Origin of the sequence: Pseudomonas sp. BN415 (genome assembly GCF_029871195.1) — a bacterium.
In the GTDB taxonomy this organism is placed as follows: Bacteria; Pseudomonadota; Gammaproteobacteria; order Pseudomonadales; family Pseudomonadaceae; genus Metapseudomonas; species Metapseudomonas resinovorans.
Window position 1 is genome coordinate 171,053 of the sequence record NZ_SSOK01000012.1, and the last position, 103,136, is coordinate 274,188.

Below are 103,136 nucleotides of genomic sequence, written 5' to 3' on the forward strand. Positions count from 1 at the left end.
TTCGAGAACGAAGCCGAGATGATCGCCCGCGAATTCGGCCGTGGCGGTTTCGAGGTGGTCTACCCCAGCGTTTCCGCCGAGGCCGAGCCGCCGGTAGCCGTAGTCGACAAGGTGGTGGACAAGAAAGGCACCCGTGCCGCCGCCGAGGCCTACCTCAAGTACCTGTGGAGCGACGAGGGCCAGACCATAGCCGCCAACAACTACCTGCGCCCGCGCAATCCGGAAATCCTCGCCCAGTTCGCCGATCGCTTCCCAAAGGTGGAATTCCTTTCAGTGGAAAAGACCTTCGGTGACTGGCGTGACGTGCAGAAAACCCACTTCAACGACGGCGGCATCTTCGACCAGATCTACACCGCGCAGTAACTCACCTGGGGCCGGCTCCGGGCCATTTCACTATCGCCGGATCGACGCCACGCCGGACATTGCTTCTCAGACGGAGCGATTCCGGCTGGTCATCCAGACGCCGGTGCGTGTCCCGGAGAAATCCTGAGGGCTATTTGAAGGTTTCAGACCACTCTGCGAACTGCATGCACTGGCCGAACGTCAGTACGTCGGGTGTATCGGCCAGGCAGTCCACCGAGTTGCGGGTCTTTTCGCTGGCGACGTACTCGCTCACGCATTCCCGCTCGTTACGCTTCAGGCCTTTGTAGAAGTCGTCCATCTTGAACATGGCCTTGTCCAGCTGGTTCTGCGTGATCTTCTGCTTGCGCACCGCATCGCGGCCGAGCTTCTGGGTCTCGTTGATCAGCGAGGGCATCCGCGCGATGGCCGTGGAGCACTGTTGCATACCCTTCTGGTGGAGCTGGCCCGGGTTCAGCGAGCGCGCTTGCGGCTCAGCCTCGGCGACGGGTTCCAGTTGCGCGGTCGGCACGGCATCCATGCTGTTGACCTGCAAATGACCGCTCTCCACCGCGCGGCTCTGGGGCGGCGGCGTGTCGGTGAAATGCACCTTTCCATCGGCATCGCGCCACTGATAGACCTGGGCGGCGAGTGGCTGGGCCAATAACAGGGCAAGGGCGACAAACACAAAACGAGGCAGCATCCACGACCTCCAAGATGGCGGAATGCCAGCACACTACAGAAGCTGATTAACAGGAGCAACAGAAGTGCTTCAGGGATGTGGTGGGCGTCTCCTAAGGTCCATGGTGGTTGAACGGCAGGAAGCCGGAATGCTTGGGCTTTACTTGGCTCAACCACCAGGTCCGGGAATCCCTGAAGGACTCAACGAAACGTTCGCCCCAATCCGGCCGGCACGCCGCTGGCGTCAGTGGGCTGCCATGGACCTTGAGGGCCGTTGGAGTAGCTCCAGCCGTTATCCCAGCGGTAGTAGACGCGCTCGCGATAGAACACGTTGCGCTGGCCTTCCAGCACATAGACGCCTAGCCCGGTGTCCCAATAGCAATTGCCACCCGGAGGCGGGGCGAAGCGCGGGTGCGCCTTCAATCGCGGCGCCTGCTTGGGCGGCTGCGACTGTGGCGGCGGTGGCGGCAAGGGACGGCTCTGGGGAGGGGTCTGAACCGCGGGCGGTTTGCGGGAAGGTTCCCACTCAGGCTCGTCGGGCTCGTGGTACGGACCCTGGCCAGCACAGCCGGCCAAGGTCAGGAGAAGGCAGATCAGGGGCAGACCGAAGCGGGGGTTCGGTACTGCCGGAAGCGCGGTGTGGGTGGTCATTTCTTGTCCGGGCTGTCGATGGTCAGTCGTTGGGTATCCGACGAACCAGTAGACAGCGGCGAACTGCTTCCTATCCATTCCCCGGCGGTCGCATTGCCACTACGGGAGATCCGGGCGACCAACTGCACCTGCGGGAAGTTGGAGAGCTTGAGCTGCGGCATCATGGCGTCCGCGTCGCTCAGGCTGACTTCCGCCGGCAGGTCGGCCACGGTCATGCGCTTGACAGCCAGCGGCATGGGCGGGCCGGAGGTGGCGCGGGCGAAGATGAACACGCTGTCGCCGGGCTGCACCTTGTCTTTGAGCGACGCCGCCAGGTCGACGCGCACCTTCAACTCGGCACCGGCCGGTGCCGGAGCGACTGCAGGCTCCTCGACGGCCACGCCGCTTTCCTTGAGCTTCTCACGGGCCTTGTCGATGCCGCCCTGCAGGGCGCCGCGGGAGGGGTCGTCAGCCGGCAGCTGGTTGATCAGACGCTCCCAGTAGGTGATCGCCTCCTGGTAGCGGCCTTCCTCGAAACCGGCAATGCCGAGCAGACCAAGGCTGGTGATTTCCTTGGGATCAGCCTTCAGCGCCTCTTCAGTCAGGGCCTTGACCTCGGGGGTCAGCTTCTTCTGGCTGGCGAAGTACAGCGCCTGGGCCCATTGCCCCAGCAGCTCGGGTTCACGACCACCCCGTCTGACTGCCTGTTCATAGGCGCGCGCAGCATCGGCGGCCCGATCCTGGGCCATGTAGGTGCGGCCGAGGAAGTACCAGCCTTCGGCGGACTCCGGCTGTGCCTCGACCACACGTTCCAGACGCGAAGTCATTTCTTCAATGCTGCGGGGCTGCTCACGCAGCTCGCGGGTCAACTCCACTTTGTCGCTGGCGCCCCAGTGCAGGTAGAGGCCAAAACCCAGCACCGGCACCAACACGGCAAACAGCAGCGGCAGGGCCTTGCCCAAACGAGAGGAGCGGCCGATGTCCGCCCCTTCGGTATCGGCCAGCAGCTCGCGAGCGGCCTCGGCGCGTCCAGCCTCGAACTGCTCGGCAGTCAGCGTGCCGACGGCGCGCTGGGCGTCCATTTCATCCAGGCGTTCCTGGTAGAGGGCAACGTTCAGGGAGGTACGGTCTTCCTCGGTCTGGGCCTTGCGGCCGCGCAGCACGGGAATCAGCAGGAAAGCCAGGGCGACCAGCAGGAGCAGGCCGGCGGCGAGCCAGAAATCGATCATGGGTCTTTCTTGTCCTGGTTCTCGGAGTTCAGCAGGGCGTCGAGGCGAACCTGCTCATCGGCGGAAAGCATGACCTTGGCAGGGGTGCTCTCGACCCGACGACGGCGCACGACGATGATGCCCAGCACGACCAAGCCACCCACCAGCAGGCCGGCAGGGCCGTACCAGAGCAGCAGGGTGCGGGCGTTGACCGGTGGCTTGTAGCGCACGAAGTCGCCATAGCGGGCGACGAGGTAGTCGACGATCTCGTCGTTGCTCTTGCCCTCTTCCAGCATACGGAAGATCTCGCGGCGCAGGTCGGTCGCAATGGGCGCGTTCGAGTCAGCGATGTTCTGGTTCTGGCACTTGGGGCAACGCAGCTCTTCGGTGAGGGTGCGGAAGCGCTCGCGCTCGACCTCATCCTTGAACTCGTAAGTGTCGATTGCAGCACGGGCGAGGCCAGTCAGGGCCAGGCCCAACAGGACTGTGGCGATCAGGCGCTTCATTTGCCCTCCTCGTCCACCAGGGCCTGGTAAAGCGGCGCCAGTTGTTCACGCCAGACGACTTCATCGATCACGCCGACGAACTTGTGGCGAATGATGCCGTCCTTGTCGATCAGGAAGGTTTCCGGTGCACCGTAGACGCCCAGGTCCAGGCCAAGGCTGCCCTGTTCGTCGCGAATGTCCAGCTGGTAGGGGTTGTGGAACTCCTTCAGCCATTTCAACGCGGCAGCATTGTCATCCTTGTAGTTGACGCCGTAGATGGTTACGCCCATCTGCGCCAGCTTGTTCAGGACCGGGTGTTCGACGCGGCAGGATACGCACCAGGTGCCCCAGACATTGACCAGCGCCGGCTTGCCCTTGAGGTCGGCCTCGGTGAGCGTACGCTCGCCGGTGACGTTGGGCAGGGAGAAGGCCGGGAACGGCTTGCCTATCAAGGCCGAAGGCAGCTCGGCAGGATCGAGGAACAGGCCACGGTAGAGGAACAGTGCGATGCCGAGGAAAGCCAGCAGCGGCAGGACCAGGATCAGACGTTTCATGCTTGGGCTCCAGCCATGCCCAGCGCCTCGCGGACGCGGGTCTTCACTTTCACCCGGTAGCGGCGGTCAGTCGCCGCCAGCACGCCACCAAGGCCCATCAGCAGGCCGCCCAGCCAGATCCAGCGAACGAAAGGCTTCACATGCACACGCACTGCCCAGGCGCCATTTTCCAGGGGCTCGCCAAGCGCGACGTAGAGGTCGCGGGTGAAGCCTGCATCGATGCCTGCCTCGGTCATCACGGACTGTTGCACGGTGTAGAGGCGTTTCTCTGGATGCAGCACGGAAATCTGCTTGTTGCCGTCAAAGACGATGACGGTGCCTTTATCGGAGGTGAAGTTCGGGCCTTCATGGTGTGCCGCACCCTCGAACAGGAAGCGGTAACCGCCGAGCTCCACGGACTCACCCGGTGCCAGGCGCAGATCGCGCTCCGCGCTGTATTGGCTGGAGAGCACGACACCCAATGCGCAGACAGCGATACCTGCATGGGCCAATTGCATGCCCCAGTAGCTGCGCGTCAGGCCACTGGCGCCTTTGAGCAGGCCTTTGTGGCGCGTCTTGTCCACCAGATCGCGGACACCGGCCAGGACCACCCAGGCGGCCAGGAAGCCGACGGCCAGCACAGCCCAGTGGAAGTCGCCATAGAGGAACGCCGCCAGCACGCCGAGCACCAAGCTGCCGATCAGTACCGGGCCGAGCATGCCGAGCAGCCATTTGACCGGGGTGTCTTTCCAGCGCACCAGGACGCCTGCGGCCAAGGCCAGCATGAGGATCCCCATCAACGGCACGAACAGGGCATTGAAGTACGGCGGGCCGACCGACAGCTTGGCGCCGGTCAGGGCGTCCAGTACCAATGGGTAGAGGGTGCCGAGCAGGATCATCGAGGCCACGACCACCAGCACCAGATTGTTCACCAGCAGCAGGGTCTCGCGGGACCAGAGGGCAAAGCCCACCTGGCTCTTGACGACTGGTGCGCGAACGGCGAACAGCGCCAGGGAACCGCCTACCACCAACAGCAGGAAGGCGAGGATGAAGACCCCGCGCTCCGGATCGGTCGCGAAAGCGTGGACCGACGTCAGCACACCGGAACGAACCAGGAAGGTGCCCAGCAGGCTAAGGGAGAACGCCGCGATGGCCAGCAGCACGGTCCAGCTCTTGAACACGCCGCGCTTCTCGGTCACTGCCAGGGAATGTATCAGCGCCGTGCCGACCAGCCAGGGCATGAAGGAGGCGTTTTCCACCGGGTCCCAGAACCACCAGCCGCCCCAGCCGAGCTCGTAGTAGGCCCACCAGGAGCCGAGCACGATGCCGACGCTGAGGAAAGCCCAGGCAATGATGGTCCACGGCCGCGACCAGCGTGCCCAGGCGGCATCGAGACGGCCGCCAAGCAGCGCGGCAATGGCGAAGGCGAAGGCCACGGAGAAGCCGACGTAGCCCATGTAGAGCATCGGCGGGTGGACGATCAGGCCGAAGTCCTGCAGCAGCGGGTTGAGATCATTACCGTCGGCCGGCATGTTCGGCAGCAGGCGATTGAAGGGGTTGGAGGTGACGATCAGGAACAGCAGGAAACCGATGCTGATCATGCCCATCACGGCCAGCACGCGAGCCAGCATCACTTCCGGCAACTGCCGGGAGAAAATCGCCACGGCGAAGGTCCAGCCGCCGAGAATCATTGCCCAGAGCAGCAACGAGCCTTCATGAGCCCCCCAGACGGCGCTGAACTTGAAGTACCAGGGCAGCGCGCTATTGGAGTTGCTGGCGACATAAGCCACCGAGAAATCATCCACCATGAAGGCGTAGGTCAGGCAACCGAAGGCGAAGGCCAGGAAGGCGAACTGCCCCCAGGCGGCCGGCTGGGCCAGACTCATCCACTGGCGGTCGCCGCGCCAGGCGCCGATCAGCGGCAGAGTTGCCTGCACGACGGCCAGGCACAGAGCAAGGATCAGGGCCAAATGGCCAAGTTCGGGAATCATCAGATCACCCCTCCTTCTTCGGGAGTTGGCCACTTTCCTTGAGGGCTTTGGTCACTTCCGGCGGCATATAGTTCTCGTCGTGCTTGGCCAGTACCTCGTCAGCCACCAGCACGCCGTCGGCGTTGAGCTTGCCGAGGGCAACAATGCCCTGCCCTTCGCGGAACAGGTCGGGAAGGATGCCGTGGTAGCGGATGGTCACGCTCTTGGCGAAGTCGGTGACCACGAACTGCACGTCCAGAGAGTCGCCGGTGCGTTGCACAGAGCCCTTCTCGACCATTCCGCCAGCACGAATACGGGTGTCCTGCGGGGCCTCGCCGTTGGCGATCTGGGTCGGGGTGTAAAACAGATTGATGTTCTGCTGCAGCGCGGACAGCGCCAGCGCCACGGCGACGCCCACACCCGCCACGATGGCCAGGATGATGAACAGGCGCTTCTTGCGTACCGGATTCACTTCGACTCCTCCCGGCGCAAACGACGCGCCTCGTCTTGCAGGTAACGGCGCCGCGCTATCAATGGCATGGCGACGTTGATGGCCAGTACCGCGAGGCTGATGCCATAGGCGGTCCAGACATACAGACCATGGTTACCCATGGCGAGAAATTCGGTGAAGGAAGAAAAACTCATCAGACCTTACCCACTTGTGCCTGAATCTCGGCCTTGGCCCAACTGGCGCGGGACTCGCGCTTGAGCACCTCCAGGCGCATCCGCATCAGCATCACGGCACCGAAGAAGCAGTAGAAGCCGAGCACCATGATCAGCAGCGGCAACCACATTTCCGGCGGCATGGCCGGCTTCTCGGTGATCTTGAAGGTGGCCGGCTGGTGCAGGGTGTTCCACCACTCCACCGAGTACTTGATGATCGGGATGTTGATTACGCCGACGATGGCCAGCACTGCGCAGGCCTTTGCGGCGCTGTCACGATTGCTGATCGCCTGGCCGAGGGCAATGACACCGAAGTACAGGAAAAGAAGGATGAGCATCGACGTAAGGCGGGCATCCCAGACCCACCAGGCGCCCCAGGTAGGCTTGCCCCAGATGGCACCGGTGACCAGCGCGACGAAGGTCATCCAGGCGCCGATGGGCGCGGCGGCCTGCAAGGCGACGTCGGCCAGTTTCATCTTCCAGACCAGGCCAACCACCCCGCACACGGCGAGCATGATGTAGCAGGACTGGGCGAGGAAGGCTGCCGGCACGTGGATATAGATGATGCGGAAGCTGTTGCCCTGCTGGTAGTCAGGCGGTGCGAAGGCCAGGCCCCAGACCAGGCCGAGGGTGATCAGGCTCACCGCGCCCCAGGCGAACCAGGGCAGCCAGCGGCCGCTGATCCCGTAGAACCATTTCGGCGAGCCAAGCTTGTGGAACCACGTCCAGTTCATCGGGGCCACCTGCTTGGCGCTGAGGCCATTTCGGACATCGGCAGTTTTCTCATCAGGGCAACTCTGTTTCTTATTCGCCGACACTGATGGTCAGGCCGGCGGCAATGGCAAAGGGTGTCAGGGTCACCGCCAGGGCGGTGAGACTCGCCAGCCACAACAGGTGGCCGACTGTCGGCAGTCCTTGCAGGGCCGCCTGCAACGCTCCGCTGCCAAGAATCAGCACCGGGATGTACAGCGGCAGGATCAGCAATGCCAGCAGCAGGCCGCCACGTTTGAGGCCTACAGTCAGCGCGGCGCCCACGGCACCCAGCAGGCTCAACACCGGCGTACCGAGCAGCAGCGAGAGCAACAGCACCGGCAGGCAGCGTGCCGGCAGACCGAGCATCAGCGCCAGCAACGGTGCCAGCAATACCAGGGCCAATCCGGAAAACAGCCAGTGTGCCAGCACCTTGGCCAACACCAGAAGCGGCAGGGGGTGCGGCGAAACGACCCACTGTTCCAGCGAACCATCTTCGAAATCACTGCGGAAAAGCCCGTCCAGCGAGAGCAGCACGGCCAACAGGGCCGCTACCCATACAAGGCCGGGGGAAAGGCTTTGCAACAATTGGGTCTCGGGGCCAACAGCCAGGGGGAACAATGCGACCACTATGGCGAAGAACACCAGAGGGTTAGCCAATTCCGCCGGACGGCGTACCAGCAGGCGGGCTTCCCGGGCAACCAGCAAGGTAAAGACGTTGCTCATGCGCGGCGCTGCCCCAGGTCAAGTTCGCGATAACCGGAAGGCACATGGCCCATGCTGTGGTGAGTCGTGAACACCACCAATCCGCCCTGCTCGCAATGCCGCGCCAGGTGCAACTCCAACTGGGCGACACCCTGTTTGTCGAGGGCGGTGAAGGGTTCGTCGAGAATCCACAGGGGCGGCGCATCCAGGTACAGGCGTGCCAGGGCAACGCGGCGCTGCTGGCCGGCGGACAAGGTATGGCAGGGTACGTCTTCGAAACCGCGCAAGCCCACGGCTTCCAGCGCATGCCAGATGGCGTCGCGCTCGGCGGGCTGGTGCAGGGCACAGAGCCAGCGCAGATTTTCTTCTGGGGTCAGCAACCCCTTGATGCCAGCGGCATGGCCGATCCAGAGGAGGTTGCGCGCCAGTTCGCTGCGCTGGCTGGCCAGCGGCTTGCCGTTCAGGCGGACTTCCCCGGCGGTGGGCTGCATCAGGCCGCAGAGCAGGCGCAACAGGCTGGTCTTGCCGCTGCCGTTGGGGCCGGCGACCTGGAGCATCTCGCCCCGGGCCAGTTGCAGGTCCAGCCGCTCGAACAGCAGACGCCAGTCCCGCTCGCAGGCGAGGGCCACGGTCTCGAGATAGGGACTGGTCACGGCATGGATACCCGGGGTGTATTCAAGTCAGGGAGGTGCCGGCCGCTATAATGGAGAACTCCAAAGCTCGCGGCCGACCCGGACGGGGCGGCATTATACATGCCACACCCCACCCCCGAAGCGAGCTTTTTCGACAGGTTGTAACCCTTTCATGACCGAAATCAGCGGCGTGCGCCCTCTCCCCCCCAGCCAGCCCGTTTCCCGCCCCGTGCAGAACGCGGTGGACATGGCGCTCAAGCTCCTGCAGCCCCTGGACGGCCTGCTGGCTGCCGGCGAAAGTGCCGATGCCGAAGTCATTGCCCTGAAAGAAGCGGCACAGAGCTTCCAGGTGCTGCTCAAGCTGACTCTGGCCAATGGCACCCAGACCACCCTGGAAGCCAGCAGCCCGCGCCCCTTGGTCCAGGGCAGCCTGCTTAATGTCACCGCGCTCTCGGATACCCGCCTGACCATGGCCCTCAAAGGCGGCGAACGCGCCCTCGGCAGTCTCGACCTCGATCTGCTGCCCGTGGGTACCCTGGTCCAGGGCAAGGTGGTGTCCAGCGAACTGACGGCCCAAGGCAAGGCCCAGGCAGCGGTCTACAAGGTGCTGGTCAATGTCCTCAACACCCCTCTGGCTGGAAACCAGCTGAATATCGAGAGCCCACGGCCATTGGCGATCGGCAGCCTGCTCAGCGCCCAGGTCCAGGGCAGCCAGATGCTGCAGTTTCTGCCCCTGGCGGCGCAGCTGGATCAGCTCGAACTCACTCAGCAACTGGCCGGGCAGCAGAGCCGTCAGGGCTCGCTCGACGTGCTGATCGGGGCCTTGCAGACCACCGGCCGGCAGAACCTGCCGGAAAACCTGCGGGCCGCCATGGATAAATTGCTCGGCGCCCTGCCCGACATCCGTCAGCTCGGTGACCCCAAGGTACTGGCCGCAGCCCTGGAGAACAGCGGCGCCCTGCTGGAGTCACGCCTGCTGGGCGGTCAGACCAGCGCCCTGCCGCAGGACTTCAAGGCCAACCTGCTGCGCCTGGTCGCGCAACTGCTGCCAGCCCTGCCAACGCCTGGCGCCCTGCCGACCACAGGCACCAGCAACGCCATGGCCCAGGCCCTGCCGGCCTTCATTCGTAGTGCCCTGGGCGCCCTCGGCCAGGCCAACGCCCGCCAGCAGGCGCTGAGCTTTCCCCTGCCTTCGCGCCTGGCGCAGACAGCCGAGGAAGAAGGCGATCTGGAAACCCTGCTCAAACTGGCTGCGGCTGCCGTGTCCCGACTGCAGACTCACCAGCTTTCCAGCCTGGCCCAGACCCAGGTGACCCCCGAAGGCAACTTGCTGACCACCTGGCAACTGGAAGTGCCGATGCGCAATCAGCAGGAAATCGTTCCGCTACAGATAAAACTGCAACAGGAGCAAGACAGCCGGCAGGAGAAGAACGAACGCAAGGAAAGCCTCTGGCGCATCGAACTCGCCTTCGACCTGGAGCCGCTTGGACCACTACAGGTCCAGGCCCAACTGGCGCAGGGCAGTCTGTCCAGCCAACTCTGGGCAGAACGCGCCGACACCGCCGGATTGATCGACCGCGAACTACCGAACCTTCGCGAGCGCCTGCTGGCGGCCGGACTCACCGTCGGCGATCTGGCCTGCACCCAGGGCAAACCACCCCGCGGACAGAGAACCAACCTGGAACAGCGCTGGGTGGACGAAACAGCATGATTCCCACGCCCTTGAATGCGTTCAGCTTCGTCGGCTTCACATTTGCCAGGAAGTCGGGATGAGCAAGAAACCGCGCCAGGCCATCGCCCTCTCCTACGACGGCGTCAGCGCCCCCAACCTGACTGCCAAGGGTGACGACGAGCTGGCTGAAGCCATCCTCGCCATCGCCCGCGAGTACGAGGTGCCCATCTACGAGAACGCCGAACTGGTGCGCCTGCTGGCGCGACTGGAACTGGGGGACGCCATTCCCGACGCGCTCTACCGCACCATCGCGGAGATCATCGCCTTCGCCTGGTACCTCAGGGGCAAGTGTCCGGCCGGCTTCGACCCCGACGCCGAGCGCGACGTCTCTGCGCCCCCTCCCCTGCTCAGCGGACCGGCCGATTGAACACCAGGCGCTCGCCCTCCAGGCCCTTGCCCTGGGGGAAGTCCTGCAGTTGCCAGGCGAAGTAACCCTCGCGGAAATAGAAGACCTGCCGGTAACCCCAGCTCACCGCCATCCTCACGGCTTCCGCGCCGTGGGGGCAGACCTCGCTGTCGCAGTAGATCACCAGGGGCATCTGGCGCGGCCATTGCGGCTGGGCCAGGTCACTGAAACGGTCGAGCAGGTCGAGATGCAGGGCACCGTGGATATGACCCCAGGTCCATTCGCGGGTCGGTCGCACATCGATGAATATCGCCCCGCGCTCATACAGGTAGCGAGCCTGCAGCACGTTGACCGTCATGGCGCCCTCTACTTCCATGGGGGCTTCCTGGGCGTGTAGATAAGGCACCAGGCACAAGAGCAGAATTGGAAGTAGACGCATCGCCGGACCTCCCCGGAGAGAAGCCCCGGAATTTCAGCTTAGGTCAGGCGTACGGGGGGGATTCGGAACGATTGGAATGGAACAGGAATGGCTTAAGAACAGCGGGCACTAAGACGCGCCGAGTCCGGATTTCGGGGACAAAGGTCAGCCGCGATCCTTCTGGGCCTGGTGCAGCTTGCTTACCAACTCGGCTTCGGCCTTGGTCAGGCCACAGGAATGGGTGAGGTCGTCGACGCTGGCGCCAAGTCCCACCAAGCGCGCAGCCTGCGAGAAGGAAAGGCTGCTGGGGTCACGCTGTTCGATCCGGCTGAGCTTGTCCGGCAAGGGTGCCACCACGCGGCGTAGCTCGTGGAGCTCCTCGCCCATGCGCACGCTGCCTTCCAGATAGGCGTCGAGGCGACGTCCCAGATCCTTGAACTTCTGGTCGCGCACTGCGTCGCGCTGGGCCTGCGCCTCTACTTCCTGGCGCAGGCGCTTGGCCAGCCAGTAGCAAGTCACGCCCAAGCCGATGCAGGCCAGGGCAAGGGCCACCGCGAGCAGTGCAATCCAGATCAACTCAGATACTCTCCAGCTCCGACCACTCTTCTTCGCTCATCATCTTGTCCAGCTCGACGAGGATCAGCAGCTCGCCGTTCTTGTTGCAGACGCCCTGGATGAACTTGGCGGATTCGTCATTGCCGACATTGGGTGCAGTCTCGATCTCCGACTGGCGCAGATAGACCACCTCGGCCACGCTGTCGACCAGGATGCCGACCACCTGCTTGTCAGCCTCGATGATGACGATGCGGGTGTTGTCCGTCACCGGCGCCGGGCCGAGACCGAAGCGTTGACGGGTGTCGATCACGGTCACTACGTTGCCGCGCAGGTTGATGATACCCAGCACGTAGCTCGGCGCCCCCGGCACCGGTGCGATCTCGGTGTAACGCAGGACTTCCTGCACCTGCATCACGTTGATGCCGTAGGTTTCGTTGTCCAGGCGGAAAGTCACCCATTGCAGGATGGGATCTTCGGCACCTTGAGCGGACGATTTCTTCATGTTCCCTAGCCTCTCTTGAGCCACCCTGGGCGGCGGTCGCGGGTTATTCCCGCTGTTGTGTTCATGGGGCCCCGTACGGCACAGGGCCTCCCCCTCAATTCAGCGACATGCGCTTGGTGGCGCCGCTGGCGATCAGCTCGGCCAGTGCGGAAACGTCCAGCAACGCACACATATGTTCGATCACGGTACCGGCCAACCAGGGCCTTTGGCTACGCTGGCTGCGCCATTTGATTTCATTCGGGTCCAGGCGGATGGAGCGGCTGACCTGGTGCACCGCCAACCCCCACTCGTAACCCTGCACCGAAATCACGTACTGCAGGCCTTCGCGGAAATCGTCGCGGTAGCGTTCGGGCATCACCCAGCGCGCGGTATCCAGCACCTTCAGGTTGCCCGCCTGGCACGGCAGTATGCCGAGGAACCAGTCCGGCTGCCCGAATAAAGGCGTCAGCTCCTGCCCGGCCAGCGGGTAAATGGAGCCAAGGGACACCAACGGAACGGCCAGCGTCAGGCCGGCGACATCGAACAGCAGGCACTCGAAGGGCTCTTCGCCCCACGCCGGGCGCCCACCGGCGACCAGTGCCGGAACATCGGACTGGAGTGCGCCCGGCATACCGAGTTCCACCAGCGGTTCAACGCGCGCCTGCACGGTCTCGGGCCTGGCCTCGGCCACAGTCGGCATGAGGACTTCCGGTTCCAGGACCAGCAGCGGCTCCACTTCCGGCTCCGGCGCAACCAGTACCGGTGCGGCCAGCGGCTCGAGCGCCCGCACAGACGCAGCCTCCAGCACGCGGGTCAGTCGTGCATCGCGGACCTGCTCTTCCAGCACCGCGGCTTCGAACTCTTCCCGGCTGGTGCTTTCGGCCAGCTCGACCGACGCCTCGTGCAGCAACGCATCCAGGTACGACTGCAGGGCCAGTTGCGGGCGGGTAGCGGTAGCGAGGGGACGACTCATGTTGGGAACCCACAGGATTGATCTGTAGAGCCTATCGGCAGGCGGCGCCCTTCACTTGAGCTCCGGCGGTCGACGATGCGATTCATCTCAAGCCACCTGGGTAGCCGGCCGTTGGCTGAGCAAGTGCTTGAGCAAGGCTCGGTAAGCGATCACGCCACGACTGTTGGCATCGTACTGGGACGGCGTGACACCGGCGCGACTGGCATCCCGCAAGCGAGTATCCACCGGGATATAGGCCTGCCAGAGGTTCTCCGGGTAGTTGTTGCGCAGCACCTTGAGGGTATTGAGCGACGCCTGGGTCCGACGGTCGAACAGGGTCGGCACGATGGTGTACGGCAACGCCTGCTTGCGCGAGCGGTTGATCATGGCCAGGGTACTGACCATGCGCTCCAGCCCCTTCACTGCGAGGAACTCGGTCTGCACCGGAATGACCAGCTGCTGGCTCGCGGCCAGGGCGTTGACCATGAGTACGCCGAGCAGTGGCGGACTGTCGATGATGGCGTGGTCGAACTGCTGCCAGAGTTGCGCCAGGCTCTTGGCGATCACCAGCCCGAGGCCGTTCTGCCCCGGCGACTGACGCTCCAGTGTCGCCAGCGCTGTGCTGGACGGCAGCAGGGAAATACGTTCGTGGCTGGTCTGCAGCAACAGTTCACGCGGGAGGCCATCGGGCACGGTGCCTTGTTGCAGGAACAAGTCGAAGCAGCTGTGTTCCAGCGTATCCGGGTCATGCCCGAAATAGCTGGTCATCGAGCCATGCGGGTCGAGGTCCACTACCACGACTCGCTTGCCGGCATCGGCCAGCAGGCCCGCCAGGGCGATGGATGTGGTGGTCTTGCCGACTCCACCTTTTTGGTTGGCTACTGCCCAGACTCTCATCTTCATCATCCTCCCGGCTGTGCTACTGCGCCGAGAATCAGCACCTGCCCTACGGGGCCGGTGACGGGGAATTGACGGCACCCGTTGCAGGGGCCTGTGCTGGCGCTGCTGGTGCAGGTTGCGTGCCAGCCCGCTGCAAGGCGCTATCCGGTTTGGCATTGGCGCTGCCGACACCGCTTACACTGCGGCGCACATCGAGATTGCGGGAAATCACCAACACGACCCGGCGATTGCGCGCCCGACCTTCGGCGGTGGCGTTGTCGGCAATCGGCTGGAACTCACCATAACCCACCGCAGCCAGGCGGTTGGCTGCAAGACCATCCATCGCCAGCATGCGCACGATGCTCGCGGCACGCGCCGCGGACAGCTCCCAGTTGGACGGAAACTGCGACGTGGCGATGGGCAGGTTGTCGGTAAAGCCTTCGACATGAACCGGGTTGTCGTAGGGTGCCAGAATCCTGGCGACCCTCTCGATGAGGTTGAAGGCCGCATCATTGGGAATGGCGTCACCGCTGGGAAACAGCAGGCTGGAGTTCATCTCGATCTCCACCCAGAGTTCATTGCCACGCACGTTCAACTGCTCGGACTTGATCAGGTCGCCGAAGGCATCGCGCACGCCCTGGGCAATTTCCTGCAGCGGGTCGACGCCCGGGTCGTCAATGGAGGTCTGACTGCGTTCGCTTTCCTCCACCATGCTCCGGTCCGGCTCGGTGGTGCGGGGCTTTTCCTCACCCACCGGTATCGGCTTGATCGAACGATCCGGCTGGTTGAACACGCCCACCAGGGTTTCCGAGAGAATCTTGTACTTGCCTTCGTTGATCGAAGAAATGGAGTACATCACCACGAAGAAGGCGAACAACAGCGTGATGAAGTCCGCGTAGGACACCAGCCAGCGTTCGTGATTCTCGTGTTCTTCCTGATGCCGCCTGCGCGCCATGGCCGGTTCCTCAATCCATGAAGCCCTGAAGCTTGAGTTCGATGGAGCGCGGGTTCTCGCCCTCGGCGATGGAGAGAATGCCCTCCAGCAGCATTTCGCGGTAACGCGACTGGCGCATCGCGACGGATTTCAGCTTGTTGCCGATGGGCAGCAGCAGCAGGTTGGCGAAGCCGACGCCATAGATGGTCGCGACGAAGGCCACAGCGATGCCGCCGCCCAACTGGCTGGGATCGGCCAGATTACCCATGACATGGATCAGGCCCATGACGGCACCGATGATGCCGATGGTGGGCGCGTAACCGCCCATGCTCTCGAACACCTTGGCGGCCTGCAGGTCGCGGCCTTCCTGGGTGAAAAGGTCGACTTCAAGGATGCTGCGGATGGACTCCGGCTCGGCGCCATCCACCAGCAGCTGCAGGCCTTTGCGGGCGAACGGATCGGATTCGTTGTCAGCGACCGGTTCCAGGCCCAACAGGCCTTCCTTGCGCGCGGTCATGCTCCAGTTCACTACGCGGGTGATGCCACCGGCAAGGTCGACCTGGGGCGGGAAGAGTATCCAGCGAATGATGACCAGGGCGCGCTTGAAGATGTTCATGGGCGTCTGCAGGAACGCTGCGCCCAGGGTGCCACCCAGTACGATGAGCGCCGCCGGCCCATTGAGCAGGGCCGCAGCGTGGCCGCCTTCGAGGTAATTGCCGCCGATGATGGCGACGAAGGCCAGGATTACCCCGATGAGGCTTAGTACATCCATTACCTGGGTTTCTCCATCACATGCACGCCTCGACCAGGTGGCGGCCGATGTCATCCAGGCCATAGACGGCGTCGGCCAGGTTGGCCTTCACCACCGCCATGGGCATGCCGTAGATCACGCAACTGGCTTCGTCCTGGGCCCAGACCTGGCTGCCGCCCTGCTTGAGCAGACGCGCACCTTCACGGCCATCGGCGCCCATGCCGGTCAACACCACCGCCAGGACCTTGTCGTTGTAGGACTTGGCTGCGGAGCCAAAGGTGATGTCCACGCAGGGCTTGTAGTTCAGGCGCTCGTCACCGGGCAGGATACGAACCACACCGCGTGTATCGACCATCATTTGCTTGCCGCCGGGGGCCAGCAGGGCCAGGCCGGGGCGCAGCACATCGCCGTCCTCGGCTTCCTTGACGGAAATCCGGCAGAGCTTGTCCAGGCGCTCGGCGAAAGCCTTGGTGAAGGCCGCCGGCATGTGCTGGACCAGCACCAGGGGCGCAGGGAAATTGGCCGGCAATTGGGTGAGCACGCGTTGCAGGGCAACCGGCCCGCCGGTGGAGGTGCCGATGGCTACCAGCCGGTAGGCCTTACGCTTTGGGGCCGCAGAACTGGCCGGAGCCGCCGGGGCGGCGTGGCTCGGTTGCACCGGCGCATGGAGTGGACGCGCCGGGGTGCTCGGTACCGCCGTCGGAGTCGTATGCGACGAAGCACTGAAGCTGCTGTAGCGACGGTTGCTGCGCGCAATGCTGTGGACCTTCTCGCAGAGCAACTGCTTGACCTTCTCGGGCGTGCGCGAGATGTCCTCGAAGTTCTTCGGCAGGAAGTCCACTGCACCGGCGTCCAGAGCGTCAAGGGTGACGCGGGCGCCTTCGTGGGTCAGCGAGGAGAACATCAGGACCGGGGTCGGGCAGCGCTGCATGATGTGCCGCACCGCGGTGATGCCGTCCATCATCGGCATCTCGTAGTCCATAGTGATGACGTCGGGCTTGAGTGCCTGCGCCTGGTCGATGGCCTCACGGCCATTCGTGGCGGTACCGACCACCTGGATATTGGGGTCGGAAGAAAGGATTTCCGTGACACGGCGGCGGAAGAACCCGGAGTCATCCACCACCAGAACCTTGACTGCCATAAGAATAAAGCTCCTAGAAGGCGGCCATTCCTGGCCGCCCCAGATCAACCGCGGCGTGCGTAATGCTTGAGCATGCTCGGCACGTCGAGGATCAGCGCGATACGGCCATCGCCGGTAATGGTGGCGCCGGACATGCCAGGCGTGCCCTGGAGCATCTTGCCCAGGGGTTTGATCACCACCTCTTCCTGACCCACCAACTGGTCGACCACGAACCCGATGCGCTGGGTGCCCACGGAGAGGATCACCACATGGCCCTCGCCCTGCTCTTCCACCGCCGCGTCACGCACCAGCCAGCGCTTGAGATAGAACAGCGGCAATGCCTTGTCGCGGACGATCACCACTTCCTGGCCGTCCACCACATTGGTGCGCGACAGGTCGAGGTGGAAGATCTCGTTGACGTTCACCAGCGGGAAGGCGAAGGCCTGGTTGCCCAGCATCACCATCAGGGTCGGCATGATCGCCAGGGTCAGCGGAACCTTGATGACGATCTTCGAGCCGTGGCCCTTCTGCGAGAACACGTTCACCGTGCCATTGAGCTGGGAGATCTTGGTCTTCACCACGTCCATGCCGACACCGCGGCCGGACACGTCGGAAATCTCGGTCTTGGTCGAGAAGCCCGGGGCGAAGATCAGGTTGTAGCACTCCAGCTCGGTCAGACGCTCGGCAGCATCCTTGTCCAGCAGCCCCTTCTCTACCGCCTTGGCGCGCAGCACGGCTGCATCCATTCCCTTGCCGTCGTCGGTGATCATCAGGAGGATGTGGTCGCCTTCCTGCTCGGCGGAGAGCACCACCCGGCCGGTGCGCGACTTGCCAGCGACCTCACGCTCCTCGGGAGACTCGATGCCGTGGTCGACGGCGTTGCGCACCAGATGCACCAACGGGTCGGCCAGGGCTTCGACCAGGTTCTTGTCCAGGTCGGTTTCCTCGCCCACGAGTTCGAGGTTGATTTCCTTTTTCAGGTTGCGTGCCAGGTCGCGGACCAGACGCGGGAAGCGACCGAAGACCTTCTTGATCGGCTGCATCCGCGTCTTCATCACCGCGGTCTGCAGGTCGGCGGTGACCACATCCAGGTTGGACACGGCCTTCGCCATGGACTCGTCACCGCTGTTGGCGCCCAGGCGCACCAGGCGGTTACGCACCAGCACCAGCTCGCCGACCATGTTCATGATCTCGTCCAGGCGCGCGGTATCCACCCGGACGGTGGTTTCCGCTTCGCTGGCCACGGCCGGACCAGCAGCGCCGTTGCCGCCAGCGGTCGCAGCCGGTTGGCGAGGTGCGGAGGCAGGCGCCGGTTCAGCCTTGGCCTTGACCGCGGGCTTGGGCACCGGTGCGGGCGCGGGAGCCGGGCGGCTCGCGGCAGGCGCGACAACCGCTTCTTCGGCGGCGCCGTTGAACTTGCCCTTGCCGTGCAACTGATCGAGCAGCGCTTCGAACTCGTCGTCGGTGATGTTCTCGCCGCCGTTCGCGGCCGCGGCCGCGGCCGAAGCAGTAGGCGTGACCGGCGCGACCGGAGCACTCGCGGCCACGTCCGTGGCGCCGTTGAACTTGCCCTTGCCGTGCAGTTGGTCGAGCAGGTCCTCGAACTCATCGTCGGAGATTTCGTCACCCGCGCCGGCCATAGCCGGAGCAGCCTTAGCGGCATGGGCGGAGATGGCGGCTTCCGGCTCCACGGCAGCGACGAACTTGCCCTTGCCATGCAGCTGGTCAAGCAGCGCTTCGAACTCGTCGTCGGTAATTTCATCAGCGGCAGCAGCGGCCGGTTCGGCGACGCCACCTGCGTTGTCACCCAGGGCGTCCAGCAGCTGCTCGAACTCGCTGTCGGTGATATCGGCGTTCGCTTCGACGGGAGCAGGCGCCTCGATCACAGGAGCAGGCGCAGGTTCGGCGCCAGCCGGCTCGGCCAGGCGCGACAGGGCAGCCAGCAACTCCGCAGTGGCAGGTGTAGGTTCGCTGCGCTCGCGCACTTCGGTGAACATTTCGTTGACCGTGTCCAGCGCCTGCAGCACCACATCCATCAGCTCGGCATCCACGCGGCGCTCGCCCTTGCGCAGGATGTCGAAGACGTTTTCGGCGATGTGGCAGCACTCCACCAGGGCGTTGAGCTGGAGGAAACCAGCCCCCCCTTTCACGGTATGGAAACCACGGAAAATCGCGTTGAGCAGGTCCATGTCGTCCGGGCGGCTTTCCAGCTCGACCAGCTGCTCGGAGAGTTGCTCCAAAATTTCGCCGGCCTCTACCAGGAAGTCCTGGAGGATTTCTTCATCGGCGTCGAAGCTCATATGAGCGCTCCCTAAAAGCCTAGGCTGGATAGCAGATCGTCGACGTCGTCCTGTCCGGACACCACGTCTTCACGTATATCGGCATGGATCTGCGGACCTTCACCCCTGGAAGGACTTTTTTGTTGTTCCAGTTCGGCGCGCAGCGCGTTGTGGTCGTGTTCGATACCGGCATAGCGATCCACCTGGCTGGCCATCAGCACCAGCTTGACCAGGTTGCTTTCCACCTCGGTCACCAGTTGGGTCACGCGCTTGATCACCTGGCCGGTGAGGTCCTGGTAATCCTGGGCGAGCAGGATTTCGTTGAGCTTGCCGGACAGCGCGTCAGTGTCCCGCTGGCTGCGGGCGAGGAACTGTTCGATACGGCGAGCCAGTTCACGGAAACCGTCCGCGCCGATTTCCCGGCGCATGAAGCGGCCCCACTCATCCCCCAGCTGCTGGGCTTCATCGCTCAGGCCGTTGAGCAGCGGCGCGCTTTCCTCCACCAGATCCATGGTGCGGTTGGCGGCCTTCTCGGTCATCTTCACGACATAGGAAAGCCGGTCGGTCGCGTCAGCGATCTGCGACATTTCCTGGGAGTGCGGCAGGTGCGGGTCGATCTGGAAGTTGACGATGGCGTTGTGCAGTTCGCGCGTCAGCTTGCCAACTTCCTGGTAAAGGCCGCGGTCACGGACCTGATTGAGTTCGTGGATGAGTTGCACGGCGTCAGTGAAATTGCCCTTCTCGAGGCTATCTACCAATTCTCGCGCGCGGGTTTTCAGGGTCGACTCGAAGTCTCCCAGCAGGTGTTCGTTCTGGTCCATGGTGCCCTCGCGGCCGACATCAGCCGTTGACCCGCTCGAAGATCTTCTCGATTTTTTCTTTCAGGACCTGGGCAGTGAAAGGCTTGACCACATAGCCGTTCACCCCGGCCTGGGCCGCCTCGATGATCTGGTCGCGCTTGGCCTCGGCGGTCACCATCAGGACCGGCAGGTGCTTCAGGCGCTCATCCGCACGCACCGCGCGCAGCAGGTCGATGCCGGTCATGCCGGGCATGTTCCAGTCGGTCACGAGGAAATCGAAGTTGCCGCTGTGCAACATCGGCAGAGCCGTAGTGCCGTCGTCGGCTTCGGCGGTATTGGTGAAGCCCAAGTCGCGCAAGAGGTTCTTGATGATGCGTCTCATCGTCGAGAAATCGTCAACGATGAGGATTTTCATGTTCTTGTCCAAGTCGACCTCCGTACAGTCTCAAACGCCCCTCTTGCCGGGTGCGCCGTTCAAATCTGGCAGTGGTGTGCCGTTCAGCGCGCGCGCCATTCAGCGAGCCTTGCGCGCAGGCGTGCCGCACACTGGCTATGCAACTGGCTGACTCGCGATTCGCTGACCCCCAGCACCTCACCGATTTCCTTCAAGTTCAGTTCTTCGTCGTAATACAGCGCCAGCACCAGGCGCTCACGCTCCGGCAGGTTCGCGATGGCATCAGCCAGCGCAGCCTGGAAGCGGTCTTCTTCCAGATCATGGGAAGGTGAGAATTGGGTGATACCGGCGTCCTCGTGCACGCCGCCCTGCTCGCCGTCCTGCAACAGGTCGTCGAAGCTGAACAGGCGGCTGCCCAAGGTGTCGCTCAGGATGCCGTAGTAGTCTTCGAGACTCAATCCAAGTTCGGCAGCAACTTCCTGATCTTTAGCGTCGCGTCCTGTTCTGGCTTCAATCGTACGGATGGCGTCGCTCACCATGCGGGTATTGCGGTGCACCGAACGCGGTGCCCAGTCGCCCTTGCGGACCTCGTCGAGCATGGCCCCGCGAATGCGGATGCCGGCGAAAGTCTCGAAACTCGCGCCCTTGCTGCTGTCGTATTTCTTCGAGGCTTCGAGCAAGCCGATCATCCCGGACTGCATCAGGTCTTCCACCTGAACGCTGGCCGGCAGGCGCGCAAGCAAGTGATAGGCGATTCGCTTGACCAGGGGCGCGTAGCGCTCGATCAGCTGATGTTGCGAATCCCTTGCCTGAGCCTTGCCGTACATACGCAGTCCAGTGGCGGGTGTCATACGGGGCTTTCCGCGGAGGGCTGTTTGACCAGCCGCTCGACGAAGAACTCCAGGTGGCCCCGCGGATTGGCCGGCAGCGGCCAGCTGTCGACCTTCTGCGCGATGGCCTTGAAGGCCAGCGAGCACTTCGAGCGCGGGAAGGCTTCATAGACCGCACGCTGCTTCTGTACGGCCTTGCGCACCGACTCGTCATAGGGAACAGCGCCCACATACTGCAGCGCGACGTCGAGGAAACGGTCGGTGACCTTGGTCAGTTTGGCGAACAGGTTGCGCCCTTCCTGCGGGCTGTGGGCCATGTTGGCCAGCACGCGGAAGCGGCTCATGCCGTAATCGCGGTTGAGCAACTTGATCAGCGCATAGGCGTCGGTGATCGAAGTCGGCTCGTCGCAGACCACCACGATCACCTCCTGGGCCGCGCGAACGAAGCTGACCACCGAATCGCCGATGCCGGCGGCGGTGTCGATCACCAGCACGTCGAGGTTGTCGCTGATATCGCTGAATGCCTGGATCAGGCCGGCGTGCTGCATGGGCGAAAGCTGCACCATGCTCTGGGTGCCGGAGGCGGCCGGGACGATGCGGATGCCCCCCGGTCCCTGCAACAGCACGTCGCGCAGGTCACATTCGCCATTGATCACATCGGCCAGGGTGCGCTTGGCGGTGAGGCCGAGCAGGACGTCGACATTGGCCAGGCCAAGGTCGGCGTCCAACAACATGACGCGACGGCCGAGTTCGGCCAGGGCCAGTGAAAGGTTCACCGACACGTTGGTCTTACCGACGCCGCCCTTGCCGCCGGTCACCGCGATCACCTGTACGGGATGCATACTACCCATTTCAAATACCTTGCCTTAGGGGCCATTTGGCGGTCCAGCACCGCCCCTCGGGGGGCGGTTCACAATTCTTCAACCGGCGCGACGCGCCGGATTCTGGTAGAGGCCGGCGAACAGATCGGCCATTGCCTCTTCACTCGGGTCTTCAGGCGCCTGGAGGCTGACTGCGCGGCTCACCAGCTGATGGCTGCGGGGAACCTGCAGATCATCCGGAATTCGCGGGCCGTCGGCCAGATAGGCTACCGGGAGATGCTGGCCGATAGCCAGCCCCAAAACCTCGCCCAGACTGGCCGCTTCGTCTGCCTTGGTAATGACGCAACCGACCAGGCCGCAACGTTTGTAGCTGTGATAGGCCGCCTTGAGCACCTGGCTCTGGCTGGTGGCGGCCATCACCAGGTAATTCTTCGCGTTTATCGCCCGGCTGGCCAGGGCTTCGAGCTGCATGGCCAGGGCCGGATCGTTGCCCGGCAGGCCGGCGGTATCGATCAGTACCACGCGCTTGCGGACCAGCGGCGCCAGGGCCTGGGTCAGAGACTGACCCGGATCGACCAGGGTCACCGGCACATTGAGAATGCGGCCAAGGGTCTTGATCTGCTCCTGGGCGCCGATGCGGAAGCTGTCCATGCTCACCAGGGCGACGCTCTGGGCGCCGTACTTGAGCACGTAGCGGGCGGCCAGCTTGGCCAGGGTGGTGGTCTTGCCCATGCCGGCAGGGCCGACCAGCGCAATCACACCGCCCTCTTCCATCGGTTCGATCTGCGGCGTGCGAATGGCATGGGCCAGGTGTGCCAGCAGCATGCGCCAGGCCTGACGCGGTTCGTTGACCTTGGCCACCTTGTCCAGCAGGGCGCGGGCCAGTTCAGCCGGCAGCCCCATGCGCTGTAGGCGGCGCCAGAGGCTGGCCTGTTGCGGACGACGGCTCTGCATCTGGCCCCAGGCGATGGAGCCCAGTTGCACTTCGATCAGTTCACGCAGGCCGCTCAACTCGAAACGCATGGCATCCAGGGCAGCCTGGTCTACAGCGGCGGATCGGGGCGCACTGACCGGCTCCACCGGGCGGGTCACCGGGCGTGGGCGGCTCATGGCGGCGGCCAGGGCGGCTTCCGGCAATTCCGACTCTATGGCGGTCAGGGGTTCGCCGGCGAACAATTGACGGTCCTTGCCAGCGTCAGCCTGGGCACGGGTGGTCAGCTCGGCCTGCGCCTCGGCGATGCGTGCCTGAGTCTTGCGCAACTCGGCCTCGAGCGCGGGGTTGGGCTTGCTCGGGGCCGGAGCGGGCATCGGGTAGTCCAGCGCCGCGGTCAGCTCGACACCGCCGGCGACCCGACGATTACCGATGATGGCGGCATCCGCGCCCAGTTCATCACGCACCAACTTCATGGCTTGACGCATATCGGCGGCGAAGAAGCGTTTGACCTGCATGGTCTTTGACCTCGGTTAGTTCTGCCCCACAGTCGCGACTATGGTGACCTGCTTGTTGTCCGGTATTTCCTGGTAGGCCAGTACGTGCATGGTCGGCACGGCGAGCCTTGCGAAGCGCGACATCATCGCCCGGATAGGCCCGGCCACCAGCAGGATCGCCTGCTTGCCGAGCATTTCCTGGCGCTGCGCCGCTTCCACCAGGGAACGTTGCAGCTTCTCGGCCATTCCGGGTTCGAGGAGAACGCCATCTTCCGAACCTTGTCCGGCCTTCTGCAGACTATTGAGCAATATCTGTTCCAACCTGGGTTCCAGAGTAATCACAGGCAGCTCCGGCTCTAGTCCCACAATGCTTTGCACGATTGCGCGGGCCAGCGACACGCGAACCGCCGCCACCAGAGCGGCGGGATCTTGACTCTTGGGCGCCACATTGGCGATGGCTTCGGCGATGGTGCGGATGTCGCGTACCGGCACCTGTTCCTGCAACAGCGCCTGGAGCACCTTCAGCAAGGTCGACAGCGAAATCATGCCCGGCACCAGCTCTTCGGCGAGGCGCGGCGAACTCTTGGCCAGGTTCTGCATCAGTTGCTGGACTTCTTCATGGCCCAGCAGCTCGTGAGCGTGCTTGTGCAGCACCTGGTTCAGGTGCGTAGCGACCACGGTGCTCGCATCGACCACCGTGTAGCCGAGGGATTGCGCCTGGTCGCGCTGGCTGGCGTCGATCCATACCGCTTCCAGCCCGAATGCCGGGTCCTTGGCGGCGACGCCATTGAGGGGGCCGAACACCTGGCCGGGGTTGATCGCCAGCTCGCGGTCCGGGTAGACCTCCGCCTCGGCCACGCTGACGCCCATCAGGGTCAGGCGATAGGCGTTGGGCAGCAGGTCGAGGTTGTCGCGGATATGCACCGAAGGCATCAGGAAGCCCATCTCCTGGGACAGCTTCTTGCGAACCCCCTTGATCCGCGCCAGCAACTGACCACCCTGGTTACGGTCTACCAACGGAATCAGCCGGTAGCCGACTTCCAGGCCCACCAGGTCGACCGGGATCACGTCGTCCCAACCCAGTTCCTTGGTTTCCTGCGCGCGCTGGGCGGGCAACAGCTCCTGCTGGCGCTTTTCTTCCTGGACAGCCTCTTCCGTGACCTTCTTCTGTTTCTGCCAAATCCACCAGGCGCCACCGGCAGCCACCAGGCCCAGGCCGATGAAGGACACATGGGGCATGCCGGGCACCAGGCCCATGGCGATAAGGATCGCAGCGGACACCGCCAGGGCCTTGGGCGAAGCGAACATCTGACGGTTGACCTGCTGGCCCATGTCCTCGGAGGAGGACACGCGGGTCACCATGATCGCCGCCGCGGTGGACAGCAGCAGCGAAGGAATCTGCGCCACCAGGCCGTCACCGATGGTCAGCAGGGAATAGATTCGGCCGGCGTCGCTGAAGCTCAGGCCATGCTGCAGCATGCCGATGGCCACACCACCGATCAGGTTGATGAAAAGGATCAGCAAACCTGCGATGGCGTCACCGCGAACGAACTTGCTGGCACCGTCCATGGAGCCGTAGAAGTCGGCCTCCTGGGATACTTCGGCACGGCGCTTCTTGGCGTCGGCCTGGTCGATCAGGCCGGCGTTGAGGTCGGCGTCGATCGCCATCTGCTTGCCGGGCATGGCATCCAGGGTGAAACGCGCGCTCACCTCGGAGATACGCCCGGCACCTTTGGTGACCACCACGAAGTTGATGATCATCAGGATCGCAAAGACCACGGCACCAACCACGTAGTTGCCACCCACCACCACGTCGCCGAAGGCCTGAATCACCTTGCCCGCGGCGTCGTGACCGTCCTGGCCGTGGAGCAGTACCACGCGGGTGGAGGCGACGTTCAGCGCCAGGCGCAAGAGGGTCGCCACCAAAAGGATGGTGGGGAAGACCGCGAAGTCCAGCGGCCGCATGGCGTACACGCTGACCAGCAGCACAACGATGGACAGGGCGATGTTGAAGGTAAAGAAAACGTCCAGCAGGAACGGCGGCACCGGCAGGGTCATCATGCCCAGCATCACCAGGACCAGCAGCGGCACGCCGAGGTTGCCACGCCCCATGCCCACCAGGTTGTTGCGGACATTGCCGATCAGTTGCGTACGATCCACTGCTACTCCCCTACCCCTTTCGCGAAGCATTGCCCCGCACATCCAATCTTTTGACGCCAGACGGCGTCTTGATCCCCCTGTGCAAGAAGCTTTCCAACTTCGTTAAGGGGTTGATTGCAAGGGAGTAAGGAGCTCTTCCCGTGGGGGCGAATTCATTCGCAAAGGGAAGCGAAGCTGCCCCATCGGACTTTGCCGGGCAGGCCTTCGACCTGCTTAGCGAATGAATTCGCCCCCACAGAAAAGCGACCAGCTCAGGGGTAGCGTCACTCGTCGCGCCGCAAATCCGGCGGGATCGGCAGGTTGTTCAGCGGTGCCGGGCGTTTGCCGCGGCCGGCGCGGAACTGCTTGAGCTGATACACGTAGGCCAGCACCTGGGCCACGGCCAGGTAGAGGCCGGCGGGGATTTCCTGATCCAGCTCAGTGGAGTAGTAGACCGCCCGCGCCAGGGCCGGAGACTCCAGCACCATCACCTGGCTCTCCTGGGCGATCTCGCGGATCTTCAACGCGGTGAAATCATTGCCTTTGGCTAGCAACACCGGCGCACCACCCTTTTCGGCGTCGTACTTCAGGGCCACGGCGAAGTGGGTCGGGTTGGTGATGACCACGTCAGCCTGCGGCACGGCAGCCATCATTCGGCGCTCGGCCATTTCCCGCTGCAGGCGACGGATGCGCGACTTGACCTCAGGCTTGCCCTCGGTGTCCTTGTACTCGTCGCGCACCTCCTGCTTGGTCATCATCAACTTCTGCTTGTTGTCCCAGAGCTGGAACGGCACGTCCACGGCAGCGATCAGGATCAGGCCACAGGCCAGCCATACCGCGCTCCAGCCCACCACCTGGACGCTGTGGAGGATGGCCATGTCCAGGGGTTCATGGGCGATAGCCAGGAGATCGTCGCGGTCGGAGCTGAGTACCGCCAGCGCCACTAGCAGGATCAGCACGAACTTGGCCAGCGCCTTGAGCAGCTCAGCCAGCGCGTGCAGCGAGAACATTCGCTTGAGTCCGGACAACGGATTCATCCGGCTGAACTTGGGCATCAGGGCTTCGGTGGAGAACAGCCAACCGCCAAGGGAAATAGGGCCGGCGATGGACACCACGAGCAGGGTGATCAGCAACGGCAGCAAGGCATCCAGCGCCATCTTGCCGGACATCAGCAGCCAGATGCCCATGCTGCGCTCATCCATCAACACCGCGCGCGGCAGGTCGAAGTTGGACTGCATCAGCTTCATCAGCATGTCTGCCAGCCCCCCGCCGCTGGCCAGCAGACCACCCGCCCCGGCCAGGGTCACAGCGAGGGTATTGAGCTCACGGGAACGGGCGATCTGGCCCTTGTCGCGGGCCTCCTGCAACCGTTTCCCTGTGGGTTCCTCGCTCTTGTCCGCCCCGCTCTCACTCTCCGCCATGGAAAACTACCTGCGTTGCCAATGCTGCGCTGAGGACGGCCTCAACATGCTCATTTACCGTCGGAAACCGGGATGACGTGTTCATCGCGCCCTTGCCATCTCGCGCATAAGCTGGAGGGCGTCGCTGGCCAGGACCTGATACTGGGTGAGGATGTCGGCCAGGCCGATCCAGACGATCACCAGCCCCAACGCGAGGGTCAGGGGGAAACCAATGGAGAAGATGTTCAACTGCGGCGCCGCGCGGGTCATCACGCCGAAGGCCAGGTTCACCACCAGCAGCGCAGTAACCGCCGGCAAGGACAGCAGCAGGCCCGCCCCCATGACCCAGCCGAGCTTGCCGGCGACTTCCCAGTGATGGTTGGTCAGCAATCCGCCGCCCACCGGCAAGGTGACGAAGCTTTCGGCCAATATCTCGAAGACCACCAGGTGGCCGTTCATGGACAGGAACAACAAGGTCACCAGCATCAGATAGAACTGGCCGAGCACCGGCACCGAAACGCCATTGGTGGGATCGACCATGGACGCGAAGCCCAGGCCCATCTGCATGGAAATGATCTGACCGGCCACCACGAACGCGTGAAAGAACAGTTGCAGCACGAAGCCGAGCAACGCGCCGACCAGTATCTGCTCGCCAATCAGCAGGATGTTTCCCAGGTTGATGGCGTCCACCTGCGGCATTGGCGGCAGCGTTGGCACCAGCACCACGGCAATGGCCAGCGCGAGGTACAGGCGAACCCTCGTCGGCACCAGCTGGGTACCGATGATCGGCATGGTCATCAGCAGCGCGGCGATGCGGAACAGCGGGAGCAGGAAGCTGCCGACCCAGCCACCGATCTGTGCGTCGCTGAGTTCGAGCATGGTCAGCCGATCAACATCGGGATGTTCTGATAGAGCGTCTGGATGTACTCCATCAGTTGGCGGGTCATCCAGGGGCCAGCCCAGATCAAGGTGAGCAGCATCACCAGCAGGCGCGGCAGGAAGCTCAGGGTCTGCTCGTTGATCTGGGTGGCCGCCTGGAACATGGCAACGATGAGGCCCACAACCAGGCTCGGCACCACCAGGATGGCGACGATCAGGCAGGTCAGCCAGAGCGCCTCACGGAACAGGTCGACCGCAACTTCAGGGGTCATCGCGAGCCTCCTATACGCCGCCGAAACTGCCGGCAAGGGTGCCGATGATCAATGCCCAGCCATCCACCAGGACGAAGAGCATGATTTTGAACGGCAGGGAGATGATCAGCGGAGACAGCATCATCATGCCCATCGCCATGAGCACGCTGGCGACCACCAGGTCGATGATCAGGAACGGGATGAAGATCATGAAGCCGATCTGGAATGCCGTCTTCAGCTCGGAGGTGACGAAGGCCGGGACCAGGATGGTCAGCGGCGCCTCATCCGCGCTGGCGATGTCGGTGCGCTTGGACAGACGCATGAACAGGTCCAGGTCGCTGGCGCGGGTCTGCGCCAACATGAAGTTCTTGATCGGCACTTCCGCCTTGGCCACTGCGTCCTGTGCCGTCATCTGCTCGTTGAGATAGGGCTGCAGGGCATCGCGATTCACCTGGTCGAACACCGGCGCCATGATGAACATGGTCAGGAACAGCGCCAGGCCGACAAGGATCTGGTTCGACGGCGTCTGCTGCAAGCCAAGCGCCTGGCGCAGGATGGAGAAGACAATGATGATCCGCGTGAAGCTGGTCATCAGCATGACGAACGCGGGGATGAAACTCAGCGCCGTCATGATCAGCAGGATCTGCAGGCTTACCGAGTACTCCTGCTGGCCTTCCGGATTGGTGGACAGCGTAATGGCGGGCACCGACAAGGGGTTGTCGGCGCCCAGAGCCAGGGGCGCGGCCAGCACCAGCAGCAGCGCGATGAGAAGGCGGTGCAGGGGCATCAATGCTTGTCCTTGCCGAGCAGTTCCATCAGACGTTGGGCGAATTCCGGGCTGGCGACTTCGGCGTCGGCCTGGGGCACGGGCTCGTTCAGCACATGCAGCGGCGTGATACGCCCGGCGCTGAGGCCCAGCAGAATCTGCTCTCCCCCCACCTGGACCAGCACCAGCCGATCTCGCGGGCCCAGCGCCTGGCTGGCCACCAACTTGATCACCTGGCCGCCACGCGGCCCGAGCTGCTGTACACGGCGCAGCAGCCAGGCGAGCAGGAAGATCAGCCCCACCACCAGCAACAGACCGAGCGCGAGTTGCCCAAGCTGGGCGGCCATGCCAGTACCAGCCTGGGCCGCAGCGGCGGCGGGCGCCGGAGCGGTCGCGGCGGTTTCGGCGGCGAAGGCGGTCATGGGGAAGAGAAACAGCCCCGCGAGAAGAAAACGGCGCATGGTTTCAGCGCAGCTTCTTGATGCGTTCGCTTGGGCTGATCACGTCAGTCAGCCGGATACCGAACTTCTCGTTGACCACTACCACTTCGCCATGGGCGATCAGGGTGCCGTTGACCAGCACGTCCAGCGGCTCGCCAGCCAGGCGGTCGAGCTCGATCACCGAGCCCTGGTTGAGCTGCAGCAGGTTGCGGATGGTGATATCGGTATTGCCCACTTCCATGGAAATGGACACCGGAATATCCAGGATCACGTCCAGGTTGGGGCCGTCCAGGCTCACCGGACCGTTGGCCTTGGGTGCGCTGCCGAACTCTTCCATTGGGGCGCGCGGCGAACTGGGGGCGCTGCCGCCACCCTGGTTCATCAGCGCGTCGATATCGTCCTGGGACGCGTCGCCGGCTTCGGCCAGGGCGGCAGCCCATTCGTCGGCCAGGGCCTGCTCTTCGGGAGTGGTAGTGTCCATGTCGTTTGCCATCGCTTGACCTCGGCTGGCTCTGAATTCGTGGGTAGCGCGCAATCAGCGCTGGCGTTCGATCGGTTCGAGGATCTGCAGCGACAGGTTGCCCTTGTGCGACCCCAGCTTGGCCTTGAAGGCCGGCACGCCATTGGCGCGCATGATCATGTGTTCGGGCAGCTCCACCGGAATTACGTCGCCCGGCTGCATGTGCAGGATGTCCCGCAGCTTGAGCTGGCGACGCACTACGGTGGCACCCACCGGCACGCTGACGTCGAGGATGTCTTCGCGCAGGGCCTTGATCCAGCGTTCGTCCTGGTCGTCGACATCGGACTGGAAGCCGGCGTCGAGCATCTCCCGGATCGGCTCGATCATCGAATAGGGCATGGTGATGTGCAGGTCGCCACCGCCGCCGTCCAGTTCGATATGGAAGGTGGAAACCACCACCACTTCGCTCGGGCTGACGATATTGGCCAGGGCCGGGTTCACTTCCGAGTTGATGTACTCGAAGTTCACGTCCATCACGGCGTGCCAGGCTTCGGCCAGGTCGACGAAGGCCTGGTCCAGCACCATACGGACCACGCGCAACTCGGTTGGGGTGAACTCGCGCCCCTCGATCTTGGCGTGGCGACCGTCGCCGCCAAAGAAGTTGTCCACCAGCTTGAACACCAGCTTGGCGTCGAGGATGAACAGCGAGGTGCCCCGCAGCGGCTTCATCTTCACCAGGTTGAGGCTGGTGGGGACATAGAGCGAGTGCACGTACTCGCCGAACTTCATCACCTGCACGCCACCTACCGCCACGTCGGCGGAACGACGCAGCAGGTTGAACATGCTGATGCGGGTATAGCGGGCGAAGCGCTCGTTGATCATTTCCAGGGTCGGCATGCGCCCCCGGACGATGCGGTCCTGACTGGTCAGGTCATAGCTTTTGACACTGGTCGGGTCCGCATCGGTTTCGGTTTCAACCAGGCCGTCGTCGACGCCGTGCAACAGCGCGTCGATTTCGTCCTGGGACAGCAGGTCTTGAACAGCCATGGTTGTACCTTGCCTACTGCAATACGAAGTTGGTGAAGAGCACTTGTTCGACGGTCATCGCGCCTGTTTCCTGCTTGGCCAGTTCCTGCACGGTGGCGGTGGCCTGCTGGCGCAGCATCTCCTTGCCCACCGGCGTGGCCAGGGTTTCGAAGTTCTGGCTGGAGAACAGCATGACCAGCTTGTTGCGCAGCACCGGCATATGCACCTTGAGGGCGTCCATCTGGGCCTGGTCACGGGTCATTAGCGCAACGCTCACCTGCATGTATCGCTGGCGGCCGTTCTGGTTGAAGTTCACCACGAAGGCAGGGGCCAGCTCCTGGTAGATGGCAGGCTGCTTGGTCGGTGCACTGGTGGCCTCTTCTTTGGCCGGTTCGGCGCCCTTATCGCCACCGCTGAGGAAGAACCAGGTAGCGCCCACCGACAGGCCGATTGCCAGCAACAGCGCAACCACGCCCAGAATGATGAGCTTCAGCTTGCTCTTACCGCCTGCTGCACCGCCCTCTGCCGAGGCCTTCGCTTCTTTCTTCGCCATGCCAATAATCCGTCGCCGAACGGGGCAAGCCCGCCTTTTCCTGGGGAATGAGCAAGTGTTATGCCAGCCCGCCGTCCAATCGGCAGGTCAGGCAATTGCTCTCAGGGCTGCGGATATACCAGTGTCGGGGGGCGACTGTCACGGGGTTCCCTCTCCCTGAAGAGGAGAGGGACCGGGGGAGAGGGCGTCAGGCGTAGAAATCCACCAATCCCCGCCCACCACTTGTCGAGGCCGGGCGGATCTCGCTGTGGCTCACCGAGATATCTTCGTCACTGCTCCCACCAAAGTCGGCACGGCCGCCGGCAGATCGGCGCTCGCCGTCACCGCCCTGCCCTTGCCAGCCACGATTCAGGGACTGGTCGGAAACGTTCACATCGAGCTGGTTCATGCCCTGCTGGGCGAACAGGTCGCGCAGGCGGTGCATCTGCCCTTCCAGCGCATCGCGCACGTTGGCATTGGGACTGGCGAAGGTCACTTGGGTCTGGTCCTGGGTCATGTTCACCCGTACTTCGAGGCGGCCCAGCTCTTGAGGATCGAGCTGGATCTCGGCGGACTTGAGGTTCTGGCTGGACAACCACATCACCCGATCCACCACCGCTTCGCTCCAGCCCCCTTGCTGCATGGCCACCGGCTGTCCCGGCACCAAGGTCGGCGCGCGCTGGGCCTGGGCGGTCTGCTGGCTGATGGCCTGACTCAAGGCATTGAGGCGGTTGGCGAGCAGTTCGTTACGCACCTCTCCCTTGTTCTCGCCAAGCCCATCGGCCAACTCGACCGAAAGCTCGGAGGACGACAGCGCCTTATCCAGCTCGCCCTCACCGGCTTCCAGCGGTTCATCGGCGAAGGCTGCCAGGGCACTGGCGAAATCCTGGTCCGCGCCAGGCGCAGCATGAGCCGCGTTCTGCACCTGCTGGGCTGCTGCCTGGGCCGCCTGGGCACCCTGGTCCAGGGCCATCTTCACCGCCGGCAGGCCGTTGAGCTGATCGAGGTCCGGGTCGAGGGCGGCTTCGCTCAGGGTGGCCGGCGCCAAGCTGTTCACCGGCGGCGCAACGGACAGGGCCGACAGCGCCTCGGCGGCGCCATCCGCCTCGACCGGTGCGGCATCGACGGGCAGTTGGCCAGTTATTCCCATGAGCAGCAGCGGGTCCATCACAGGCTCTTCGGGAGCTTCTTTGGTGTCGCCTTCTTCGGCCGGCAAGGGCTTGCCGCTATCGGCAACGGCCGGCTGGCTAGTGGCAGGATCTGTCGCCAGCTTTTCCTGGCTTGGGGCATCATCCGACTTGGCCTTGGCTTGCTTTGCAGCCGCCTCGCTACGTTCAGCGGCCTTGGCCTGACGTTCTTTCGCGTACATCTGGGAGAAGCTGGAAGCCTCGCCCTTACTGGTTTCCGCCGGTTTTTCCGGGACTTTTGCGGCCGGTGCTTTCGGCTTCACCTCAGGCCTGGCCTGAAGAAGCAGATCGGGGGCAACGGGCATGGGCACTCTCCGCTCGGGTTGGTTCGTGCCAAGGGAATAGCAAAGGATGGGCCAACATGCTGGCCGAAGGCTGGGGGGCAGATCAGTGGGCCAGGCCGCGACGCTCTTCCTGCAACAGGTCGCGGACGATGAGGAACTCCTGCTCGATCTGCAGGATGACGGCAGCCGCATCGAGAAGTGGCTCGCGCCGGGCGATGTCTTCCAGTTGCTTGCACAGCCCCGCCAGCACGGGAGCGCCCATGTTGCTGCAACTGCCCTTGAAGCTATGGGCCGCCAGGCGCAGGGCCTGGCCGTCATGCACGGTATTCGCCTGCTGGATCTGTCGCAGGCGCTCCGCTGAGTCCGCCAGGAAGGTATCCAGCAGCACTGGAAACTCGTCCTCCATGACTTCCCGCAGGGAAGACAGCACAGAATGGTCGAGATGGATATTGGACAAACCCGTCACTCCCTGTACTGAACGTCAGAAAATTATGCCCGAGTGGGCCAACGGAACTCCACGTGAATGCCCTTGCCGTCGGCGGCGGGCTCGCAACGTGCCGTCAGCTGACTGATCAGGGTGAGGCCCCGACCGCAGAGGCTGTCCATCGACGGCTGCTGAGCCAGGACCGCGCCCACGTCGAAGCCCTTGCCGCTGTCTTCGACGTGGATCAGCAACCGCCCTCCCCGGCCTTCCGGGACCAGTTGCAAATGAAAACGCACGTAGCCCTCCTCCAAGCCGGCCAGGCGCTCGCTGCGCTCCCGATAGTAGCGGGCGAAACCTTCGGCGTTACGCTTGAGCGAGGAATCCAACCCCAGCACGCCGTGCTCCAGGGCGTTGGAGTAAAGCTCGGCGAGCACCGTATAGAGGGCGCCCCCCTGATCGCGCAGCCCCTGGACCTCCAACAGCAGCTGCAGCAGGAAAGGCAGCGGATTGAAGCGTTTCAACGTCTGGGCACGAAACTCGAAAGACGCGGACCAGTCCAGGGGGCTGGCCTGGCCACTGTCGGTAAAGGCCAGCTTGGCACGCTCGGTGGACTCTTCGAGCATGCGCACCTCGATCATGCTCACATCGTCCTGGGCATGGCCACGAAAGGCGCTCAGGGCCAGCTGAATCTCGTCGAACAGACGATTGCCGTCACCGCTGGCGTCGAGCACGGCGCGCAAGCGCTGGTCGCCAAAGGTTTCTTCGTTGTCATTGCGGGTTTCCAGCACTCCGTCGGACACCAGGAGGATGCGGTCACCCGTCTCGATGGGGTAGGACTCGAAATGCGCGTTGAAGCTGCCCTGGTCGAGCACCCCCAACGGCAGGTGGCGCGACACCAGCGGCACCAGTTCGCCGTTGCCGGCGCGCCGCAGGTAGCCATCGGGCAGGCCGCCATTCCACACCTCGACCAGGTGTCGCTGGAAGCTCAGGTTGAGGAAGGTGGCGCAGCAGAACACTCCCACCGGCAGGATGCGTTTCAGCTTGGCGTTCATCTCGCGCAGGATGTCGGCCATGGCATAGCCCTTGGCGGTCATGCCGTAGAACACTTCGGCCAGGGGCATGGCACCGATGGCCGCCGGCAGGCCGTGGCCGGTGAAGTCGCCGAGCAGCACGTGCATGCCACCCGAGGGTTTGTAGGCCGCCAACAGCAGGTCACCATTGAACAGCGCGTAAGGCGATTGCAGGTAACGAATGTTCGGAGCGCTCAGGCAACCAGAGTGCGCCACCTTGTCGAACACCGCCTTGGCCACCCGCTGTTCGGTCACCAGGTGCTCATTGTGGCGAGCGATCAGGTCGCGCTGCTGCAGCACGGTGTCCTGTAGGCGACGCAGTCGATCCAGGGCCTTGATCTTGGCTTCGAGGATGACCCGGTTGTAGGGTTTGGCGAGGAAGTCATCGCCGCCCGCCTCCAGGCAGCGCACCAGCGCTTCGTTTTCCGTCAATGAGGTGAGAAAGATGATCGGCACCAGGGCTTCGCCCGCCAGTTGCTTGATCTGACGGGCAGCTTCGAAGCCGTCCATCACCGGCATCAGGGCATCCATCAGCACCAGTTGCGGCTGTTCCTGCTGGAACAGCGCCACGGCCTCACGACCGTTGGCGGCGGTCAGGGCGCGATGGCCCTGGCGGTTGACGATGGTGGACAGCAGCAGCCTGTCCGCCGCGTTGTCCTCGGCAATCAGGATCGTCAGCGGCGACGGCATGGCAGAGGGCCTCAGGCGATCTGGAACAATTGTTCGAAGTTGGAAATGGCGAGGATCTTGCGTACGTCGGAGTTGCAGTTGGCAAGGCGAATCTGCGCCCGTTCGCCACCGGCGTGATCGCGCAGCAGAAGCAGCATGCCGAGTGCGGAGCTGTCGAGGTAGGTGGTGCCCTTGAGGTCCACGACGTAGCGCTTGGGGGTGAAGTTGACGCGCTCGTAGGCGTCGCGGAATTCCTGGTGGGCGCCGAAATCGAATCGTCCCTGGATGGTGATGGTCAGCTCCTGCCCATCGTCTGAGGGCATCGAGGTGATGGCCATGCAAAGCTCCTTGTTCAAGTTCGGAATACGCGTGGTGAAGATTTAGCACCCACCTGGAGGCAGGGCAACTGGAAAGCGGCGCCTTGGAAGAATTTATGGTTCTGAGATGACGCGTTGAAGTACGCATCACCACCGGGTTGATGGGTTTCGCACGTGCTACCCATCCTACTCCTTGCTGGCTCTACTCTTCGTGCCGGGCCGGCAAGCGTTGAACCAGCTCGTCCAGCAGCTTCTGCTCGCGCTTGTCCTCGACCGCACGGGCTTCGTCGAGGTAGCGCTGCACGAGTTTGCGTAGTCCCTCGAGTCGTGCGTAGCGCTGTTGCCACGCAGCACGCGCCTTGTCGAGGTTGTCGCGGTGCCATTTGAGGCTCTGCATCTGCTGGCCGATGGCGGACTCGAGCTGGGACAGGAAGCGCTGGTAGTTCATGAGCCATTGGCCGGAAACGCCGCGTCGACCTTCCTCGATCCACTGCTGCTGGTAATCGGAGCGGTAGCGCTCCAGTTCACCCAGCTTCATCTCGGCCTGGGTCACCTGGCCTTGGCAACGGCCCAGCATGCGTGCCGCTTCGCGCTCGGCACGCTCGGCCATTTCGAGGACCGGCGCCAGGCGCGCCGCGCGACTGCGGGACATGCGCTATCAGCCCTGAATGCCCAGGGAGGCAGCCAGCCGCTGGGCGCTCTGGGCCAGGTTCTCGCTCTCGTCGAGCCCCTGGCGCAGGAAGGCGCTCATGGTCGGCTGGCGGGCAATGGCCAGATCGGTGTCAGGATCGCCACCGGCGACATAGGCGCCCACGCTGATCAGGTCGCGGCTTTGCTGGTAGCGCGACCAGAGCTGCTTGAAGCGTTGCGCCATTTTCATGTGCTCCGGGCTGACCACCTGGGGCATTACCCGGCTGATGGACGCCTCGATGTCGATGGCCGGGTAGTGACCTTCCTCGGCCAGACGGCGGGATAGCACGAAGTGACCGTCGAGCACCCCCCGCGCGGAGTCGGCGATGGGGTCCTGCTGGTCGTCGCCTTCGGAAAGAACCGTGTAGAAGGCGGTAATGGAGCCGCCGCCCTGCTCCGCATTACCGGCTCGCTCCACCAGCTTCGGCAGTTTTGCGAACACCGATGGCGGATAGCCTTTGGTCGCTGGCGGCTCGCCGATGGCCAGAGCGATCTCGCGCTGGGCCTGGGCGAAGCGGGTCAGGGAATCCATCAGCAGCAAGACATTCTTGCCCTTGTCGCGGAAGTATTCGGCGATGCGCGTGCAATACATGGCCGCACGCAGCCGCATCAGCGGCGCGTCGTCCGCCGGGGACGCGACCACGACGGAACGCTTGAGGCCTTCCTCGCCGAGGATGTGCTCGATGAATTCCTTCACCTCGCGACCCCGCTCACCGATCAGGCCGACGACGATGATTTCCGCCTCGGTGAAGCGGGTCATCATACCGAGCAGCACGCTCTTGCCCACGCCGGTACCGGCGAACAGGCCGAGGCGCTGGCCGCGACCGACCGTGAGCAGGGAATTGATGGAGCGAATTCCGACGTCCAGGGGTTCGTTGATGGGGTGGCGCTTCAGCGGGTTGATGGTGGGACCATCCATCGGCACCCAGTCCTCGGCCTTCATGCCGCCCTTGCCATCCAGCGCGCGGCCGGCGCCATCGAGCACACGGCCCAGCATGGACATGCCCATGGGCAGGCGACCGGTATCCGGCAGCGGTACCACGCGGGCGCCAGGCGCGATGCCGGAGAGGCTGCCCACCGGCATCAGGTAGATCTTGCTGCCGGAAAAACCCATCACCTCGGCTTCCACCTGCACGGGGTGGTAGCTGTCATCGTTGATCACCAGGCAACGACTGCCCACCGGCGCACGCAAGCCTTCGGCCTCCAGGGTGAGGCCCACCATGCGCAGCAGGCGGCCTTCCACCAGGGGTTGCGAGGGCAGATCGATCACATCGTTATAACCCGCCAGACGCTTGGCGAAGCTGGCGCGCTCAATACGCATGGTCGAGGCTGTCCGGGGAGTCCAGGTCCATGACCAGGTCGGCTGACGGCGGATGGACCTTCTGTTCGCGCTGCTGCTCGAAGAGCTGCTTCATGGCCTGGCTCAAGCGCGTCTCGATGCTGGCGTCGATGCGCGAATGCTCGGTCTCGACCCGGCAACCGCCCGGTTCCAGCGATTCGTCCTCGAGGATGCGCCAGGTTTCTTCATGCCGCTCACGCAGGGCCTTCACCTGCTCGAAGTCCTGCGGATTGATGTGGATGCGCAGGTTGCTGGCACCCATGGGCAGCAACTTCAGGGCCTCACGCAGGACATGGCGGATCTGGCTGGAATCCACGCGCAGCTCGCGCTGGATCACCTGGCGGGTGATCAGGCTGGTGAGATGCACCAGTGATTCCTCGATCTGCCGGTCCTGCTCGGCGATGGGGTCGAGCAACTGAACCATAAGGGTTTCGAGTTGCGCGAGCCGGGTATTCACAGCGACCTCGGCCTCCTGCCGGGCCTTGAGCTGGCCGGCGTGGAAGCCGTCCCGCTCACCGGTGGCGAAGCCTTCGTTGTAGGCGTCCTGACGGATGGCCTCGAGCTCGTCCAGCGTCAGCGGCTTGACGTCTTCGACCGGAACCTCCTCGATCTGCGGTTCCGGCTCGGGCTCGGGCGCCGCAGCCAGCGGCTCTTCCGCTACTGCGGGCTCGGGAGCGTCCGGGTCGAAGCTGGGCAACGACCAGCGATCAAAGACGTTGACGTCCTTGGCGCGGATCAGCTCGCTTGCCTGTTCCTTGCTGGCCATGGTCGCCGCCTCAGATCATTTCTTCGCCGCCCTTGCCACCGAGGACGATTTCCCCGGCTTCAGCCATGCGGCGGGCGATGGTAAGGATTTCCTTCTGCGCCGATTCCACGTCGCTGACGCGGACCGGGCCCTTGGCCTCCAGGTCGTCGCGCAACAGTTCGGCGGCACGTTTGGACATGTTCTTGAAGACCTTTTCCTTGATGGCTTCATCCGAGCCCTTGAGGGCCAGCACCAGCACATCGGAAGAAACCTCGCGCAGCAGTGCCTGGATACCGCGGTCGTCGACATCGGCCAGGTTGTCGAAGACGAACATCAGGTCTTCGATCTGGGTCGAGAGGTCTTCGTCCACTTCACGGATGGAGTCCATCAGTTGGCCTTCGACCGAACTGTCGAGGAAGTTCATGATGTCCGCCGCGCGCTTCACGCCGCCCATGGTGGTGCGGGTGGTGCTGGCGTTGCCGGCGAACTGCTTCTCGAGGATCAGGTTCAGTTCCTTGAGCGCCGAGGGTTGTACGGTGTTCAGCGACGACACGCGCAGGACGATATCCAGGCGCACCTTGTGGTCGAAATGGCTGAGCACTTCGGCGGCCTGATCCGGGTCCAGGTAGGCGACGACGATGGCCTGGATCTGCGGGTGCTCGTAACGGATCACGTCAGCCACGGCACGCGGTTCCATCCATTTCAGGCTGTCCAGGCCGCTGGTGCTGCCGCCCAACAGGATGCGGTCGATCAGGTTGTTGGCCTTGTCCTCACCCAGGGCCTGGGTGAGCATCTTGCGGATGTAGCCGTCGGCGCCGACGCCCAGGCTGGTCTGGTCGCCGACGATCTCGACGAACTCGCTCATCACCTGCTCCACCTGCTCACGGTGGATGTTGCGCATCTGAGCCATGGCGACGCCAACCCGCTGCACTTCCTTGGGGCCCATGTGGCGGAGCACCTGGGCAGCGTCAGTCTCGCCCAGGGACAGCAGCAGAATGGCGGCCTTGTCGACCTTGTTCAGCTTGGCGGGGGCGCGATTATCACTCATCGGCGTTGATCCATTCTTTGACTACCAGGGCCACGCGGCCAGGATCTTCGGCCACCAGGTTCTTGATGGCATTGAGCTGCGCATCATACCCGTCGCTCGGGCTCGGCAGGAGGATGCTTTGCGGGCCGCCAAGGCTGACGCGGTCATCCGACAGCTCGCCGGACAGCCCCATCTCGCCCAGGTCGACATCGCCGTTACGGCCGCCTTCAAGATCCTTGCCCTTGCCGCCGCTGATGTTGTTCAGCACCGGACGCAGCACGCCGAATACCAGCACCAGGATGAAGAGCACCCCCAGCACCTGCTTCACCACATCCCAGAACCAGGGCTGGGTGTAGAACGGAATATCGATGACTTCTTCGGCGCCGTCGGCGATGAACGCGGTGTTGATCACGCTGACACTGTCGCCCCGGCTGGCGTCGTAACCCACCGAGTCCTGCACCAGACGGGTGAAGCGGGTGATCTCGTCGGCAGTCCAGGGCACGCGGGTGGCTTCGCCGGTTTGCGGGTCGATCTTGACCTGGTCGTCCAGCACCACCGCGACGGAAAGCCGGCGCAGGCGGCCCTGCTGCTGCTTGGTGTAGCTGATGGAGCGGTCCAGTTCGAAGTTGCGCGTGGTCTGGTCGCGCTTGTCGGTGGGATACGGCGCGAGCATCGGCTTGCCGGTAGTCGGGTCGATGATCTGCTGACCGTTGTCATCCAGCAGCGGCTGGCCCGGCTGCACGCCGGCGGCTGCGGCGCCCGTGGCTTGCTGGGGCGCGGCGCCGGGTGCCGGGGGCTGGTTCGACAGCGCGCCGGGGACGCCTTGCGGGCCGCCATTGTTCTGCCGCTCTTCAGCAAGCTTCTGCTCGCTGCGCAGGGCTGGCTGGTCCGGGTTGAACATCTCGGAGGTGGATTCGACGGCGCTGAAATCGACGTCGGCCGAGACCTCCGCTTTGTAACGACCGCTGCCCAGCACAGGCTGCAGGATGCTGTGCACGCGCTGGGTGTAGAGGGTTTCCATGCGACGGGTGTAGTCGAACTGCTTGCCGGCCATGGTCAGCTCGGACAGCTCCTGCTGATCGGACAGCAAGTTGCCCTTCTGGTCAACGACGGTGACCTGGGACTTCTCCAGTTCCGGCACGCTGGTCGCCACCAGGTTGACGATCGCCATCACCTGGCTCGGCTCCAGGCCGCGGCCGGGATAGAGCTCAACCAGTACAGAGGCCGTGGGTTTGCGTTCGTCACGCACGAACACCGAACTCTTGGGAATGGCCAAGTGCACACGCGCACCCTTGACGTTGTTCAGGCTGGAGATGGTGCGCGCCAGCTCGCCTTCCAGGCCGCGGCGGTAGCGGGTTGCTTCCATGAACTGGCTGGTGCCGAGCCCCTGCTCCTTGTCGAGAATCTCGAAGCCAACGGTGTTGTCGCTGGGCGCCACACCAGCGGCGGCAAGTTTCATGCGGGCACGGGCGAGGTCGTCGGCCTTCACCAGCAGGGCGCCGGAGTTGGGCTCGATCTTGTAGGGGATGTCGGCGGCGCCCAAGGCTTCGACCACCTGGTTGGCATCCATTCCCGACAGGCTGCCGTACAGCGGGCGATAGTCCGGCTGCTGCGACCAGAGCACCACGGCAAAACCGATCGCGACACTGGCGGCCAGGCCGACCAGCAGGCCGACCTGACGCAGCATGCTCATCTGCGAGAGGTTATCCAGGAAAGACAGGCCGAAAAGCGGCTTCTTCTCTTCCGGTGCATCTGCCTTGGCGGGGACCTTTGCAACAGCTGCTTCAGCCATTTCTCAATCCGTCCTCAAACCGGCATCTGCATGATGTCTTGGTAGGCCTGGACCAGCTTGTTCCGCACCTGAGTCATGGCCTCGAAGGAAACACTGGCCTTCTGCGACGCGATCATCACGTCAGTGAGGTCAACGCCCTTCTGCCCGACCTCGAACGCGGTGGCCATTTCGGTGGACACCTTCTGGGTATCCGCGACCTTGTTGACCGCCTGGCCGAGCATGTCGGCAAAACTCGGCGCACCGGCCTCCGGCGCTGCCACGGGGGCAGGCTTGGCGCGGGCCATCGCGTCCATCTGCATGGAGCGCATTTCCAACATCAGGCGATTGAATTCAACACCCTGGCTCATCACATTCCTCCAACTGCCGCGTTTTTTTGACGCTACGCGATCCGATGAAAGGGTATCTGCAACAAGGGTGCCAAAAGCTCAGGAACGGGTGTTACGGGGAGGAGGTGAATATGTAGGAGCGAGCTCTGCTCGCGAAAAATCGCGCTCGGGCCGTTCGCGAGCAAAGCTCGCTCCTACAAATAAGCGTCAGCTTCAGCTGGCGTAGAGGTACGCTTCGACGTCCATGCCGGCATCGCGCATCTGCGCGAGCTTGTAGCGCAGGGTGCGCGGGCTGATGCCCAGGCGTTCGGCGGCTTCCTTGCGACGGCCGCGTTCGGAGCGCAGGGTGTCGATGATCATCTGGAACTCATGGCGGCGCAGGTCATCCCCCAAGGCACTGGGTGCTTCGGCAGGCGCGGCAGCCACCGGCAACGGCACCACGGGCGCGGAAACAGTGGCCGGAGCAACCGCCGGCGCGGCGGGCGCGATAGCCATGCCGATAGGGGCGGTCAGGCACAGGTCGTGAGGCTGGACCACCCCACCCTGCTGCAGGATCAGCGCGCGCTGCACGGCGTTGTCCAACTCGCGCACGTTGCCCGGCCATGCGTGGGCCAGCAGCGCTGCCCGGGCTTCGCTGGAGAAGCGCACGGCGGAGTGATTCATTTTCTTGACGTGCTTGGCCAGCAGACGCTCGGCCAGCGGCAGAATATCTGCCGGACGTTCCCTCAGCGGGCGCCAAGCCAGGGGGAACACGGAAAGACGGTAGTAAAGGTCTTCCCGGAAACGCCCCGCTGCCACTTCGCCGGCAAGATCGCGGTTAGTGGTGGCGAGCACACGGATATCCAGGCTGATCGGCCGGCGCGCGCCCACTCGTTCCACCTCACGCTCCTGCAGCACACGCAGCAACTTGGCCTGTAGGCCCAGCGGCATTTCGGAAATCTCATCAAGCAAGATGGTGCCGCCGTCCGCCAGTTCGAACTTGCCCGGCGCGCTGGCGATGGCACCGGTGAAGGCGCCCTTCTCATGGCCGAACAGGGTGGCTTCCAGCATGTTGTCTGGAATGGCTGCGCAGTTGATGGCAATAAAGGGGCCGTTGGCCCGAGTGGACTGCTGGTGGATGTACTGCGCCAGTACCTCCTTGCCGGTACCGGACTCACCCGAGATCAGCACAGTGGAATCGCTGCGTGCCACGCGCGCGGCCAGTTCAAGCAACTGGCGGCTGGCTGGCTCCAGGGCTACGGGGCCATCGCTGATGGCCTGACTCACACGCCCCAAGGCATGCCGCGCCACAAGATCCAACAGGGTATTGGGTTCGAAGGGTTTCACCAGGTAATCGGCGGCGCCCTGGCGCATGGCATCCACCGCGCGCTCCACGGCGCCGAAGGCGGTCATCAGCAACACCGGCAACTGCGGGTAGCGCTGACGGACGATGGCCAGAAGTTGGTGGCCATCCATGCCGGGCATGTTGACGTCGCTGACCATCAGACCGAAGGACTCCTCACCCAGCGCTGCCAGGGCAGCCTCGGCGCAGTCCACCGCACGGTAGTCATAGCCACCGATCAGCAAGGTGTCCGCCAGGGCTTCACGCAGGGCGCGGTCGTCTTCGACCAGAAGAATTTTGGCAGTCATAGTCCTTTACTCCTGAAAAACCGAATGTGCCGCGGGAATCAGCGGCAGGACCAGGGTGGCGCAAGTACCGCGGCCAGGACGCGAGCGCAGCCGCAGCTCGCCCTGGTGGGCACGCGCCACCGCCTTGACCACGGCCAGCCCGAGTCCGGTGCCAGTGGTCTTGGTGGTGAAGAAGGGTTCGCCCAGGCGCGCCAGAGTGGCGGCGTCGATACCGGGGCCGTTGTCACTGATGGTCAGGTGCAGATCGCCACCGCGCCGGTAGAGGTGGACCTTGAGGCGCAGGTCGCGGCCGGCGGCCTGGTTGGCATTCTCGATCAGGTTGAGCATTGCACCGACCAGGGTGTCGCGATTACACAGCAGTTCGCCCTCGGCGAGATCGCACTGCCAGCGCACTTCCTTGCCTTGCACATGGGACTCGGCCGATGCGCGCAGGGCCGAGAACAGCGTCGACGGCGCCAGGCGGTCCGGCAGTGGCAGCTCGCCACGGGCGAACACCAACATGTCGCGAACCTGATGCTCCAATTCATGCAGCCGCTCCTTGAGGCGACCGGCAAAACGCTGCTGCTGATCCGTTGGCAGCACCTGCTGGGTCAAGTGGCTGGCATAGAGCAAGGCCGCGGACAGCGGCGTGCGGATCTGGTGAGCCAGGGACGCGACCATGCGCCCCAGGGCAGAAAGGCGTTCGTGGCGGGAAAGCTGGTCCTGCAGGCGACGGGTTTCCGTCAGGTCGGTGAGCAGAACCAGTTGGCCGGGCTCGGCATTCAGGGAACGGGTGGCGATGGAAAGACGGCGTCCATCCTTGAGGGAGATTTCATGGCCATCGTCTTCGCGCGGGGCGAAGTTACGCGCGATCACTTCGCGCCAGAGCATGCCCACCAAGGGTTGGCCGAGCAGGTTGCGCGCCACGGGATTGGCTTCGCGCACCACGCCCTGCCCATCGATCACGATGACGCCGCCGGGTAGCAGGTCCAACAGGCTCTGCAGGCGGTTGGCGAGCCGTTCCTTCTCCGCCAGTTCCTGCATGCGCTGGGCACTGACCAGGGCCAATTGGCCCTTCAGCTCGGTGACCCGCGCTTCCAACAGGCTGTAGGACTCGCTGAGCTGGGTCGACATCTGGTTGAACAGCGCAAAGGCTTGTTCAAGACCCGCGCGACTGGCCTGTTCGACGGGGGCGGTTTCCGGATTCTGTGCGGGCGTAACGGCGTGGCTCATGCTCTTCTCTCGCTCCATCGACCGTCAGCAGACGGTCGGTCGAGGGAGATAAAGCAATACCCGTGCCTAAAATTTAGTCCTTTAAAAACAACGACTTGTAAAAAGCGGGGTTATTCTTCCGCCAATTCCTCGTCGCGACGGCTCATGCCGTACTTGCGCATCTTCTCCACCAGGGTGGTACGGCGAATGCGCAGACGCTCGGCGGCACGGGCCACGACCCCGGAGGCGTCGTCCAATGCTTGCTGAATCAGGCCCTGCTCCAGGTTGCCGAGGTAATCCTTGAGATCCAGGCCTTCGGGCGGCAACAGCGCTGGCGCGGCAACACCCGGAAGACCGGCGCCAATGGCCGAACGCTCTTCGATTTCCTCGCGCAGGCTGGCCTTGAGTTGCTCGTCCTCGTCATCCACATGGCGGAATTTCTTCGGCAACTCGCTAACGCCAATGACGCCGTAGGGATGCATGATCGCCATGCGCTCCACCAGGTTGGCCAGCTCACGGACGTTGCCCGGCCAGTCGTGGTTGCACAGCGACATGATGGCGGCGGAGTTGAAGCGGATGGAGCCGCGCTTCTCGTGCTCCATGCGCGAGATAAGTTCGTTGATCAGCAGCGGGATGTCTTCCACCCGCTCGCGCAACGGCGCCATTTCAATGGGGAAAACGTTGAGGCGGTAATAAAGGTCTTCGCGGAAGCTGCCCGCCTCGATCATCTGTTCGAGGTTCTTGTGGGTGGCGGCGATGATGCGCACGTCGACGTTCTGCGTCTTGTTGCTACCCACGCGCTCGAAGGTGCGTTCCTGCAGCACACGCAACAACTTGACCTGCATCGGCAGCGGCATGTCGCCGATCTCGTCGAGGAACAGGGTGCCGCCGTTGGCCAACTCGAAGCGCCCTGCCCGGCTGGTGATGGCGCCAGTGAAAGCGCCCTTCTCGTGGCCGAAGAGTTCGCTTTCCAGCAGCTCCGCCGGGATAGCGCCGCAGTTGACCGGTACGAATGGCGCTTCGCGACGCTTGGAATGGTAGTGAAGGTTGCGCGCCACCACTTCCTTGCCGGTACCGGACTCGCCCAGGATCAGCACGCTGGCGTCAGTGTCGGCCACCTGCTGCATCATCTGGCGGACTTGCTGGATGGCACGACTGGTGCCCACCAGGCTACGGAACAGGTTGGGCTCGCGCTGACGGCCACGCTCGCGGGCATGGTCGTACATTTCGCGGTAGACCTGGGCGCGATGCAGGGAGTCGAGCAGCTTGTTGTAGCTGGGCGGCATTTCCAGGTTGGTCAGCAGGCGACGGCGGAGGTCTTCCGGCCAGTCGGCCTGGACCTGGTCGCCGATCAGCAGGACCGGCAGGAACTCATCCCAGGCCAGCAACTGCTTGATCAGCTCGAGCGCACCGCCCTTGGCACCCACCTCACCCAGCATGACGCACAAGACGTCGCGGCTGGAGTTCAGGGGCCCCGTCACGTCGCGCCAGTCATCGCTGCCGCAGTCCAGGTACTCTTCACCGAGGAAATTCAGGATCACCGCGAAGTCGCGGCGGCGATCGCTATTGTCGTCGATCAGCAGAATCTTGGTTTCACGCCACATTGTCTGGTTCTTGCTTTTAGGGCTGAACGCCGTTTTCCACGGCGCATGGGCAGACGGTGCATCCCGGGAAGAGGATCGACCGGCAATTGGCCACTAGTAAAGTGAAAAACCCTTGCCGAGTCAATTTTATGGCGTGCTTTTTTTGGTCGAGCCGACAGAATGGCTAAGCGACTGTCGGAGCAGTATCGAACTAGTGGCAGATGGGAATCGCTGAGCCATCAGCCGAATAGCTTGTAGACCTTGGCGCCCTGTTGGGCCTGATTGAGCTGAACCAGCTCACCCGCAATACGTTGCTGTTCCAACTGACAGATAGAAACCAGCTCGCGATAAAGGCCAAGCAGTTCCTGCAGGCGACTGCCGAGCGCCTCGACATCGTCCACGGCATCGACCATGGCGTCATCGACCACCTGACGGCAGAGCTGGTCAAGCTCACCGATGGCTGCCCAGTCCTGGCGGGCCAGCGCATCACGCAGAGCGCTGCCGGTTGCTTCAAGACGCTGGACTGATGCATTCATTGGAACTCTCCTGCCAACCTGGACGGCATCACTGGGCAATGCCATCCCATCCGGTTTTCACGTTACGCAACAACCCTGCTACTTCGTCCACCAGCGCCGCGTCGCTTTTCAGGTTCGCTTCGAGCAGGCGGGACACCATGTACGCGTAGAGTGCATCGAGGTTGGCCGCGATATCGCCGCCCTGCTCGAAGTTCAGGCCATCACGCAGACCGCCAATGATAGCGATTGCCTTGCCGATCAGCTCGCCTTTTTGCGCCAGCTGACCACGCTCGATGGCACCACGGGCTTGGGCGAGGCGCGTCAGGCCGCCTTCCATGAGCATCTGGATCAGCCGATGTGGGCTGGCATCCACGGCCTGGGCCTGGGTGTTCACGGACTGATACTGCTTGAGGGCCGCCATCGCGTTCATATTCGCTCTCGCTCGTGTGTCGGGCTTTGATACCCAAGGTATCGGCAGCACACGCGAGAGCTTTAGCCCGCCGCTTTGCGCAAATCAGGAATTTTTTGCGGCTACCGGCGCATTCACTTCCGGGTCGATGGAGTCCCAGGCCTGCTTGATCTCAAGCAGCAGCGCTTCGACCTCCTCGAGAGGGCGCGGCGAGTTGTCCAGGGCCACCCGGGACAACCGACGGGTCATGTAGTCGTAGAGGGCATCCAGGTTCTCGGCGATCTCGCCACCGAGCTGCTTGTCCAGGCTGGCCTGGAGCACGCCAATGATGCTGAGGGTAGACCCCACCGCCATCCCGCGAACTTCCGGGTTGCCGGTTTCGAGGCCATGGCGAGCGAGGGACAGGCGCTCCAGCGCGCCATCCAGCAGCAGCTGCACCGCACGGTAGGGAGTAACTTCCTGGCTGGTCTTGACCTGCTTGTAGGTATCGATTGGATTGGCCATTACTTAGCTCTGCTTGACTACGCCGGGAAGGTTGGAAAGAGCCTGGCTCAGCCGATCGCTGGTCTGCTTCAGACCGGCGACCAGGGAGTCCATGGCGTTGTACTGGGCGTACAGCCGCGTCTGCACTTTTGCCATGCGCAGATCCAGCTGGGTACGCTGATCCTTTACCGAATTGAGCGTTTCCTGCAGCCCGTTCTGGCGCTCGGCGAGGATTCCGCCTGATTGCGTGTACGGATCGAGCTTGGCGTTGAGGCGGGACGTCAGGCCCTTGTCACCAGTGAAGAAGCCGGCAACAGACTCGTACTGCGTGCTGAGGACGCTGTCCAGCTTGCTGTCCTGGATCTTCAGCGTGCCATCCTTCTGGGTCGTGATGCCAAGATCGGACAGGATGGATACACCGTCCTTCTGACCAGATGGATTGACCAACTCGTTGCGAACAGTGGACAGCAACGAACGTACCGAAGCGTCACCCAGCAGGGGACCGGTGACCGGCGTATTGCCTTCACCGGCCGAGGTCACGGATGTCAGGCTCTTGGTCACCCCTATCAACTTGTTGTAGGCGTCGACGAATTTCTTGATGTTGCCTTTGACGGTGGACGTGTCCTGGTCGACCGTCACCGTGAATTTCTTGCCAGGCTCTGCGCCCACCAAATTGAGGGTGACATCGGAAATCGCATTCGAAACCGTGTTGCTGGAGCTGCGCAGCGTCAGCCCATCAATGGTGAACTCCGCGTCCTGAGCCTGATTGATGTAACCGCTGCTACTGGCGCTGGTGGTATCCATTGCCGCGAGCGCACCACTGGGACTGGAGGTCGGGTTGTTATCGGCGAAGTCGCCGATGCGGAACGCTTCCAGCCCGGCGGATGCCTGGACATAGATGTCCTTGCCCGCGCCAGTGGTGTTGGAACTGAGCACCAGGCGAGACGATCCATCCGCCGGGTTGCTGACGATGTTGGCGCTGACGCCTTTGTCCTTGAGCGCCTTGTTCAGGCTATCGCGAATCTCCGACAGAGAGGCACCGGCGGCGACTTGCACGTCGACACCACGGTCGTCCGGTCCAAGCTTGACCGTCAACGTTCCAGACGCAGCCGCTGTGGCGTCCTTCGCGAAGCTGGCAGTGCCGACCTTGCTTGCGCTGGCAAGCTTCTCGACTGTGACCTGGTATTTACCGGAGCTTGCGGTGTTGGTAGCGGAGACAGTGGCCAGGTCGATATTGCTCGACTTTGCCGAACGTTTGGCGAACAGGTCACTCGAGTTGAGATCTTTCAGCGCCGTCTGGAAATCGCTGATTGCACTCATTAGCTGACCGACCGCAGAGAACTTCGACGTGGCACTTTTCTCCACGCGGGCCAGTTGGGAGTCCTTGGGCGCTCTTTCGGCATCGACCAGGGCCTTGACGATGCCGTCGATGTCCATGTTCGTGCCGAGTCCAGTTATACCAGCCATTTTCCTCTACCTCGCCAATCGTCTGACGCCTTCATCTGTTGAGTCCAAAAGCAGTCAAGAAACGTGCCACCTGGCACGAAGGTTCAGATAACTGCTCAGGCCTCAGCTTTGAATAGCAGGCTGCGCATTTCTGACAGGCTTTCTGCCAGCTTGAGCGCGTCCTCCGACGGAATCTGACGGATCACTTCGCCGGACTCTGAATCGGTCACCTGTACCACCACGCGACCACTGCTATCGTCCACATCGAAATTCAGATTTCGACGAATGCTCTGGACGAACTCCTGAATACTCGAGGCCGCCGCCTCCACTGGCTCACGGTCCTCGGCTTCGGACTGCGGCTGAACCTGATCGACTGCCTTTTCGCGACCTTCCTTTTCTGCCGGACCACGGACCTGGCCATTGCCGACAGGAGCAGCGCTCACTCCCTTGCTCGTCAGGTTGACTATTCCGATATCCATTTTGTGCTCACCTCACAAATGGCAAGAAGGGGGGAAGCGCCATGCACTTCCCCCCACGTTTACCGCCTTGCCTCGTCCAGGCTTTAGCCCAGGAGGCTGAGTACCGCCTGCGGCAGCTGGTTAGCCTGGGCCAGGATCGAGGTACCTGCTTGCTGCAGGATCTGGTTCTTGGTCAGGTTAGCCGTTTCCGCGGCGAAGTCGGTGTCCTGGATACGACCGCGGGCGGCCGATACGTTCTCACCGATGTTCTGCAGGTTCGAGATGGTGTTCTCGAAGCGGTTCTGCACAGCACCGAGGCTGGCGCGCTGGGCGTCGATGGACTGGATGGCCTGGTCGATGATGATCACGGCTTCCTGGGAAGACTTCACCTCGGTCAGGTCGATGTCCTTCACCTGGTTTTCGTCGGTCACCGCGGCGACGGTGGCGTCGGTACCGGTGGCGGCGGCAGTCTCGGCAGCCGCGACGCTAGCACCGGAAGCGAAGGTCAGGGACTCAATGTTGCCGTCAGCGGCACCGGAAGTCAGGGCGGTCACCAGTTCGATGTCTCCATCATCGTTGACGAAGGCACCCACACCGATGTTGGCATCGTTGATCACGGTGGCCAGGGCCTGTACCTGCTCTTCAACAGTGGCGCCACTGGCGAAGGTGGCACTGAAGGTGCGCGCGTCGCCGCCGACCATGGTGACGGAGATGGCGATAGCACCGGAGGCGCTCGCGGCGGTACTGGCGACATCACCCGCGTCGATGGAGCCGGAGCTGAAGGTAGCTTCCAGGGACTCGGTGCTCATCTCGTCGATCTTGACGCTGATGGTTTCGTTGGCGGCACTGCCCACCTGGAAGGTGGTGGTGCCGAAGGTGCCATCGAGGAGTTTGCGACCACCGAAGGTGGTGGTGTTGGAAATACGATCCAGCTCTTTCTTCAGCTCGGTCACTTCGTCGTTCAGGGCCTTGCGTTCTTCGGTGCTGTTGGAACCGTTGGACGATTGCAGGGCCAGGTCACGCATACGCTGCAGGATGCTGGTGGACTGTTGCAGGGCACCTTCAGCGGTCTGCGCCATGGAGATACCGTCGTTGGAGTTCTTCACCGCAACGCCGAGGCCGTTGATCTGGCTGCTCAGACGGTTGGCGATCTGCAGGCCGGCGGCGTCGTCCTTGGCGCTGTTGATGCGGGAACCGGTGGACAGACGTTGCAGGGAAGTGTCCAGCGCACGGGAGGAGGTGTTCAGGTTGCGCTGGGTGTTGAGCGAAGCAATGTTCGTGTTGACGGTCAAAGCCATGGTGGTGTCCTCCGAGGACTGCTTGTTTGCCTGAGCTTGCGACCTTGGGTGGGCATCGCCCAGGCACCCGTAAAGTTCGCATTCGTACTTCGTATCGGCGGTGTCGGAGGAAGCTTTAGGGGCGTTCAAAAAAAATTTCTTGCCCGGGGCTTGCCACGCCAACGTCCGCCATCCAGTCAGCTTTTCGACCACCCTCCGGAAAACTTTAGGAAGATGCTGACCGATCCGGCAGGATGCCCTGCCCACGCCCGGAAACGACAAGGCCCCGCACATGCGGGGCCTTGTCGGCTTCGACGCCAGGAGCTTTAGAGCGAACCGGGCGTCCAGCCCTTGAGCCAGAGCTCAAGGTTGCGGCCTTCCAGCATCCAGTCCCGGCGAACCACGGTCTGGAGCTCGTCACCCATGCGGGCAGTGGCATCCAGGTCAGCCAGGTGCATGCGGATCGCCTCCACCCAGTCCTTGAAGCGGTTCTTCACGCGGGTCACCGGCAGGTCGCCCTGATAGCAGCGGATGTCACTGCAGATCACCGGGAAACCGCAGGCGCCGTACTCCAGCAGACGCAGGTTGCTCTTGCACTCGTTGAACAGGTTCAACTCGACCGGAGCCAGGGCCAGATCCAGGTTCAAGCGCGCCAGCGCCGCCGGATATTGCTCGATGGACACACCGGGGTGGAACTCGTGGACGTAGGGGCGCATGGACTCCGGACACATGCCGAAGAAGACCCACTCCACTTCGTTCGCCAACGCCTTCACAACGTCCTCGATCAGTTCCAGGTCGCCGGTATGGCTCGAACCACCCGCCCAGCCCACTCGCGGCTTGGCGGAAACCCGACGCTGGCCCTGCAGCCCCTGCCACCAGCCAACCGGCAGACGGTTCTCGACCACGAGTATGTCATCGTGCATGCCGGCAAAGGCCTCGGCGAGCGGCTCGGTGGATACCACGAAGCGATCGACGAACCCCAGGCCGCGCCGCAGGGACTTGAGGATGTCCTTGGGCATGTGCTGGCGGTGCGCGCTCTTCATGGGCAGGTTCAGCAGATAATCGTCCAGCTCGTAGACCTTGAATGCCCCGGAGAAAGCCTTCATCCGGCGCATCGCCTCCAGACGCTCGTCGCCGATCTGCCGTTGCAGCACGATAGTGTCCGGCGCATAGCGCTCCAGATCGGTCACGTGCATCAGCCCCATCGACAACGCACCGTCGACCATCCCTGCCTGTTGCAGGGCCGCGAAGGGCTGCATGACGCGGTAGTGACCACAGCCGAACTGGTCCGCCGGATGGGCCAGCACTGTCGGCAGCGGCTTCCAGGAAGAAAGCGGACGCCAGGACAGCGCGGTGTCGGCCAGTTTGAAGCCGCCTGGCTGGGCCAGCGAGAAGTTGGGGTTGTACGCCGGGTCGCGAGCCAGCACCGGCAACCACCGAGCATAGAAGGCATCCTGCTCATCCCCGGAGGCAACGGGCGTCTCGTCCGCATCGAGCATCAGTTTCGCGCTCGCCGCCCAGACAGTCAGGTAGCCCGCCTGCCGGGCACGCAGGCAAATGTCCGCGTCGACGTAGCGCTCCGGCAGGTCTTCAGCGATTCCGCCAAGGGCCTCGTACAGCTCCCGGGCAATCATCAAGCAGTCCCGACTCACAGCGCTGTAGTCCTGGTCGACTTGCAGGCGCTGCAGGTAGCCAGGGGCGTTCGGGGATTCGCCCACGAACGGGCGCCCCACCGGCCCTTCCAGGCCGAGTATCAGCCCTGCATGGCGAATCGTGCCATCCGCGGCAAGGAGCTTACCCCCGACCACGCCGACTTCCGGACGCTGGGCGTGATTGACCAACTCGTCCAGCCACTGCTCATCGATCACCGCCGTGTCCGGCGAAAGCATGAGCAGGTATTCGCCCTTCGCCTGGCCGGCCGCCAGATTCAGCGCAGCGGCCACACCGAGTTGCGCAGCAGCAGGCCAGACGGTCCTCAGGCGCGCCTCACCCATGCCTTCGAGAGCCTTCAGCCAGTCCCTGACCTCGCCCGCCGAAGGATCGCTCTCGACCAGCAACAGTTCGTAGTGCGGATAACGGGTCGTTTCCAGCAGGCTTTCCACACAACGTTGCAGTCGCGCCAGCTGGCTGCCAGCCAGGACCAGCATCGACACCATCGGCTGCTGCGAGTGCCCGTAGTGGACGCAATACTGCCCCGGCTCACTGGATTCGATCCTGGGTTGCTCGTAGCCCCGCTCCTGTAGATGACGCAGGATCGCCACGCGCTCATCTTCGATGTCGAATACGGCCGGCGCATCGGTAATGAGCAGCGGCTCGGCGATGTGTCCGAGCCCGGCAAGTCCGCCAGAGCCGATCAGCCGCAAAATCATGTCCAGCTCCACCGCCCGCGGGAGCCCAGCATCGAAACCGCCGGCCTCGAGCAGCACATCCCGACGGAACAACCAGTGATGGGCCATGCCCGCCGGGAAGCTGAGCAGGTAGTCGAGGTTGAATGCCGGCCGGAATGCGGCGCCCAGATCGCCGTTCGCCTGACGGTACATCTGGTCGCAATACACGGCCCGGCAATCGGGCGCCGTCAGCAATTCCAGGCACGCCATCAGCAGACCGCTGGGCGTGAGCTCCTCGCCGGCGTTGACCAGGACGAGCCAATCGAAATCAGCCGCCTGCAATGCCTGATTGAGCGACACCACCCAGGAGACCGGAGCGACCTCGACTATGTTGCCGGGGAAACCGTCCGCAGCCGATCGCGCAACCGTCAGTAGCAACGGATGAACGTTGTGGTAGGCATTGCGGGACGGGCTCAGCGAATCGAGGGTCAGCGCTACCGCAGCGCCATCCCCCTTCATGTCCAACACCACGACACCGACGCTCGGCCCGCCTTCCTGCTGCAGGCGCTCTTCCACCAGACGCCGCTGCGTCGGCGAGAGCACACGCTTGTGCAACCACTCCTGCAGGCTGGCAGTGCGCGTACGCCCTCCAACCGAATCCTGAATGCCGAAGCGCTTGAGCATTTCCTGGCGCGCCTGGCGCACGGCGTCACTGCCCAGATCGGAATGACGGCTATACATCTCCTGGTAAAGGGCGCCGAAATTCTTCTGCTCGCGACCGAGCATATGGTCCGAGCCAGTGTTCGGGGCGTCCCGCAGGTGCACCTCAGCGGTCACCTGGGATACATGGACCAGCGGGTGCCGCGCAGCGAGCCGCAGCAGCATGTCCCAGTCCTCGAAGGCTGTCAGGCCCGTGTCGAACTCACCCACCTCCGCCAGCATGCCGCGGGGATGCGCCCAGGTATTCACCGGGATGTAGTTCTGGACGAACAAGCGTTCCTTGTCATAGGCCACATGGGCGAACGGCGCACTCCGACTCAGCTCGATACGCTCGCCACCTTCTACCCGCTCGTTGATGTATTCCACGCCGGTGTAGACCACTGCATGCGGGTGCTGCTCGAAGGTGTTGGCCAGTACAGCCAGGTGCTCGGGCAGGTAGATGTCGTCGTCGTCCAGGTAACTGACGTACCGCCCCCGGGCCAGCTTCAAGCCAGCGTTCCGTGCAGCGGACAGGCCCTGGTTGCGGCCTTGGTAAAGGTAGGTGATGGGAAAATCGAACTCCGGCAGCAACGACTCCACCGGGTCGCCATGGTCGTTCACCAGGATGACTTCAAAGTCTCGCAGGGTCTGGTCCCCCAGGCTGACCAGCGCATCCCGCAGAAGGCCGGGGCGGTTGTAGGTGGTCAGGATGATGGAGAACAGCGGCTCGTACTGCGCACCGGCCAGCTTGTCCAGTTCAGCCAGCGCATCGGCATCAATCTGGCCGAGGGCTCGTGCCTTGTGGGCCATGCGCAGTGCCGGGCCATGCTCGCCGATCTGGCGCAGGATGCTCGACACGCGCCAGCAGGCGGCGGCCTTTCCCGCACGGTCGTCGGCGAGGTCCGGGAACAGTCGGCTGACCGGATAACGGGCGAAGGTATCCAGTACCACCTTGCCTTCGAATGCGCGCGTCTTGGCACTGGACAGGCTGTCGCCATGCTGGCGCCAGTGGCAGAGGATCGCATCGACTTTCTTGAAGTCGGCCGTGTCCGCCAGACGGGTCCAGATCTGGTAGTCGTGGCAGCGGGTGAACGCTGTGTCGTAATCACCATGGCGCTGGTAGAGCGAACGGCGCACGGCGGTGCCGGGGTTGGGCAGACAGTTGGCCTGGACCAGCATCGGCAGCAGAGACTTGCCCTGGTAATCGGCATAGCGGGTGCGGTGCACCTGGCCGGGGAAGCGATCATCGAAGATTTCCAGGTCGCCGTAGAACACGTCCGATCCGGGGTTCTCGACGATGCTCCGGCGTAACGCTGTCAGCGCGCCCTTGGCTTGGCGGTCGTCACTGTCGATCCACACCACGAATTCGCCACGCGCGGCAGACAGGCCCCGGTTACGCGCCGAAGCGCCGCCGCCGTGGTCGTTATGGAGCAGGCGGATGCGCGGGTCCTGAATGGAGCGAATGATCTCTACTGAGCGATCAGTGGAGCCGTCGTCCACCACGACCAATTCGAAGTCCGTGTCGTCCTGGGCCAGTACCGACTCGATGGCCTCGCGCACATAGCGTTCGCGGTTGTAGACCGGCATGACGACGCTGAAGAACACATCGGAGTCGCCGGGAGCCGAATGAACCGGCTCCGGTGTCGGCAGCGGAACTCCGAAACGCTTCTGCAGCCATTGGGCTACTTGCCCGGCCAGGACATCCTTGCTCCCGGGGCCAAGGCCGCGGTGGTTGCGGATGTCATCGGCGAACGCCTCGGCCAGGGCGGAGTAATCCGCTTGGGCCTGTTTGCCCGCGAAGCGCTGCATGGCCGTGGTCTCGCGCTTGGCGAACTCGCGCCGGAGGTACAGGGGCTTTTCCAGTCGCCGGAAGGGTCCGTGCCCCGCGAGGTGACACAGCCAGACCAGGTCCCCGCTGATGACAGGGGCGATCCGAAAGTCGATGAACTTGCGCCGGATCAACTGATTGATCGCCTCGCAGCGATCCAGCGAGTTCAGCAGCCGGATGTACCGTTCCGAGTTTTCCAGCGGCTCCCCGAAGACGTAATTGCCGCCGTTGGTGTACCCGAGAACGGCGTCGCGCTCATCGATCCACTGGGTGTGCCCGTAGACAAGGCTGGCCTGCTCGCAGGCATCCATCTCGGCCACGGCCAGTTCGAGGAATTCGGGATGAAGCTGGTCATGCCCGCCGAGCCACATGAAGTAATCCGAACTCGTCGACTCTAGGCAGAAGCGAAAATTCGCCGCCGAGCCGATATTGGTTTCATGTCTGAAATAGACGAATCGGGAATCCGCCTCGCAGAAGGATCGGCAGAGCTGTTCGGTCTCGTCGGTGGACGCGTTGTCAGACAGCAAGACCCTGAAGTCCCGAAAACGCTGTTCCGCGAGGGAAGCCAGCGTCTTCTCGATATAGAGGCCTTCGTTATATACGGGAACCGTGATCACGACCCGATGCGAAACAAGAATAGACATGCTATCCCCTCATAAACCTGAAGCAGGCATGCTCAGTGCATTAACTAGTCGGCAACGCGCTTGAGGTACCCGTCAGGGCAAACTGTCAGCAGCAACTTGTTTTCAAAATCCTTATCGATCACAAAGCCCGAGTTCGATGACATCCACTCGTGAACAGCGGTCTTCGGGTTATTGCCAGGCCCCCAGGGACGGTCCCCGGACAACTCCTTCGGCAGATCTTCGACGATAGTGTCGAATACCACGCAATAACTCCCCCTGCTGACCAGCGACGCATAGGCGTTCAACTCCGCAAGGACATGATCATGGGTATGGTTGCTATCCAGGCAGACCAGCACGCGGGAATAACCGGAGGCAAACTCGTGAACCTGCTCGACCACATCCGCGGCGATACTGGAACCCTGGATCATCCGGATTCTTGACGACAACGGATGCTTCTCGATTTCCACTCGATTGTGTTCGCGAATATCGATATCCACGCCCAGCACCATGCGCCGGGGCACCTTTGGATCCATCTGAACGCCCTGCTCCATCGCGTCGAACATATCCAGCAGCGCCAGCATGGACGCGCTCAGCATCAGTGAGCCGCCGTGGGCGATACCGGTCTCGATGATGAGGTCCGGGCGAATCGTCCAGATCAGTTCCTGCATGGCCACCATATCCTGCGGATACTGAATGATGGGCCGCCCCAGCCAAGTGAAATTATAGGAATACTTGGGCTGGATAGAGGCCAGCATGAACTCCCCTGCAACGTCCTGCAGAGACTTGTCCGAAGCAATACCAGCCTGCCTAGCCGCTACACCGATATCATCGTTAGTCATGGTCAATCCCAATGTAAATGAAGTGTTCACCCGCCATGCTGCGAATCTCCTGGAGATAGTTGGAGTTCATGACGTAGATCCGGGAACCCTTTGGCAACTCAGGTAATACCTGTTCCGGCGAATGCACCATCAATCCCGTTCCAGGCAGGAATCGCCCCTGCTTTTCCGGATTGATGTCAATGATCTTGTCCACAGGTGACCCGGCCCGCGCACGTAGCAGGGAGAAAATCACTCCCTTCGAAGCGCCGCCCCAGACCACCGCCCCCGTCTGGTCGCCGGACTGCTGTTCGACGATTGCACGCGTGAAGTCATCCGGCAGGCTGAAGCCATCTTCGGCCGGCAGCGGGGATTGCCGAAGCGACCCGAGGTCGGCCACTACGTAGAGGTACTGGTTACCGAACAAATGCCCGCTACTGACTATTTCACCGAAGAATCTGGAGAAATCCGAAAGCCTGAAATAGTTCACGTGCTCATAAAATATGTCGAACCAGGCCCGCCGCTCACATATCCAGTCGAAACATGGAACTTCAATGTAGATCCTGCCCCGACGCCCATTGGCCTCTTTCAGTTGATGGAGGAAGGAGAAGGGATCCTTTATATGCTCAAGAACATGACGTAGAACCAGACCATCGGCCTGCACGGTGACATCAGCGGAAAACAGCTTTCGCTGGATTCTCGGATTGTCCCCTTCGTAAGTTGCATCGAACCCGGTGATATCTGCGCCACGGGCCTGCAGCAGCTCCAGGAACGAGCCCTTTCCGCAGCCAACTTCAACCAATCGAGCGAATCCCAGATCTCTCTCGACGATGTCCGCTACATCCTGCAGATGCTGACGGAAGCGAGAACTCACCGCCTGCTCGTTCTGATAGTTCCCGTCATACTCCATGAGTTCAGGACGGAAGGCGGAATTGGAAACGACGCCGGTCGCTTCATCCTCCACCAGTTCGATATCGCCCCTTGGGCAATTAACCGCCTCGTCCGCGCTGTCATACATACGGTTCTGGAAGATGGGGAATCCCTTCTCCCGGTACAAGACCTTCACGCGTCACCTCCCGTAAGTACCCCTACGATAAACGGCGGCTCGTTTGCGTTGTCAGGTCGAGCACCAAAGCGCAGGAGATCACGTCGTCCAAAATCATCGGCAATGCGTTCCGCCAGTTCGCGGACAGAGACACCTTGCCCCGAGCAGATATTCACCGCCCCACGACCGGAGCCCAGCGCAACCCTTGCAATCGCCACGCCGGCGTCCTTCACGTCGAGAAAATCCCGCACCTGCCTGCCGCTGGATAGATCCGCCGGCTCGCCACGGGAAAGACGTGCGCGAATGTAGGCAGTCAGCCGCCGCTCATCTTCGCCTTCGCCATAGAGATAGAAGAGACGGCACCAGGAAAACTCCATGCCGAGCCCTGAGAAATACCTCGCCAGCGAGAGATAGGTGGCGGCTTTAGCCGAACCGTAGAGCGTTTCTGGCTTGAGTGGCGTATCCACGGAAAGCAGCCCGCCTTCCAGGTCGTACTCGAAGCAGGTCCCGACGCCTACGAAATGTCGGACGCCGGCCTGTGCACAGGCTTTGGCCAAGGTGAGGGTGCCGCTCAGACAATCCAGATTCTTCGGCGACTCCAGGTACTTTCCCGGCTCCGCATACCAGGCAACATGGATCACCGTATCGACGTCCGAGCAGACGGACGCCCACCAATCCGGACTCTCGGAAAAAATGTCCGCCGACTCGACGACTTCGAGGTCGGGGCTGTCGAGGAGCCCGTTCCGCGCTCTGTTCTCCCGCACCGCAAGCCGAATGGCGACGGGCTCTTCACGCAGAGCCCCGAGTACCTGGCGTCCGACGAACCCCGTCGAGCCGGTCAGCAAGACACGACGGCTCATCTGATCTCCAGGTGAGGGACCGCAGTTACGAACCGCACGCCGGCCTCCGCCAGATGCGCCAGTTGCCGGGTGACCTCATCCGCGATGTTCCACGGAAGGATCAGCAGGTAGTCGAACTGCATTTGCTCGAGCGCCGCCGCGGGGTGAATCGGAATATGGCTGCCGGGCATGTACTTGCCCTGTTTCGAAGGTGCGGCATCGAACACACACGGCAGCAGGTCCAGCTTGACTCCGCCGTAGTTGAGAATGGTGTTGCCCTTGGCCGCGGCGCCATAGGCCAGCACTCTGCGCCCTGCACGCTTCTGCTCGATCAGGAAAGCCAGCAGTTCATCCTTGACGCGGTCTGCGCGGGCCTGGAATTCACGGTAAGTGGCGAGCATGCGCAGGCCGGCGCGCTGCTCCTCGTCGAGCACCGCAGCGACCGACGGAGCCGTACCACGGGAATCCTCTGCGTGGCAGGCGAACAGGCGCAGGCTGCCACCGTGGGTGCGCAGTTCCTCTACGTCGAAGACCCGCAAACCGGCCTCTTCGAGGATACGCTGGGCGCTGTACAACGACAGGTAAGAAAAATGCTCGTGGTAGACGGTGTCGAACTGCACCTGCTCGATCAACCGTAGCAGGTGGGGAAACTCCAGAGTGAGGGTGCCACCGGACTTCAGGGCTGCCTTCAGGCCACGGCTGAAGTCGTTGATATCCGGCACATGGGCGAACACGTTATTGCCGATCAGCAGATCGGCCTGCCGGCCCTCCCCTGCCAGGCGCTGACCGAGGGCTTCGCCGAAGAACTCCCGCAGCACTGGAATGCCAAGGCGCTCGGCCGCATCAGCGGTACTGGCGGTGGGCTCGATGCCCAGGCAGGGAACGCCTGCGGCAACGAAGTTCTTCAGCAGATACCCGTCATTGGAAGCGACCTCGATAACCAGACGCGACGCGCCCAGCTCCAGGGTCTCGAGCATCTGCTGGCTGTAACGGCGAGCGTGCTCCAACCAACTGCTGGACGTCGAAGAGAAGTACGCGTACTCGGCATCGAAGAGTTCGCCGGCCTCGGCGTAGTCCTCGGTCTGGACCAGCCAGCACTCTTCACAGACCCAAAGGCGCAGCGGGTAATAGCGTTCCGGCCTGGCAAGGTCGGCGGCGGTCAGGTAGGCGTTGGACGGCGGCGCATGGCCCAGATCCAGGAAAGGGTGCCTCAGCGGGGTATGACAGTGCCGACAGTTCATGGGGCAAGTCCAATGAAGTCCGGGGTGAGCAAAGGGTGTTGGCGATCACGCTGTGACAGGTCGAGCGCAGCCAATGGCCAGGCGATGGCCAGCGTGGGGTCGTCGTGCCGCAGGCCGCCCTCGGCTTCGGGGCGGTAGAACTCGGTGTGCAGGTAGAGCATTTCACTGTCGGCCTCCAGCACCTGGAAGCCGTGGGCGCAACCTTCCGGGATGACCAGCATGCGCTGGTTCCCGGCGCTGAGCTCTTCGGCGTGCCAACGCAGGAAACTGGGCGATCCACGGCGCAGGTCGACCACCACGTCCCACACCCGGCCGCGCGTGCAGCGCACCAGTTTCATCTCAGCGTGGGGGAAGTGCTGGAAGTGCAGTCCACGCACGGCGCCCACGGCACGAGTACGCGACTGGTTGATCTGCACGACGCGCCGCTCACCCAGCACGGGGGACAGGGTGTCGGCGCAGAACAAGCGGGTGAAAGCACCACGGTCGTCACGATGAGACGTGCAGTCGACGCGCATCAGCCCGTCGATGGGGGTGGCGGCCAGGCTCAGGCCCATACGCACCCCGCCTGGCGTGCAGCCTCGCCGAAGCGACGAAGCTGTTCAACGCTTGACGCACCTTCACCGGAGAGATAGCGGCGGTACCAGTCGGCGGTCACTTCAAGGGCGGTATCCAGGTCCCAGACCGGCGCCCAACGCAGGCGCGTTCGCGCCTTGGCGCTGTCCAGGTAGAGCAATTGCGCTTCGTGCAGGCCATCGCCGGCCGCAGTGTGCCAATTCATCTCCGGCCAGTGGCGATGCAGTGCGCCAAGCACCTCAGCAACGGGCCGATTGGCCTCCGGAGAAGGGCCGAAGTTCCACGCCTCGGCGCAACTCCGATCGCGTTCCAGCAGGCGCTGGCCGAGCAACAGGTAGCCGGACAGGCACTCGAGTACGTGCTGCCAAGGACGGGTGGCCGAAGGAGAGCGGATTTCCAGTTCCCGGCCAGCCTCGACTGCGCGAACCAGATCGGGAATCAGGCGCTCTTCCGCCCAATCGCCCCCACCGATCACATTGCCGGCACGCGCCGTGGCCAGCAGTGGCCCCTGCTCGTGCCAGAAGGATTTACGGTAGCTGTCGCACAGCAACTCAGTGGCAGCCTTGGAGGCGCTGTAGGGATCGTGCCCGGCCAGCCCGTCAGACTCGCGGTAGCCCCAGGACCATTCATGGTTTTCGTAGACCTTGTCGGTGGTCACCACCAGCACGGCCTCGACGCCTTCTACCTGGCGGCAGGCTTCCAGCACGTTGGCGGTACCCATGACGTTGCTCGACCAGGCCAGCAACGGATCGCGATAGGACGGCCGCACCAGAGACTGGGCAGCCAGGTGGAACACGATTTCGGGCCGCTGGGCCGCCACGACTTCTCGCAGGAATCCGGCGTCACGGATATCGCCGCGAAGGTCCGTCACCGGCAGCTGCAAGGCCTTCCAGTGGCGTGCGTCACCGTCGGTGTCTTCGGGCAGGGAAAGACCGATCACCTCCGCGCCCAACTCCACCAGCCAGGTAGCCAGCCAACTGCCCTTGAAGCCGGTATGGCCGGTGACGAGGACCCGGCGTCCGCGATAGCGGTTGGAGAACTGACTCATCGCCAGACTTTCCAGGGTGCTTGGCCGCCTTGCCAGAGGTCGTTGAGGTGATTCTTGTCGCGCAGGGTGTCCATGGCCTGCCAGAAGCCGCGATGCCGAAAGGCCATGAGCTTGTCATCGGCGGCCAACTGCATCAAAGGATCACCCTCCCAACTGCTCTGGTCACCGTCGATGTAGTCGATGACCGAGGGATCGAGCACGAAGAAGCCGCCATTGATCCAGGAACCATCGCCGGCGGGCTTCTCCTGGAAGCTACCGACCTTGTCGTCGTCCAGGCCCAGGGCGCCGTAACGGCCAGGAGGCTGGATGGCAGTCACGGTGGCTGGCTTGCCGTGGGAATGATGGAAATCGACCAGTGCGCCAATGTCGATGTCCGCCACGCCGTCGCCGTAGGTAAAGCAGAAGGGCTCATTGCCCAGGTGCTCGCGCACACGACGCAGCCGTCCGCCAGTCAGGGTTTCTTCGCCGGTGTTGACCAGCGTCACCCGCCAGGGTTCGACGTAGCGCTGGTGGACTTCCATGGTGTTCTTCGACATGTCGAAGGTGACGTCGGACATGTGCAGGAAGTAGTTGGCGAAGTACTCCTTGATCACGTAGCCCTTGTAGCCCAGGCAGATGACGAAATCCTGGATGCCGTAATGGGAGTAGATCTTCATGATGTGCCAGAGGATTGGCTTGCCGCCGATCTCGATCATTGGCTTGGGTTTCAGATGGGACTCTTCGCTGATGCGAGTGCCCAGGCCGCCGGCAAGAATGACCGCTTTCATCGCTGCTTCCCCTGGTACACCGACCCTGTCAATTAGTCGGCAAGTTGTCGTTTGGTGTACCGGTTGTGCAATAAGCAGGCCACCCTGATCAAGTCTCTTTGACCCGGGTGCGCACCAAGGGGGCTGTCAGGCCGGCAGTCGGCCGATGGAGTGGTATCGCAAGCCGTAGCGCTGCGTCACGCGGGGATCGTAGAGGTTGCGCCCATCGAAGATCAGGCCGTCCTTGAGGGTCTTGCGGATCAGGTCGAAATCCGGCGCCTTGAAACTCTGCCAGTCGGTGACGATGGCCAGCGCATCGGCCCCCTGCAGCGCTTCTTCCTTGCTATCCAGCAAAACCAGGTCCGGCCTTTCGCCGTACAGGCGGCGGCATTCCGGCATGGCCTCCGGGTCGTAAGCGCGAACCTGAGCACCGGCCTGCCAAAGTTGTTCCAGCAGGGTCCGGCTGGGTGCTTCACGCATGTCCCCGGTGTTGGCCTTGAAGGCAAGGCCCCACAGGGCGATGACCCGCCCTCGCAGGCCATCGCCGTAGTGGCGACGAATACTGTCGCCGACCTTGCGCTTCTGCCGCTCATTGACCGTGGCGACCGCCTGCAGGATCGCCGGCTCATGGCCGGCGGTTCTCGCCGAGGCCTTGAGCGCACTCACATCCTTCGGGAAGCAGGCACCACCGTAGCCACAGCCGGGGTAGATGAAGTCGTAGCCGATGCGCGGATCGGCGCCGATACCTCGGCGGACCGCCTCGATATCGGCACCAAAGAGCTCGGACAACCCAGCCATCTCATTCATGAAGGAGATCTTGGTGGCCAGGAAGCAATTCGCGGCGTACTTGGTCAGCTCGGCACTGCGCCGATCCATCACCATGATCTTCTCGCGATTGCGGTTGAACGGGCTGTAGATCTCCTGCAGCAACTCAATGCTGTGAGGTTCAGTGGCGCCGATGATGATGCGATCTGGTCGCTGGCAGTCGCTCACCGCCGCACCCTGCTTGAGGAATTCAGGGTTGGAAACCACGTCAATACGCAGTTCGGATTGGCCGCGTTCGACCAGCAACCGATCCATCAGCACCTGGATTTCGTCAGCCGTTCCCACTGGCACGGTGGACTTGTTGATGACCACCTGGTCGGTCCCGGTAACGCTGGCAATCCCCCTTGCCACCTCGAACACCTGGCTCAGGTCGGCATGCCCCTCGGCATCGGATGGCGTACCCACCGCGATGAATTGCACACGCGCATGTCGAACCGCATCCTCCAGTGAGCCGGAGAAACGCAGACGCCCCTCCTGAATATTGGACAGCACCATGCCTGTCAGACCGGGCTCGAATATCGGCAACTCACCACGCTCAAGCATGGCCCGCTTGCCCTCGTCGTTTTCGATACACAGCACGTTGTGACCGACGTTGGCCAGCACCGCTGCCTGGACCAGGCCTACATATCCCGCTCCGAACACACCGATATTCATTCCCGCTCCTCACGACTCAAGGTCAACGCGATCAGCCCAGCTTGTTGAACAGACTCAGCCCCGCGATCTTCACGTAGCTCTGCTGCGAGGCCTCCAGGATGATCGACTGGAACGACAGCCGCGACAGGGCTTCGGCGTAGTCCAGATCACGCAGGTCGGACTGGATGGACTGGTTCACCAGGGTCACGTCCTCGTTGTCGGTGAGGGTGGACTCGACCACGTTCAGGCGCGCGCCGATGTCGCCGCGCACCGAGTCGACCTTGGTGATGCCATTGTCCAGATTGGTCAGGGCCTCGGCGACGGAGTCACGGACGAGGTTGTTGCCGGCTGGGGTGTCGGGCGAGTTCTCCAGCGCCATGCGCAGGTTGGCGATGGTGTCGAGGATGCCCTGCTTCTGCTCATTGGGCTGCGGGGTGACTTCGATGGTCTCGCCCCCCGCCGGAACGCCGTCGAACTTGATGCTTACGCCACGGAACACGACCTGGTCGGCGGTACTGTCATCCGTGTCGATGGCGCCACTGCCCAGCACCGGCGTGGTGGTGCCCAGCTCGAAGATTTCATAACTGTTGGCGTCGGGGTTGCCGAACACGATCTGCACGCCGGCATTGGGGAACGGCGGGTTGCCGGAGAAGGAAACCTCATCCTGCACCAGCGGTGCCGACGGGCTCAGGGTAGAACCCGCGGGGCTGTTGGTCAGGGCGCTGTCCAGCCGTCCGGCGTTGATCACGTTCTGGAAGACATGCTTGCCGTTGTCGCTGATGGCAATTTGCAGGGAGCTTGCCACCTGCAATTTGCGCTGGCCTTCGTCGCCCTCGTAGCTGTAGCTGCCATCCGCATTGCGCACGAAGGGCTGGGTCTTGCCCTGGAAGCCAGAGAAGAGGTACTCGCCCCGCGCGTTGCGCGTATTCATCAGGCTCAGCAGCTCGTCCTCGCGTTCCTTGAGTTCAGCGGAGATGGCCTTGCGGTCATCGGTGCTCAGGGCGCCGTTGCCGGCCTCCCCTGCCAGCTCGCGCACGCGCTGGAGTACGGTGTTGACCGAGTTCAGCGTCACCTCTTCCTGGGTCAGGCTGTTCTTGGCCGCCGTCAGGTTGGAGTTGTACTGATCCAGTACGCCCTGCTGCTGATCCAGCTGCAGAAGGCGCACAGAAGCCACGGGATCGTCCGCCGGCGTTAGGATGCGGTTGCCGGTGCTGATCTGTTCCTGGGTACGTGTGACGTTCGCGTAGTTCCGCTGCAGGCCCGACACCCCATTGTTGTACTGCTGAATGGTGGATATGCGCATCGCTGGCTCCGTTAGCGGAAGGTGCTCATCAAGGTATCGAACAGGCTGCGCGCAACTTGAATCACTTGCGACGACGCGTTGTAGTACTGCTCGAACTTGATCAGGTTGGCCGCTTCCTCGTCCAGGCTCACGGCCGAGAGCGAGTCGCGATTGTCGGTGGCCTGTTTGAGGATCGCCGTGCTGGCTTCGCTATCCACCCGCGCCTGGGCGGTCAGGGTGCCGACCCGCTCCACCAGGTCACCGTAGCTGTCGGTAAAGCTGGAGCCGGTGCCACTCACCAGGGCGTCGACACCGACTGCAGCCTTGGTCTGCAAATCCACAAGCTTGAGGGCGTTCCGGTTGTCGGAAACGCCGTTGGCGCTCATGGCAAGGCTGAAGGTGTCGCCGGTTTCCGCTCGCCCGCTGAAGCTCTGGGTGATCTGGTATTCCTGCGTGGTGGCCGGCGTACCGGTGGTGACCGACACGGTGTAGCTCAGTTGGTTGGTCTGCCCTGGCGTCACACTCAAGGTTCCCGACGGCGGCTGGGTGATGGTCACGCCCGGCGGCAATCCGGAAAAGTTCAGAGTGCCCGGCGTCCCCGCCGTGTAGTTCAGGGTGATGGATGAGATCGCCGCCAGGTGCGCCTGGCTCATGGGGTTCAGCGTATTGGTGATGCTGGGCTGGCCAATGGCGCCGGTGCCCTTGTTCTGCACGTTCGCTTCCGAATGCAGCGGCGCGGCGAAGGCCAGTTGGTCCGCCTGGTCCAGAACAGCAGCAATGTCCTTGGCGCCGGTGCGCGTCGGCTGCAGGATGAACTTGTCGCCAGTCGTGGGCGGCGGCACGCCCAAGGCAATCTGGAAGCCCTGGTCGCGGCCCGCGCTGTCCGTGATGGTCAGGGTGCCGGACGGCGTGCTGTCGCTGACCACCATCTGCTGGTTGTCGCTCAGGCGACGCACCGTGTAGGGCGGAGTCGCCGTGGCGTCGTACTCCATCTGGTAGTCGCTGGTGCTGAGCAGACTGGTGTTGGTGATGTTCAAGGCGGGCTGGGCATTGCTGTTGCCGGCGAATGCCTTCACTCGCAGCGCCGCCAGTGCCGGATCGTTGTAGTCACCGAACAGCGCCGTACCCACTTGTCCTTTCAGGTCAAGGCCCTGGCCAAGTTGGGTGTTGACCTGGTCGGTAATCGACATGGCCAGACGTCCCAGGTTGTTCAGGCTGGAGTCGAGGGTCTCGCTGCGGTAGCGGATCAGGCCACCCAGCTCGCCGCCACTGAGCAGCGTGGTGACACCCTGACGGGAGTCGCCACTGACGAACTCCAGCTCGAAGCGGCTGGGGTCGCCCTTGCCAGGCACCGCCTCGAGGCGGTTGGCGGAGCTACCCACCACCAGCGGCTGGCCAGTGCCGACGAAGATGCTCTGGGTGCCGTCGCTCTGCGGCACCACGCTGACGCCCACATAGGTGGAAAGCTGACGGATCGCTTCGTCGCGGGAGTCCAGCAGGTCGTTGGGTACCTGACCACCGGAGGACGCGACAGCGATGGCGTCGTTGAGGCTGGCGATGGAGCCGGCCAGGCGGTTCACCTGGTCCGCCACCGACGACATCTGTTTGTTCACCGAGTCGTTCTGCGCACTCAGCCTGTCGTAAACGGTGTTGAAGCGTCGTGCCAGTCCCTCGGCCTCGGACAGCACCAGCTGCCGCGCCGGCATGTTGGCGGGGTCCTCAGCGGCCGTCTGCATGGCGGCGAAAAAGCTCTTCAGCGAGGGGCTGATGCCGGTGGTCGTGCCGGACAGCAGCGAATCGAGCTGGTCGATCTGACTCTTGTAGGCATCCACGTCACTGCTGAGTGAGGTGGTATTGCGCAGCTGCGCGGTGAGGAATTCGCTGTAGCTGCGACGGATATCCGTCAGGCTCACGCCGCTGCCGATGTAGCCCGAGCCGGAGAACTGCGGCAGCGTGGTCGCCTGGGCCGCACTCTGGCGTGTGAAACCAGGGGTGTTGACGTTGGCGATGTTGTGACCGGTGACGGTCAATTGGCTCTGGCTGACGCGCAGCCCGGACAAGCCAATGTTCAGTAAGTCAGCCATGACTCAGCCTCATATCCTGGTGGTCGTGCCGTCGACGGCGGCAACGGCCTGGTAAACCTGCATGCCGCGGGCAATCTGGGAAATCTTGCGGGCGTACTGGGGGTCGGTGGCGTAGCCGGCCTTCTGGAGCTCGCGAACGAACTGCTCGGAGTTGTCGGTGGAATCCAGAGCCTTGTCGTAGCGGTTGTTGTTCTCCAGGAAGCTCACGTAGTCGTGGAAGCTCTGCTCGAAGGAGTTGTAGGAGCGGAACGACGCCGCTTCCTTCACCGCCTTGCCGCCTTTGTACTCGGTGGTCATGACCCGCGCCGACTCGCCGTCCCAGCTCTTGTGGGCCTTGATGCCGAACAGGTTGTGACTGCTGGTGCCGTCGCCCTCGCGGATGATCGACTTGCCCCAGCCGGTTTCCAGCGCGGCCTGTGCCACCAGGTAGCGGGGGTCGACGCCGATGCGCTCGGCGGCCTTCTCGGCCATTGGCAGCAGCGTTTCGATGAACTCGTTGCGCGAGGCGAACACACGCTTGCCGGCGGACTTGGTGGACTCGACGCCGGCCACCGACTCGCGCTCCGGCGCGGCGTAGGTCTTGGCCGGGGTCCAATCCTTGCCGGCCAGCGATGTGCCGGCAACCTGCTCGGGCGACGGCACGATGCCGGCCACCTGGCGGTCGCTCAGCCTGCTCGGCAGCGCCAGCCGACGCTGGTTGAGCAGCCTGGAGTCATCGCGCGCGGAGGCGCTGGCCTCCTCGGTCTTCGCCACCGGCTTGCTGCCCTGTGCCGGCCAGTTGGCCTGGACACCGGACTGGACCTGGGCGAAGGGGTTCGGCCGATCCGAGTGACGGGTCTTGGACAGCTGACGGGTCAGCACATCGGCCAGGCCCACGCCGCCCTGCTTGGACAGGGTCACGGCCAACTGCTGGTCGTGCATCTCCTGGTAGGTCTTGGTCTCGTTGCTGTTCAGGTAGTTGCCTTCGGAGAAGGCCTCACCCGCCTGACGCATGGACTTCATCATTTCGTTGAGGAACAGCGACTCGAACTCCTGAGCCACCTTGCGGATGTTGCCCTCGCTGTCGCGATCCTTGCCGGTCTTGAGTTGGCTGAGCCGGTTCAGGTCGGTGTAGGCGCCGCTGTCCAGCCTGGAGCCGGTGGCGAGACCTGCGGAGAGTTTCGAGTTCATCGCCATTCCCTTAAATCACGATCAGGTCGGCTTGCAGGGCACCGGCCTGCTTGAGCGCTTCGAGGATGGCCATCAGGTCGGACGGGGCCGCGCCCACCTGGTTAACCGCACGCACGATCTCGTCGAGCGTGGTGCCGGGGCCGAACTTGAACATCGGCTTGGCTTCTTCCTCGGCATTGACCCTGGACCGCGGCACGACCGCGGTCTGGCCGCCGGAGAATGCTTCCGGCTGGCTGACGATGGGGTCTTCGGTGATGGTGACGGTGAGGCTGCCGTGGGTCACGGCGGCCGGCTGTACCCGCACGTTCTGGCCAATGACGATGGTGCCGGTGCGCGAATTGATGATGACCTTGGCCACGGCCTGGCCGGCCTCGACCTCCAGGTTTTCGATCACCGAGAGGTAGTCCACGCGCTGGCTCGGGTCCAGCGGCGCACTGACGCGCACGGAGCCGCCATCGATGGCTTGGGCTACGCCTGGGCCAAGCAGTTCGTTGAGCTTGTCGACGATGTTCTTCGCGGTGGTGAAGTCCGGGCGATTGAGGTTCAGGGTAAGGGTATTGCCCTGCTCGAAACCGCTCGGCACCGGGCGCTCGACGGTGGCGCCGGAGGGAATGCGACCCGACGAGGGAACGTTGACGGTAATCTTCGAGCCGTCGCTGCCTTCGGCGTCGAACCCGCCCACCACCAGGTTGCCCTGGGCGATGGCGTAGACATTGCCGTCGATGCCCTTGAGGGGGGCCATCAGCAGGCTGCCGCCACGCAAGCTCTTGGCGTTGCCGATGGAGGAAATGGTGACGTCGATGGTCTGGCCCGGCTTGGCGAAGGGCGGCAAGTCGGCGTGGATGGACACCGCCGCGACGTTCTTCAGCTGCACGTTGCCGACGTTGGCCGGCACCTTGATACCGAACTGGGCCAGCATGTTGTTGAAGGTCTGCAGGGTGAAGGGCGTCTGGGTAGTCTGGTCACCCGTGCCATTCAGGCCCACCACCAGGCCGTAGCCGATGAGCTGGTTGTTACGCACGCCCTGGATGCTCGCCAAGTCCTTCAGGCGTTCGGCCTGAACGGTGCCGGCGGCAATCAGTAGGCAAAGGGCTGAAATCAGTCGCTTCATGGTAAGCCTCATCAGAACGGGAACAGCGGGCTGATGAAGAAGCGATCGAACCAGCCAGGCTGACTCGCATCAGCGAAGGCGCCAGTACCGGAATAGGTGATACGCGCATCCGCCACGCGGTTGGACGGTACGGTGTTATCGGTACCGATATCGTCGGCGCGGACCATCCCGGCGATACGCACCAGTTCGTCACCGGTGTTCAGTGTCAGCCACTTCTCGCCGCGTACCGCGAGAATGCCGTTGGGCAGCACTTCCGAGACGGTGACAGTGATTGAGCCGGACAGGCTGTTGCTCTGCCCTGCCTTGGAATCACCCTTGGTATCGCGGGTGGCGTTGTACTCCGCGTCCAGTGACAGGCGCGCGGCGTCCAACGGATTGAGGCCGCCATTGGGGTTATTCACCGAGACGCCGCCGCCGAACAGGGACGTCAGGCCGATGTTGGCGTTGCTGTCCTTCTGGATCTGCGAGTTGGCGTTCTTGCTGGCCTGGGTGCGCTCGTTGAGGGTGATGGTGATGATGTCGCCAACGCGGTAGGCCTTGCGGTCGTCGTAGAGGTTGGTCTCGAAGCCGGCCTGGTAGATGGCGCCGTTGGTCTGCGCCGCCGGCAATGGCGTGCGCGGCAGTACGGGCGCGTAGTACGGATCGTTCGGCCGCGGAGCCGGCTGCACACAGCCCTGGATAAAGGCGATACCGAGCAGCGGGAGAAGAATGATCAGCCGGTTCATGGCGACTACCTCAAGGCTTTACAGGTTCTGCGTGACGAAAGCGAGCATCTGGTCAGCGGTGGAAATGACCTTGGAGTTCATCTCGTAGGCGCGCTGAGTGGTGATCATGTTCACCAGCTCCTCGACCACGCTGACGTTGGAGTTTTCCAAGGTGTTCTGCTGCACGGTCCCGAGACCGGTGAGGCCCGGAGTGCCGACCTGCGGCGCGCCGCTGGAAGCGGTCTCCAGGAACAGGTTGTTGCCGATGGCCTGGAGACCGGCCGGATTGACGAAGTCGGCGGTCTGGATGTTGCCGATCACCTGGGCGGCGGGGTTGCCGGCGGTGGTGACGGAAACGGTGCCGTCCTCACCCACGGTGAAAGTCTGCACATCGGTGGGGAGCACGATGGCCGGCTCCAGGGCAAACCCCTGGGAGGTGACCAACTGGCCGTCGGAGTTCAGGTGGAAGCTGCCGTCGCGGGTGTAGCCGACGGTGCCGTCCGGCATCAGGATCTGGAAGAAGCCGCGCCCGTTGACCGCCATGTCCAGGGGTTGTTCGGTGGTTTGCAGGCTGCCCTGGGTGAAGATCTTCTGGGTGCCGGCGATACGCACACCGGTACCCAGTTGCAAACCGGTAGGCAGCTCGCTGTCCTGGCTGGTCTGGCCGCCCGGCTGGCGACGGATCTGGTACAGCAGGTCCTCGAACTCGGCGCGGTCGCGTTTGAACCCCGTGGTCGACACGTTCGCCAGGTTGTTGGAAATGGTGGTCATGTTCATGTCCTGGGCGGACAGGCCGGTCTTGCTGACCCAGAGTGCCGGAAGCATCTATCTCTCCTCGGGCGCCGGAATCATGGCGCCGCGTACTGGTGATTAGCTGAATTGCAAGACCCGCGCCATCGCCGAGGCATTGTCCTCGGCAGTACGCATCATCTTCACGGAAAGCTCGAACTGGCGGGACAGCGAGAGGATCGCTGTCATCTCTTCCACGGCATTGACGTTGCTGGCTTCGAGGAAGCCGGAGGTCACCTGCACATTGGCATCCGCCTGCACCAACTGCTGCGGGTCCTTGACCCGGATCATGCCGTCGCTGCCTTTCTCCAGCTGTTTGGGATCGGGGTTGACCAGCTTGATGCGGTCCACTTCCGCCACCACGTTGGGGTTCTCACCCAGGGCGCGGATGCTGATAGTGCCGTCCTGGCCAATCTCGACTTTTTGCTCCGGCGGAATGGCAATGGGACCGGCATTGCCCATGACCGGCAAACCATTGCCGGTGCGCAGCTGGCCAAGGGCATCGATCTGCAGGCTGGCGGTACGCACGTAGGCTTCGCTGCCGTCCGGGGACTGGACCGCGATCCAGCCCTCTCCCTCGATGGCCACATCCAGGTCCCGACCGGTTTCCTGCAGGGCACCCGGGGTGAAGTCGGTACCCGGGCGCTCGGTCATGGCATAGACCCGCGACGGAAAGCTGTCACCGAACACCGGCATGGAGCGCGCCTGCTCGAAGTCGCGACGGAAACCGGTGGTGGAGATGTTCGCCAGGTTATTGGCATGAGCACGCTGGGCCAGGCTGTTCTGGCTGGCTCCGCTCATCGCGACGTAAAGCATCTTGTCCATGAATCTCTCCGAGTGGGCGTTGCCGCCCTTGGCTCTTTGCAGGCTACCCAGCAAGCGCCATGCCAAACTCGAATATCACTCTCAAGATACTGAAATAAAAGGGTTTTTCAGAAAAGAAAAAGGCCCTTTGCAGGGCCTTGTCAAAGCGCTGGCGGCCAGCGGCTGCCGCCAGCGGCTGCCGCCAGCGGCAAGGGGATTTGCCGCCCGGAGCCCATAGGACTCCATAGTACGGATGAGCGCGCGAGCTAGAGCCAGGCTAGGCGAAAGTGATCCGAGGAAGCGGAGTTTACGACTGTAAATGAGCATTCCTCGGATCACTTTCAACGACGCATGGCCGACGCGCAGCCGCTCATCAACGCAGGTTGATGATGGTCTGGGTCACGGCGTCCTCTGTCTGGATGGTCTTGGCGTTGGCCTGGTAGTTGCGCTGGGCAACGATCAGGTTCACCAGTTGATCCGACAGCTCGACGTTGGAGTCTTCCAGCGCGCCGGCCTGCAGAGCGCCCAGCGTGCCGGAGCGTGGAGTGCCGACCACCGGTTCACCGGACTCGAAGGACTGTACCCAGCCGGTCTTGCCCACCGGGCTGAGCCCCTGGACGTTAGCGAAGTTGGCGAGGATCACCTGGCCCTGCACCTTGGACTGGCCGTTGGTGTAACGGGCGAAGATCACGCCGGTGTCGTCGATTTCCAGACCGGCCAACTGACCGGTGGTGTAGCCGTCCTGGCTGATGCTGTTCACCGCAAAGGCGCTGGAGTACTGGGTGGAACCGCGGATGTCGACGCTGATGCCGCCGGCGCTGGCAGTGGCGCCGTTGGCTGACCAGTTGGCCGGCGTACCGCCATCGGAAACCGCGGGCACCCAGTCGTCGAGGTTCATCAGGCCGGTAGCCGGGTCGTAGTTCAGCTCGCCGCCCGCAGCCATGCCAGCCGTGTTCAGGCTGCCGTCGGCATTGAACTGCAGGTTGGTGGTGTGGGGATCGGTGCTGGTCGGGTCGGACGGATTCCGGCCATCCACGAGCACGGCCATGGTCCAGTCGTTGGTCACCGGCGGGGTGGCCGACGGATCGGAGTTGTTGATGAAGTACTGGGTCATGACGTGGGCATTGCCCTGGGAGTCATAGATGTTGACCGAGGTGGACGAGGTGTAGGTCGTCGGGTCGCTCGGGTCGAACGGCGTATTGGTCGGCGCCTTGGTGGTGGAGTTCAGGTTGAACTTCTGCTGGATCTCGGTAGTGGCCTTGGGGGCCTGGTTCCCGGTCTGGATCTGCAGATCGCTGACCACGCCGTTCTGCACATTGCCATTACCGTCGATGCCGTAACCCTGCAGGCGGTAGCCGAAGTTGTTGACGATGTAGCCGTTGCGGTCGGTGCCGAAATAGCCGGCACGGGTGTAGCTGATCTCGCCGTTGTTACTGGTCTGGAAGAAACCGTTGCCGTTGATGGCCAGGTCCAGCGCGTTCTGGGTGTAGTTGATGTTGCCCTGGTTGAACAGCTGGGACACATCGCCAAGGGCCACACCGCTACCTTGGGCGTTCTTGCCGGTGCCGAGCACCGAGGCAGCGTAGACGTCGGCGAACTCTGCGCGGGACTGCTTGAAACCCGCAGTGCCCGCGTTGGCAATGTTGTTGCCGGTGACGTTGAGGTCGCTGGTCGCCGCCCGCAGGCCGCTGAGACCGATGTTGAACGCCATTTCTATCTCCTTTGCCGGTGCTTCCCGGCGCTCTGAACCGGGAAGTTATTGACCGATGACCTGGACCTTGGACAAGCCGACGCTGCCGATGCCGGCGAGGTTGAGCATCAGCTCGCCGCCGTTCTGCGACAGGGTGACGCTGTCGACGTTGGCCGGCAGCATGGTGTAGAGGGCCTTGGTTTCGCTGCCGTACTGAGCCTGCGCTTCGAACTTGTAGGTACCGGGCGGCATGACCTTGCCGCTGGAGTCCTTGCCGTCCCACATGAAGCTGACGCTACCGGCAGGCTGCTCGCCCAGGTTGATGCGATTCACCAGGGTGCCGGCGGTGTCGTAGACGTTGACCCAGACGTTGCTGCTGGAAATGGGCAGGGTGGCGCTGGCCTTGAAGGTTTCGGCGGTGTCCACCACGGCCTTCTCGGACGGCACGATCACCTTGCGCCCCACCAGGGACGAGGCCTGCAGGGCCTGGGAAGACTGATAACCAGAGAGCAGCGAGCCCATGCTGGTGTTCAGCTTCTCGATGCCCTCAACCTGGCTGAACTGCGCCAGCTGGGCTATGAACTCACCGTTTTCCTGGGGCGCCAGCGGGTCCTGGTTGTTCAGCTGGGCGACCAGCAGCTCAAGGAATTCGTTCTTGCCAAGATCGTTGCTGGTCTTGGTTTCGTTCTTGATGGCGTATTGATCGAGGAAAGACTGGCCATCGGTGGACGATACGTTGCTGACACTCATGTGGGTTCGCTCCCTGTTACTGACCCAGGGTCAGCACTTTCTGCATCATCTGTTTGGCGGTGTTCATCATTTCCACGTTGGTCTGGAACGACCGGCTGGCGGAAATCATGTCGGCCATTTCTTCGACCACGTTCACGTTCGGGTAGTAGACGTAACCTTCCGCATTGGCCGCCGGGTGGTTGGGCTCGTAGCGCGGCGTCAGGGTGCTCTGGTCCTCGACGACGCCGAGGACTTGCACACCGGCGCCGGACTGGTCTTGGTCGGCGAACAGCGAGCCGCGGTCACCACCGCCCAGGCTGTCCTGGAACATGGTGGCGAACACCGGATGACGGGCGCGGTAGGTCTGGTCGAGGCTGGAGGAAACGGTCTCGGCGTTGGCGATGTTGCTGGAGATGGTGTTCAGCCGAGTGTTCTGCGCACTCATGCCGGTGCCGGCGATGTTGAAGATGCTGGACAGGGACATGGCTTGGCTCTCCGTTATTCGCCGCGCAGGGCGCCGATCAGCCCTTTGAATTTGCTGTTGAGTAGGGTGAAGCTGGCCTGGAACTGCATGGCGTTCTCGGTGTAGTTCGATTGCTCGAGCTGGGCGTCAACGGTGTTCTGGTCGACGGCGGCCTGGAACGGGATGCGGTACTTCAGCGAGGCATCCGCCAGATCGAAGCCTTCGGCGACGATGTGCCGTTCGTTGGTCCGGGCGGCCTGGAAGCCGCCCTGGGCAGCCTTCTCGGACTGCTGGGCCAACACACTGGCGAAGTCGAGGTCACGAGCCTTGTAGTTCGGGGTATCGGCGTTGGCGATGTTGTTGGCCAGCACCTCGCCACGCTGAGCGCGGAAGCTAAGGGCTTGCTGGTGGATGCCGAGGGCCTTTTCGAAACTGATGCTCATGTCCGGAACCTTTGCCAGTGGCAATCTGGGTTGCTTGCCTGACATTCAGCAAAGGCCGTGCCAAATATATTTATCCTTTATTTTCAATACTTTATGAAACTTTTGAGCGGCAAAAAGTGGCAATGGATGCTGAACGGGCGGCAAAGCGGCAAGGGCAACTTGCCGCTGGTTGCCGCTTTGCCGGGGGCATCCGGCGATAGAACAGGTAGGAGTGAGCTTGCTCGCGAATGATCGCGCCCGGGACTTTCGCGAGCAGAGTTCGCTCCTACAAAAAGAGCTCAGCGGAGAAAAAAGAAGGCCGCCCTCGGGCGGCCTTGGTGCTCTCAGTGCTCTCAACGAGCCAGTGGATACAACCTGTCGTCGAACTGGTCCAGCCGGGGAAACTGAAGTGGCAGGTCCTGTTCCAGCCCCTGCAACCGGTCCTGATAGGCACGCAGCAACTCCTGGCGGGCATCGCTGCTGATGTAGGGCACATGCCACGCCACGAAAGGTGGCAGGACCTCCAGGCCGACATACGCCAGGGTGCCACGCAGCAGGGGACGCAGCATGTCTTCCAGCGGGCCATGGACGGCCCCCTCGCCGAACATGTGCTCGCGGCCGCCCAGAGTCAGGGTCACCAGTGCCTTCTTGCCGGCCAGGCCGCCCTGGTCGTAGAAGCGCTTGCCGCCGTAGCAGACGCCGGATACCAGCACCCGGTCGATCCAGCCCTTGAGAATGGCCGGGGTGGAGAACCAGTAGAGCGGAAAGTTGAGGATCAGCAGGTCGGCCCAGAGCAGCTTCTCCAGCTCGCGCTGGATATCCGGTGCAATATTGCCGGCCTTCACGCCTTCGCGCTGTTCCAGGGCATAGACCAGGTAATCCGGGTTCTGCCGCTCGCTGAAATCGGCGGCACTGGCTACCGGGTTCCACTCCAGGGCGTAGAGGTCGGATTGCCGGACTTCGTGTCCCTGCCCTTGCAGGGTTTCCACGGCCAGGTCGCGCAAGGCGCTGCAGAAGGACTGCGACTCGGGGTGGGCGTGGACGATCAGAATCTTCATGGGTGTTCCTTGTGGGACGGTCCGTAGGTTGGCGCAGAACGTAGCGAAGCCCAACAATCAGGGATTCGCCGCGCAACGCAAACCTTCATTCACGCGATTTCTAGTTGATCAATCAGTTCGGCCGCACAACGGGCGATGCGTCGGCAGGCTTCCTGCAGCATTTCGCTGCCCACTACCAGCCCCAGGCGGATGTGCCCGGCCGCGCTCGGCCCGAAGGCTTCACCCGCCAGTACCGAAACCCCATGGTTGTCCAGCAGCCGGTCAGCAAAGTCCTGGGCGGACAGCCCGGTCGGGCGGATATCCACCATCACGAACATGCCACCGTCCGGCTTCAGCGCGCGCAAGCCGGGGCAGCCTTCCAGGCTGGCGCACACCAGGTCACGGCGCTGGCGATAGGCCTCGCGCATGGCGCCCAGCTCCGGCAAGCGAGCGTCCAGGGCAACGCAGGCAGCGTCCTGCACGAAGTCCGGCGAACCGTAGAGCATGCACAGGGCAAGGTTTTCCAGGTGCCCGGCCAAGGCCTCTGATCCCACCACCCAGCCCACGCGCCAACCGGTCATGGCGTGGGACTTGGAGAGGCTGTTGATGGTCGCCGTACGCTCGGCCATGCCCGGCAGGCTGGCCGGGCTGATGTGCTCGCCTTCGAACAGCAGCTCGCTGTAGACCTCGTCGGAAATCATCCAGAGGTCGTGAGCGATGCAGAGTTCGGCCAAGGCTTCCCAGGTGGTGCGCGGCAGGCTGGCGCCGGAAGGATTGTGCGGGCTGTTCAAGGCCAGGGCGCGGGTACGCGGCGTGATGGCGGCGGCCACGTCGTCGGCCTGGATGCGGAAGCCGTTCTCCGAGCGCACCGGCACCGGGATCACTTTGGCGCCACAGGCGCCGAACACGGCTTCGTAGGTGACATACATGGGTTCGGCAACGATGACTTCGTCGCCCGGATTGAGCAGGCACTGCACCACGCAGTACAGCGCGCACTGGGCACCGGCCAGCACCACCACCTGGTCGGTATCGACGTTCTGTCCGCTGCGCTGGTTGTGCCAGGCAGCGATGCGCTGGCGCAGGGCGAACTTGCCGCGTACGTCGGAATAGTGGGTGTTGCCGTTGAGCAGACTGTCGATGGCCGCCTGGACGATGGGCTGCGGTGTGTCGAAGTCAGGGTCGCCCACCGACAACAGGAGAATGTCTTCACCCCGCGCCTGGCGCTCCAGGGCACGGTAGTGAATGTTCCAGGCGGCTGCGCCGTCGCCGGCGATACGTTGGGTGAGGTCGGAAAAACGCATGGATAGCTCCTTGGCCCGCGCTCAGCGAGCGCAGGCGTGTTTCAGTTCGATCAGGGTGACACCGGGATGGCCGAAGCCTGTGCGCAGGTCGCGTTCCAGTTCATCGAGACTCTGTGGCTGCTGCACGGCGCAGCCGAAGGCGCGGGCCAGTCCGGCGAAATCCGGGTTGCGCGGCAGCACACCCAGCGGCTCGATGTCCAGGGCCAGCATGTCGTCGCGGATCTGGCCCAGCGCATCGTTGTTCCACAACAGCACCACCAGCGGGCTGTCCAGTTCCTCCACAGCAGTGGCCAATTCCTGGACGGTGTAGAGGAAGCCGCCGTCGCCCACCAGGACCAGGCCGGGCCGCGTCGGCGCGCCGAACTTGGCGCCGATGCCAGCCGGCAAGCCATAGCCCAGGGTGCCGTAGCCGGTGGGGTGCAGCCAGCTGCGCGGCGCCCGGCTGGCAAGGGCGTAGTTGCCCGTGTAGGCCAGCTGGGTCATGTCGGTACTGATGAAGGCATTTGCAGGAAGCACGGCAGCAATGCGGTCGAGGATCGCGTGGTGGATAGTCTGCAGCGGTCCATGGCCGTTGCGGATTGCCTCGCGCAACCGGTCTACGCGAGCCACCGCCGCCTCCCCTGCCCTGCCCGCGGCCGGCAGGTGGACCAGCAAGGCGTCCAGGGTCTGCCGGGCATCGCCCTTGAGCGCCACCGTGCAGGGATAGAAGTCGTTGAACTTGCGCGAGTCGATATCAACGCGAATCAGCTCGCCGGTCAGCGGCAGGCGCTCGCGCCAGAAGTCGGTGTCGGCCATCTCGGTGCCCACCGCCAGCACCACATCAGCCTCTGCGATCATTTCCCACCCGGGCGCCATGCAAAGGCTTGCACCGGCGTTCAGCGGTGCCTCCGGCGGTAGCAGCCCCTTGCCGGCAACGCTGGTAAAGACCGGCGCGGCCAATCGCTCGCTGACGGCCTGGAGGGCATCGGCGCACTCCAACGCACCGCCGCCCGCGATGATCATCGGCCGCTTCGCCGTAGCCAGTCGGTTCGCCGCTGCTTGCAGTGCATCGCCAGAGGGCAGTCCGAGACCGGGTCGACGGACCACTTCACGGCTCCAATCCCGTGCGATAGGCGCCGCCAACACGTCCAACGGAACAGAGATATGCACCGGGCGTGGACGTTCACCGTCGAATACGGCGAAGGCGCGGGCCACCAGCTCTGGCAGGTCCTCGGGCGTCAAGGCCACAGCCGAGAAGGCGGTGATGGGCGCGGTAATGGCGCGCTGGTCCTGGGTTTCGTGCAGGCAGCCCCAACCTTTGCCGAGGCTCGCCGTATGGTTGACGCTGGAGATCACCAGCATTGGAATCGAATCGGCGTAGGCCTGGCCAATCGGCGTGGCGGCATTGGTCACGCCCGGGCCGGTGATAACGAAGCAGACTCCGGGCTTGCCGCTGACGCGGGCATAGCCATCGGCCATGAATCCGGCACCCTGCTCGTGACGGGTCAATACATGTCGGATGCCGCTGCCGGGCAGGCCGCGGTACAACTCGAGGGTGTGCACGCCGGGGATACCGAACACGGTATCGACGCCGTAGTTGGCCAACAGACGGACCAGGGCCTGGCCGCCGGTGAGGGTGTTCTGGTGTTGCATGAGGTGTCTCCTCGAATCGATGCCAAGACCTGCAGGAGCCAGCTTGCTGGCGAATCTCTCGTGCTCAGCCGCTCGCGAGCAAGGTCGCTCCTACAGGGGGGATGTCATTCCGCGATACGAATCAGTGCATCCACCGCCACGGCGCCGTCGACACTCACCAGCAGCGGATTGACGTCCAGCTCCAGCAACTGCCCCGCGTTCTCGCAGGCGTAATCCGCCACCGCGCGAATGGCGGCCACCAAAGCCTCCAGATCCGCCGCCGGGCGGCCCCGGAAGCCGGTGAGCAACGGCGCACTGCGCAAGCTCAGCAGGGCATCCCGGATGGCCGCGTCATTGGTGGGAAGCAACAGGCTGCGGCTGTCCTTGAGCAACTCCACCAGGACGCCGCCAGAACCGATCACCAGGGCCAGGCCGAAACCTTGCTCGCGCTTGATGCCGACGATCAGCTCCGCCAACGGCGCCGTGGCCATGCGCTCCAGCAGAACCTGGTCGAATACGACGCCCGGCGCATAGGCGGCAATGCGTTGCCGCATGTCGCCAAGGGCCTGTGCCAGCGCCTCAGCATCTTTCAGGTTGAGGGCCACGGCACCGGCTTCGGTCTTGTGCGGCAACTGCGCACTGACGGCCTTCAGCACCAGCGGATAGCCGAGCTGGTCGGCATCCTCCAATGCTCGCTCCGGGGTACTGAGCAGCGCCTGCGGTACCGGCAGGCCAAAGGCGCGCAGAGCCTGTTTGGATTGCCACTCATCCCACAACTCGCCATCGGCCAGCGGCGATGGGCTCATCGGCACCAGGGCGGATTCGCCACGGGCCAACAGCGCCTCGCGGCGCTCTCGGTAGGCGGCGATTCGGCCCCATGCGGCGAGGCCTTCCTCTACGCCTTGCAGCGCGGCGACGCCACGGGCGTGCAGGTAATCCCGGGCGGCTGCAGGCAGCAACTCGGGGAAGGCCGATGCGATGAAGCCGGCCTTGCCATGACGCTCCAAGGCTTCGCAATAGCGCTCCAGAAGCAGGTCACATTGCGGTCGCTCACCGGTTTCTTCACCGGGATAGTCCAGCACCAGCAGTGCCGCGTCGGCCGCGCTACGCAGCGCGCTGTCGAGCATGCGCTCCAAGGCGTCGCCGTTACCCCAGATGGCCGTGGTGAAATCCAGCGGGTTGGCGATGTTCGCGTAGCTCGGCAGGATCTGCGCCAGCGCGTGGTGCTGGCCAGCGTCCAGTTTCGGCAGGTGCAGGCCGTTGGCCTCGGCATAGTCGGCGATCAGCCCGGCATCGCCACCGGAACACGCCAGTGCGATCAGGCTGGGGCCGGCCGGCAGCGTGCCGCAGGCAGCGGCCTTGAGCGTTTCCATGAAACTTACCGGGCCGCTGACGCGGATCACTCCCAGGCGCTCGAACAGGCTGTCGTAAAGCGCATCGGAACCGGCCAGCGAACTGGTATGACTGAGTGCCAGTTCAGCGCCGATCTGCGACACGCCCGTCTTCAGGGCGATGATCGGGACACCCTTTTCCAGCGCCTTATGCGCCGCTCGGGCGAAGCCCGGCACGTTCTTAAGGCCTTCCAGGTGCAGGCCGATGGCCGTGACGCGCGGCTCGTCCAGCAGCACGTCCATCAGTTCCGCCACGCCCAGCTGGGCCTGGTTGCCCACCGAAGCCATATAGGCCACCGGCAACGAGCGGTCGCTCATGGACAGGTTGTAGGCGAAGTTGCCGCTCTGGGTGAGCACGGCCACCCCTTTCTCGACCTGCTTGCCGCCGTGGGCCACCGGCCAGAGGGCGGCGCCGTGCAGGTAGTCGAGCAGGCCATAGCAGTTGGGCCCGAGCAGTGCCATCTCACCCGCTGCAGCCAGCAACTGCGCTTGCAGGGCCTGGCCTTCAGCGCCGGTTTCGGCGAAGCCGGAGGCATAGCAGATGGCGCCACCGGCACCCTTGGCCGCCAATGCGGCAACGCTTTCCAGGGTCTGTTCGCGGTTGGTGGCGATGAAGACCGCATCCGGTCCGCACGGCAGTTCGGCGACGGTTGAAACGCAGGGGACGCCGTCCAGCTCGGCATGCTGAGGATTGACCAGCCACATCTGGCCGGCAAACCCCCCTTCGGCACAACGCTTGAGGGCGCGGGCCATGCTGCGGCCGCCGACGAAAGCCAGGTGACGTGGCGCCAGCAGGCGCTTGAGGTTGTCTCGTTGAGTCATGCTCGGCCTCCGGTCAGCGCAGCAGCGGCCGCAGCAGTTCGCGGGAAATGATGTGGCGCTGGATTTCCGAGGTGCCTTCCCAGATCCGCTCGATTCGCGCGTTGCGCCAAATGCGCTCCACCGGGCCTTCATCCATCAGGCCCATGCCGCCAAAAATCTGCACGGTCTCGTCGGCCACCTTGCCCAGCACCTCGCTGGCGAACAGCTTGGCCATGCCGGCTTCGCCGTCGGTCATGGTGCCCTGATCCATCTTCCAGGCCGTGTGCAGGGTCATCAGCTCGGCGGCACGAATCTGCGTGGCCATGTCGGCGAGCTTGAAGGAAATGCCCTGGTAGCTGCCGATGGGCTGACCGAACTGCTTGCGGTCGGCTGCCCATTGCAGAGACAAGTCGAGGGCACGCTGGGCCTGGCCGACGCAGTTGGCGGCAACCATCACGCGCCCCGCCGTGAGCCAGGCGTTGGCCACTTCCCAACCCTTGCCGACTTCACCGAGGACTTTGGAGGCTGGCACGCGGCAGTCATCGAAGAAGATTTCGTAGGTGTGGTAACCCTTGTTGCTCACGCACCTGGGACCACGGCGGACGGTCATGCCCGGAGTCCCCTTGTCCACCAGGAAGGCGGTCACGGCGTTGCGCTTCTTGCCGTTGTGCTCGTAGGTATCGGTGACAGCGAAAACGATGGCGAAGTCCGCATGGCCGGCATGGCTGATGAAGTGCTTGCTGCCGTTCAGCACGAAGTCGTCGCCCTCGCGCGCAGCGCGGGTCTTGATGGAGTTGGCATCGGAGCCGGCCCCCGGCTCGGTGAGGGCGAAGCAGTCGATTTTCTCGCCCTGGATGCTCGGCAACAGGTACTGCTGGATCTGCTCGCCCTTGCAGGCCATGAGGATCTTCGAGGGCCGCGCTACGAACACGTGCAGCGCCCAGGACACCTTGGACAGTTCACGCTCCACCAGGGCCTGGGACAGGTAATCCAGGCCACCGCCCCCCACCTCTTCCGGCATGTTGAAGGCGTAGAAACCGGCAGCCAGCGCCTTGCCGCGAATTTCCGCAGCCAGCTCCGGAGACACGGCATCAGCTCGGTCCACGGCCTCTTCGTGGGGCAGCAGTTCCTTGTCGACGAAGGCACGCACCGCGTCGACAAGCATTTCCTGTTCCTGGGTCAGTTGGAAGTTCATGGCTAGGTCCTTTGGCGGATTCGGCGCATCAGCGGCCGGTGAATTGGGGAGCGCGCTTTTCGGCAACGGCGCGCAAGGCTTCAGCCGCATCCTCGCTGCGACCGCAAAGCAGACCGGCGGCCAACTCGGCCTCCAGTTGCTGGGCCAGATTGCGGCTGGCGCCGTCGCGAATCAGCGCCTTGGTCTGGGTGAACGCAAAGGTCGGGCCGGCTGCCAGGCGAGAGGCCAGTTCACCTGCGACTTCTTGAAGTCGCTCGTCGGCGCAAACTTCGCCCACCAGGCCAACGGCCAGGGCACGCTCGGCGCCCCAGAGCTCGTCGAGGAACAGCAGGCGTTTGGCCTGCTCGGCACCGATCAGGCGCGGCAGATGCCAACTGGCGCCCGCGTCGGGTGAATAGGCCATGCCGGTGTAGCCGGCCTTGAAGCGGGCCGAAGCAGCGGCGATACGGAAGTCGCAGCACAGGGTCAGGTCCATCCCCGCACCGACGGCCGTGCCGTTGATGGCGGCAATGGTGGGCTTGGCCAGACCGTGGAGGCGAGTCATCAGCGCGTGGGCGGTTTCAGTCCAGCCGTAGGTTTCCAGAGCGCCACGGGCATCGGCTTCAGCCCACTCGGCAAGGTCCGCGCCCGCGCAGAAACTGCGCCCCGCCCCGCTCAGTACCACTACGCGTACGGCCGGATCAGCCTCGTGCGAATCCAGAAGCGCATGCAGGGATTTCAGGGTGGGTATATCCAGCGCGTTGCGCTGTTGCGGGCGATTCAGGGTGATCCGGGCGATGCCGGCTTCGACCTGGCTGAGCAGGGTAGTCATGGGAGCCCTCGTCTTGTTGTCTTTGCTAGTGAGGTTGGGAAGTTGCAGCGATCCTAAACGAGTGTTCAGGAAGCCGGCAATCCTGCCCAAATGGGGTATGTAACGGAGGAACACCCTCTCTATCAGATTGTTTTTAAAAGGTTTTTCAAAACAAGACAGAAGCCGAGCCGAAGAGTTGTTACATCTTCGAACAACTCGAAACCCGGATTCCTGGGGAGGCAGACTGCCCGTGATGCAGGTGGGAGGTGGTGCGAGGTCAGGAATCCTCACCCAGCCCGCTCCCCAAGGGGGAGCGGGCGTTGTTGGTGTTTTCCTGTGGGTGCCGACGTAATCGCGAATCAGGCAGGCACCGGACCATCAGGCGGCGGGCGCAATCACCGTGCTGCGCTGGCGCTTGTACTGCAGGACGTAGTACGCCGCGTAGCAGACCCCGATGAAGCCGAAGCCCCAATAGAGCGACGGGCGCTGGGTCGGGTCCATGGCCAGAAAGATGAACAGCGAACTGCACAACAGGATGCAGGCCAGCGGAATCAGCGGGAACAAGGGGGCGGCGTACTTGAGGTCCCGCACCGTGCCACCTGACTTGTACAGCTCACGGCGGAAGCGGTATTGGGCCAGGGCGATGACGATCCAGGTCACGGTGCCGGCCATGCCGCTGATGGCCATCAGCACCATGAACAGGGTGTCGGCGGCGATGAAGCTGGTCAACAGAGAAACCAGGGCGAAACAGAGGGTGACGGACAGCGCATTGAGCGGCACACCTCGCTTGCTGAGCCGGGCCAAGCCACGCGGCGCCATGCCGGTCTTGGACATTGCCCAGAGGATGCGGGTGGAGGCGTAGAGACCGGAGTTACCGACCGAGAGAATGGCGGTGAGGATGACGAAGTTCATCAAATCGGCGGCGAAGGGAATGCCGACCATATCGAACACTTGGACGAAGGGGCTTTCCATCAGCCCGGCCTCCTGCCAGGGCACGATGGCCGAGAGCACGACAATGGCCAGCACGTAGAAGATCAGTACGCGGAACACCACATTGCGCACGGCGCGGGGAATGCTCTTTTCCGGCTGGTCGGTTTCGCCGGCTGCCACGCCCATGATTTCGCAGCCCTGGAAGGCGTAGACCACCGCCATCATCACAGCGAACACAGCGGAAATGCCGTTGGGGAACAGGCTGTCGCCGATCAGGTTGGAGAACATGGGGGCCGGCTCGCCGCTGGCCAGCGGCAGGCCGCCGAAGATGGCGAGCAGACCAACGACGATGAAACCGAGGATGGCCGCAACCTTGATTCCGGAGAACCAGTACTCGGCTTCACCGAAGGCACGAGTGGCCAGGGCGTTCAGGGAGAAGAGCACGGCCACGAAGAGCGCCGACCAGTACCAGATGGGGACATCCGGGAACCAGCGCGTCATCAGCATGCCAGCGGCGGTGAACTCCAGGCCAACGGTGGTGGCCCAGCTCATCCAGTAGACCCAGCCGATCATGAACCCGGTTCCCGGCCCGATGTAACGGGTGGCGTGGGCCTGGAAGGAACCGGAAACCGGCATCTGCACCGACAGTTCGCCCAGGCAGACCATCACCAGATACATGAGAACACCAGCCACCAGGTAGGCCAGCACGGCGCCAGCCGGACCTCCCTGGTTGATGGTGACGCCCGAGCCCATGAACAGGCCGGTGCCGATCACGCCGCCCAGCGACAGCATGAAGATGTGACGGCTTTTCAGCGCGCGGGTGAGCTGGATGCGTTCTTCAGACATGCAGCACCTCCAGGTGGAGGCGACGACGGGAGAGGCGGGCTTTGCGGGTCATTATTCTTGTCTCCAATAGGCCACGGGGACCGCGTTGGACGCGGTTCAGACCGATTATTGGAACGACTTGTAAGACGCCGTTGAATACCGGGATCGAAGTTGTAAAAAGTCGTAAGGAATTTGTTCGATTTCAGCCGGCCGACTGCAACACCCCATCCAGGGCCAGAGTGGAGCGCGATAACAGCGCTTCCAGGTTCGGCTTGAGTGCCGGCAAGGCCGTGCCGTCGCCGGCCAGGGCGATCGCCTCCAATTGCCGCAAGCAGGCTGCCAGGGCGCGCAAACCCAGGGACTCGCTGCTGCCAGCCAGACGGTGGGCGAGGTGCCCGACTTCGGCGCAGTCCTGTGCGACCAGGGCGTCGAGCAAATCGTCCCGATGCTCGTCGAGCATGCGCCGCAGCAGGTCCAGCAGCCCCTGGAGCTTCTGCTCGCCGAGCAGGCTGCGATGGGTGTCGAGCAATCGTCCATCCAGCAGTTCGGCATCAACCTCCTCCGCCGGCCGCAGCGCCTGTCCGGCCAAAGCACGGCGCAAGTCGTCGAGTTTCAGCGGCTTCGCCAGAGCGCCCTGCATGCCGGCGTCCAGGCAACTGCGCACCAGCGCAGGTTGCTGGCTGGCCGTAAACGCGAGGATGCGGGTATCACGGTTGACGCCCTCCTCATCGCGTCGAATCAACCGACACAACTCGGTGCCCGCCATGCCCGGCAAGTGCAGGTCCAGCAGGATCAGGTCGAAGCGCCGCTGCCGACAAAGCATCAGGGCCGGCGCAGCATCTTCCGCCAGGGTGACGCGGTGACCGTCGCGCTCCAGCAATCCACTCACCACTTCGCGGTTGAGGGCCACGTCCTCCACCACCAACACGTCCAACGCGGGACTGAGCGGTGCGACGGTCATTTCGCTGGGTTGTCCTTGCGCGGCCCGCAAGGTCAGCTCGAACCAGAAACAACTGCCCTCGCCTTCCCGACTGTCCACGCCGATTCGCCCGTCCATCAGCTCCACCAGCCGCTTGCTGATGGCCAGGCCCAGGCCGGTGCCGCCATAGCGCTGGGCGACGGTCTCGCTGGCCTGGGTGAAGCGCTCGAAGATTTTCGCCTGCATGTCCGGGGCAATGCCGATGCCGTCATCCGTGACGCTGATGCGCAGGCGCTGCGCGCCCTCGAGACCCTCGAGCTGCCGGACCTCCACGAGCACCTCTCCTTCCTCGGTGAACTTCACCGCGTTCGCCAACAGGTTACACAGCACCTGACGCAAGAACTGCTCGGCGCCATGACACTGAGTCGCCACGTGCGCATCGATGCGCGAGCGCAGGATGGTGCCGTTGGCACTGGCCTTGGGTTCCAGCAGGGTCAGCACCTGGTCGAGCAGCGCCGCCAAGGAGAAGTCGACCAGCTCGGGGCGGCCTTCGCCCTCCTCCAGTCGCGCGAAATAAAGTACTTCGTTGAGTATTGCCAGCAGGCCTTCGGCGGCCTTGTGCAAAGCCTCCAGGCGCTTGCAGTCGCGCTCGCCCAGGGCCGCGCCGCGCAGCAGTTCTGCCATGCCCAGGATGCCGTTGAGCGGCGTGCGGATTTCATGGCTCATGGTGGCAAGGAAGCGAGACTTGGCGAGATTGGCCGCCTCGGCTTCCTCCTTGGCTCGCTGGAGGCTGGCGGTGCGCCGCTCCACCAGCCCCTGCAGTGCGGCGCGGTCATCTTCGCGACGCCGGATGTCATCGAGGATGGCGCGACGCATGTCGTCCAGGGCCTGGGCGACCGTGTCAATCTCGTCGGCGCCGCGCCCGGCCCGGCGATCCAGGCGCAGCGCTTCGTACCAGTCACCAGCACCGATGCGTCGAGCGAAGTCAGCCATTACCCGCAAGTGGCGGGTGACGAGGCGGTGAAACAGAAACGACAGCGCCACCGCCAGGCCACAGAGGAACGTCCCCATCCAGAGCAAGCTGGTCAGGCCGGTGGCATACAGGCGCTGATAAACGGCGCCGAGGTCGATGGCGACTTCCAGTTCTCCAAGCTGGCGACGCTCGCCACTGGGCGGTTGGTAGGACAGCGGAAAGCGCTCGCGGCGAAGCGGTCCGGCGAGTGCGCTGGCGCCCTCCTGCAAGTCGAAGTCACTGCTGGTCAGGCGTACCAAGGCTATATCGGGAAAGTCCGCCAGACCGCGCAGCTGCATTTTCAGTTGTTCCTGGTTGAGGTCCCAGAGGCTGCGTTCGAAGCTCGCCAGATAGCCGACACGGATCAGCTCCAGGCGTGCTTCGATATCACGCATCTCGCGGCGATACTCCAGGTGCAGTTGCACGGCACTGGCCACCAGCGTGAAACAAAGACTGAACAACAGGATGAACAGCAGGAGCCGGCGCAACAGGCCATTGGTGGGTTTCAGTTCGGTCATCGACGCGGCTCCGGCTGGGCGATCATGTCGCGGTAGGTGGCTTCGCTCTCCGCCAGCCAGCGCTCGATATCGCCGCGGTCGGTCAGGCGTTGCAGCTCGCGGTCGATGTCCGGCATGCGCCCGGCCAGGGGCGAATGCCGCGATACGCCAAGGCGCAAATGGTCCACAGCCAGGGTCATGGGAAGTGCGCGGATGTCACCACCTCCCGGCAAATGTTCGATGTACAGCAGGCCCGTGCGCCGCTCATGGGGGATGAAGTCGATGCGGCCACGAATCAGCTTGCCGAAGTTCTGCTGGCTATCGGAAACCCATTCGATGTTGCCGACACGGGCCACGGTCTGGTCGAAGGCTTCGCCGTAGCTTTCACCAAAAAGCAGGCCGCCACGATAACGGGCAAGGTCTTCCAGCGTGTCTACCTGAAGCGGGCGCCGAGTGTTGTAGAAGACTGCAACCTCCTCGCGCAGGACCGGCACGTTGGCGAATAGCAGGTCGCTGTCACGCTGTGGCGTGCGGTAGGCCAGCACCACATCCACTCGCCCCTGGGCGGCGTCCAGCAGGCAACGTTTCCAGTTGCCCAGTACAACCATCTCCACGTCCAGGCCGAGGTTAGTAAACACGGCCTTGACCACAGTCGGTGCCAGGCCCCGTACCTGCTTACCGTCGCTCCAGGAGATGGGCGGGTAGACCGGATAATCGCAGTAACGCACCGCAGGCGCGGCCTGGGCGGCGCCACAGAGCAGCAGGAAGGCCAGCAGCCAGAAACGCAGCATGGGCTCAGGCAGCGCTGGCCGTGGCGGTGAACAGGTAGCCCGCGCCGTGGATGGTGATGATCAATTGGGGTTCGGCCGGGTCGTCGCGCAACTTGCGACGCAGGCGGCCAACCAGCACGTCGATGGAGCGGTCGTTGGGCAACCACTCGCGGTTGCGGATCTGGTCCATCAATTGGTCGCGGCTGAGGGTGTGCCCGGCGTTGCGCAGGAAGACGCTGAGTAGCTGGAACTCACCGTGGGTGAGCAGGGTTTCACTGCCATCCTGATCGATCAGGCGGCGCCGGTCGCTGTCCAGCCTCCAATCGGAGAAGCGTTTCAATTGGCCATTGGCCGGCGCGGCGGGCTGCTGGGCATGGCGTACACGGCGTACCAGGTTCTTGGCGCGAGACACCAGCTCGCGGGGGTTCAGGGGTTTGACGACGTAATCGTCCGCGCCGCACTCCAGGCCAACGATACGGTCGACTTCGTCATTGCGGCCAGTGATCAGGATGATGCCGACCTCGGAGCGCACCCGCAGTTCGCGGGTGAGGGTCAGGCCATCCTTTCCGGGCAGTCGGATGTCCAGCATCACCAGGTCAACCGGCGCTTCCGCCAGGCAGGCTTCCGCCTGTTCGGCCGTGCTGGCGCAACGCACCTGATAGCCCTCCTGGGCCAGGTAGGACTGGAGCAGTTCACGAATCAGCGGATCGTCGTCGACGATCAGCACACTGGGAGCCATTGCAATTGTCCTCCGCCTCCGCGTTCAGGCGGGGCGTTCTTATTGTTGGAGGTGGCTGGAGGTTATCGCCAGTTGAACGACCGATCAACAGACCCCGACGGGCCGCAGAAACCGCTGTACGCCACCGGCCTGGAGGCCGTCCACCCAGGCCTCGCAGATCAGAACGCCCTGCTCCGGCGTGAAGGTTTGCGGATTCAGCCCGGACTCCAGCCAGAGGCCGTCGAGCAGCGCACTCAGGCTGATGGCCGCCAATTCCGCATCGAATCCCTGCCAGCGCTCCTCTATCGCCAGTTCGCTGAGCGACTTGGCGAGGATGGCGCGGTACTCGCCATAGGACTGATCATGGGCTGAGTTGATGGCCTGGGCGGTCTTCACCGCGCCCCAGAAGGCCAGCCAGGCCTCCAGCAGTTGCGGGTCCAGCAACTCCGCGGAAAAGGATGCCCGAAAGAACGCCGACAGCCGTGCTCGCGGACTGGGTTGGGCTTCGTCGATGGCATCACGGAGCAGCTTCATCACCCGCCCGGTCACGGCCAGGTACGCCTCGGCGACCAGTTCGTCCTTACCGGCGTAGTGGTGGTTGATCAGCCCTACGGAGACCCCGGCCTCGGCGCAGATCTTGCGAATCGACGCGCCCTGGAAGCCATGCCGTTTCAGGCAGGTGAGGGTCGCTTCGATCAGGTGGGCCTTGCGCAACTCGGGGTCCAGACGGGAGTAGCGCACATCCTGGGTCGTCATGCCGAAAGCTCCTGTGGTGATACGGCGAATCTGAAGGCTATGTCTGCGTTAGCTGTTGCTAGACGGCAACCGGTGAACCTGGACGCCTGTAGGAGCCAGCTTGCTGGCGAAAATGTCCGCGTTCGCTAGCAAGCTAGCTCCTACAAGGGATTCCGGGACCTTCAACACTTTACGCAGACATAGCCAATCTGAACGACTGTACAGGAGGAAGTGAATTGCACCTACCCGTTCGGGTTATGGCTGCATCCTGGCAACCGGCGGAGAGTAGCCCCAGGTGACCCGATAACGACAATACAGGCGGAACCGACATGCGCAAGACACTGGTTGCAGCACTTGGCACGACCCTCATCCTGTTGCCGGCCCTGAGCCCAGCGAACGATGGCAATACCCTGCGTCTATACAACTGGTCGGATTACATCGGCGAGCACACCCTCGCCGAGTTCGAGAAAGCCACCGGCATCAGGGTGGTCTACGACACCTTCGATTCCTACGAAACGGTCCAGGGCAAGCTGCTACCGGGTCGCTCCGGCTACGACCTGGTGGTGCTCAACGCCGCCCTGGTGCCACCACTGCTCAAGGCGGGGGTCTTCCAGCCGCTGGACAAGGGCCGCCTGCCGAGCTGGAGCAACCTGGACCCGCAAGTCCTGGCCAGCCTGGAACACTTCGATCCGGGCGTGACCTACTCGGCGCCCTACACCTGGGGCAGCAACGGCATCACCTACAACGTGGACATGATCAAGGCGCGCATGCCCGATGCGCCCATTGGCTCCCTGGCGATGATCTTCGACCCCGAGGTGGTGTCGCGCTTCGCCGATTGCGGGGTGACCCTGATCGACTCGCCCACGGATGTTCTACCGCTCGCCCTGGCCTACCTCGGTCGCGACCCTAACAGCGCGGAGCCCGACGACCTCAAGGCCGCCCAGGACCTGCTGATGAAGGTGCGCCCCTATATCCGCAAGTTCGACTCCATGAGCTACCTCAACGGCCTAGCCAACGGCGACCAGTGCATCGCCATGACCTGGTCCGGCGACTACGCCACGGCCCAGGCCCGCGCCACCGAGGCTGGCGCCAAGGTGAAGCTGGACTACTTCATACCCAAGGAAGGCTCGCTGATCTGGTTCGATGACTTCTACATCCCCAAGGACGCGCCCCATGTGGAGAACGCCCATCGGTTCATCGAATACATGCTGCAGCCCAAGGTGATCGCCCAGGTCACCAACTACATCCGTTATGCCAACAGCAATGAGGCCGCCACCCCGCTGGTAGCCGCCGAGGTGCGCAACGACCCGGCGATCTACCCCGACGACGCGACCCGCGCCCGGCTCTTCACCCAGAAACCGCAGCCGCCCAAGGCCATGCGCCTGATCACCCGCACCTGGAATGCGGTCAAGACCGGCAAGTGATTTGAACTGCCCTGTATCAGAGGTAAAGAACATGAACACCCCAAACGCCGACTTTTTCGCCCAGTTCGACAATGAGCGCCTGGTGGCCGCCGACAAGGCGCACTACATGCACGGCTATCACGTCTTCGACGACCACCGGGAGAATGGTGCGTTGAACATCGCCGCTGGCGACGGCGCCTATATCTTCGACACGGCCGGCAATCGCTACCTGGACGCCGTGGGCGGCATGTGGTGCACCAACATCGGCCTGGGCCGCGAGGAAATGGCCGAGGCCATCGCCGACCAGGTGCGCCGCCTGGCCTACTCAAATCCCTTCTGCGACATGGCCAACGTCACTGCCATCGAGCTTTGCGAAAAGCTCGCCGAACTGGCGCCCGGTGATCTCAACCACGTGTTCCTCACCACAGGTGGCTCCACTGCTGTGGATACCGCCTACCGTCTGGTGCAGTACTACCAGAATTGCCGTGGGTTGCCGGCGAAGAAGCACGTCATCACCCGGATCAACGCTTACCACGGCTCCACCTACCTGACCATGTCCCTGGGCGGCAAGGCAGCGGACCGGCCGGCGGAGTTCGATTTCCTCAAGGATCGCATCCACCACATTTCCTGCCCCAATCCCTACCGCGCCCCAGAGGGCATGGACGAAGCGCAGTTCCTGGATTTCCTGGTGAACGAGTTCGAGGACAAGATCCTCACCCTGGGCGCAGATCGGGTGGCGGCGTTCTTTGCCGAGCCGATCATGGGTTCGGGCGGTGTGATCATTCCGCCGGCCGGCTACCACAAGCGCATGTGGGAGGTCTGCCAACGCCACGACGTGCTCTATGTCTCGGACGAGGTGGTGACCTCCTTTGGCCGACTCGGCGCCTTCTTCGCCTCGGAGGATGTGTTCGGCGTGATACCGGACATCATCACCACGGCCAAGGGCCTGACCTCCGGTTACCTGCCGCTGGGTGCCTGCATCTTCTCCGACCGCATTTGGCAGGTGATCGGCGAACCGGGCAAGGGCCGTTGCTTCAGCCATGGGTTCACCTACAGCGGGCACCCGGTGAGTTGCGTCAGCGCGCTGAAGAACATCGAGATCATCCAGCGGGAAAACCTGCTGGCCCAGGTGAACGAAGTGGGCGCTTACCTGGAGGAGCGACTGCAAAGCCTGGCCGACCTGCCGCTGGTGGGCAGCGTGCGGTGCCAGAAACTGATGGCCTGCGTCGAGTTCGTCGCCGACAAGGCCAGCAAGACGCTGTTCCCCGATGAGCTGAACATCGGCGAGCAGATCCACCTGCGGGCACAGAAGCGCGGCCTGCTGGTACGACCGATCGTGCATCTGAACGTGATGTCGCCGCCACTGACCATCACCCGCGCCCAGGTCGACGAAATTGTCGAGACGCTGCGCGAAGCCATCCTGGAAACCGCTGCCGACCTGCAGCGCAGCGGTGACTATGCGGGCCGATGACGGCGTTTTGCAGCGGCCGGATGGCGCCAGTAGACTGCCGGGCATGACTGACAGCACTGCGCCCCAAACCCCGACCCTCGCCACCCTGCATGCCTGGCATGCAGGGTTGGCGCAGGCCATGCTCAATGTCGGCGAACCGACGTTCTGCGAACGCCTGGCCGACGCGCTGGCCAGCCTGGTGCCCATCGAGTCGATACTGCTCGGGCTGGAATGCAAGGGCCTGCCACCTCGCCCGCTCTACCAGCGTGGTATCCCGACGGAGTACCGCGAGGCGCTGATCGAGCGTTACTACGCCCGTGGCTACATGCTCGACCCCTTCTGCCTGGCCCTTGAGAATGGATTGGCGGAAGGCTTCTATCACCTCTCGGAAATCGCCCCGGACGACTTCTTCAACAGCGAGTACTACCGCACCTACTACCTCAAGTGCGGCTCGGTGGAAGACGCCCATTTCATCGTCGACCTCGGCGGCCAACGCAAGGTCTCCCTCTGCGTCTACCAGGGCCGCAGCGGTGCATGCTTCAGCAGCGCCGAACTGGACTTGCTGCGAGCCGCAGAACCCCTGGTACGCGAGCTGCTCCGCCAGTTCGACGAGCGCGGCGGCCTGGCCCGCAGCCTGGATGGCCGAAGCCCAGAGCCGTTGCATAGCCCCATGCCCGCCGCGTTCAACCAGCAGATTCGTGCCGCATTCATGAACTTCGGCAGCGACCGCCTGACCGAGCGCGAACGGGAAATCGCCCACCTGCTGCTGCGCGGCCACTCGGCCAAGTCCAGCGCCAAGGTGCTGGAGATATCCCCGGAAACGGTACGCATGCACCGCAAGAATCTCTACACCAAGCTGGAGATCGGCTCCCAGGCAGAGCTGTTCGCCCTGTTCATTGACTGGCTGACCAGTTGAAAGACTGCCTTCAGTCAGACGGATGTGAGCAGGTCGAATCCTTTGACTAGGCTTGCTGGTCTCTGCCACCAATCCGGAGACCTCTCATGCCCATCGAGAAAGCCCTGTATACCGCCCACGCCGAAGCCTACGGCGGCCGTGAAGGCCGCGCCGTGTCCTCTGACGGCGTGCTGGATGTGAAACTGACCACGCCCAAGGAACTGGGCGGCCCCGGCGGTGACGGCACCAATCCCGAGCAATTGTTCGCCGCCGGCTATTCGGCATGCTTTCTCGGCGCCATCAAGTTCGTTGCCGGCAAGGAAAAGATCACCCTGAGCGAGGACACCTATATAGAAGGAGCGGTGGGGATCGGCACCTTGCCCACTGGCTTCGGCATCGAGGTCGAACTGAAGATCTCCCTGCCCGGGCTGGACAAGCAGGCGGCAAAGGAACTGGTGGACAAGGCGCATATCGTTTGCCCGTACTCCAACGCAACGCGCGGGAACATCAACGTGACGCTGACCCTGGTGTGAGCCCTGTAGCCCGGATGGAATCCGGGAAAGTCCTGCGCATCATCCCCGGATTGCATCCGGGCTACGTCAGCGGTGTACAAACGAAGAGGGAGGCCATTGGCCTCCCTCGTTCATTTCACTTTGTAGATAATCCCCGGGCTGCACTGGACCATCTGGTAGTGGTCCGGCAAACCGTTGAGCGCCTCGGAGGCGCCGAGGAACAGATAGCCGCCGGGCTTCAGGGTGGCATGGATGCGGGTGAGGATGTCCTTCTTCACGTCTGCGGAGAAGTAAATCAGCACGTTACGACAGAAGACGATGTCGAACTTGCCCAGCGCCGCATAGCTGTCCAGCAGGTTCAGCGGGCGGAAATCCACGCGGCTGCGAATGGCCGGCTTCACCACCCAGCGCCCCGGCCCCTTCGGGTCGAAGTAGCGGGTCAGGCGCTCCTGCGACAGGCCACGGCCCATGGCCAGGCTGTCATATTCCCCCGCCTTGCAGGCGGCAAGCATGGAGCTGGACAGGTCGGTGGCGACGATGCGCGCACCCGCCTTGAGCTGGCCAAGGTTGACTTTCTCGAACTCGTCGATCGCCATGGAAATGGAGAAAGGTTCCTGCCCCGACGAGCTGGCCGCCGACCAGATTCGCAGTGGCTGGTTCGGATTGGCTTTGATCAGCTCGGGCAACACCCGGCTTTTCAGCACCTCGAAGGGATAGGTATCTCGAAACCAGAGGGTTTCGTTGGTCGTCATGGCATCGATGACCTGTTCACGCAGGCCGCCGCGGGAGAAGCCCTGGATGCGCTGGGTCAGTTCACCCAGGGTCTTGATGCCATTCTGCTCCATCAGCTTGTTCAGCCGGCTGGAAACCAGATACTGCTTGTTGCTGCCCAGCAGAATGCCGCAGGTCTTTTCCAGGAACACCCGGAACTGCTCGAACTCAACATTACCTGAAGACACTAAGGGCGCCTCACGAATCTATTTCCATGTCAGGGGGCCGAGTCATCAGCCCCCATCCGTAACCTTGATGCGTTCTACTACCCGTGCCGCCAGGTCGTCCGGCTTGAACTTGGCGAGGAAATCGTCCGCCCCCACCTTCTTCACCATCGCCTGGTTAAACACACCGGAAAGCGAAGTATGCAGGAGGATATGCAGTTTCTGCATGCGCGGATCGTTGCGGATTTCGGCCGTCAGGGTGTAGCCGTCCATCTCCGGCATCTCGATGTCGGAAACGATCATCAGCAGTTCCTGATCCGGTGCCTTGCCCTCCTCCACCATTTCACGCAGGTAGTTGTAGGCCTGGCGCCCGTCGTTCAGGGCCTTGACCTCGACGCCGACGGTTTCCAGGCAGCGGACCACCTGCTTGCGCGCAACAGAGGAGTCGTCGACGATCAGGACCCGCTTGCTGACGGCCTTGCTCTGGGTCTCGATGTCGATCACGCCTTCGGACACCACCTCGGAGGTAGGGGCCACTTCGGCGAGGATCTTCTCGACGTCGATGATTTCCACCAACTGCTTGTCGACCCGGGTAACCGCCGTCAGGTAGTGATCGCGCCCGGTTCCCTTGGGTGGCGGATGGATCTCCTCCCAGTTCATGTTGACGATGCGCTCCACCGAGCGCACCAGGAAACCCTGCACCTTGGTGTTGTATTCCGTGATGATGACGAAGCTGTTCTTCAGGTCATCCAGGCCCCTGCGCCCGGTCGCCATGGACAGGTCGAGAATCGGAATGGTACCCCCACGAATATTGGCGACCCCGCGTACCACCGGGCTGGACTTGGGCATCAGGGTGAGGCGGGGGCACTGCAGCACCTCCTTCACCTTGAACACGTTGATCCCGTAGAGCTGCGATCCGTCGAGACGGAACAGCAACAGTTCCAGGCGGTTCTGCCCAACCAGTTGGGTACGCTGGTTAACCGAATCCAAAACTCCGGCCATGACCAGACTCCTATTACAAGCCATTGAACGCCCGCTTCAGACTAGCGGGCGGCACGAGCCTTGCTTCTCAGTTTGCATGAACGCTATGACGACGCTTTTCCGACACCTGATGGCAAAACGCCGCAAATCGCTTGCGGCTGTTTTACCCGCTTTGTGCTGTCTCGGCTACAGTCCGGCGTCGAGTGCAACGGTGACGTCGCCTGAGGTGCTTATCGGCACGGCCGAGGGCTTTCTTGAGTATGCCGTCGAAGAATATCTGCAACGGAGCAATATCCAGGGTCGCAGCGAAATCCAGGTCAACCGCCTCGATCCGCGGCTGCGCCTCGCGGAGTGCGACAAGGATTTGACGAGCCAGCTGGAAAGCCCGGCACAGCCGCTGGGGCGCGTCACCGTTCGAATCCGCTGTGACGGCAGTTCGCCCTGGACCGTGTTCGTACCGGCTCAGGTGAAGCTGTATCGCGATGTGGTTGTCGTCACCCGGCCGTTGCGCCGTGGAGCACCCATCGGGCCTCAGGATGTGACGGTGGCTGAGCGCGACGTGGGTACCCTGAACCAGGGATTCCTGAGCGATCCGGGACAGATCGTCGGCCAGAAGACCACCCGCACCCTGCTCCCCGACCAGGTACTGGCACCGCTTCACCTGCAGCAGGCCGAGGTGGTGAGCAAGGGCGATCAGGTGGTGATCAGCGCCCAAAGTCCGGCAATCAATGTCCGGATGCCCGGCGAGGCGCTGGCCAACGGTGCGCCGGGCGAGCAGATCCGGGTTCGCAACCTGAGTTCCGGCCGTGTGATCAGGGCACGCGTCAAGCGCCCGGGCCAGGTCGAAGTGGACATGTAGGCATGATACCGCTGGCGCCAAAGTGGGCTGATTTCCTAAACTCAACCAGCACTGAAGAATTTTCTAAAGTTATCCCGGACAGGGCCGATAAAACGGTAAGCGTCCAACTAGCGTCCGAGGTTCAGCATCATGGTTATCGACTTCAACCGGCTCAATAACGGCCCCACGCCCGCAAACACGGGGCGTACCGGCAGCACCCAGGCCGGCAAGAGCGAAACCGTCACCAGCGGCCAGACTGCATCGACCCAGAATACCGGCGAGCAGGCTCCAGCTGCCAAGAGCGGCGAATCCGTGCAACTGAGCAGCGAAGCTCAGGTGTTGCAGAAAGCCGGCGAAAAACTGCGCGACCTGCCCGAGGTGGACAAGGAGCGTGTGGAAAAACTCAAGCAGGCCATTGCCGACGGCTCTTACCAGGTCGACAGCAAGCGCGTGGCCAGCAAGCTGCTGAACTTCGAATCCCAGCGCTAGTCCACGGGCAGCGCTGGGGAACTTGGACGCTAGGCCCCAGAGCGCGTATGCACGACACCAACCTGCTTCAACTGTTCACCGACGATATCGGCCACGCCCAACGCTTGCTTGAGCTGATGGACGAAGAATTCCAGGCCATAGGCGAGCGCGATCTCACCCGCCTCGAAAAGCTGCTTGCCGACAAGCAGCCTCTTCTCGCCCAGCTCGACCAGCATGGCCGCCAACGCAGCCAGTTGTTGGCCAACCTTCAACTCAGCGCTGACCGCGCCGGACTGCAGAAACTCGCCGAGTCCTCTCCCCTGGGCGAGGACCTGCTCGATCGCAGTGACGAGCTGGGCGAGCTACTGGAGCGCTGCAAGGCATCCAACGAGCGCAATGGCCGCCTGATCCGCGCCAACCGGGCATCAGTCAGCAGCATGCTCGGCATCCTCCGCGGCGGCGAAACGCCTAGCCTCTATGACAGCCGAGGGGCTGCCGCTAGAATCGGCCAGCAGCGCCCGCTCAGTCAGGCCTGACAAGACACTACAAGAAAAGCACAAAGACATAGAGGCACGATGCCACTACTCTTTGCGTGACCTGCTTTTGCGTTTGGAGAGACCTGGACCGTGTCCAACCCATTCCACGAAGAGAACGGCCCACAGCCCCCAAAAGTGCTCAAGGCACCGGTAGAAATCCTGGCCAACCTTCGTCTGCTGCAGCAACACCACGATCCGCTGATCATCACCTTCCATGACCGTAACCAGCGCTTCCAAAGCTATCTGGTGGACGTTGACCGCGACCGCGGCCTGATCGCCCTGGATGAACTGATCCCGAACGACGGCGAACGCTTCCTGAAGAACGGCGAGACCTTCCGGGTCGAAAGCTTCCATGAGGGCGTGCGAATCGCCTGGGAGACGCAGCAACCCGCCACCGTCGGCGAGTTCGAGGGTGACCGCTGCTACTGGTGCGCCCTGCCCGATGAAGTGACCTACCACCAGCGCCGCAACGCTTTCCGCGCGCCCCTCAAGCAGAGCCAACTGGTTCCCGTCGAGTTGGACGGCGACAAGATGTCGTCACCGGTCAAGGGTGTGATGCTGGATATCTCGGCCACCGGATGCAAGCTTCGCTTCGAAGGCGACCTGAATGGCCGTCTGCAACCCGGCCAGGTCTATGAGCGTTTCAGCGCGAAGATGCCGATAGGCCCGGTCACCACCCCAGTCGAGCTGCGCCACCTGCATTTCGACGAGAAGCTCGGCGTGAGTTTCGTTGGAATACGTTTCCACAAGATGAGCGGCCTGGTGCAGCGCAATGTCGAGCGCTTCGTCTACCAGCTGCAGCGCGAAGCCCGGCGGTTCGAGAAAGACGAACTCTTCTAGCGATCGATCAGGCATGCTCGGCGGCCAGGTCTCTGCCCCTGGCCAGCTTCAATCGCTTCCGCTCCCGCTCAGGCAACCCCGAGCTTGAATCCCAACCGGCCCAGGCGCGGCAGATGTTCAGGGCTGTCCAACACCCAGAGCGAAGGCAACAGTCCGTGCTGCCAATCCAGCTCCTGCAGGCGCTCACAGGTCAAGGCCAGCACCTGGTCACTGCCCCAAGGCATCGCTTCGAACAGGCGCGGATCAATGCGGCGAAGGCCAAGCAGCACATAGCGTCCGTCCTCGGTCGGACCTAGCACCGCATGATATTGATCCAGTGCCTCGCAGGCAGCTGAAAGGTAATCGGCATCCAGCATCGGGCAATGCTGGCCGATAAGCACCACTGCATCGTTCTCGGAGAGGCCCAGGGCAGCGATACGTCGCATTCGCTCCCCCAGATCACCGACCGGCTGGCCCACCACCATCCAGTCATTGTCCTCGGCCAGGGCTTCCAGGGCCTCGTCCGGGCCATCCTCGATCCAGAAGATCCGCTCACTGAAGCCCATGGGCGGAAGATTGAGAACGCGTGCCACCAGTTGCCTGTGCAACCGGCTCACCCCCTCTTCCCCCAACTCCGGAACCAGTCGGGGATGGAGCTGGCCAGCCTGCGGGGCGCTGGCCAGCAGATGCAGGGAGATGCTCAACGTCATGACCAGGTCCTCCTTGAAGTCCCGAGGCAGGCCTCGGGCTTGAAGCTCAGGTAGCCACACTGGTCAATAATTGGGCAAAAACAATATGGCGTTGGGCCACTATTTTTCGGGCTGAGGTTGCGCGGACGTGCCGTCGGTTGGCTCCGTTGGCTCCGTTGGCGGCGGGGGTATATCCCCGTTCTGCATCTGGTCGTGTACAGCCTTCTCGTCGACCCGTGGGTCCAGGGCCGCCACCAAGGGCGAACTGATCATGTTGTCCGGGGTCGGCACATGGTGCAGCGGAGCCTCGTCAACCCGGTGTAGCCCGGTAACGGCATCCGGTCGTACCCGCAACACCAGAACCGTGGCGCAGAAGCAGACGAATGCATAGAGCATGTTGGGCCCCAATTGCTTCATCAGCGCGCCAGTCAACAGCGGGCCGATGCTTGCCCCCACACCGAAGGTGATCAGCAACATCGCCGTCAGCGACACTCGCCGCTCGGCTTCTATATGGTCGTTGGAGAACGCCACCGCGAGCGGGTACAGGCTGAACTGCAGCAGGCAGACCAGGAAACCTACCGGGAACAACACCTCGAGGGGCGCCGTCGGCATGATCGCCAGGGGCAAGGCAGACACTGCGAGCAAGGCCGCCGTGCTGCGAATCAGCACCGCGCGATCATGACGGTCCGACAGCCAACCCAGCGGCCACTGCACGAGGAGCCCGGCCAGGATGCAGCTCCCCATGAACAGGCCGACCTGGTCGATAGGCAAGCCCTGGGCCGTGGCGTAGAGCGGCGCCAGACCGTAGAAAGAACCGATAACCAAACCGGAAACCAGCACGGTGGTCATGGATTGCGGCACTCGCTTGATGAAAAAGCGCGGCTCCAGCGGTGCCGGATGCAGAGGCGCCGGGTGCAGCTTGCGGGTCAGCGCCACCGGCACCAGGCACAGGGCAAAGCACATGGCCACCAGCATCAGCAATTCCGGCCCTAGGCCAGGGTGCAGGACCAGCACCAGTTGCCCCAATACCAGGCCGAGGTAGGACGCCACCATGTAGCCGGCAAAAACCTGGCCACGCTGGCTCGCATCGGCCTGCTCGGTGAGCCAGCTCTCGATCACCATGTACTGGCACATCATTCCCAGGCCCACCAGCATCCGCATGAACAGCCAGGCCGGCAGGAGGTCGATCAGACCGTGCCCAAGTACGGCCGCCGTCACCACCCCGGCACAGGCCACGTAGGCGCGGATATGCCCGACCCGCGCGATCAGCCGATGCCCCAGCTTGCCGCCGAGGATCAGCCCGAAATAGTTGGCCGCCATCAAGGCGCCGACCCAGAGCCCGTCCACCTTGTCCGCGGCCAGGCGCAGACCCAGGTAGGTACTGAGCAGGCCGGAGCCGATCAGCATGAGCAAGGTGGCGAAATACAGTGCGCGAAACGACTTCCAGATCCGATGCATCGGCGCTCCAGGCGGCTCCATGTACAGGGAGGGCCGACCGCTCGGACGGCCCTTGGGCGATCAGACCTGAGAGGCGAGGATGCGCCGTTCCCAAGGCGTGATCTCATCGAAGAAGCTGCTGAGCTCCATCGTCTTTGTAGCAATGTAGCCTTCGATGAACTCCTTGCCGAACAGTTCACGCGCCAGATCGCTGCGATTCAGACGCTCGATCGCAGCATGCAGGGTACAGGGCAGCAACAATTCGTCCGGTGCCTCGAACTCGCCCTGGATAGGCGCGCTTGGCTGCAGCTGCTGCTCCATCCCGTAGAGCCCGGCTGCCAGGCTGGCGGCAATGGCCAAATAGGGGTTGGCATCTGCGCCGGGCAAGCGGTTCTCCACCCTTCTGGCCACCGGCGCACTGGCTGGAATACGCAGGCCCGCCGCCCGGTTGTCGTGGGACCAACAAGCATTGTTGGGCGACGCATAAGGGTGGCAAAGCCGCTGGTAGGAATTCACGTTCGGCGCGAAGAGCGCGGTGAAATCGGCCATGGCCGCCTGCTGGCCACCGATGAAGTGGGCAAAGGCCGCGGTGGGCTCGCCCTGGGTATCGCTGAAGATGTTCGCCTCATCGTCGAGCGTCACCACACTCTGATGGATATGCATCGAACTGCCCGGCGTGTGCGCCAATGGCTTGGCCATGCAGACCACCTGGATGCCGTGCTTGAGCGCGACCTCCTTGAGCAGATGCTTGAACAGGAAGGTCTGGTCCGCGAGCAGCAGCGGGTCGCCATGGAGGAAGTTGATCTCGAACTGGCTGACGCCCATCTCGTGCATGAAGGTATCGCGGGGCATGCCGAAAGCCTCCATGCCGCGATAGACCTCCTCGAAGAACGGCCTCAGGCCATTGTTGGAGGACACGCTGAAAGCCGAACAGCCGATCTCACGGCGTCCGTCCAGCCCGAGTGGCGGCTGGAAAGCCTCCGTCGGATTCGGGTTGGGCGCGAAGACAAAGAACTCCAGCTCGGTGGCGACCACGGGCTTCCAGCCGTGTTCGGCATAGCGCTCCACCACCTTGCGCAGCAGCCCCCGCGTGGACAACCCCGAAGGCCGGCCGTCCAGCTCCTGGGCATCGCAGATCGCCAAGGCGCGTGGCCGATCGGCCCAGGGCAGGCAATGGATCTGGCTAGGCTCCGCGACCAGGGCCAGATCGCCGTCGTCGCTGCCATAGAAACGGGCCGGCGGGTAACCGCCCATGATGCACTGCAGGAGCACACCCCGCGCCAGCTGCAAACGGCGCCCGGAGAGGAAGCCCTCCCCCGTCATCACCTTGCCCCGCATCACCCCGTTCAGGTCAGGGGTGACGCACTCGATCTCTTCTACGCCGACCAGTCGCTCGGCGAACGGGCTGCGGACTTTGGTAGTCATGGTTATTGTCCTTGTGCACTACAGCCGCTCTGGATGGCGGCTTGTACAAAATACGCACCGGCTGTTCGAAATATCAAGCGGGGCGAAAGGCAATTTCTCCGGACATGAAAAAGGGGTGAAGCACCAGGTGCTTCACCCCTTTTCGGTTACCGCTGACTCGCTGGTTGCCTCCTCATCCGAGGATGAAGTCCGCCTGGGTAACATTGGCACTGGTCACGCCCACTAAGGTAATGCTGTCAGCGCCGATGGTGACTTGGGTATCCGCGCCCACGCCGGCGATCACCACACTGCCTGCGAAGTTCGCCGCGGTGATCCCCAGGTCCACTACATGCAAGCGGTCCTGGCCACCCGCCGGGTTGGCGTCGAAGTCCAGAATCTGGTCCTGGCCGAAACCAGCACCGAACTGGAATACGTCGTTGCCGCCACCACCGCTCAGCACATCGTTACCCGTGCCACCGGCAATACTGTTGGCCAGGGCGTTGCCCGTGCCGTTGAACGGCCCCACGCCAGCGTAACGCAGGTGTTCGACATTCGCCGCCAAGGTGTAGGTCGACAACGAGGTCCACACCACATCATTGCCCCCACCTGCCAGCTCGATCACCACGTCTCCCGCGCTGTCAACGCCGTACAGGTCGTCCCCGGCGCCGCCCACCATCCAGTCGTTGCCTACCCCACCATGGAGACCGTCGTTACCCACGCCGGCGGCCAGCACGTCGTTGCCTCCCGCCCCTATGAGCACATCATTGCCCACTCCACCTTCGATGTTGTTGGCCAGGGCATTGCCCGTAGCGTTGAACGACCCCGTACCGGCGTAGCGCAGGAACTCGACGTTCTCCGGCATGGTGTAGGTCGACAACGAGGTCCACACGACGTCATTGCCTTCGCCGGTGGTCTCGACCACCACGTCTCCAGCGCTGTCGACGCCGTACAGGTCGTCTCCGGCGCCGCCCACCATCCGGTCGTTGCCTACCCCACCATGGAGACCATCATTACCCGCACCACCGGCCAACGTGTCATTGCCACCGCCACCGATGAGCACGTCATTACCCACGCTACCCGCGATGTCGTTGGCCAGGGCGTTACCCGTACCAGTGAACGGGCCCGTACCGGCGTAGCGCAGGAACTCGACGTTCGCCGGCAAGGTGTAGGTGGACAACGAGGTCCACACGACATCATTACCGCCGCCAGCAGTCTCGGTCACAACATCCCCGACGCTGTCAACGCCATACAGATCATCTCCAGCCCCCCCCGCCATCTGGTCGTTGCCAGCGCCGCCATGGAGGGCATCGTTACCCGCACCACCGTTCAGGACATCGTTGCCCGCACCGCCGCTCAGGAAATCATTCCCCGCACCGGCATTAAGTGTGTCGTCACCACCACCGCCATTCATCACATCGTCACCCGCCGTACCGGTCAGGATGTTGTTCCCGCCATCGCCGTTGAACGTCCCGCCGATAACGGCGGTCGCCGCCGACGCAGCCTGGTTGGCAAAGCCCTGGTCATCCGTGAAGCTCGCCACCACCCGCAGCATCAACCCAACCTGCAATGCGCCGGGGGTGAAGTTTGCCGACGTGGCACCGCCGATGTTGGTCCAGGTCGTGCCGTTGGCGGAGGACTGCCACTGGAAGCTGAACACCGAGGTGGTGGTGCCGTCCG

The 103,136-nt window shown here is 63.3% G+C and carries 102 protein-coding genes (1 of these 102 cut by a window edge); 12 read left to right on the forward strand and 90 right to left on the reverse strand.

Annotated elements, in window-relative coordinates:
- On the forward strand, window positions 1–363 hold the 3' portion of the coding sequence (locus E8F20_RS03795) for a sulfate ABC transporter substrate-binding protein (protein WP_280282511.1). The gene continues 636 nt to the left of window position 1, outside the view; the window shows 363 of its 999 coding nt (coding positions 637–999); its start codon lies off the left edge, out of view; its stop codon occupies window positions 361–363.
- 130 nt (window positions 364–493) lie between these two features.
- Here the strand turns inward: E8F20_RS03795 and E8F20_RS03800 are convergent, their stop codons facing one another.
- The 11 genes from E8F20_RS03800 to ccmA form a co-directional block, all read right to left on the reverse strand.
- Entirely contained in the window at window positions 494–1,042 is a 549-nt protein-coding gene (locus E8F20_RS03800) for a DUF4124 domain-containing protein (protein WP_280282512.1), read from the reverse strand.
- A 179-nt stretch (window positions 1,043–1,221) separates the two neighbouring features.
- A complete protein-coding gene (locus tag E8F20_RS03805; RefSeq protein ID WP_280282513.1) occupies window positions 1,222–1,671 on the reverse strand; it encodes a hypothetical protein in 450 nt (149 codons plus the stop codon).
- Window positions 1,668–2,879: a c-type cytochrome biogenesis protein CcmI gene (ccmI, locus tag E8F20_RS03810; protein WP_280282514.1), complete on the reverse strand. Its 1,212-nt coding sequence runs from the start codon at window positions 2,877–2,879 to the stop codon at window positions 1,668–1,670. Before ccmI ends, E8F20_RS03805 begins: the two co-directional genes overlap by 4 nt.
- Entirely contained in the window at window positions 2,876–3,364 is a 489-nt protein-coding gene (locus tag E8F20_RS03815; protein ID WP_280282515.1) for a cytochrome c-type biogenesis protein CcmH, read from the reverse strand. Before E8F20_RS03815 ends, ccmI begins: the two co-directional genes overlap by 4 nt.
- Complete coding sequence (locus tag E8F20_RS03820) at window positions 3,361–3,897, reverse strand: DsbE family thiol:disulfide interchange protein (protein WP_280282516.1); 537 nt, start codon at window positions 3,895–3,897, stop codon at window positions 3,361–3,363. The genes E8F20_RS03815 and E8F20_RS03820 overlap by 4 nt, the downstream gene beginning before the upstream one ends.
- Entirely contained in the window at window positions 3,894–5,867 is a 1,974-nt protein-coding gene (locus E8F20_RS03825) for a heme lyase CcmF/NrfE family subunit (protein WP_280282517.1), read from the reverse strand. Before E8F20_RS03825 ends, E8F20_RS03820 begins: the two co-directional genes overlap by 4 nt.
- A gap of 4 nt (window positions 5,868–5,871) precedes the next feature.
- Window positions 5,872–6,318, reverse strand: a complete 447-nt coding sequence (gene ccmE / locus E8F20_RS03830; RefSeq protein WP_280282518.1) for a cytochrome c maturation protein CcmE — start codon at window positions 6,316–6,318, stop codon at window positions 5,872–5,874.
- Window positions 6,315–6,491, reverse strand: coding sequence for a heme exporter protein CcmD (gene ccmD / locus E8F20_RS03835; RefSeq protein WP_028626580.1), 177 nt, complete (start codon window positions 6,489–6,491; stop codon window positions 6,315–6,317). The genes ccmE and ccmD overlap by 4 nt, the downstream gene beginning before the upstream one ends.
- On the reverse strand, window positions 6,491–7,243 hold the full coding sequence (locus tag E8F20_RS03840; protein WP_280282519.1) for a heme ABC transporter permease: 753 nt from the start codon (window positions 7,241–7,243) through the stop codon (window positions 6,491–6,493). Before E8F20_RS03840 ends, ccmD begins: the two co-directional genes overlap by 1 nt.
- Window positions 7,244–7,313: 70 nt before the next feature.
- On the reverse strand, window positions 7,314–7,985 hold the full coding sequence (ccmB, locus tag E8F20_RS03845) for a heme exporter protein CcmB (protein ID WP_028626578.1): 672 nt from the start codon (window positions 7,983–7,985) through the stop codon (window positions 7,314–7,316).
- A complete protein-coding gene (gene ccmA / locus E8F20_RS03850) occupies window positions 7,982–8,617 on the reverse strand; it encodes a cytochrome c biogenesis heme-transporting ATPase CcmA (RefSeq protein WP_280282520.1) in 636 nt (211 codons plus the stop codon). Before ccmA ends, ccmB begins: the two co-directional genes overlap by 4 nt.
- Window positions 8,618–8,768: 151 nt before the next feature.
- Between ccmA and E8F20_RS03855 the strand changes: the two genes are divergently transcribed.
- Both E8F20_RS03855 and E8F20_RS03860 read left to right on the forward strand, forming a co-directional pair.
- A complete protein-coding gene (locus E8F20_RS03855) occupies window positions 8,769–10,307 on the forward strand; it encodes a flagellar hook-length control protein FliK (protein ID WP_280282521.1) in 1,539 nt (512 codons plus the stop codon).
- Between the two features lie 58 nt (window positions 10,308–10,365).
- Window positions 10,366–10,695 (forward strand): EscU/YscU/HrcU family type III secretion system export apparatus switch protein, encoded by a 330-nt coding sequence (locus E8F20_RS03860; protein WP_280282522.1) that lies wholly within the window; start codon window positions 10,366–10,368, stop codon window positions 10,693–10,695.
- On the opposite strand, the gene E8F20_RS03865 is transcribed toward E8F20_RS03860, so the two are convergent.
- From E8F20_RS03865 to flgF, 58 genes are all read right to left on the reverse strand, one after another.
- Entirely contained in the window at window positions 10,676–11,113 is a 438-nt protein-coding gene (locus E8F20_RS03865) for a rhodanese-like domain-containing protein (RefSeq protein WP_280282523.1), read from the reverse strand. The two genes, E8F20_RS03860 and E8F20_RS03865, sit on opposite strands and share 20 nt — an antisense overlap.
- 144 nt (window positions 11,114–11,257) lie before the next feature.
- Window positions 11,258–11,668, reverse strand: a complete 411-nt coding sequence (locus E8F20_RS03870; RefSeq protein ID WP_028626573.1) for a DUF2802 domain-containing protein — start codon at window positions 11,666–11,668, stop codon at window positions 11,258–11,260.
- A gap of 1 nt (window position 11,669) precedes the next feature.
- On the reverse strand, window positions 11,670–12,149 hold the full coding sequence (locus E8F20_RS03875) for a chemotaxis protein CheW (protein WP_016493839.1): 480 nt from the start codon (window positions 12,147–12,149) through the stop codon (window positions 11,670–11,672).
- Window positions 12,150–12,243: 94 nt separating this feature from the next.
- On the reverse strand, window positions 12,244–13,101 hold the full coding sequence (locus E8F20_RS03880) for a CheW domain-containing protein (protein ID WP_280282524.1): 858 nt from the start codon (window positions 13,099–13,101) through the stop codon (window positions 12,244–12,246).
- An 87-nt stretch (window positions 13,102–13,188) separates the two neighbouring features.
- Window positions 13,189–13,977 carry a ParA family protein gene (locus tag E8F20_RS03885; RefSeq protein WP_280282525.1) on the reverse strand — a complete coding sequence of 263 codons (789 nt, stop codon included), beginning with the start codon at window positions 13,975–13,977 and terminating at the stop codon, window positions 13,189–13,191.
- A gap of 49 nt (window positions 13,978–14,026) precedes the next feature.
- A complete protein-coding gene (gene motD, locus E8F20_RS03890) occupies window positions 14,027–14,914 on the reverse strand; it encodes a flagellar motor protein MotD (protein ID WP_280282526.1) in 888 nt (295 codons plus the stop codon).
- A 10-nt stretch (window positions 14,915–14,924) separates the two neighbouring features.
- A complete protein-coding gene (locus tag E8F20_RS03895; RefSeq protein WP_280282527.1) occupies window positions 14,925–15,665 on the reverse strand; it encodes a flagellar motor protein in 741 nt (246 codons plus the stop codon).
- Window positions 15,666–15,681: 16 nt separating this feature from the next.
- Window positions 15,682–16,785 (reverse strand): chemotaxis response regulator protein-glutamate methylesterase, encoded by a 1,104-nt coding sequence (locus tag E8F20_RS03900; RefSeq protein WP_280282528.1) that lies wholly within the window; start codon window positions 16,783–16,785, stop codon window positions 15,682–15,684.
- A gap of 44 nt (window positions 16,786–16,829) precedes the next feature.
- The gene (locus E8F20_RS03905; protein ID WP_280282529.1) at window positions 16,830–19,064 is read right to left on the reverse strand and encodes a chemotaxis protein CheA; all 2,235 of its coding nucleotides are present in this window, start codon (window positions 19,062–19,064) and stop codon (window positions 16,830–16,832) included.
- Between the two features lie 11 nt (window positions 19,065–19,075).
- Window positions 19,076–19,864: a protein phosphatase CheZ gene (locus tag E8F20_RS03910; protein ID WP_028626566.1), complete on the reverse strand. Its 789-nt coding sequence runs from the start codon at window positions 19,862–19,864 to the stop codon at window positions 19,076–19,078.
- 19 nt (window positions 19,865–19,883) lie between these two features.
- The gene (locus E8F20_RS03915) at window positions 19,884–20,258 is read right to left on the reverse strand and encodes a chemotaxis response regulator CheY (protein ID WP_003083073.1); all 375 of its coding nucleotides are present in this window, start codon (window positions 20,256–20,258) and stop codon (window positions 19,884–19,886) included.
- An 83-nt stretch (window positions 20,259–20,341) separates the two neighbouring features.
- A complete protein-coding gene (fliA, locus tag E8F20_RS03920; protein ID WP_280282530.1) occupies window positions 20,342–21,088 on the reverse strand; it encodes an RNA polymerase sigma factor FliA in 747 nt (248 codons plus the stop codon).
- Window positions 21,085–21,918 (reverse strand): flagellar synthesis regulator FleN, encoded by an 834-nt coding sequence (fleN, locus tag E8F20_RS03925; RefSeq protein WP_280282531.1) that lies wholly within the window; start codon window positions 21,916–21,918, stop codon window positions 21,085–21,087. Before fleN ends, fliA begins: the two co-directional genes overlap by 4 nt.
- Window positions 21,919–21,987: 69 nt before the next feature.
- On the reverse strand, window positions 21,988–23,337 hold the full coding sequence (flhF, locus tag E8F20_RS03930) for a flagellar biosynthesis protein FlhF (protein WP_280282532.1): 1,350 nt from the start codon (window positions 23,335–23,337) through the stop codon (window positions 21,988–21,990).
- 15 nt (window positions 23,338–23,352) lie between these two features.
- On the reverse strand, window positions 23,353–25,476 hold the full coding sequence (gene flhA / locus E8F20_RS03935; RefSeq protein WP_280282533.1) for a flagellar biosynthesis protein FlhA: 2,124 nt from the start codon (window positions 25,474–25,476) through the stop codon (window positions 23,353–23,355).
- Between the two features lie 263 nt (window positions 25,477–25,739).
- On the reverse strand, window positions 25,740–26,876 hold the full coding sequence (flhB, locus tag E8F20_RS03940) for a flagellar biosynthesis protein FlhB (RefSeq protein ID WP_280282534.1): 1,137 nt from the start codon (window positions 26,874–26,876) through the stop codon (window positions 25,740–25,742).
- Between the two features lie 81 nt (window positions 26,877–26,957).
- Window positions 26,958–27,734, reverse strand: coding sequence for a flagellar biosynthetic protein FliR (fliR, locus tag E8F20_RS03945; RefSeq protein WP_280282535.1), 777 nt, complete (start codon window positions 27,732–27,734; stop codon window positions 26,958–26,960).
- Window positions 27,735–27,736: 2 nt separating this feature from the next.
- Window positions 27,737–28,006 carry a flagellar biosynthesis protein FliQ gene (fliQ, locus tag E8F20_RS03950; RefSeq protein WP_028626559.1) on the reverse strand — a complete coding sequence of 90 codons (270 nt, stop codon included), beginning with the start codon at window positions 28,004–28,006 and terminating at the stop codon, window positions 27,737–27,739.
- 10 nt (window positions 28,007–28,016) lie between these two features.
- Complete coding sequence (gene fliP, locus E8F20_RS03955) at window positions 28,017–28,772, reverse strand: flagellar type III secretion system pore protein FliP (protein ID WP_280282536.1); 756 nt, start codon at window positions 28,770–28,772, stop codon at window positions 28,017–28,019.
- Window positions 28,772–29,212, reverse strand: a complete 441-nt coding sequence (fliO, locus tag E8F20_RS03960; protein ID WP_280282537.1) for a flagellar biosynthetic protein FliO — start codon at window positions 29,210–29,212, stop codon at window positions 28,772–28,774. The genes fliP and fliO overlap by 1 nt, the downstream gene beginning before the upstream one ends.
- Before the next feature lie 4 nt (window positions 29,213–29,216).
- The gene (gene fliN / locus E8F20_RS03965; protein ID WP_280282538.1) at window positions 29,217–29,684 is read right to left on the reverse strand and encodes a flagellar motor switch protein FliN; all 468 of its coding nucleotides are present in this window, start codon (window positions 29,682–29,684) and stop codon (window positions 29,217–29,219) included.
- 42 nt (window positions 29,685–29,726) lie between these two features.
- A complete protein-coding gene (fliM, locus tag E8F20_RS03970; protein ID WP_028626555.1) occupies window positions 29,727–30,698 on the reverse strand; it encodes a flagellar motor switch protein FliM in 972 nt (323 codons plus the stop codon).
- Between the two features lie 13 nt (window positions 30,699–30,711).
- Window positions 30,712–31,230, reverse strand: coding sequence for a flagellar basal body-associated protein FliL (gene fliL / locus E8F20_RS03975; protein WP_280282539.1), 519 nt, complete (start codon window positions 31,228–31,230; stop codon window positions 30,712–30,714).
- Between the two features lie 187 nt (window positions 31,231–31,417).
- Complete coding sequence (locus E8F20_RS03980) at window positions 31,418–32,701, reverse strand: flagellar hook-length control protein FliK (RefSeq protein ID WP_280282540.1); 1,284 nt, start codon at window positions 32,699–32,701, stop codon at window positions 31,418–31,420.
- 82 nt (window positions 32,702–32,783) lie between these two features.
- Complete coding sequence (locus tag E8F20_RS03985) at window positions 32,784–33,137, reverse strand: Hpt domain-containing protein (RefSeq protein ID WP_280282541.1); 354 nt, start codon at window positions 33,135–33,137, stop codon at window positions 32,784–32,786.
- A gap of 32 nt (window positions 33,138–33,169) precedes the next feature.
- Window positions 33,170–34,864 carry a fused response regulator/phosphatase gene (locus E8F20_RS03990; protein WP_280282542.1) on the reverse strand — a complete coding sequence of 565 codons (1,695 nt, stop codon included), beginning with the start codon at window positions 34,862–34,864 and terminating at the stop codon, window positions 33,170–33,172.
- A gap of 11 nt (window positions 34,865–34,875) precedes the next feature.
- Window positions 34,876–35,181 (reverse strand): STAS domain-containing protein, encoded by a 306-nt coding sequence (locus E8F20_RS03995; protein WP_280282543.1) that lies wholly within the window; start codon window positions 35,179–35,181, stop codon window positions 34,876–34,878.
- Window positions 35,182–35,362: 181 nt separating this feature from the next.
- Window positions 35,363–35,812: a flagellar export protein FliJ gene (fliJ, locus tag E8F20_RS04000; protein WP_280282544.1), complete on the reverse strand. Its 450-nt coding sequence runs from the start codon at window positions 35,810–35,812 to the stop codon at window positions 35,363–35,365.
- 6 nt (window positions 35,813–35,818) lie between these two features.
- Window positions 35,819–37,171, reverse strand: coding sequence for a flagellar protein export ATPase FliI (gene fliI, locus E8F20_RS04005; RefSeq protein ID WP_280282545.1), 1,353 nt, complete (start codon window positions 37,169–37,171; stop codon window positions 35,819–35,821).
- Entirely contained in the window at window positions 37,161–37,955 is a 795-nt protein-coding gene (fliH, locus tag E8F20_RS04010; RefSeq protein ID WP_280282546.1) for a flagellar assembly protein FliH, read from the reverse strand. Before fliH ends, fliI begins: the two co-directional genes overlap by 11 nt.
- A gap of 10 nt (window positions 37,956–37,965) precedes the next feature.
- Entirely contained in the window at window positions 37,966–38,982 is a 1,017-nt protein-coding gene (gene fliG, locus E8F20_RS04015) for a flagellar motor switch protein FliG (protein ID WP_028626546.1), read from the reverse strand.
- Window positions 38,975–40,753: a flagellar basal-body MS-ring/collar protein FliF gene (gene fliF / locus E8F20_RS04020; RefSeq protein WP_280282547.1), complete on the reverse strand. Its 1,779-nt coding sequence runs from the start codon at window positions 40,751–40,753 to the stop codon at window positions 38,975–38,977. Before fliF ends, fliG begins: the two co-directional genes overlap by 8 nt.
- Window positions 40,754–40,767: 14 nt before the next feature.
- On the reverse strand, window positions 40,768–41,100 hold the full coding sequence (gene fliE, locus E8F20_RS04025; protein ID WP_028626544.1) for a flagellar hook-basal body complex protein FliE: 333 nt from the start codon (window positions 41,098–41,100) through the stop codon (window positions 40,768–40,770).
- Between the two features lie 192 nt (window positions 41,101–41,292).
- Window positions 41,293–42,708, reverse strand: a complete 1,416-nt coding sequence (gene fleR / locus E8F20_RS04030; RefSeq protein WP_280282548.1) for a sigma-54-dependent response regulator transcription factor FleR — start codon at window positions 42,706–42,708, stop codon at window positions 41,293–41,295.
- A 6-nt stretch (window positions 42,709–42,714) separates the two neighbouring features.
- The gene (locus E8F20_RS04035; RefSeq protein ID WP_280282549.1) at window positions 42,715–43,920 is read right to left on the reverse strand and encodes an ATP-binding protein; all 1,206 of its coding nucleotides are present in this window, start codon (window positions 43,918–43,920) and stop codon (window positions 42,715–42,717) included.
- Between the two features lie 110 nt (window positions 43,921–44,030).
- Entirely contained in the window at window positions 44,031–45,503 is a 1,473-nt protein-coding gene (locus E8F20_RS04040; RefSeq protein ID WP_280282550.1) for a sigma-54 dependent transcriptional regulator, read from the reverse strand.
- Between the two features lie 218 nt (window positions 45,504–45,721).
- A complete protein-coding gene (locus tag E8F20_RS04045; RefSeq protein WP_280282551.1) occupies window positions 45,722–46,018 on the reverse strand; it encodes a flagellar protein FliT in 297 nt (98 codons plus the stop codon).
- A gap of 28 nt (window positions 46,019–46,046) precedes the next feature.
- Window positions 46,047–46,427 carry a flagellar export chaperone FliS gene (fliS, locus tag E8F20_RS04050; protein WP_280282553.1) on the reverse strand — a complete coding sequence of 127 codons (381 nt, stop codon included), beginning with the start codon at window positions 46,425–46,427 and terminating at the stop codon, window positions 46,047–46,049.
- Window positions 46,428–46,511: 84 nt separating this feature from the next.
- Window positions 46,512–46,910 (reverse strand): flagellar export chaperone FliS, encoded by a 399-nt coding sequence (gene fliS, locus E8F20_RS04055; RefSeq protein ID WP_280282554.1) that lies wholly within the window; start codon window positions 46,908–46,910, stop codon window positions 46,512–46,514.
- A 3-nt stretch (window positions 46,911–46,913) separates the two neighbouring features.
- Window positions 46,914–48,356, reverse strand: coding sequence for a flagellar filament capping protein FliD (gene fliD, locus E8F20_RS04060; protein WP_280282555.1), 1,443 nt, complete (start codon window positions 48,354–48,356; stop codon window positions 46,914–46,916).
- Window positions 48,357–48,451: 95 nt separating this feature from the next.
- The gene (locus E8F20_RS04065) at window positions 48,452–48,814 is read right to left on the reverse strand and encodes a flagellar protein FlaG (protein WP_280282556.1); all 363 of its coding nucleotides are present in this window, start codon (window positions 48,812–48,814) and stop codon (window positions 48,452–48,454) included.
- A gap of 83 nt (window positions 48,815–48,897) precedes the next feature.
- Complete coding sequence (locus E8F20_RS04070; RefSeq protein WP_280282557.1) at window positions 48,898–50,091, reverse strand: flagellin; 1,194 nt, start codon at window positions 50,089–50,091, stop codon at window positions 48,898–48,900.
- A gap of 305 nt (window positions 50,092–50,396) precedes the next feature.
- On the reverse strand, window positions 50,397–55,568 hold the full coding sequence (locus E8F20_RS04075) for a glycosyltransferase (protein WP_280282558.1): 5,172 nt from the start codon (window positions 55,566–55,568) through the stop codon (window positions 50,397–50,399).
- Between the two features lie 44 nt (window positions 55,569–55,612).
- Entirely contained in the window at window positions 55,613–56,386 is a 774-nt protein-coding gene (locus E8F20_RS04080; protein WP_280282559.1) for a cephalosporin hydroxylase family protein, read from the reverse strand.
- Entirely contained in the window at window positions 56,379–57,428 is a 1,050-nt protein-coding gene (locus E8F20_RS04085; protein WP_280282560.1) for a class I SAM-dependent methyltransferase, read from the reverse strand. The genes E8F20_RS04080 and E8F20_RS04085 overlap by 8 nt, the downstream gene beginning before the upstream one ends.
- Complete coding sequence (locus tag E8F20_RS04090) at window positions 57,425–58,267, reverse strand: NAD(P)-dependent oxidoreductase (protein ID WP_280282561.1); 843 nt, start codon at window positions 58,265–58,267, stop codon at window positions 57,425–57,427. The genes E8F20_RS04085 and E8F20_RS04090 overlap by 4 nt, the downstream gene beginning before the upstream one ends.
- Window positions 58,264–59,487 carry a class I SAM-dependent methyltransferase gene (locus tag E8F20_RS04095; protein ID WP_280282562.1) on the reverse strand — a complete coding sequence of 408 codons (1,224 nt, stop codon included), beginning with the start codon at window positions 59,485–59,487 and terminating at the stop codon, window positions 58,264–58,266. Before E8F20_RS04095 ends, E8F20_RS04090 begins: the two co-directional genes overlap by 4 nt.
- Window positions 59,484–60,041: a dTDP-4-dehydrorhamnose 3,5-epimerase gene (gene rfbC, locus E8F20_RS04100; RefSeq protein WP_280282563.1), complete on the reverse strand. Its 558-nt coding sequence runs from the start codon at window positions 60,039–60,041 to the stop codon at window positions 59,484–59,486. Before rfbC ends, E8F20_RS04095 begins: the two co-directional genes overlap by 4 nt.
- Window positions 60,032–61,108, reverse strand: a complete 1,077-nt coding sequence (gene rfbG, locus E8F20_RS04105) for a CDP-glucose 4,6-dehydratase (RefSeq protein ID WP_280282564.1) — start codon at window positions 61,106–61,108, stop codon at window positions 60,032–60,034. Before rfbG ends, rfbC begins: the two co-directional genes overlap by 10 nt.
- Complete coding sequence (gene rfbF, locus E8F20_RS04110) at window positions 61,105–61,875, reverse strand: glucose-1-phosphate cytidylyltransferase (protein ID WP_280282565.1); 771 nt, start codon at window positions 61,873–61,875, stop codon at window positions 61,105–61,107. The genes rfbG and rfbF overlap by 4 nt, the downstream gene beginning before the upstream one ends.
- 126 nt (window positions 61,876–62,001) lie before the next feature.
- Window positions 62,002–63,333: a UDP-glucose/GDP-mannose dehydrogenase family protein gene (locus E8F20_RS04115; RefSeq protein ID WP_280282566.1), complete on the reverse strand. Its 1,332-nt coding sequence runs from the start codon at window positions 63,331–63,333 to the stop codon at window positions 62,002–62,004.
- 31 nt (window positions 63,334–63,364) lie between these two features.
- The gene (gene flgL, locus E8F20_RS04120) at window positions 63,365–64,615 is read right to left on the reverse strand and encodes a flagellar hook-associated protein FlgL (protein ID WP_280282567.1); all 1,251 of its coding nucleotides are present in this window, start codon (window positions 64,613–64,615) and stop codon (window positions 63,365–63,367) included.
- An 11-nt stretch (window positions 64,616–64,626) separates the two neighbouring features.
- Window positions 64,627–66,678 carry a flagellar hook-associated protein FlgK gene (flgK, locus tag E8F20_RS04125; RefSeq protein ID WP_280282568.1) on the reverse strand — a complete coding sequence of 684 codons (2,052 nt, stop codon included), beginning with the start codon at window positions 66,676–66,678 and terminating at the stop codon, window positions 64,627–64,629.
- Between the two features lie 9 nt (window positions 66,679–66,687).
- On the reverse strand, window positions 66,688–67,848 hold the full coding sequence (gene flgJ / locus E8F20_RS04130) for a flagellar assembly peptidoglycan hydrolase FlgJ (RefSeq protein WP_280282569.1): 1,161 nt from the start codon (window positions 67,846–67,848) through the stop codon (window positions 66,688–66,690).
- 10 nt (window positions 67,849–67,858) lie between these two features.
- Complete coding sequence (locus tag E8F20_RS04135; RefSeq protein WP_028626518.1) at window positions 67,859–68,959, reverse strand: flagellar basal body P-ring protein FlgI; 1,101 nt, start codon at window positions 68,957–68,959, stop codon at window positions 67,859–67,861.
- 11 nt (window positions 68,960–68,970) lie between these two features.
- A complete protein-coding gene (gene flgH, locus E8F20_RS04140; RefSeq protein WP_028626517.1) occupies window positions 68,971–69,684 on the reverse strand; it encodes a flagellar basal body L-ring protein FlgH in 714 nt (237 codons plus the stop codon).
- An 18-nt stretch (window positions 69,685–69,702) separates the two neighbouring features.
- Window positions 69,703–70,488 (reverse strand): flagellar basal-body rod protein FlgG, encoded by a 786-nt coding sequence (gene flgG, locus E8F20_RS04145; protein WP_028626516.1) that lies wholly within the window; start codon window positions 70,486–70,488, stop codon window positions 69,703–69,705.
- Window positions 70,489–70,533: 45 nt separating this feature from the next.
- Window positions 70,534–71,277 (reverse strand): flagellar basal-body rod protein FlgF, encoded by a 744-nt coding sequence (flgF, locus tag E8F20_RS04150; RefSeq protein ID WP_280282570.1) that lies wholly within the window; start codon window positions 71,275–71,277, stop codon window positions 70,534–70,536.
- On the opposite strand from flgF, the gene E8F20_RS04155 reads away from it, so the two are divergent.
- Complete coding sequence (locus E8F20_RS04155; protein ID WP_280282571.1) at window positions 71,276–71,494, forward strand: hypothetical protein; 219 nt, start codon at window positions 71,276–71,278, stop codon at window positions 71,492–71,494. The genes flgF and E8F20_RS04155 overlap by 2 nt on opposite strands.
- 135 nt (window positions 71,495–71,629) lie before the next feature.
- Here the strand turns inward: E8F20_RS04155 and flgE are convergent, their stop codons facing one another.
- The 15 genes from flgE to E8F20_RS04230 all read right to left on the reverse strand — a co-directional run bounded on the left by flgE (window position 71,630) and on the right by E8F20_RS04230 (window position 89,113).
- Entirely contained in the window at window positions 71,630–72,967 is a 1,338-nt protein-coding gene (gene flgE / locus E8F20_RS04160; protein ID WP_280282572.1) for a flagellar hook protein FlgE, read from the reverse strand.
- Between the two features lie 45 nt (window positions 72,968–73,012).
- Window positions 73,013–73,696, reverse strand: a complete 684-nt coding sequence (gene flgD, locus E8F20_RS04165; protein ID WP_280282573.1) for a flagellar hook assembly protein FlgD — start codon at window positions 73,694–73,696, stop codon at window positions 73,013–73,015.
- Window positions 73,697–73,712: 16 nt separating this feature from the next.
- Complete coding sequence (flgC, locus tag E8F20_RS04170; protein WP_028626512.1) at window positions 73,713–74,159, reverse strand: flagellar basal body rod protein FlgC; 447 nt, start codon at window positions 74,157–74,159, stop codon at window positions 73,713–73,715.
- 14 nt (window positions 74,160–74,173) lie between these two features.
- Window positions 74,174–74,581, reverse strand: coding sequence for a flagellar basal body rod protein FlgB (gene flgB, locus E8F20_RS04175; RefSeq protein WP_280282574.1), 408 nt, complete (start codon window positions 74,579–74,581; stop codon window positions 74,174–74,176).
- Between the two features lie 332 nt (window positions 74,582–74,913).
- The gene (locus tag E8F20_RS04180) at window positions 74,914–75,618 is read right to left on the reverse strand and encodes an NAD(P)H-dependent oxidoreductase (RefSeq protein WP_280282575.1); all 705 of its coding nucleotides are present in this window, start codon (window positions 75,616–75,618) and stop codon (window positions 74,914–74,916) included.
- An 89-nt stretch (window positions 75,619–75,707) separates the two neighbouring features.
- Window positions 75,708–76,898, reverse strand: a complete 1,191-nt coding sequence (locus E8F20_RS04185; protein WP_280282576.1) for a pyridoxal phosphate-dependent aminotransferase — start codon at window positions 76,896–76,898, stop codon at window positions 75,708–75,710.
- Window positions 76,899–76,919: 21 nt separating this feature from the next.
- A complete protein-coding gene (locus E8F20_RS04190) occupies window positions 76,920–78,530 on the reverse strand; it encodes a 5-guanidino-2-oxopentanoate decarboxylase (protein WP_280282577.1) in 1,611 nt (536 codons plus the stop codon).
- A 104-nt stretch (window positions 78,531–78,634) separates the two neighbouring features.
- Window positions 78,635–80,722: an acetate--CoA ligase family protein gene (locus tag E8F20_RS04195; RefSeq protein ID WP_280282578.1), complete on the reverse strand. Its 2,088-nt coding sequence runs from the start codon at window positions 80,720–80,722 to the stop codon at window positions 78,635–78,637.
- A gap of 13 nt (window positions 80,723–80,735) precedes the next feature.
- Window positions 80,736–81,896: an acyl-CoA dehydrogenase family protein gene (locus E8F20_RS04200; protein ID WP_280282579.1), complete on the reverse strand. Its 1,161-nt coding sequence runs from the start codon at window positions 81,894–81,896 to the stop codon at window positions 80,736–80,738.
- A gap of 28 nt (window positions 81,897–81,924) precedes the next feature.
- Window positions 81,925–82,707, reverse strand: a complete 783-nt coding sequence (locus E8F20_RS04205; RefSeq protein WP_280282580.1) for an enoyl-CoA hydratase-related protein — start codon at window positions 82,705–82,707, stop codon at window positions 81,925–81,927.
- A gap of 357 nt (window positions 82,708–83,064) precedes the next feature.
- Window positions 83,065–84,462: an amino acid permease gene (locus tag E8F20_RS04210; protein WP_280282581.1), complete on the reverse strand. Its 1,398-nt coding sequence runs from the start codon at window positions 84,460–84,462 to the stop codon at window positions 83,065–83,067.
- A gap of 181 nt (window positions 84,463–84,643) precedes the next feature.
- Window positions 84,644–86,890 (reverse strand): ATP-binding protein, encoded by a 2,247-nt coding sequence (locus E8F20_RS04215; RefSeq protein WP_280282582.1) that lies wholly within the window; start codon window positions 86,888–86,890, stop codon window positions 84,644–84,646.
- The gene (locus E8F20_RS04220) at window positions 86,887–87,660 is read right to left on the reverse strand and encodes a transporter substrate-binding domain-containing protein (RefSeq protein WP_280282583.1); all 774 of its coding nucleotides are present in this window, start codon (window positions 87,658–87,660) and stop codon (window positions 86,887–86,889) included. Before E8F20_RS04220 ends, E8F20_RS04215 begins: the two co-directional genes overlap by 4 nt.
- Before the next feature lie 4 nt (window positions 87,661–87,664).
- Window positions 87,665–88,384 carry a response regulator gene (locus E8F20_RS04225; protein ID WP_028626501.1) on the reverse strand — a complete coding sequence of 240 codons (720 nt, stop codon included), beginning with the start codon at window positions 88,382–88,384 and terminating at the stop codon, window positions 87,665–87,667.
- 78 nt (window positions 88,385–88,462) lie between these two features.
- Entirely contained in the window at window positions 88,463–89,113 is a 651-nt protein-coding gene (locus tag E8F20_RS04230; protein ID WP_028626500.1) for a TetR family transcriptional regulator C-terminal domain-containing protein, read from the reverse strand.
- A gap of 308 nt (window positions 89,114–89,421) precedes the next feature.
- On the opposite strand from E8F20_RS04230, the gene E8F20_RS04235 reads away from it, so the two are divergent.
- The 4 genes from E8F20_RS04235 (at window position 89,422) to E8F20_RS04250 (ending at window position 93,373) form a co-directional block, all read left to right on the forward strand.
- Window positions 89,422–90,516, forward strand: coding sequence for a polyamine ABC transporter substrate-binding protein (locus E8F20_RS04235; protein ID WP_280282584.1), 1,095 nt, complete (start codon window positions 89,422–89,424; stop codon window positions 90,514–90,516).
- A gap of 31 nt (window positions 90,517–90,547) precedes the next feature.
- Complete coding sequence (locus E8F20_RS04240; protein ID WP_280282585.1) at window positions 90,548–91,966, forward strand: aminotransferase; 1,419 nt, start codon at window positions 90,548–90,550, stop codon at window positions 91,964–91,966.
- A 43-nt stretch (window positions 91,967–92,009) separates the two neighbouring features.
- Window positions 92,010–92,861, forward strand: coding sequence for a LuxR C-terminal-related transcriptional regulator (locus E8F20_RS04245; RefSeq protein WP_280282586.1), 852 nt, complete (start codon window positions 92,010–92,012; stop codon window positions 92,859–92,861).
- Window positions 92,862–92,947: 86 nt separating this feature from the next.
- Window positions 92,948–93,373 carry an organic hydroperoxide resistance protein gene (locus E8F20_RS04250; protein WP_120649894.1) on the forward strand — a complete coding sequence of 142 codons (426 nt, stop codon included), beginning with the start codon at window positions 92,948–92,950 and terminating at the stop codon, window positions 93,371–93,373.
- Window positions 93,374–93,483: 110 nt separating this feature from the next.
- Here the strand turns inward: E8F20_RS04250 and cheR are convergent, their stop codons facing one another.
- Both cheR and E8F20_RS04260 read right to left on the reverse strand, forming a co-directional pair.
- Window positions 93,484–94,311 (reverse strand): protein-glutamate O-methyltransferase CheR, encoded by an 828-nt coding sequence (gene cheR / locus E8F20_RS04255; RefSeq protein WP_280282587.1) that lies wholly within the window; start codon window positions 94,309–94,311, stop codon window positions 93,484–93,486.
- A 45-nt stretch (window positions 94,312–94,356) separates the two neighbouring features.
- A complete protein-coding gene (locus E8F20_RS04260) occupies window positions 94,357–95,289 on the reverse strand; it encodes a chemotaxis protein CheV (protein WP_028626494.1) in 933 nt (310 codons plus the stop codon).
- A gap of 76 nt (window positions 95,290–95,365) precedes the next feature.
- Between E8F20_RS04260 and flgA the strand changes: the two genes are divergently transcribed.
- From flgA to E8F20_RS04280, 4 genes are all read left to right on the forward strand, one after another.
- Complete coding sequence (gene flgA, locus E8F20_RS04265; RefSeq protein WP_280282588.1) at window positions 95,366–96,127, forward strand: flagellar basal body P-ring formation chaperone FlgA; 762 nt, start codon at window positions 95,366–95,368, stop codon at window positions 96,125–96,127.
- A 129-nt stretch (window positions 96,128–96,256) separates the two neighbouring features.
- A complete protein-coding gene (flgM, locus tag E8F20_RS04270; protein WP_280282589.1) occupies window positions 96,257–96,595 on the forward strand; it encodes a flagellar biosynthesis anti-sigma factor FlgM in 339 nt (112 codons plus the stop codon).
- Between the two features lie 47 nt (window positions 96,596–96,642).
- Window positions 96,643–97,110, forward strand: coding sequence for a flagellar protein FlgN (locus E8F20_RS04275; protein WP_280282590.1), 468 nt, complete (start codon window positions 96,643–96,645; stop codon window positions 97,108–97,110).
- 90 nt (window positions 97,111–97,200) lie between these two features.
- Window positions 97,201–97,950 (forward strand): flagellar brake protein, encoded by a 750-nt coding sequence (locus E8F20_RS04280; RefSeq protein WP_280282591.1) that lies wholly within the window; start codon window positions 97,201–97,203, stop codon window positions 97,948–97,950.
- A 68-nt stretch (window positions 97,951–98,018) separates the two neighbouring features.
- On the opposite strand, the gene E8F20_RS04285 is transcribed toward E8F20_RS04280, so the two are convergent.
- From E8F20_RS04285 to E8F20_RS04300, 4 genes are all read right to left on the reverse strand, one after another.
- Window positions 98,019–98,639 (reverse strand): TIGR04282 family arsenosugar biosynthesis glycosyltransferase, encoded by a 621-nt coding sequence (locus tag E8F20_RS04285; protein ID WP_280282592.1) that lies wholly within the window; start codon window positions 98,637–98,639, stop codon window positions 98,019–98,021.
- Window positions 98,640–98,738: 99 nt separating this feature from the next.
- Entirely contained in the window at window positions 98,739–100,076 is a 1,338-nt protein-coding gene (locus E8F20_RS04290; protein WP_280282593.1) for an MFS transporter, read from the reverse strand.
- 60 nt (window positions 100,077–100,136) lie between these two features.
- Window positions 100,137–101,378, reverse strand: coding sequence for a glutamine synthetase family protein (locus E8F20_RS04295; RefSeq protein ID WP_280282598.1), 1,242 nt, complete (start codon window positions 101,376–101,378; stop codon window positions 100,137–100,139).
- 274 nt (window positions 101,379–101,652) lie between these two features.
- Window positions 101,653–103,136: calcium-binding protein (locus E8F20_RS04300; protein WP_280282594.1), on the reverse strand; the 1,484-nt coding region annotated here is incomplete at its 5' end.

Coding starts and splice junctions, on each gene's coding strand:
- E8F20_RS03980 (WP_280282540.1), bottom strand. CDS start 32,701: ATGCCCGTTGCCCCCGATCTGCTTCTTCAGGCCAGGCCTGAGGTGAAG.
- fliM (WP_028626555.1), bottom strand. CDS start 30,698: ATGGCTGTTCAAGACCTGCTGTCCCAGGACGAAATCGACGCGCTGTTG.
- flgC (WP_028626512.1), bottom strand. CDS start 74,159: ATGTCCCTGTCCAGCATCTTCAACATCGCCGGCACCGGCATGAGTGCG.
- fliA (WP_280282530.1), bottom strand. CDS start 21,088: ATGACACCCGCCACTGGACTGCGTATGTACGGCAAGGCTCAGGCAAGG.
- E8F20_RS03805 (WP_280282513.1), bottom strand. CDS start 1,671: ATGACCACCCACACCGCGCTTCCGGCAGTACCGAACCCCCGCTTCGGT.
- E8F20_RS03840 (WP_280282519.1), bottom strand. CDS start 7,243: ATGAACTGGACGTGGTTCCACAAGCTTGGCTCGCCGAAATGGTTCTAC.
- fliN (WP_280282538.1), bottom strand. CDS start 29,684: ATGGCAAACGACATGGACACTACCACTCCCGAAGAGCAGGCCCTGGCC.
- fliR (WP_280282535.1), bottom strand. CDS start 27,734: ATGCTCGAACTCAGCGACGCACAGATCGGTGGCTGGGTCGGCAGCTTC.
- flhB (WP_280282534.1), bottom strand. CDS start 26,876: ATGGCGGAGAGTGAGAGCGGGGCGGACAAGAGCGAGGAACCCACAGGG.
- fliG (WP_028626546.1), bottom strand. CDS start 38,982: ATGAGTGATAATCGCGCCCCCGCCAAGCTGAACAAGGTCGACAAGGCC.
- fliO (WP_280282537.1), bottom strand. CDS start 29,212: ATGCGCCGTTTTCTTCTCGCGGGGCTGTTTCTCTTCCCCATGACCGCC.
- E8F20_RS03895 (WP_280282527.1), bottom strand. CDS start 15,665: ATGGATGTACTAAGCCTCATCGGGGTAATCCTGGCCTTCGTCGCCATC.
- flgD (WP_280282573.1), bottom strand. CDS start 73,696: ATGAGTGTCAGCAACGTATCGTCCACCGATGGCCAGTCTTTCCTCGAT.
- E8F20_RS04065 (WP_280282556.1), bottom strand. CDS start 48,814: ATGGATATCGGAATAGTCAACCTGACGAGCAAGGGAGTGAGCGCTGCT.
- fliE (WP_028626544.1), bottom strand. CDS start 41,100: ATGAGCCAGGGTGTTGAATTCAATCGCCTGATGTTGGAAATGCGCTCC.
- E8F20_RS04215 (WP_280282582.1), bottom strand. CDS start 86,890: ATGACCGAACTGAAACCCACCAATGGCCTGTTGCGCCGGCTCCTGCTG.
- fliQ (WP_028626559.1), bottom strand. CDS start 28,006: ATGACCCCTGAAGTTGCGGTCGACCTGTTCCGTGAGGCGCTCTGGCTG.
- flgL (WP_280282567.1), bottom strand. CDS start 64,615: ATGCGCATATCCACCATTCAGCAGTACAACAATGGGGTGTCGGGCCTG.
- rfbG (WP_280282564.1), bottom strand. CDS start 61,108: ATGAGTCAGTTCTCCAACCGCTATCGCGGACGCCGGGTCCTCGTCACC.
- fliJ (WP_280282544.1), bottom strand. CDS start 35,812: ATGTCCCGCAGTCGCGCGGCGCGCCTGGCGCCGGTCCTCGAAATGGCC.
- E8F20_RS04075 (WP_280282558.1), bottom strand. CDS start 55,568: ATGTCTATTCTTGTTTCGCATCGGGTCGTGATCACGGTTCCCGTATAT.
- E8F20_RS03815 (WP_280282515.1), bottom strand. CDS start 3,364: ATGAAGCGCCTGATCGCCACAGTCCTGTTGGGCCTGGCCCTGACTGGC.
- E8F20_RS04285 (WP_280282592.1), bottom strand. CDS start 98,639: ATGACGTTGAGCATCTCCCTGCATCTGCTGGCCAGCGCCCCGCAGGCT.
- E8F20_RS04275 (WP_280282590.1), top strand. CDS start 96,643: ATGCACGACACCAACCTGCTTCAACTGTTCACCGACGATATCGGCCAC.
- E8F20_RS04090 (WP_280282561.1), bottom strand. CDS start 58,267: ATGAGCCGTCGTGTCTTGCTGACCGGCTCGACGGGGTTCGTCGGACGC.
- flgB (WP_280282574.1), bottom strand. CDS start 74,581: ATGAGCATCAGTTTCGAAAAGGCCCTCGGCATCCACCAGCAAGCCCTT.
- E8F20_RS04220 (WP_280282583.1), bottom strand. CDS start 87,660: ATGCTGCGTTTCTGGCTGCTGGCCTTCCTGCTGCTCTGTGGCGCCGCC.
- E8F20_RS04080 (WP_280282559.1), bottom strand. CDS start 56,386: ATGACTAACGATGATATCGGTGTAGCGGCTAGGCAGGCTGGTATTGCT.
- E8F20_RS04195 (WP_280282578.1), bottom strand. CDS start 80,722: ATGACTCAACGAGACAACCTCAAGCGCCTGCTGGCGCCACGTCACCTG.
- flgJ (WP_280282569.1), bottom strand. CDS start 67,848: ATGAACTCGAAACTCTCCGCAGGTCTCGCCACCGGCTCCAGGCTGGAC.
- E8F20_RS03880 (WP_280282524.1), bottom strand. CDS start 13,101: ATGAGTCGTCCCCTCGCTACCGCTACCCGCCCGCAACTGGCCCTGCAG.
- fliD (WP_280282555.1), bottom strand. CDS start 48,356: ATGGCTGGTATAACTGGACTCGGCACGAACATGGACATCGACGGCATC.
- E8F20_RS03995 (WP_280282543.1), bottom strand. CDS start 35,181: ATGGCCATCACCTCGATGCCCTCAGACGATGGGCAGGAGCTGACCATC.
- E8F20_RS04240 (WP_280282585.1), top strand. CDS start 90,548: ATGAACACCCCAAACGCCGACTTTTTCGCCCAGTTCGACAATGAGCGC.
- E8F20_RS04190 (WP_280282577.1), bottom strand. CDS start 78,530: ATGCAACACCAGAACACCCTCACCGGCGGCCAGGCCCTGGTCCGTCTG.
- E8F20_RS03915 (WP_003083073.1), bottom strand. CDS start 20,258: ATGAAAATCCTCATCGTTGACGATTTCTCGACGATGAGACGCATCATC.
- E8F20_RS03885 (WP_280282525.1), bottom strand. CDS start 13,977: ATGAGAGTCTGGGCAGTAGCCAACCAAAAAGGTGGAGTCGGCAAGACC.
- E8F20_RS04185 (WP_280282576.1), bottom strand. CDS start 76,898: ATGCGTTTTTCCGACCTCACCCAACGTATCGCCGGCGACGGCGCAGCC.
- E8F20_RS04045 (WP_280282551.1), bottom strand. CDS start 46,018: ATGAATGCATCAGTCCAGCGTCTTGAAGCAACCGGCAGCGCTCTGCGT.
- fliL (WP_280282539.1), bottom strand. CDS start 31,230: ATGGCGAAGAAAGAAGCGAAGGCCTCGGCAGAGGGCGGTGCAGCAGGC.
- E8F20_RS04155 (WP_280282571.1), top strand. CDS start 71,276: ATGAATCTCTCCGAGTGGGCGTTGCCGCCCTTGGCTCTTTGCAGGCTA.
- E8F20_RS04260 (WP_028626494.1), bottom strand. CDS start 95,289: ATGGCCGGAGTTTTGGATTCGGTTAACCAGCGTACCCAACTGGTTGGG.
- E8F20_RS04200 (WP_280282579.1), bottom strand. CDS start 81,896: ATGAACTTCCAACTGACCCAGGAACAGGAAATGCTTGTCGACGCGGTG.
- flgG (WP_028626516.1), bottom strand. CDS start 70,488: ATGCTTCCGGCACTCTGGGTCAGCAAGACCGGCCTGTCCGCCCAGGAC.
- E8F20_RS03800 (WP_280282512.1), bottom strand. CDS start 1,042: ATGCTGCCTCGTTTTGTGTTTGTCGCCCTTGCCCTGTTATTGGCCCAG.
- E8F20_RS03820 (WP_280282516.1), bottom strand. CDS start 3,897: ATGAAACGTCTGATCCTGGTCCTGCCGCTGCTGGCTTTCCTCGGCATC.
- flgK (WP_280282568.1), bottom strand. CDS start 66,678: ATGGCTGACTTACTGAACATTGGCTTGTCCGGGCTGCGCGTCAGCCAG.
- flgM (WP_280282589.1), top strand. CDS start 96,257: ATGGTTATCGACTTCAACCGGCTCAATAACGGCCCCACGCCCGCAAAC.
- fliS (WP_280282554.1), bottom strand. CDS start 46,910: ATGGCCAATCCAATCGATACCTACAAGCAGGTCAAGACCAGCCAGGAA.
- E8F20_RS04135 (WP_028626518.1), bottom strand. CDS start 68,959: ATGAAGCGACTGATTTCAGCCCTTTGCCTACTGATTGCCGCCGGCACC.
- ccmD (WP_028626580.1), bottom strand. CDS start 6,491: ATGAGTTTTTCTTCCTTCACCGAATTTCTCGCCATGGGTAACCATGGT.
- rfbF (WP_280282565.1), bottom strand. CDS start 61,875: ATGAAAGCGGTCATTCTTGCCGGCGGCCTGGGCACTCGCATCAGCGAA.
- E8F20_RS04245 (WP_280282586.1), top strand. CDS start 92,010: ATGACTGACAGCACTGCGCCCCAAACCCCGACCCTCGCCACCCTGCAT.
- E8F20_RS03860 (WP_280282522.1), top strand. CDS start 10,366: ATGAGCAAGAAACCGCGCCAGGCCATCGCCCTCTCCTACGACGGCGTC.
- E8F20_RS04290 (WP_280282593.1), bottom strand. CDS start 100,076: ATGCATCGGATCTGGAAGTCGTTTCGCGCACTGTATTTCGCCACCTTG.
- fleR (WP_280282548.1), bottom strand. CDS start 42,708: ATGACTGCCAAAATTCTTCTGGTCGAAGACGACCGCGCCCTGCGTGAA.
- ccmI (WP_280282514.1), bottom strand. CDS start 2,879: ATGATCGATTTCTGGCTCGCCGCCGGCCTGCTCCTGCTGGTCGCCCTG.
- E8F20_RS04095 (WP_280282562.1), bottom strand. CDS start 59,487: ATGAACTGTCGGCACTGTCATACCCCGCTGAGGCACCCTTTCCTGGAT.
- E8F20_RS04040 (WP_280282550.1), bottom strand. CDS start 45,503: ATGTGGCGTGAAACCAAGATTCTGCTGATCGACGACAATAGCGATCGC.
- ccmB (WP_028626578.1), bottom strand. CDS start 7,985: ATGAGCAACGTCTTTACCTTGCTGGTTGCCCGGGAAGCCCGCCTGCTG.
- E8F20_RS04205 (WP_280282580.1), bottom strand. CDS start 82,707: ATGACTACCCTGCTCAGCCAGGTCGAAGCCGGCATCGCCCGGATCACC.
- E8F20_RS03875 (WP_016493839.1), bottom strand. CDS start 12,149: ATGAAGAAATCGTCCGCTCAAGGTGCCGAAGATCCCATCCTGCAATGG.
- E8F20_RS04295 (WP_280282598.1), bottom strand. CDS start 101,378: ATGACGGGGGAGGGCTTCCTCTCCGGGCGCCGTTTGCAGCTGGCGCGG.
- E8F20_RS03855 (WP_280282521.1), top strand. CDS start 8,769: ATGACCGAAATCAGCGGCGTGCGCCCTCTCCCCCCCAGCCAGCCCGTT.
- E8F20_RS03865 (WP_280282523.1), bottom strand. CDS start 11,113: ATGCGTCTACTTCCAATTCTGCTCTTGTGCCTGGTGCCTTATCTACAC.
- E8F20_RS04235 (WP_280282584.1), top strand. CDS start 89,422: ATGCGCAAGACACTGGTTGCAGCACTTGGCACGACCCTCATCCTGTTG.
- flgH (WP_028626517.1), bottom strand. CDS start 69,684: ATGAACCGGCTGATCATTCTTCTCCCGCTGCTCGGTATCGCCTTTATC.
- fliH (WP_280282546.1), bottom strand. CDS start 37,955: ATGGCCAGCAAGGAACAGGCAAGCGAGCTGATCCGCGCCAAGGACGTC.
- flgF (WP_280282570.1), bottom strand. CDS start 71,277: ATGGACAAGATGCTTTACGTCGCGATGAGCGGAGCCAGCCAGAACAGC.
- E8F20_RS03825 (WP_280282517.1), bottom strand. CDS start 5,867: ATGATTCCCGAACTTGGCCATTTGGCCCTGATCCTTGCTCTGTGCCTG.
- E8F20_RS04210 (WP_280282581.1), bottom strand. CDS start 84,462: ATGTCTGAAGAACGCATCCAGCTCACCCGCGCGCTGAAAAGCCGTCAC.
- E8F20_RS03910 (WP_028626566.1), bottom strand. CDS start 19,864: ATGGACCAGAACGAACACCTGCTGGGAGACTTCGAGTCGACCCTGAAA.
- E8F20_RS03905 (WP_280282529.1), bottom strand. CDS start 19,064: ATGAGCTTCGACGCCGATGAAGAAATCCTCCAGGACTTCCTGGTAGAG.
- rfbC (WP_280282563.1), bottom strand. CDS start 60,041: ATGGGCCTGAGCCTGGCCGCCACCCCCATCGACGGGCTGATGCGCGTC.
- E8F20_RS04115 (WP_280282566.1), bottom strand. CDS start 63,333: ATGAATATCGGTGTGTTCGGAGCGGGATATGTAGGCCTGGTCCAGGCA.
- fliF (WP_280282547.1), bottom strand. CDS start 40,753: ATGGCTGAAGCAGCTGTTGCAAAGGTCCCCGCCAAGGCAGATGCACCG.
- E8F20_RS03900 (WP_280282528.1), bottom strand. CDS start 16,785: ATGGCAGTCAAGGTTCTGGTGGTGGATGACTCCGGGTTCTTCCGCCGC.
- fliS (WP_280282553.1), bottom strand. CDS start 46,427: ATGAACGCGATGGCGGCCCTCAAGCAGTATCAGTCCGTGAACACCCAG.
- E8F20_RS04250 (WP_120649894.1), top strand. CDS start 92,948: ATGCCCATCGAGAAAGCCCTGTATACCGCCCACGCCGAAGCCTACGGC.
- E8F20_RS04070 (WP_280282557.1), bottom strand. CDS start 50,091: ATGGCTTTGACCGTCAACACGAACATTGCTTCGCTCAACACCCAGCGC.
- E8F20_RS04180 (WP_280282575.1), bottom strand. CDS start 75,618: ATGAAGATTCTGATCGTCCACGCCCACCCCGAGTCGCAGTCCTTCTGC.
- fliP (WP_280282536.1), bottom strand. CDS start 28,772: ATGCCCCTGCACCGCCTTCTCATCGCGCTGCTGCTGGTGCTGGCCGCG.
- fleN (WP_280282531.1), bottom strand. CDS start 21,918: ATGGGTAGTATGCATCCCGTACAGGTGATCGCGGTGACCGGCGGCAAG.
- flhF (WP_280282532.1), bottom strand. CDS start 23,337: ATGCAGGTCAAACGCTTCTTCGCCGCCGATATGCGTCAAGCCATGAAG.
- fliI (WP_280282545.1), bottom strand. CDS start 37,171: ATGCGTATTGAGCGCGCCAGCTTCGCCAAGCGTCTGGCGGGTTATAAC.
- E8F20_RS03990 (WP_280282542.1), bottom strand. CDS start 34,864: ATGCCGTCGCCGCTGACGATCCTGATTGCCGAGGACAACGCGGCGGAC.
- flgA (WP_280282588.1), top strand. CDS start 95,366: ATGAACGCTATGACGACGCTTTTCCGACACCTGATGGCAAAACGCCGC.
- flgE (WP_280282572.1), bottom strand. CDS start 72,967: ATGGCGTTCAACATCGGTCTCAGCGGCCTGCGGGCGGCGACCAGCGAC.
- E8F20_RS04230 (WP_028626500.1), bottom strand. CDS start 89,113: ATGACGACCCAGGATGTGCGCTACTCCCGTCTGGACCCCGAGTTGCGC.
- motD (WP_280282526.1), bottom strand. CDS start 14,914: ATGGCGCGCAGGCGGCATCAGGAAGAACACGAGAATCACGAACGCTGG.
- E8F20_RS04035 (WP_280282549.1), bottom strand. CDS start 43,920: ATGAGCCACGCCGTTACGCCCGCACAGAATCCGGAAACCGCCCCCGTC.